Raw genomic sequence first — 112,365 nt, 5'->3', positions numbered from 1 at the left:
GCCAGGCCTGGGAGGGCCAGGTCCGCCAAGCCATCGACGAGGTGGCCGAGGCGCGCCGCGAGGAGATCGACTGGGTACTCAGCGACAATCCCGTCAGCCTCGCCGCCGACTTGAGCCCGGAGCAACTCAAGGAACGCCTGACCGAGCGCTACTTCCAGGACTACGCCAGCGCCTGGCTGGACTTCCTCAACCGCCTGGACTGGCAACCGGCACGCAGCCTGGATCAGGTGATCGACCAGTTGACCCTGATGAGCGACGTGCGCCAGTCGCCGCTGATCGCGCTGATGAACACCCTGGCGTATCAGGGCCAGGCCGGCACTCGCGGCCCGGCCCTGGGTGCGTCGTTGATCCACTCCGCGCAGAAGCTGATAGCCCAGGACAAGGTGCCGCTGATCGACCAACAGGTCCCCGGCGCGAGCGGTCCGCTGGACGCCACCTTCGGTCCGCTGCTGGCGCTGTTGGGCAAGGAGGCCGAAGGCAAGAACGACAACGACCGGCTGAGCCTGCAGGCCTTCCTCACCCAAGTCACCCGGGTACGCCTGAAGCTACAACAGGTAAGCAGCGCCGCCGATCCGCAGGAGATGACCCAGGCCCTGGCGCAAACCGTGTTCCAGGGCAAAAGCGTCGACCTCACCGACACCCGCGCCTACGGCAGCCTGATCGCCGCCAGCCTGGGGGCGGAGTGGGGCGGGGTCGGCCAGACCCTGTTCGTGCAGCCGCTGGAACAGGCCTGGCAAAGGGTGCTGCAGCCGTCGGCGGCAAGCCTCAATCGCCAGTGGCAACGGGCGATCGTCAGCGACTGGCACGGCGCGTTTGCCGGGCGTTACCCGTTCGTGGCGACCACCAGCGATGCGTCATTGCCGATGCTTGGGCAAATGATCCGTGCCGACTCCGGGCGCATCGAGCAGTTCCTGCAACAGCAACTGGGCGGTGTGTTGCGCAAGGAAGGCCAGCGCTGGGTGGCCGACTCGCGGCACAGCCAGGGCCTGCGCATCAACCCGCGGTTTCTCGCGGCGCTCAATCAGCTCAGCCACCTGGCCGATGTGCTGTTCACCAACGGCGGTCTCGGCCTGGGGTTCGAGCTACGGGCCAAGCCGGTGCGCGACGTGGTGCAGACCACCTTCATCCTCAACGGCGAAAAACACCACTACTTCAACCAGAAGGAAAGCTGGCAACGCTTCAGCTGGCCAGGCTACAGCGACCGTCCGGGGGTGAGCCTGACCTGGACCAGCGTGCAGGCCGGCGAGCGACTGTTTGGTGATTACCAGGGTACTTGGGGCTTGATCCGCCTGCTCGAACAGGCTCGGGTCACCACGCTGGACGACGGCGACAGCCACTACCGCGTGCAGCTCAAGGCCCCGGACGGCCTGGGCCTGACCTGGCACCTGCGCACCGAACTGGGCGCGGGACCGCTGGCGCTGCTCAAGCTGCGCGGCTTCAAGCTGCCGACGCAGATTTTTCTCGCCGAGGGTGAAAAGGTGCCGCGCTGATTTCGACCCCTGGCAACATATTTGTTGGTGAAGCGTGCGATGGAGTGGGTCAGGTAGTTGATTTTTACTGCCGGTGGTCAGGTAGCAAACAATCGGCTCGCGGAAATGTAAAAAAGGCCGGTGATCTGCGCGATCACCGGCCTTTTTTACAGCTGTTGCTTACACGCGTTCAAAAATCGCCGCAATCCCCTGGCCACCACCGATGCACATGGTCACCAGCGCGTAACGGCCGCCGGTGCGGTGCAGTTCGTGGATGGCCTTGGTGGCGATGATCGCGCCGGTCGCGCCTACCGGGTGGCCCAGGGCGATGCCCGAACCGTTCGGGTTGACCTTGGCCGGATCAAGATCGAGTTCCTGGCTGACGGCGCAGGCCTGGGCGGCGAAGGCGATGTTGGCTTCGATCACGTCCAGGTCGGCGACGGTCAGGCCAGCGCGCTTGAGCGCCAGGCGGGTGGCCGGGATCGGGCCCAGGCCCATGAATTCCGGTTCGACGCCGGCGTGGGCGTAGCTGACCAGGCGGGCGAGGGGTTTCAGGTTGTTGGCCTGGACCGCGTTGCCGCTGGCCATGACCAGTGCGGCGGCGCCGTCGTTGAGGCCCGAGGCGTTGCCGGCGGTGACCGAGCCGTCCTTCTTGAACGCAGGCTTCATCGCCGCCAGCTGTTCCAGGGACGTGGCGCGTGGATGCTCGTCGACGCTGAACAGTTTGACGCCTTTGCGATCCTGGATTTCCACGGTCGCGATCTGCTCGCTGAAGTAGCCGTTGGCAATCGCGTGGGCCGCGCGTTTCTGGTCTTCGAATGCCAGGGCGTCCTGCATTTCGCGGGTGATGCCGTTGCGTGCGGCGACGTTCTCGGCGGTGATGCCCATGTGGATGCCATGGAAGGGGTCATGCAGGATGCCGAGCATGTAGTCGATGACCTGGGCGTTGCCCATGCGCGAACCCCAACGGGCGGATGGCATCAGGTACGGGCCGCGGCTCATGGATTCGGCACCGGCTCCAACGACGATGTCGGCATCGCCGAGCATCAGGGTCTGGGCGGCGTTGATGATCGCTTGCAGGCCCGAACCGCACAGGCGGTTGACGTTGTAGGCCGGGGTTTCCTTCGGAATGCCGGCGTTCATCGCCGCGACGCGGGAGATGTAGGCATCGCGGGTTTCGGTCGGGATCACGTTGCCCATCACCAGATGGCCAACGAGCGCCGGGTCCACGGCGGCTCGCTCCAGGGCGGCCTTTACGGCCGTGGTCGCGAGGTCGGCCGGTGGCACGTCCTTGAGCGAACCGCCGAATGTACCGATGGCGGTACGGGCGGCGCTGACGACGTAGATTTCTGGAGTGTTCATGGCTGGTTTCCTTTCGGTGGATTCTTATCTGTACTGCGATTGAGCAGGGCGTTCAAGGCGGTTTTCGCCTCGTCGGTATTCAGGCGCTGAATGAACAGCGTGTTTTCTTCGCGCAGGGTGGCTTCCAGTTCGGCCAGGGAAGCCTGTTTCATCAGCTGCCGGGACTGGCGCAAGGCTTGCTGGGGCATGGCCAGGAAGCGCTGGGCGATTTTTGTCGCCGCCGCCAGGCATTGTTCGCCGTCATCGAAGGCTTCGTTGGCCAAGCCCCAGGCCACCGCTTCGTTGCCGTCCAGGCCGTTGCCCAACAGCAGCAGGCTCGCGGCGCGGGCGTGACCGAGGCGGCGGGGCAGCAACAGGCTGGCGCCGAATTCGGGGCACAGGCCGATGTTGACGAACGGCATGCGCAGCTTGGCGTTGCGGGTGACCAGTACCTGATCGCAATGCAGCAGCAAGGTGGTGCCGATGCCGATGGCCGCCCCGCAGACTGCCGCGATCAGCGGTTTTTGCAGGCGCGTGACGACCTTCATCAAATAGAACGCCGGGGCGTCCAGATGAGTGGGCGGATTTTGCAGGAAATCCACCAGGTCGTTGCCGCTGGTGAAGCACGCCGGGCCACCGGTGAGGATGATCACGCCGGTCTGCGGGTCTTCGTCGGCGGCCAGCAACAGCTCGGCCAGTTGCGTGTACATAGCGTTGTTCAGTGCGTTGAGCTTGTCCGGACGGTCGATGGTCAGCGTCAACACGCCGTCGCGTTGCTCGTGTTTGATCAGGTCGGTCATCGCAGGCTCTGCAGGGTCGGTTCAGGGCTGCCACTTTAAGCGCCGGACAAACTCCGGATCTATGGCAAAACGGGTCAACTGCACTGCCGCTTTTTGCCATGCCGGTGCGCCAAAAAGCGACACACACCCATTCGGGGTATGGCCGCGCCCGGCGAATCGACCAATAGTGAGGGCATCCGCTCATCCAGAGCCGAACTCGCTATAAGGTGCATTTGCTATGGGCAAGACGCTGCTTAAGGTGATTTCCAGTCTGTTTGTTGTACCGCTGACCTTTCATGCCTACGCCGCCGAGGTGGACGGCAGTAATACGCTGCGGCTGTACAACTGGGCGGACTACATCGGTGAAAAAACCATCGCCGATTTCGAAAAGGCCAGCGGTATCAAGGTGGTCTACGACACCTTCGATTCTTATGAAACGGTACAGGCCAAGCTGCTCACCGGCCACTCCGGTTATGACCTGATCGTGTTGAACGCCTCCCTGGCGCCACCGCTGATCAAGGCCAAGGTGTTCCAGCCGCTGGACAAGAAGCTGCTGCCGGGCTGGACCAACCTGGACCCAAAAGTCCTGGAGGATCTGCAAGGGTATGACCCGGGCACCGCCTACTCGGCGCCTTATACCTGGGGCAGCAACGGCGTCACCTACAACGTCGACAAGATCAAGGAACGCATGCCGGACGCACCGATCGGTTCGCTGGCGATGATCTTCGACCCCAAGATCGTCTCGCGCTTCGCCGATTGCGGCGTGACCCTGCTCGATGCCCCGACCGAAGTCATCCCCATGGCCCTGAAGTACCTGGGACGCGACCCGAGAAGCGCCGCACCGGAGGATCTGAAAGCCGCCCAGGACTTGTTGCTGTCGGTACGGCCGTACATCCGCAAGTTCGACTCGGTCAATTACCTGACCAGCCTGCCCAACGGCGACGTGTGCATGGCCATGACCTGGTCCGGCGACTACGCCACCGCCATGGCCCGAGCCGCGGAAGCCAAGAAGAAGATCGACCTGGCCTACTTCATCCCCAAGGAAGGCTCGCTGATCTGGTTCGACAACCTGTACATCCCCGCCGACGCGCCCCACGTCGTCAATGCCCACAAGTTTCTCGAGTACCTGATGCAGCCGCAGGTGATGGCGGACGTGAGCGATTTCATCAACTACGCCAACAGCAACGCCGCCGCCACGCCGTTGTTGAACGCCGATGTGCGCAACAACCCGGCGATCTATCCCGATGCGCAAACCCGCGAGCGGCTGTTTCCGCAGAAGACCCAGGACGCCAAGGACATGCGGGCGATTACCCGGGTCTGGAGCACGGTGAAAAGCGGCATCTGATGGGTTCGATCGTTAGTCATTTCGATTAGAGGTTTATTTATGGCAACGCCTACACGCAGCGTTTTTTCCCCAGCGGACGAGTCCCGGCTGGTCAAGGCCGACAAGGCTCACCATATGCACGGCTATCATGTGTTCGACGAACACGCCGAGCAGGGTTCCTTGAACATCGTCGCAGGCGATGGCGCCTATATCTACGACACCCAAGGCAACCGCTTTCTCGATGCGGTGGGCGGCATGTGGTGCACCAACATCGGTTTGGGCCGTGAGGAAATGGCCGAGGCCATTGCCGATCAGGTGCGGCAACTGGCTTATTCCAATCCGTTTTCCGACATGTCGAACAACGTGGCGATCCAGCTGTGCGAAAAACTCGCAAGCCTGGCCCCCGGCGACCTCGACCATGTGTTCCTCACCACCGGCGGCTCCACCGCCGTGGACACTGCCTACCGGCTGATCCAGTACTATCAGAACTGCCGTGGCCTACCTGCGAAGAAGCACGTCATTGCGCGGTTCAACGCCTATCACGGCTCCACCACCCTGACCATGTCGATCGGCAACAAGGCCGCCGACCGGGTGCCGGAGTTCGATTACGCCAACCCGCTGATCCACCACGTCTCCAACCCCAACCCGTACCGCGCGCCGGACGGCATGGACGAGGCGCGGTTCCTCGAGTTCCTGGTCAAGGAATTCGAAGACAAGATCCTCTCGATCGGCGCGGACAAGGTTGCCGGGTTCTTCGCCGAGCCGATCATGGGCTCGGGCGGGGTGATCATTCCGCCCCGGGGTTATCTCAAGCGCATGTGGGACGTCTGCCAGCGCTACGACATCCTGTTCGTCGCCGACGAAGTGGTGACCTCGTTCGGACGCCTGGGCAAGTTCTTTGCCTCTTATGATGTGTTCGACGTGCAGCCCGACATCATCACCACCGCCAAGGGCCTGACCTCGGCCTACCTGCCGCTGGGTGCGTGCATCTTTTCCGACCGTATCTGGAAAGTCATCGCCGAACCGGGCAAGGGCCGCTGTTTCACCCACGGCTTCACCTACAGCGGTCATCCGGTGTGCTGCACGGCGGCGCTGAAGAACATCGAGATCATCGAACGGGAAAACCTGCTGGCCCATGTCGACACGGTGGGCGCTTATCTGGAAGAGCGCCTGGCAACCCTGCGGGACTTGCCGCTGGTGGGCGATGTGCGCTGCCAGAAACTCATGGCCTGCGTGGAATTCGTCGCCGATAAACGCACCAAGGCGCTGTTCCCCGACGAGATCAACATTGGCGAGAAAATCCATGTGCGGGCCCAGGCCCGGGGCTTGCTGGTGCGGCCGATCATGCACCTCAACGTGATGTCGCCACCATTGATCCTGACGTTTGCCCAGGTCGATGAAATCGTCGAGACCCTGCGCGAATGCATTCTGGAGGTGGCCGCCGAGCTTGAAGCGAGCGGACAGTACGCGGGCCAATGATTTCGCCAGTCAGGCTGTTACCAAGGGCTTGTCCAGCCGCTAGACTGCGTGGCATGAGCAAACCAGACGACGATACGCTGATCGCGGTGCCCTTCGGGGCATTGCACAAATGGCATGGGGGAATGCGCGAGGCATTCGCCCATGTCGATGAGCCCGACGCCCTGCAACACCTGGCGTCAGCGTTGGCGCAACTGGTGTCCGTCGAGTCGATGATGATCAGCCTGGAGCGCAAGGACCGCGCGCCCCAGTTGCTGCATCAGCGCGGGATTGCCCAGGAGTATCAGGTGTCGATCCTGGAGCGCTATTTTGCCGGGGGCTATTTGCTCGACCCGTTTTGCCTGGCGGTGGAGCAGGGGTTGGCGCAAGGCTTCTATCACCTGGAGGAAATTGCCCCCGACAATTTCTTCGACAGTGACTACTACAAATCCTATTACCTGAAGGCGGGCTGCTCGGAAGACAGCTACTACATCGTCGATACCGGCAATGACACGAAGATTTCCGTCAGTCTCTATCAGGGTTTCGGCGGTGAATGCCTGAGCGCCGAACAGCTGAACCTGCTGCGCGCCGTGGAACCGCTGGTGCGCGAATTCATCAGTGAGTTCAGTCAGCGTGGATTGCTGCGCAGTGGCGAGATCCAGTGCGATAAAGAGCAGGGCGTGCGCGATGATCTCAAGCACCGGGTGCAGTCGGCGTTCGAGCATTTCGGCAGTGATTTGCTCACTGAGCGTGAGCGGCAGGTGGCGCACATGATCCTGCGCGGGCATTCGGTGAAATCCACGGCCAGCCAGATGACCATTTCACCGGAAACCGTGCGCATGCACCGTAAGAACCTGTATCTGAAACTGGAAGTGGGGTCGCAGTCGGAATTGTTTGCGCTGTTTATCGAGTGGTTGCGCAGGCATTAACAAGCAAAAGATCGCAGCCTGCGGCAGCTCCTACACCGATCCGGTACAACCGCCATTTCGCGAATGCACCCAATCCCTGTAGGAGCTGCCGCAGGCTGCGATCTTTTGACTTTAAGGATTAGTCCTCACGCTTGACCACCAAAGTCAAAATGTCATAGCTGGCTACCAACTCACCCAGCTGGTTGGTCACTTCCACATCCCAAGCCACCACCCCTTGCGGAACGCCTTGCGGGCTCTTCTTGCCCTGGTCGATCTTGCGTTTGCAGGTCAGGCGCGCCTGGATGGTGTCGCCGATGCCGACCGGGTTGATGAAGCGCAGGGTGTCGAGGCCGTAGTTGGCCAGCACCGGGCCGACGCCAGGGGAGACGAACAGGCCGGCCGCCGCCGACAGTACGAAGTAGCCGTGGGCGATGCGCTTGCCGAACTGCGATTCCTTGGCGGCGATGTCGTCGAAGTGCATGTAGAAGTGGTCGCCCGACAGGCAGCCGAAATTCACCAGGTCCGCTTCGGTGACGGTGCGGCGGTGAGTCAGCAGCGATTCGCCGATCTGCAGGTCCTGGAAGTGGCGACGGAACGGATGTACCTCGGTCTCGATGACCTTGGCCCCGCGCACGTACTCACCGGTGACCGCCGCCAGCATGGTTGGCGAACCTTGCACCGCCGCGCGTTGCAGGTAGTGTTTCACCGCGCGCAGGCCGCCGAGTTCTTCACCACCGCCGGCACGCCCCGGGCCGCCGTGCTTGAGTTGTGGCAGCGGCGAGCCGTGGCCGGTGGATTCGCCGGCACAATGGCGATCCAGTACCAGCAAACGACCGTGCCAGGCCGCCGCGACCGGGATGGCCTTGGCGGCGATTTGCGGATCCTTGGTCACCAGGCTGGCCACCAGGCTGCCTTTGCCGCGCGCGGCCAGGGCCAGTGCTTCGTCCAGATCGTCGTAGGCCATCAGGGTGCTGACCGGGCCGAACGCTTCGATGTCGTGGGCACCGCCCTCGGCATGGGGGTCGCGGGCCTGCAACAGGGTCGGAGCAAAGAACGCGCCTTTGTCGACATTTTCACCACGGGGTTCGAAACCATCGCGGGCACCGAACAGCATGTCACTGCTCTGCAACAGCGCTTCCAGGCGTTCGGCCACGTCTTTGTGCTGGTCGTGGGAAGCCAGTGCGCCCATGCGCACGCCTTCCACCGACGGATCACCGACCACCACTTTGGCCAGGCGATCACGCAAGCGGGTAGCAACTGCATCGATGTGTTTGGCCGGCACGATGGCGCGGCGGATGGCGGTGCATTTCTGCCCGGCCTTGGTGGTCATTTCCCGGGCGACTTCCTTGATGAACAGCTCGAACTCTTCATCATCCGGGGTCACGTCCGGGGCGAGAATGGCGCAGTTCAGTGAGTCGGCTTCGGCGTTGAACGGCACCGAATTGCGGATCAGGTTCGGGTTGACCCGCAGCTTGGCCGCGGTGTCGGCGGAACCGGTGAAGGTCACCACGTCCTGGCCTTGCAGGCGGTCAAGCAGGTCGCCGGTGCTGCCGATGATCAGTTGCAGGCTGCCCGCTGGCAGCAGGCCGGATTCGTCCATCAGGCGCACCACGGCTTCGGTCAGGTAGCTGGTGGCGCTGGCCGGTTTGACGATGCACGGCATGCCGGCGAGGAAGCTCGGGGCGAACTTTTCCAGCATGCCCCAGATCGGGAAGTTGAACGCGTTGATGTGCACCGCCAGACCGCCGCGAGGCACCAGAATATGAGTGCCGGCGAAGGTGCCCATTTTGCTCAGCTGCATGGCCGGGCCTTCGTGGACAATATTGCCCGACGGCAGCTCCCGCGAACCGAGGCTGGCATAGGTAAACAGCGTGCTGTTGCCGCCCTCGATGTCGATCCAGCTGTCGGCGCGGGTCGCGCCGCTGTGGTGGGAAATCGCGTAGAGCTGTTCTTTGCGCTCGCTCAGGTACAAGGCCAAAGCCTTGAGACGCTGGGCGCGTTGCTGGAAGTCCAGCGCCATCAAGCCGCTGATGCCCTGGCGACGGCCATGTTCGATGGCCTCGGCGAAGTTCGGGCGCTCCTCATGGGTGCGGGCGATTTCATGGCCGTCAATGGCACTGCGCAGCACTTGTGCGCCCTGTTGGCCGAGCCAGCGGCCGGCGATGAAACTCTGCAGGGTAGGGGCATGCAGTGTAGGTGAGGAGGACATCACGATTGCTCCTGGTTATGAAGGGGTGTGGCGCGGCCTCGACCGCGCCATTCGGGGGATTACCAAAGCGCCAGGGTGTAGCCGACGATCAGCCGGTTTTCATCCAGGTCGGTCGTCAAGCCATTGCCGGAACGGAAGGTCACGTTGCGCCAGCGCAGGCTGACGTTCTTGAACACACCGCTCTGGATGACGTAGTTGATATCGGTGTCGCGCTCCCATTCGCTGCCGTTGTCGACCCTGCCCGCGTTGACATGTCTGCCGTCGGTGTAGCGGGTCATGAAGGTCAGGCCGGGAATGCCTTGCGCCGCGAAGTCATAGTCGTAACGCAGCTGCCAGGAATCCTCGTCGGCGCGGGTAAAGGTGTTGAAGGTCACCAGGTTGACCACGTACGGATCGCCGCCGTTGAGGAACGGAAAGGCGCTGTCGCCGGACAATTGCTGGTAGGCGGCACTGACCTTGTGGGCACCGTGGGACACCGTGAACATGCCGTTGAAGTTGCGGTTGTCGATGCGCCCGGCCCGTTCGGCGCCGTCGCCCCGGCTGTCGAAATAACGCAGGTCGCTGCGCAGGTTGAAGCCGTTGCCCAGCGGTTGCGTATGCACCAGTCCGGCGAATTGCTGGCGATAGATCTGGTCGAGCTTGCCGTAGTAGTAGCTCAGGTTCAGCTGCGGACTGAACGCGTAGCTGCCGCCACCGAAGTCGAAGCTGTCGCTGGTGGCGGCGGCGTAGCCGATGTCATCGTTGCTGGAGGAGTCGCGCAGGTTGGCCTTGGTCAGGCGTCCGGCATTTACCGTCAGGCCGTCGATTTCCTGGCTGGTCAGCAAGCCACCTTCAAAGGTCGAGCTCAACAAGCGTGTGTCGTTGTAGGTCACCACTGGCAACAAGGGTTGCAGGGTGCCGAGCTTCAACAGGCTTTTGGAGACCCGCAATTTGCCGGTCAGGCCCAGTTCGCTGTAATTGTCGTCGGGCTCATGGCTCTGCGGGCCGAACGGCAGCAGGCCGGTACCACGGCGGTCCGGGCTGGAGTCGAGCTTGAGCCCCAGCTCCCCCAGTGCGTCGAGACCGAAACCGAAGGTGCCGTCGGTGAACCCGGACTCAATGCGCGCAGTGAATCCCTGGGCCCATTCTTCGGCCTTGGATTGCGGCGCGTTGTCCTGACGGAAGTCACGGTTGATGTATTGGTTGCGCATATCAATACGGGCCTTGCTGTCGCCGATGAAGTCGGCCATGGCGCTGGGGGCGATCATGGGCAGAGTCAATGCGGCGGCCAGTGAAAACAGTGATGGGTAAGACGTGGTACGTGCGGGTGTCATTATTTTTATTCCCTGCCAACTGTTCGGTCGTCGTTTAGTGTTTGCTGGCGCCGGTGGCACCGATGCCGGTCATCGAGCGGATGAACTGCGCCAGATAACGGCCACGCTCAAGGGCTGCACGGGGCGAGGTGTCGGTGACGGAAAACAGCCATGCACTGAAGAACGCCAGGCTCATGGAAAACAGTGCCGGGTTGGAGTACGGGAACAGCGCCTTGTCGTGATGCATCACGTTGACCCACACCGCGGGGCTCAGCACCAGCAACACAATCGCCGAAACCAGTCCGGACAGACTGCCGAGGACCGCGCCGCGGGTGGTCAGGCCTTTCCAGTACATCGAGAGGAACAGCACCGGGAAATTCACCGACGCGGCGATGGCCAGCACCAGGCCCGAGAGGAAGGCGATGTTCTGCGATTCGAACAGCAGGCCGAGGATGATCGCCAGCACACCGATGCATAGGGTGGCGATTCGCGACACGCGCATCTCTTGCTGCTCGCTCGCCTGGCCCTTGCGCATCACGCAGGCATACAGGTCGTGGGACACGGCCGAGGCGCCGGACAGCGCCAGCCCGGCAACCACCGCCAGGATGGTGGCGAAGGCGACGGCCGAGATGAAGCCGAGGAACAGGTTGCCGCCTACTGCCTGGGCCAGGTGCACGGCGATCATGTTGCCGCCGCCGATGATCGCGCCGCTGGCGTCACGGAACGCCGGATCGGTGCCGACCATGACGATGGCGCCGAAGCCGACGATGATCAGCAGCAAGTAGAAGTAGCCGATGAAACCGGTGGCGTAGAACACGCTTTTACGCGCTTCCCTGGCATCGCTGACGGTGAAGAAGCGCATCAGGATGTGCGGCAGGCCGGCGGTGCCGAACATCATGCCCAGCCCCAGGGAAATCGCGTCGATCGGGTTGGACAGCAAACCGCCGGGGGCCATGATCGCGTTGCCCTTGGCATGCACGGCGGTGGCACCGGCAAACATCGCCTCAGTGCTGAAACCGAAGTGCTTGAGCACCATGAACGCCATGAAGCTGGTGCCGAACAACAGCATCACCGCCTTGATGATCTGCACCCAGGTGGTGGCGAGCATGCCGCCGAAGGTCACGTAGAACACCATCAACACGCCGACCAGCATCACCGCATAGAGGTAGTCGATGCCGAACAGCAACTCGATCAGCTTGCCGGCGCCGACCATTTGCGCCACAAGGTACATCAGGGCCACGGTCAGGGTGCCGAAGGCCGAGGTCAGGCGCACCGGGGTCTGTTCCAGGCGATAGGAAACCACGTCGGCAAAGGTGTACTTGCCCAGGTTACGCAGGCGTTCGGCAATCAGGAACAGGATGATCGGCCAGCCGGCCAGCACGCCCAAGGCGTAGAGCAAACCGTCGTAGCCATTGAGGAACATCATCGCGGAGATGCCGAGGAACGAGGCTGCCGAGATCATGTCGCCGGCAATCGCCAGGCCGTTCTGGAAACCGGTCATGCCGCCGCCAGCGGTGTAAAAGTCGCTGGTTGAGCGGGTGCGAAGTGCCGCCCAGCGAGTGACGCCAAGGGTGAACAGTACGAACACCAGGAACATGCCGATGGCGTTCCAGTTCAGCGGACGGGACGCGCCGTCGGCAGCCATCGCAACATCAGTGACAGCCGCCAGCGGCAGCAGGAACAGTGCAAGAAGGCGGTTCATCGGGCGCACTCCTGCTTGAGTTTTTCATTCAGCGGGTCGATCACGTTGTTGGCGCGATAGACATAGAACCCGGTCAGTGCAAAGGCCAGCCCGACGATGACGACACCCACCAGCATGCCCACGGTGGTCACGCCGCCGCTCAAGGATTGGCCGAGGGTAGAAGGGGAGAAAGCCACCAACAGCACGAAGCCGTAGTAAATCACCAGCATGGCCAGGCTCAGTGACCAGTACAGCTTCTGTTTACGGCGAACCAGCTGGATGAAATCCGGGTGCTGGCGAATGAGTTCTACTTCCTGGGGTGTCATGACGCGCGCTCCTTTGTTGTTTTTGTTTTGGGTGAAACGGTTGAAAAGATCGCAGCCTGCGGCAGCTCCTACACAGGCATCCGGGCAAGCACATCCCGTGTAGGAGCTGCCGAAGGCTGCGATCTTTCAGAGCTGATCGAAATCCAGCACCACCTTGTCGCTGATCGGGAAGGCCTGGCACGACAGCACGTAGCCGGCGGCCACTTCGTAGTCTTCCAGGGCGTGGTTGCTGTCCATTTCCACTTCGCCTTCGATGACCTTGCACTTGCAGGTCGAGCACACGCCGGCCTTGCACGAGTAGGGCAGTTCCGCACCTTGCTCGTTGCCCGCTTCGAGGATGCTCATGCTGTTGCGCGGCAGGTCGAAGGCCAGGGCGCGGCCGTCGCTGATCACGGTGATCTGGCTGACCGCCGCATCCACTTGCCGGGCGGCTTCGCGGGCGGCGCGTTTTTGCTCGCTGCCGGCGGCGGCGAACAGTTCGAAATGGATGCGCTCAGGTTGCATGCCCTTGGCCTTGAGGCTGTCGCGCACGGTCTCGGTCATTTCCTGCGGGCCGCAGATGAATGCCGCGTCGAGGGCTTTGACGTCGAGCCAGCGGCTGAACAGTTGCTCGCACTTGTCGGCGTTGATCCGGCCGTTGTACAGGTCGACATCCTGCTGCTCGCGGCTGAACACGAAGATCAGGTTCAGGCGTTGCAGGTAGCGGTTTTTCAGGTCTTCGAGCTGCTCGCGGAACAGCGCGCCGGAGCTGGAGCGGTTGCCGTACAGCAGGGTGACGCGGCTGTGGGGCTCGGTTTGCAGGGTGGTCTTGATGATCGACAGGATCGGCGTGATGCCGCTGCCCGCCGCCACGGCCAGGTAGTTGCCATGGCGTGCCGGGTCGAGTTCGACGCAGAAGTGCCCGGCCGGTGGCATCACTTCCAGGGTGTGTCCGGCTTTCAGCTGTTCGTTGGCAAACGCCGAGAAGCGTCCGCCGGTGACACGTTTGACGGCAATGCGCAGTTCACCGTCGTTGACCCCGGTGCAGATCGAATAGGAGCGACGTACTTCTTCGCCGTCCAGTTGGGTGCGCATCACCAGGTGCTGGCCCTGGGTGAAGTGGAAGCTGTCCTGCAAGTGCTGCGGAATCTCGAAGGCGATGGACACCGCGTCACGGGTCTCGGCGCGCACGTCCTTGATGGTCAGGCTGTGAAATTTGCTCATTGTTGTTCTCCAGCTGGGACGGCCGATTCGCCGCTCAGATGCACTTGAAATAGTCGAACGGTTCCCGGCAATCGACGCAGCGGTACAGCGCCTTGCAGGCGGTGGAGCCGAACTGGCTGAGGACCTCGGTGTGGGCGCTGCCGCATTGCGGGCACACAACCTGCGGGCTTTCGCCGAGCAGGCTGCGTTTGCTGGTGCTGCCCTCGGGCGGTGCGATGCCGTAGGCGCGCAGGCGTTCGCGACCGCTGGCGCTGATCCAGTCGGTGGTCCAGGCCGGGGTCAACTTGCGCTCCAATTGCGGCGCCTTGAATCCGGCGAGTTCCAGCGCTTCGCGGATGTCGCTCTCGATCACTTCGGTGGCGGGGCAACCGGAGTAGGTCGGCGTGACCACCACGTGCAGGTGGCCGGCCTGCCAGTCCAGGTCCCGGACGATGCCCAGGTCGACCACGCTGACCACGGGCACTTCCGGGTCCATGACCTCCGCCAGAATCGCCCACGCGGCAGCCAGGTCGGTCGGTTGAGCCGGCCGGGCACCGAGGTCGCTGGCGATCAGCTCACCAGGTTGCATCGGGGTACGCTCGTGGCAGGAACTGCATTTCGGCCAGCAGGATGCCCAGGTGTTCGGTGTGCAGGCCCTTGCGTGCATTCAGATAGAAGTAGTTCGGCGCCGCAGGAACGGGCAGGGTAGCGCTGGTGAAAATCTGCTCGACCTTGGCTTGCCACTGGGCGGCCACGCTGGCGATGTCCGGGGTGATGCCGGCTTCGCACAAGTGCTGCTCGCTGGCATCAAAGGCGATCAGTTCGACGGTGAAGCGCCAGACTTCGGGGATGGCCGCGAGCATGCGCTTGTGGCTTTCCTCGGTGCCGTCACCCATACGCTCGATCCACTCGCCGGAGCGGCGCAGGTGGTAAGTCACTTCCTTCACCGCCTTGGCGGCGATCCCGGCAATGCGTTCGTCGCTGGACTGGCTCAGGCCCTGCAGCACCGGCAGATGCCAGGCGTCATACAGGAACTGCTTGAGCATGGTCACCGCGAAGTCGCCGTTGGGTTGTTCCACCAGCAGCAGGTTGCGATAGGCGCGCTCGTCGCGACGGAACGCCAGGTGATCGGCATCGCGGCCGTCGTCCAGCAATTCGGCGGCGTATTCCAGCCAGTTGCGCGCCTGGCCCACCAGGTCGAGGCCGACGTTCATCAGCGCCAGCTCTTCTTCCAGCGCCGGGGCCTTGCCGCACCATTGGCACAGGCGCTGGCCCTGGATCAGGGCGCTGTCGCCGAGGCGCAGCAGGTATTCGATCAGATCAGTCTTGTTGTCCATGGTCGACCTCACATGTGCCCGACTTCGGCCGGCAGCTCGTAGAAGCTGGCGTGGCGGTAGACCTTGTCGTCCGACGGATCGAACAGCGGGTCTTTTTCGTCTGGCGACGAGGCGGTGATCAATGCCGAAGGCACCACCCACAGGCTCACGCCTTCGCTGCGACGGGTGTAGAGCTCGCGGGCGTTCTCGATGGCCATGGTGGTGTCGGCGGCATGCACGCTGCCGACGTGCTTGTGGTTGAGGCCGTGCTTGCTGCGCACGAAGACTTCGAAGAGGGTCCACTCGGACATTTCAGTTACTCCACATCGATTGCTTCTGTAGGAGCTGCCGCAGGCTGCGATCTTTTGGCGGCTTCGAAACCGCTGAAGATCAAGATCAAAAGATCGCAGCCTTCGGCAGCTCCTACAGGGGGGCGGATTGCCTTATGCGGCGTTCTTGTTTTGTTTTTTGCGGGCGTGGGCGACGGCGGCTTCACGGACCCAGGCACCGTCTTCAATCGCCTTGCGGCGGGTGGCGACGCGTTCCTGGTTGCACGGGCCGTTGCCCTTGAGCACTTCGTAGAATTCGTTCCACTGGATTTCGCCGAAGTCGTAATGACCGCGTTCGGCGTTCCATTTCAGGTCCGGGTCGGGGCAGGTGCAGCCCAGCAGCTCCAGTTGCGGGATGGTCTGGTCGATGAAGCGCTGGCGCAGTTCGTCGTTGCTCTGGCGCTTGATTTTCCAGGCCATGGACTGGGCACTGTTCGGCGAGTGTTCGTCGCTCGGGCCAAACATCATCAGCGACGGCCACCACAGGCGGTTGATCGCGTCCTGGACCATGTCTTTTTGCGCCTGGTTGCCGTGGCGCATCATGGTCAGGAGGATTTCGTAGCCCTGGCGCTGGTGGAAGCTCTCTTCCTTGCAGATGCGGATCATCGCCCGGGAGTACGGGCCGTAGGAGGTGCGCTGCAGCACCACCTGGTTGACGATCGCCGCGCCATCCACCAGCCAGCCCACCGCGCCCATGTCGGCCCAGTTCAGCGTCGGGTAATTGAAGATGCTCGAGTACTTGGCCTTGCCGCTGTGCAGCTTGGCGACTTCTTCATCGCGGTCGGCGCCCAGGGTTTCCATGGCGCTGTACAGGTACAGGCCGTGGCCGGCTTCGTCCTGGATCTTGGCCATCAGTTGCAGTTTGCGTTTGAGCGACGGCGCGCGGGTGACCCAGTTGCCTTCGGGCAGCATGCCGACGATTTCGGAGTGGGCGTGCTGGGAGATCTGCCGGATCAGGGTCTGGCGATAGGCATCTGGCATCCAGTTCTTGGCTTCGATCTTGATTTCTGAATCGATTTTTTCCTGGAAGGCGCGTTCCTGTTCGGACATCTCCGAGAGGTCCTTGATGCGCTTGACGCCGGTTTCTACGAGCTGTGCGTACATTTTTGAGTTCCCGCCTTGAATCTGTTCTGGGGCATGGGGAACTTTATAAGCGATACAGAATTTAATATCAAACACAAAATGACGTGTCGTATTTGTTTTTTGTATCGCTTTGGGGGTGGTGGTTCTTTGGGAGGGGTACATATCCGTTTCTTGGGTAGCAGCGGCTGGCGGTTTCGCCCTTACGGCGACTTACTTTTTTTACAAGCGCCTAAAAAAAGTAAGCAAAAAAACGCTCGCCCCGAACGTACGGCCCCTCGCTAAGGCTCGGGGTTCCTTCGCTCCGGCATTCATCCGGGGGGCATCGCCTCCGGTCGGCTTCGCTCGACCTCCTCTCGATGTGTTCGGCTGCGCCGAACGGCGCTGCGCGCCCACCCCCGGATGAACGCCTCCGCTCAGCCTTCCGAGGGGGCGGGTGGATCAAGGTCAAGAGCGGCAGGCGAGCTAACGCTCGGCCTGATGAGTGGTGAAGAGCGACGCGGTGGTGTGGGCTGCTCTGTCTTTGTTCTTCTGTAGGAGCGAGCCTGCTCGCGAAGGCGGCCTGCCAGCCGACCAGTTGCATCACAGGTGAACGAACCCCGCGATCAGGCCGGCCGGTAGGCCGCCTCGCTTTGGCTTTGGCTTTTGATCTTCTTGCCCCCTCGTGAGGCCGAGTGGAGGTTCTGCGCAGTGGGCAACCCGGCATGGATGCCGGGTTAGCTGCCGCCGGCCATGGATGGCCGATGGCGGCGGGCCCACGGAGCAGGACCGGAGCGAGGGCATGCCGAGCCTAGGCGAGGCACCGAATGTCAGGGGCAAGAGCCCTTGGTTACTTGGGGCTTTTCCAAGTAACCCGCTGTAAGAGCGGAACCATTAGCGGCCGTTACCGAAGAAACGGAAATACACACGAAACTCAAAACCAAAACCCAAAAAAAACCCCGCAAAAAGCGGGGCCATAAAGGGTGCAGCAGTCATGCTTTAGGACGTTTATCCAGCACGTGGCAAGCCTTGCCCTCCGACCGTTTGATCGAATGAAACGGCTGCAAAACAATCCGCGAACTGATCCCGATGTACGTCTTGATGTGCTTGCTCAACTCCCCGCAAACAGCCTTCTGCTGTTCATCGGTCAGGTGCTGGTGCTCAGCCTTGAGCTCGACATGCACATCCACACTGTCCAGGTTGCCATTGCGATACAGATGAATCTCATAGCACTCGGCAAGTTGTTTGACTTTCAGAACCTGTTCCTCGATCTGCGTCGGAAACACGTTGACCCCGCGGATGATCAGCATGTCATCGCTGCGCCCGGTGATTTTGTCGATGCGTCGCATCGGCCGTGCGGTGCCCGGCAGCAGGCGCGTCAGGTCGCGGGTGCGGTAGCGGATCATTGGCAGGGCTTCTTTGCTCAGGGAGGTGAACACCAGTTCGCCCATCTGCCCGTCCGGCAGCACTTCGCCGGTGACCGGGTCGATGATTTCCGGGTAGAAGTGGTCTTCCCAGATGGTCGGGCCGTCCTTGGTTTCCGCGCATTCCATGGCGACACCTGGCCCCATGATTTCCGACAGGCCGTAGATGTCCAGGGCGGTGATGCCCAGGCGTTGTTCGATGGCGCTGCGCAGTTCGGCGGTCCACGGCTCGGCGCCGAAGATGCCCAGGCGCAGGGCCAGTTTGTGCGGGTCGATGCCCTGGCGCTCGATTTCATCGGCGATGTTGAGCATGTAGGACGGCGTGACCATGATGATGTCCGGCTGGAAATCCTTGATCAGTTGCACCTGTTTTTCGGTCTGGCCACCGGACATCGGAATTACCGTGCAACCCAGGCGTTCGGCGCCGTAGTGCGCGCCGAGGCCGCCGGTGAACAGGCCGTAGCCATAGGAAATGTGCACCTTGTCGCCACGTCGGCCACCGCCAGCGCGGATCGAGCGCGCCACCACGTTGGCCCAGGTGTCGATGTCGTTCTGGGTGTAGCCGACCACGGTGGGTTTGCCGGTGGTGCCGCTGGACGCGTGCAGGCGCACGATGTCGTGCATCGGCACGGCAAACATGCCATAGGGGTAGTTGTCCCGCAGGTCGGACTTGGTGGTGAAAGGGAATTTCGCCAGGTCGTCCAGGGACTTGATGTCGTCCGGGTGCACGCCCAACGCATCGAAACGCTGACGGTACAGCGGCACGTTGTTGTAGGCGTGGTTCAGGCTCCAGCGCAGGCGCTCCAGCTGATGCTGGCGCAACTCGTCGATGCTGGCGGTTTCCAGCGGGTCCAGCACAGGATCCAGCACGGCTTTGGCTATTGGCATGTTCATGTGTTCACTCGAATTGTTTTTGTGTTCCAGCCCTTTTGCACAAGGGCTTTGAGTGCATGCCCCAAGGATACCTCTCGGCTCTTTGGGAATCGCGATTCTTTAGTGGGATAGACGCTCGATGATCAGCGCGATCCCCTGGCCTACACCGATGCACATGGTGCACAGGGCGTAGCGGCCGTTACGTTCTTCCAGTTCGTGCAGGGCAGTAGTGACCAAACGTGCGCCGCTCATGCCCAGTGGATGGCCCAGGGCGATGGCGCCGCCGTTGGGGTTGACCCGTGGATCGGTGTCGCTCAGGCCCAGTTCGCGCAGCACCGCCAGGCCTTGTGCGGCGAAGGCTTCGTTGAGTTCGATCACGTCCATGTCGGCCAGGCTCAGGTTGGCCACCTCCAGCACCTTGCGGGTGGCCGGCACCGGGCCGATGCCCATGATCCGTGGTTCAACGCCGGCAGTGGCCATGGCCACGACCCGGCCACGGGCGGTCAGGCCGTGGCGTTTGGCGACTTCCGGGCTGGCCAGCAGCAGGGCGCAGGCCCCGTCGTTGACTCCGGAGGCGTTGCCGGCGGTGATGCTGCCGCCTTCGCGGAACGGCGTGCCGAGTTTGGCCAACTGTTCAAGGGTGGTGTCGCCACGCGGGTGTTCGTCGTGCTCGACCACTTTGGCCGGGCCTTTGCGCTGGGGGATTTCCACCGCGACGATTTCCCTGGCCAGACGTCCGTTGGCCTGGGCAGCGGCAGCGCGTTGCTGGCTACGCAGGGCGAACGCATCCTGATCGGCCCGGGAGATGTTGAACTGTTCGGCGACGTTCTCTGCCGTTTCCGGCATGGAGTCGATGCCGTAGGCCTTTTTCATCAGTGGATTGACGAAGCGCCAGCCGATGGTGGTGTCGAAGATCTCGGCCGCACGGGAAAACGCCTGCTCGGCCTTGCCCATCACCAGCGGCGCGCGGGACATGGATTCGACGCCGCCGACCAGCATCAACCCGGTTTCGCCGCTGCGAATCGCCCGGGCGGCGGTGCCGATGGCATCCAGCCCGGAGCCGCACAGGCGATTGAGGGTGGTGCCCGGCACGCTGACCGGCAACCCGGCCAGCAACGCCGACATGCGCGCGACGTTGCGGTTGTCTTCGCCGGCCTGGTTGGCGCAGCCGTAGATCACGTCGTCGACCGTGTTCCAGTCCACTTGCGGGTGACGGCGCAGCAGTTCGCGCAGCGGCACCGCGCCGAGGTCGTCGGCGCGCACGCCGCTCAAGACACCGGCGTAACGGCCAATCGGGGTCCGGACGGCGTCGATGATCAGGGCGTCATTCATTGGGAGTCTCCTGCGCCAGCACCGGGCCGCGCACTTTGTAGGATTTGCCATGGAACAGGGCGATCAATTGGCCCTGCTGGTTTTCGATGCGCACGTCATAGTTGCCGGTGCGCCCGGAACGGCTCTGCTCGATGCAGTCGGCGTTCAGCGTGTCGCCCAGGCGCGCCGGAGCGATGTAGTCGATGCTGCAGCCGATGGCCACGGTGGCTTCGTTGTAGCTGTTGCAGGCGAAGGCGAATGCCGAGTCGGCGAGGGCGAACAGGTAGCCGCCGTGGCAGGTGCCGTGGCCCTGGACCATGTCGGCGCGCACGGTCATGCCCACTCGCGAGCAACCGGGGCCGGCCGAGAGCAGGCGCATGCCCATGGCCTGGCTGGCGGCGTCGCGCTGGAACAGCGATTGCGCGCATTCACTGGCCAGGGTCATGGATTCATGGTTAGTCATGGAATGTTCTCCCTTCGGCGACGCGACGGCGCAGCAGCAGCGACGGCCGGTAGCGTTCTTCGCCATAACTGGCTTGCAGGTTTTCCAGCGTTTCAAGCATGTGCGACAGGCCAATGGCATCGGCCCAGGCCAGTGGCCCTTGCGGATAATTGACCCCGGCGCGCATGGCCAGATCGATGTCGGCGGCCGAGGCCACGCCTTGCAGCAAGGCGTCGGCGGCTTCGTTGGCGAGCATCGCCACGGTACGCAGGACGGCGAGGGCCGGGCTGTCGCTGAGCAGGCTGACCTTGAGGCCGGCCCGTTGCAGCAGGGCAACGCCTTGTTCGAGGGCCTGCGGATCAATGCCTGCCGCATGGCTGATGGCGATGCGTTTGGCATTGCCGTAATCGAACGCCAGGTCCAGCAGGATCAGATTGCGCAGCCCGTCTTCGCGAGCCCGCTGGCAGGCCATGCGCCCGTCGCTCAAGGCCAGCACGGCATCACCGACCCGCAGCAAGCCTTGGCCGTCGCGCTGGACGATCTCGACGCCTTGTTCATGCAAGCGTGGGAGCAAGCCTTTGGCGATACCGAGGTCGCCTTCCACGGCACAAACCCCGACCTTTGCAGCGCTGCTGATTTCAGTGGCGTGCGGGCGCTCCGCGCCTTGGGCGTAGCTGTAGAAACCCTGGCCGCTCTTGCGTCCCAGGCGCCCGCCGTCCACCAGTTCTTTCTGGATCAGCGACGGCAGGAAACGCGTGTCTTGGTAATAGGCGTCGAACACCGAGCAGGTCACGGCGTAGTTGACGTCGTGGCCGATCAAATCCGTCAGTTCGAACGCGCCCATGGCAAAACCACCGGCTTCGCGCATCAGCGCATCCAGGGTCGGGCAATCGACCGCGCCTTCCTGCAACAGACGCAGACTTTCGGCATAGAACGGCCGGGCCACGCGGTTGACGATAAAACCCGGCGTTGAACGGGTGTGCACCGGTTTTTTGCCCCAGGCCCTGGCGGTGTCGTACAGGCACTCGGCGAGTGTCGGATCGCTGGCCAGGCCGCAGACCACTTCCACCAACGCCATCACCGGTGCCGGGTTGAAGAAGTGCAGGCCGAGCAGGCGTTGTGGATGCTCAAGCTGCGCGGCGATGCTGGTGATCGACAGCGACGAGGTGTTGCTGGCGAGGATGCAATGCTTGCCACAGATGCCTTCGAGCTGGCGGAACAGCGCGCGCTTGACCTCGAGGTTCTCGACGATGGCTTCGATGATCAGATCGCAATCGGCCAGGACTTCGATGGCTTCCACCGCTTGCAGGCGGGCGACGGTTGCGCTGCGCGACTCGGCCGACAGCTTGCCGTTCTCGACTCGCTTGCCCAGTTGGCGATCAATGCCTTCAATCGCTTGAGCAGCAGCGCAAGGACGATTGTCCAGCAGCAATACCGGATGGCCGGCCTGGGCCGCGATCTGGGCGATACCGGCACCCATGGCCCCGGCGCCGATCACGGCGATGCGTGCGTTGGTGTTCAGTGCGCTCATGACTCAGCGCCCCTTGAAACTTGGGGTGCGTTTTTCCATGAAGGCACCGACGCCTTCACGGTAGTCCTCGCTGCGCCCGGCCAGGCGTTGCAGGTCTTTTTCCAGCTCAAGCTGTTCGTCGAAGCTGTTGCTCAGGCTGGCGTTGAGGCTGCGCTTGATCAGCGCCAGGCCGTAGGTCGGCTGGGTCGCCAGGTGGCGGGCCAGTTTCAGCGCTTCGTCGCGCAAATCGGCGTCGTCCACACACTGGTAGATCAAGCCCCATTGCTCGGCTTGTTCGGCGCTAAGGCGATTGCCCAGCAGTGTCAAAGCCTTGGCCCGAGCCATGCCGACAAGACGCGGCAGGGTCCAGGTGCCGCCGGAATCCGGGATCAGGCCGATCTTGCAGAACGCCTGGATGAAACTGGCCGAACGTGCCGCCAGTACCAGATCGCAGGCCAGCGGAATGTTGGCGCCAGCCCCGGCCGCCACACCGTTGACCGCGCAGATCACCGGCAGCGGCAGGTCGCGCAACTGGCGGATCAACGGGTTGTAGAACTTCTCGATGGACTCGCCCAGGTCCGGCACGGCGCTGCCCGGCGCGACATTGCGGTCGCTCAGGTCTTGCCCGGCGCAGAAGCCGCGCCCTTCACCGGTCAGCAGCAGTACGCGCACGCCCGGGTTCTGCCGCACTTGCTTGAGCGCTTCCTTCACTTCGCCGTGCATCTGGGTGTTGAAGCTATTGAGCTGTTCCGGCCGATTGAGGCTGAGCAGCGCGACGCCGGCGTCGATGGAAAACAGGATGTGTTCGAAGTTCATGGTCTTGGCGTTCTCTTGGCAGTCGTTCGAATTCGGATGTCAGTGGCCGCTTTATTGCCCGGTGAAAGTCGGGCTGCGTTTTTCCTGGAAGGCTGCAATGCCCTCGTCGCGGTCGCGGGTGCCGGCCAGCACGGTGAAGGCGTGGCGCTCGAAACGCAGACCGCTGGCCAGGTCGGTGTCCATGGCCTTGAGCAGTGCTTCCTTGGCCAGGCGCACCGCCAACGGTGCCTTGGCCGCAATGCTGCGGGCGATGTGCAGGGCGCGCTCGACGGTGAATTCCGGCTGGGTGACTTCGCTGACCAGGCCGGCGCGCTGGGCCTGGCGGGCGTCGATCGGTTCGCCGGTCAGCACCATTTGCATGGCCATGGATTTGCCGACGGCACGCAGCAGGCGTTGGGTGCCACCGGCGCCGGGCATGATTCCGAGGTTGATTTCCGGCTGGCCGAAGCGGGCGTCTTCACCGGCAATGATGATGTCGGCGTGCATCGCCAGTTCGCAGCCACCACCGAGGGCGAAGCCGTTGACCGCGACGATCAGCGGTTTGCTGAAGCGGGTGATGGTTTGCCACGAAGCCTGGCGCGGGTCGTCGAGGATGCCGACCAGGTTGCGCTCGGCCATTTCCTTGATGTCGGCACCGGCGGCGAAGGCCTTGCGGCTGCCGGTAAGGACCACGGCCCGGGTGTCGGGGTCGGCTTGGGCGATGTTCAGTTCAGCGGCCAGCTCGCCCAGCAACTCGGTGGTCAGGGCGTTCAGGGCTTGCGGGCGCTGCAGGGTAATCAGGCGGACGCCAGGCTCGATCAATTCGACGGCAAGGGTCAGAGGCATGGCGGATGCTCTCACGGTGCACGCTCGGCGTGGTGCCGGCTCGTTATTGGATCGGCCGCAGGGGGCCGGTTTTGCCCAAGTATAGCTATAACGTGATACGTAAATGCAATACAAAAATAGATTTAATGTGTCTTATTGCTGATGGTTTTGATTTTAAGGCTTTCTGCTTAAAGGTGGTGGATAGCGGGTTTTACCTCGAAAACATTGGGTTTTATGGCGATTTTAGGGGCGCACGGGTATTCGTCGGAAAGGTGCGTTTCAAGTGATACGGTTTTTAGTCTTTGTGCTGTTAAAAGTGATGTGATACAAGATGAGTCATTATTTGCATCGCTTTGTGAAGGAAGCTTCCATGACCTGCTACAGCCTTGATGGCCTGACTCCGGTGGTTGATCCGAGCGCTTATGTGCACCCGTCCGCCGTATTGATCGGTGACGTGATCATCGGCCCCCATTGCTATGTCGGTCCGCTGGCCAGTCTGCGCGGTGACTTCGGGCGGATCGTGCTGGAGGAGGGCGCCAACCTGCAGGACACTTGCGTGATGCACGGTTTTCCCGACAGCGACACCGTGGTCGAACGCAACGGCCACATCGGCCACGGCGCGGTGCTGCACGGTTGCCGGATCGGCGCCGATGCGCTGGTGGGCATGAATGCGGTGGTGATGGACAACGCCCGGATCGGCCCGCGTTCATTCGTTTCGGCGGCGGCGTTCGTCAAGGCCGGTTTCGAATGCCCGGAGCAGTCGCTGGTCATGGGCGCACCGGCCAGCATCAAGCGCAGCCTCAGCGATCAGGAAGTGGCATGGAAACAGGCCGGCACCCGGGAATATCAGCAACTGGCCCAGCGTTGCCTGACGCAGATGCAGGTCTGCGAACCGCTGAGCGAACCGGAGCCTGATCGCCCGCGGATCAGTGACAGTGGGTTGCGGCCAAAGGACAGTACCTCATGAACACCACCCCTGTAGGAGCTGCCGAAGGCTGCGATCTTTTGATCTTGATCTTTCAAAAAACAAAATCAAAAGATCGCAGCCTTCGGCAGCTCCTACGGAGTTTCGGTATATTCCTTTTCTTTTTTCCCACGGAACGCCCATGTCGTCCCTGACTCCCTTGAACCATCTGATTACCCGCTTCCAGGAGCAGACGCCGATCCGCGCCAGCTCCTTGATCATCACGTTGTACGGGGATGCCATCGAACCCCATGGCGGCACTGTGTGGCTGGGCAGCCTGATTCAGTTGCTCGAGCCCATCGGCATCAACGAGCGGCTGATCCGTACCTCTATTTTCCGCCTGACCAAGGAAGGCTGGCTGACCGCCGAGAAAGTCGGTCGTCGCAGTTACTACAGCCTGACCGGCACCGGTCGCCGCCGTTTCGACAAGGCCTTCAAGCGGGTCTACAGCACCACGATGCCGGCCTGGGATGGTTCCTGGTGCCTGGTGATGCTCTCGCAGCTGACCCAGGACAAACGCAAACAGGTGCGCGAGGAGCTGGAGTGGCAGGGCTTCGGCGCGATATCGCCGGTGGTACTGGCCTGTCCGCGCAGCGACCGTTCCGACGTCAACGCGACCCTGCTCGACCTCGGCGTCCAGGAAGACACCATCGTCTTCGAAACCACCGCCCAGGACGTACTGGCCTCCAAGGCCCTGCGCCTGCAAGTGCGCGAGAGCTGGAACATCGAGGAGTTGGCGGCGCACTACAGCGAGTTCATCCAGCTGTTCCGACCGCTATGGCAAGCCCTGCGCGAGCAGGAAAACCTGCAACCGGCCGACTGTTTCCTGGCGCGGGTGCTGTTGATTCACGAGTACCGCAAGCTGCTGCTGCGCGACCCGCAACTGCCGGATGAGTTGCTGCCCGGCGATTGGGAAGGCCGCGCCGCCCGCCAGTTGTGCCGCAACATTTACCGTTTGATCTATGCCAAGGCCGAAGAATGGCTGAACGCCGCGCTGGAAACGGCCGACGGCCCGTTGCCGGATGTGGGTGAAAGCTTCTATCGGCGTTTTGGCGGACTGAAATAGCACGTCATTGTTCAGGGAATGGTGCGGTTCAGGAGACTCGAAGCATCCGATGTCGTGTGGATTGACGTAGACAATAAAAATAAGCCTGCGTGAGGCCTGACATGATTTCTACAACAGCACAGCGCCATGATGGGTTCGACCAGTGGATCCATCAGATCAACCAGATCTGTGGCGCCTTCAACGCACAACCCCTGGGCAGCGAATTTGCCGGGCGCATCCGCGAATACCAGAGCGATGCGCTCAAGCTCAGTTTCGTCGACGCGTGCCAGGCGCGTTTGTACCGTACGCCCCAGGAGGTCGCGGCGGGCGAGGGCGGCAAGTATTTTGCGGTGTTCCAGCTCGAAGGCACAGCGGGCATGGCCCAGGGCGACGACAAGGTCTTGCTGTCCCCCGGCGACATCACGCTGATCGATGCCGCGCGGCCCAGCGACTTCACCTACGGCGAAAACTCCCGGCAGTTGTCGCTGATCCTGCCGTATCAACTGGTCGAGCAAACCCTGCGCTTCAATCAGGTCAAGTGCGGCCACCGGATCGCCGCCACATCGCCCATTGCAATGCTCTCGCACCGGCTGATCCTTGATGCCACCCGCCAGCAGCACCTGACCCGCCAGGAAAGCGAAGCGACCCTGGAAGCGATTGTCAGCCTGCTGCGCCCGGCGATCAGCCAGGCCGACGACAGCAGCGACTCCCATGAGCGGATCTTCCGCAAGACGCTGACCTGCATCGACGAAAATATTCGCTCCGAAGACCTGTGCCCGGAATGGCTGGCGCGGGAAGTCGGCATGTCCACCCGTGGCCTGTACCGGATGTTTGCCAAGAAAGGATTGGTGGTGGCGCGCTACATCAAGAACCGACGCCTGGATTTGTGCGCCGAATCCCTGCGCCGGTCAGGCAAGGAGGAGAAGTTGTCGGTGCTGGGGTATTCGTGGGGGTTTTCTGATTCGAGCTACTTTTCCACCGCGTTCAAGTCGCGCTTCGGCATTGCGCCGGGGGAGTATCGCAAGCGGCATGGTTGAAGTTTAAAAGATCGCAGCCTTCGGCAGCTCCTACATTGATGGTGTGTAAACCCGATCCTGTAGGAGCTGCCGAAGGCTGCGATCTTTTTGTGTTTACTTCGGCGAGCTGAGGTTCAACGTCGGCGTTTCATCGAAGAAGTTCCACGGTTTGAGCAGCACATGCACCCACTCGGTCGGCATGATCGGCCATTCCTCGGCGCGGGCGATGTGGGTGGTGCCGGTGGTCAGCCAGACCACATCGTCGGTGTTCTCGATGGAGTGGTTGTCCTGGGTGAACTGCCCCAGGCCCGAGTCCTTGTCCGAGCGGTTCGGGTACTTGCCTTCCGGGTACTTTTCCTCGGGGTTGTATTGCGTCACCCACAGCTGCTTGTCCATGAAGCTGAGGCGGTGGTAGAGCCATTCGTCCTGGCCGAAGTTGGCGCCCTTGGCCACCGGGTGGGTGCCGCCGGCATAGGGAATCAACTGATAGGAAACCGGGTTGCCGACCTTGTTCTCCTTGCTGAAGTTGGTCAGCAGGCGCACGGTCGACGGATCGAATTTCTGCGCCGCCTGTTGCTCGGTTGTGACGACTTTGGTTTCGGTCTGCATGGTGCTGGTGCGCGGGCCGCCACGGTCGTTCGGCAACACGACCGGGTTCACTTCCACCAGTGAGTTTTGCTCGCCGTCCACGTCCATGTCGAGGCGGAAGTTGTAGATGTGCTGGTGCGTGGTGCCGACGATGTTGTGGTCCAGCAGGGTACCGTAGCGCGTGTCTTCCCTGGCGGTGTCTTCGTGCATGCTTTTGGACTTCACGCCCTTGACCGCTTCGATGCCGGTGGCGCCGGCGTCGATGCCGATAGTGCCGTTCTGCTGGAACACCCAGTCGAAGATGTAGTCGTAGTTGCCCACGGTGCTGATCCAGCGCACCACCAGTTCACGGCGCTCGGTGCTGAGGTTGGGCTGGCCCATTTCCTGGTGTTTGTATTCGGGGCCGGCGTAGCGCTCGAACACCGCCATGGCGCGCGGGATCGCGGTCGGTGCGCCGGTGTAGTCGGCGATGGTCGCGTCCAGCAGCACGGCGTTTTGCGGGGCGTCTTTGCCACGGGCAATCGGTGACGTCAGGGTGCCCATGCCGTAGTCGCCGGAGTCGAGGTAGGCCTTGAAGTACCAGCCGACGTCCGGGTCGCCGTAAGGCACGATCATGCCGCCCAGCGAACCTTCGTACATGATTTTGCGCTTCTTGCCCTTGTCGTCGTAGGTGACGGTGGACAGGATAGGGCCGACCCGCGAATCGAGGCGAACGTGGAAGTCCCAGTTCTGCCAGTGAATGCTGTTGCCGCTGATGGTGTAGTTCTTGCCCTCGGGCTCGATGATTTCCAGCGGTTTGACTGCCACGCCCTGGCGTCCGCGCCCGTCATAAGGCGTGGGTTTCATCGGCACCGGAATGAGCGCTTCGTCTTCGATCTTGATCAGCTTTTTCTGTTCCAGGTCGACAATCGCCACCAGGCCCTCGATCGGGTGCGCCCAGTAGTTGCCGTCACCGGTGTTGAGGTAGCTGACGATTTTCAGCAGGCGCTTGTCCTGCGCCAGGCCGTCCTTGCCGTCGAAGTAGCCGACGGTCAACGGCGTGGCCACGACCTTTTTCACGTCGTCGATGCCGCGCTTGGCCAGGGCCTGGGCGTATTCCGGGCTGGTCTCGACGGCGGTTTGCACCGTTGCGAAATCGTCCAGCAGCACCATGCCGTGGGCGCCCTCGATCGGTTTCCAGGATTTGAGTTCTTTCTTGTCGAGGTCGACCAGGGCTTCGATCACGTGCTTGCCGTCGAGCACCACGATTGAGGCCTCACGCGCCTGGGCGACGTTCTGCCCGGTGAAGACGAAGTTCCACACCTGATCCTTCGGCGGCTCCTTGACCGAGACTTCGGTGAAGCGGAAACCGGGCTTGTAGTTTTCCGATTTCCTGACGATGTCCACGGCCGTGTTGATTTCGGCTGCACTCAGGGGATTGAGCGGGTTGGGGCGGGTCTCGACGACGAAGGTCTTGTCCAGCCCGGACTGGAACACCTGGTTGATAAAGTCCTTGGACATGAACGCCGTATGGTCCTTGAACACCACCGGCACCGTCAGCTCGATACGCTTGCCGTTGAGCATCGCCACTTTGCTGTCGGGCTTGACCCTGAGGTAGACCCCGTCCTTGGCAATGGTGAACAGATTGGCGTAATCGTCCCATTTCACCGTGGCGCCAAACTCCTCAAGGCCCGCTTGCAGCGGCACCATTTCGGCTTGACCGCCGTGGGCCTGGGCAGGGTTCGCCCAGAAAGGCAAACCGAGGGTGCTCAGGGTGATGGCCAGGGCCAGACGGGCAAGCGGTGTTCTTTTGGGCGACGCTTTGGGGCTGAACATGGGTGAATTCCTGGGGAAAAGCCGGGTACGGGCACTCCTGCACTCTGTTACAACCCGTCAATGGCTGCTTTTGAATGCCTGCCAGATTTCTTTGGTTGCGTGCCGGGATCCAGCTTTCCTGACGAAATGCACAATGGCAAGGGGACAAAGTGCCTGGCTGCGGAGCCGCAAAGCATTGCTTCGAGTTAATAGGAAGCATTACTATTCACGCCCCGTCTCCACAGCACGCCGCAATGACCCTCAAGCTGCCCCGCAGACACGGCTTTTTCGAGCATTACGAAGAGTTGGTTGGCACCTGGACCCGTCGCCTGAGGAATCGTCAGCAGGCCGAGGACCTGGCCCACGACACCTTCGTGCGGGTGCTTGAGTCCGATTCGGCGGTGGTGCAACAGCCCCGGGCGTATTTGCACCAGACCGCGCGCAATATTGCCGTGGATGGTTATCGGCGTGAGGACCGGCGGGGCGCCATGGAGTCGGAGGCGATTGATCTCAGTGAGTCGCCGACCGGCGACCCGGAGCATTTCATGCATGCGATCCAGCTGGCTGATTCCATCGAGCAGGCGCTCACCGAGTTGCCGGTCAACTGCCGCAAGGTGTTTGTCTGGCAGAAAATCGAGGGCCTGACCCAGGCAGAAATCGCCGAACGCCTGGGGCTGTCCAGGAACATGGTGGAAAAGTATATGATCCGCACGCTTCGGCACCTGCGTGATCGCCTTGAAGGACTGCAATCATGATGTGTGGTGGCTTGCGTAGGAGCTGCCGAAGGCTGCGATCTTTTGATCTTCAGCGGTCTCAAAGCAGCCAAAAGATCGCAGCCTGCGGCAGCTCCTACACCAGGATGCGGCGTGAATTCTCCTCCCCAGCCAAACAGGAACTTCCATGATGGATACTCGTGATTGTGCGTGCGGGCAGACAGCGGTTCGCGATGACGCGGCGCAGTGGTTTGTGCGTTTGCAGGAGCCTGTTGTGGATGTCGAAGTGCGGCACCGGTTTGAGCTCTGGCTGGACCAACACCCCCAGCACCGCAACGAATTCGAAGTGCTCCAGGGCTTGTGGAGTGCCGCCGACCTGGTGCCGGCCGCGCGTTTGCAGGCCCTGTGTGAAACTCCGCCGGTGCTGAAAAAACCTCGTCCGGTGCTGCGCTATGCGGTGGCCGCCAGCGTGCTGGCCGTGGCGCTCGGCCTGGGCTTGTTCAGCGGCCTGAATTATCCGGTGCCTTACACCGCCGAGTTTTCAACAGCCCTGAATGAGCGCCGCCATGTGGCGTTGCCGGACGGCTCGGTGGTCGACCTGGACAGCCGCAGCCGGATCCAGGTGCGCTTTGAAAAGGATCGCCGCAACGTCGAATTGACTGCAGGCGAAGCGATGTTCAGCGTCGAGCATGACACCAGCCGACCCTTTGTTGTCGCGGCGGGCAGCGGCAAGGTCACGGTCACCGGCACCCGCTTCGACGTGCGCCATGGCGCCCGCGAAACCCGGGTGGTGGTGGAGCAGGGCACCGTCAAGGTTCAAGGGCACGACGCGGGCGATAACGATTTCATCAATCTGACGGCGGGCCTTGGCACCCACGTCGATGCCCAGGGCAGAGTTGCCGCCGCTTATGCCGTCAACCCGACGGAAATGACCGCGTGGCGCAGCGGCAAACTGGTGTTCAACAACGCCAGCCTCGCCGATGTCGCCGAGCAGGTCTCGCGCTATCGCGAGAAGCCGCTCAAGGTCGCCAGCGCAGCGGTGGGCGATCTGCGCCTGACCAGCGTGTTCAAATCCGACAACACCGATGCGCTGCTCAAGGCCTTGCCGAGCATCCTGCCGGTGGCCGTGCGCACCCTTGGCGATGGCAGCCAGGAAATAATTTCAAAATAAAATTCAGGTTTTTTTCGAGTTCATCGTCTTCCTGTTCAACTGCAACTGGTTTGCATTAACAAACGCACACTCTTGCGATCCACAGGATTACGTTCGACGTGAAAATCTCCACCGCTAAAAACAACAAACTCCCCTGGTTGCCGCTGGCCCTTGCGCTCGCGGTCAATATTGCGCTGCCCCAGGCCTTTGCCGCCGACGGCATCCGCATCCCGGCGCAACCTCTGGGACAAGCCCTGAGTCAGTTGGGCCAGCAAACCTCGCTTCAGGTGTTCTTCAGCCCTGAACTGGTTGCCGGCAAGCAGGCCCCGGCGGTGGATGGCAACCTTTCCCCGGAAGACGCGTTGCGCCAGTTGCTGCAAGGCAGCGGCCTGCAATACCAGATCGATGAAGGTTCGGTGACCTTGATGCCGGCGCCCGCTTCGGCGGCCAACGGCCCACTGGAACTGGGCGTGACTGACATCAAGGTGGTCGGCGACTGGCTCGGCGACGCCGATGCCGCCGTGGTGCAGAACCACCCCGGCGCACGCACCGTGGTGCGCCGCGAAGCGATGGTCGAGCAGGGGGCGATGAACGTCGGCGAGGTGTTGAAGCGCGTTCCTGGCGTGCAAGTGCAGGACGCCAACGGTACCGGTGGCAGCGACATTTCCCTGAACGTCGGCGTGCGCGGCCTGACTTCGCGCCTGTCGCCACGCTCCACCGTGCTGATCGACGGCATCCCGGCGGCGTTCGCGCCTTATGGCCAGCCGCAACTGTCCATGGCGCCGATTTCCTCCGGCAACCTCGACAGCATCGACGTGGTGCGCGGTGCCGGTTCCGTACGCTACGGGCCGCAAAACGTCGGTGGCGTGATCAACTTCGTGACCCGCGCGATCCCGGAGCAAGCCTCGGCGGAAATCGGCACCACCCTGGAAACTTCCCGGCACGGTGGCTGGAAGCACATCGACACCGCGTTCATGGGTGGTACCGCCGACAACGGCATGGGCGTGGCGTTGTTGTACTCCGGGGTGAACGGCAACGGTTACCGTGAAAGCAACAACGGCAACGACATCGACGACGTGATCCTCAAGACCCATTGGGCGCCGACCGATGTCGACGATTTCAGCCTCAACTTCCACTACTACGATGCCAAGGCCGACATGCCCGGCGGCCTGAACCAGGCGCAGTACGACGCCGACCCGTTCCAGTCGGTACGCGACTACGACAGCTTCAGCGGCCGGCGCAAGGATGTGTCGTTCAAGTGGGCGCGGCAGATCGACGATCGCACCCAGGCCGAAGTGCTGACCTATTACACCGACAGCTTTCGTGGCAGCACCATTGCCTCGCGGGACCTGAACACACTCAACTCCTATCCGCGCAGCTACTACACCTACGGTATCGAACCACGGGTGTCCCATGTGTTTGATGTGGGCCCGACCACCCAGGAAGTCAGTGTCGGTTATCGCTACCTGAAAGAGGCCATGCACGAAGAGGCCAGCCGAGTGGCGCTGGTCGACAACCAGCCAGTGGTGCGTCCGGGGGCGGACGGCCATGTCTATCAGGACCGCACCGGTGGCACCGAGGCCAATTCGGTCTACGTCGACAACAAAATCGACGTTGGCAACTGGACCGTCACCCCGGGTATTCGCTTCGAGCACATCAGCACCGACTGGCACGACCGCCCGGTGCTGGATAACGCCGGTAAGCGGGTGCCGGAGAAAAAACGCAGCATCGAAAGCAACGAACCGCTGCCGGCCCTGAGCGTGATGTATCACATGTCCGATGCCTGGAAACTGTTCGCCAACTACGAAACCTCATTCGGCGCGCTGCAGTATTTCCAGCTGGGGCAGGGCGGTATCGGTGATGAGCCCGCCAACGGCCTGGAGCCGGAAAAGGCCAAGACCTACGAGATCGGTACGCGCTACAACGATGACGTGTGGGGCGGTGAGGTGACGCTGTTCTACATCGACTTCGACGACGAACTGCAATACATCAGCAATGACGTGGGCTGGACCAACCTCGGCGCGACCAAGCACCAGGGGATCGAAGCCTCGGTGCACTACGACATGGCCGCGCTGAACCCGATGCTGGACGGCTTGACCGCCAACGCCGGTTTCACCTATACCCGTGCCACCTACGAAGGTGAGATCCCGGGCTTCAAGGGCCGTGACCTGCCGTTCTACTCCCGCCAGGTGGCCACCGCCGGCCTGCGTTACGACGTCAACCGCTGGACTTACAACCTCGATGCGTTCGCCCAGTCCAAGCAGCGCTCGCCGGGCACCGGCGTGAACGCCGATGGCAGCTTTAACGGCAACTACATCACCGAAGGCACCGCTGACGGCCAGTTCGGTGATATCCCGGGTTACGTGCTCTGGAACGCACGTGCCGGCTATGACTTCGGTCCGCAGGTGTCGAACCTGAAACTGGGGGCGGGGGTGAAGAACATCTTCGACAAGCAGTATTTCACCCGTTCCAGCGACAACAACTCGGGCATGTACGTCGGTGCGCCGCGCACGTTCTTTGTGCAGGCCAGTGTCGGGTTCTGATAGACCGAGGTGTACCAAGAACCCTGTGGGAGCGGCGGTGCGGCGATCCCACATTGGGTACGGGGCTTACCGGTGGAAGCTTTTCAGACCTTCAACACTTTCCCGCCAACGGCCACCGCCACCAGCAACAGCGCCATCAAGGCAAAGGCAAAGCTCAGGCTACTGCCATGGGCGACGAAGCCGATGACGGCGGGGCCTGCCAGGATGCCCGCATAACCCAGGGTGGTAATGGCCGGCACGGCGATGCTTTCGGGCATGACCGTCTGTTTGCCGACCGCGGTGTACAGCACCGGCACAATGTTCGAGCAACCGGCACCCAGCAGCGCATAACCCGCCAGCGCCGCCTCCCAGCTCGGTGCGAACGTCGCCAGAAACAAGCCTGCAGCGGCTGTCAGCCCGCCGAACACAATCACCCGCGTCGCGCCCAGGCGCCGCACGATTTTGTCACCGGTCAAGCGCCCGGCCGTCATGGTCAGGGCAAACGCGGCATAACCGAGCCCCGCATACGCCGTGTCGATGCCACGTTCCTGTGTCAGGAACACCGCACTCCAGTCCAGCGCCGCGCCTTCGGCGAGGAACACGATGAAGCACATGCCGCCGATGAACAGGACGATGCCGTGGGGCATCGCAAACGCGGGCCCCGAACTCTCGCTGCCGTAGGGCAGCAGATGCGGCACGGCCTTGGCCAGCGCGATCAGCAGCAACATGATCACCACCAGCGTCGCCCCCAGGGGTGAAATTCCCAGGCCAAGCAACCCGCTGACACCCGCCGCACCGACAATCCCGCCCAAGCTGAACAGGCCATGGAACCCCGACATCATGTTTTTACCGCTGGCGCGCTCGACGATCACCGCTTGCAGGTTGACCGTCGAATCCACGGTGCCAAGCCCCGCGCCGAACATGAACAATGCGGCGACCAGCGCCGGAATCGACGACACCGTCGCCAGCAGCGGCAGGGCGGCACAGATCAGCAGGGTCCCGCCGGCCGTCACCCGCCGGCAGCCGAAACGTGTGGCCAGGATCCCGGCCAACGGCATCGCCAGTATCGAACCCACCCCCAGGCACAGCAGCAACAATCCCAAAGTGCCTTCATCCAGTCCGGCCCGGGCCTTGGCATAGGGCACCAGCGGCGCCCACGCGGCGATGCCGACCCCGGCGATGAAAAATCCGATGCGCGTGGACATCTGTTCCAGGCGGCCGGGAACGAAGGTGGTCTGGCTGTTGAGGCTGGTCATAACAATCCTTGGCAAAAAGCGTCGCGTCCTCAACGGACAGTGATCGGCCTGGGAGGGTTCGATCAGTGCCCGGAAAGTTTTACGGTCAAACAGGGCGACATGGTTGCACAGCGCCGCTGTTTTTCGCGATATGTTGAACCATTCCAACGACACACGGAGGGCGCCATGGCGCAGCGGTACGATGCACGGGGCAACATTTACATCGTGGTAGCGCCCGAAGAACTGCGCCGCCAGGGTATCGACCTGCCCGATCAGGCCAGCCAGGCAGCGCAAACCCTCGAAGCCTGGGCGCTAGCCGCGATCGAGGCTTGTTGCAGCTGGGCTCCAGGCACTCAACCACCCGGCAGCAAGGATCATCGCAGCGACGGTTTGCTGGTCGGACCATTTCAGGCGTCGCCACCCTTTGATCTGTTGATCGTCAACACCGACGGTACCCTGGCCGAGCGCAGCGGCAACGGGCTGACGATTTTTTCCCAGGCCCTCAGCGATCAAGGGCTATTGCCGCAGAGCGAAGCCTGTCTGCTCAGGGTTCACCACGACAAGGCTGATACGCCTTCGCCGGGGCAGACTTCAGTGAGAACCGCAGAGGTCGAGGGCGTGAAGGGGTTCTGGCTCGATCTGGGCCAGCCGGGATTCGGGCCGTCGGCGGTCAGTGCTCACGGGGTTGCAACGGCGATGTTCAACGGTCGCGAACTCAGCCACGTTGAACCATTGTCGGCACTCAACAGCGCATGGTCGCGCAGCCAGTTCGCGCGGGTCGGCAATCCCCATTGCGTGACGCTGGTGGAAAGTGCCGGGGACCTGCCGAGCAACGAGCAGATGCGCGAGCCGGCGCTGGGTGATGGGCTGACGCGGATTGCCTACGCCATGCCGGTCGGTGCAGGCAAACCTTGTCCGGCGGGAATCAACCTGCAATGGGCAATGCGTGTGTCTGAGGGGCACATCGCCGCGCGGGTGTTCGAGCGGGGCGAGGGGCCGACGGCGTCGTCGGGGACCAGTGCCAGCGCGGTCGCCTGTGCGGCCTGGCGGGCAGGTTGGGTCAGCGCCGGGGAGGTCAAGGTGACGATGCCGGGTGGCACGGCGCCGATCTTGCTGGAAGAGGAGCATGGGGAATTGAGTCGGGTCAGTCTGTTTGGTACGGCTCGGTTAATTGATTGACTTCAAAATAGCCTTCGCGAGCAAGCCCGCTCCCACAGTTGATCTTCAGTGAACACAACATCTGTGTACGACAAAGAACCCGTGTGGGAGCGGGCTTGCTCGCGAAGAGGCCAGCTCGGTCAACACCAGACTCAGCTCAGCCCACTGAACTCCACCACCGGCATCGTCCGCTTCATCAACACCTTGCCATCGCGCACCGAGTACAGCGGCAACCCCTGGCTGCGGATCACCTCGTAATCGCTCTCCGCCGACAGAATCAGCAGATTCGCCGGCCGCCCGCGCTCCAGGCCATAGCGATCGCCGAGGTTCATGGCTTTGGCGCTATTGTCCGTCACCAGGTCCAGCGCACTTTGCAGGTTGCGATAACCGAGCATGTGACAGATGTGCAGGCCGGCTTCGAGCACCCGCAGAATGTTGCCGTTGCCCAGCGGATACCACGGATCGACGATCGAGTCCTGGCCGAAGCACACGTTCATGCCCGCTTCCAGCAACTCGTTGACCCGGGTCACACCCCGGCGTTTCGGGAAACTGTCGAAGCGACCTTGCAGGTGGATGCTTTCGGTGGGGCAGGAGACAAAGCTGATCCCCGAATGCCCGAGCAAGCGAAACAGTTTGGCGCAGTAGGCGTTGTCGTAAGAGCCCATGGCCGTGGTGTGGCTGGCCGTGACCCGCGAACCCATGTCGCGGCTGCGGGCCTCTTCGGCGAGCACCTCGAGAAAACGTGAGTGCGGGTCGTCGGTTTCGTCGCAATGCACGTCCACCAGGCAACCGCTGCGTTCGGCCAGGTCCATGAGGAACTTCACCGAGCTGACGCCCTGATCGCGGGTGTATTCAAAATGCGGAATGCCGCCCACCACGTCCGCGCCCATGCGGATGGCTTCTTCCATCAGTTCGCGACCATTGCGGTAGGACTCGATGCCTTCCTGGGGAAAGGCGACGATTTGCAGGTCGACCAGGTGCCGGCTTTCCTCGCGCACTTCGAGCATGGCCTTGAGCGCGGTCAGTTGCGGGTCGGTGACGTCGACGTGGGTGCGCACATGCTGGATGCCGTGGGCGGCGAGGGCCTGGATGGTTTTCTTGGCCCGGGCCTTGGTGTCTTCTTCGGTGATGGTGGCCTTGCGTTCGCCCCAGCATTCGATGCCTTCGAACAGCGTGCCGCTCATGTTCCAGCGCGGTTCGCCGGCGGTCAGGGTGGCGTCGAGGTGGATGTGCGGTTCGACAAAGGGGGGCACCACCAGATTGCCACCGGCGTCCAGATCGTCAGGGCCCAGGGTCGGGGCTTCGATCTGGCGGCCGATGCTGCTGATCAGGCCGTTTTCCAGGTTCAACTCATGCAGGCCTTCCTGGTTGCGCAGACGGGCGTTGATGATGTGCATCGGGCAGATCCTTTTGGCGAATCGTTCAGGCGATACCCTTACGTTAGCTCGCCAGCGGCGAATCCCGCCAGTTCAAAATGTGGGAGCGGGTTTGTTCAGGAGGATTGTTGCAGGGGTAAAAATCCCATAAGAGCGGCGACGACCGCCTCGGGCGCATCTTCCTGAACCAGATGACCGGCGTTGGGTATCGGATAAAACAGCGATCCGGGAATCATCCGATGCAGCGCCTGCCCGCGTTCGATGGGAATCCACTGGTCGTCTTCACCCCAGAGAATCTGCACCGGGCAGCGAATCGTCGGGTACAGGCCCTCGGCCTCACGGGTATAGCGCTCGTCCATCTGCGCGATCTGCCGGTAGAACGCCGCCTGCCCCGGTTCCCCCAGCCACGGCTGAACGTAGGGGGCGAGTTCGGTATCGGGAATTTCCCGCTTGATCGCCCCGCGTATATAGGTCGGCACGATGGCGCGCTGGATGTAATCGGGCAGTCCGCTGAAGGCTGCTTCATGCTGGCGCACATGCTGCACGAATGGCGAGCCCCAGGGTGTGAGCGCCACCGGGTCGATCAGCGTCAGGCTGCGGTAATCCTTGTCGTTGAGCAGGTGCGTGCGCAGCGCCGTGGCACCGCCAAAGTCATGGGCCACCACGTCGGGGCAGTCCAGGTCCCAATGCTCCAGCAACTGCGTCAACAACAGGTTTTGCACACCGAGCGAGACATCGTCCTCGGGTTGTGCCGACTGCCCATAGCCCAGCAGATCGAAGTAGTGGACGCGGTGAGTCGCCATGAAATACGGCGCGATCCGGTGCCACACGAAAGAAGAAAACGGCGTGCCATGCACGAACACCAGCGGCGGGCCGTCGCCGCGTATGGTGTAGCGTACCTGATGTCCGTTGAACTCGAAGACCTGATCCAGTGGCCAGTCAGTCATGGGCTTGTCCTCTTGGCGGGGAAGAGGCAAAGAGCATAGGCATAAAAAAACAGCCGATGAAGGCTGTTTTTCATGTCACTGACGAAACGCATATCCCTTGTGGGAGCAGTGTTGTCTGAAGATTACTCGCCGCGATAGATGCAACCGCTGGTGCAGGTCTCGTGGATACGGATCGCGCTCAGTTCCGGCAGCAGAGGCTTCAATTCCTGCCAGATAAACTTGGCCAACACTTCGCTGGTCGGGTTTTCCAGGCCGGGAATGTCGTTCAGGTAGTTGTGGTCCAGGCGCTCGTACAGCGGCTTGAAGATCGCCTTGATTTCCGAGAAGTCACGGATCCAGCCGGTGTGCGGGTCGAGGTCGCCGCTCAGGTGGATGGCCACTTTGAACGAGTGACCGTGCAGGCGCCCGCACTTGTGGCCGTCCGGGACGTGGGGCAGGCGATGGGCGGATTCGAAAGTAAATTCCTTGAAGATTTCCACAGTGTTTTCAGCTCTGTTCAGGTGGCGTTCGCCGCAGCGATTCGGGCAGGCGGCGAGTTTAGCAGTTTGTCCTGACTAAAGGGTCAGCAAGCGCTCGCCGAGGCGACCGTTGGCGGCCAGTTCGAGGAACTCGTCCCCCAGGCGGCGACTTTCGTCCATGGTCGTGCGCCAATATTTCTGCCGGCTCGGGGAATCGCCCATGAAGCGCTTGAAGTCGTTTCGGTCCGGCAGTTTGCCGTAGGGCAGGCGCGCCAGGTATTCCTTCGATGGTGCCAGCAACAGCACGTTCTGCAAGCGAGCCGGGCAGGCGCGGCGCCACGGCAGGGTCTTGTCGAACCAGCCCGGGATCACCCGGTCGGTGAAGTGCGGGTACAGCACGATGTCGTTGCCGCTGTAGGGCAGGTCCAGGTGGTAATCCAGCAGACCACCGTCGCGGAAGGTCCCGGCGCCGGCGCCCGGCAGGTCGCGCACGCCTTGCATCACCATCGGGATCGAGCCCGAGGCCAGCAGGGCCTGGCGCAAATTGCCGGCATTGAGGGCGACGAAGCGCGAGGGGAAGTCATTCAAGGCATCGACCGGCGGCGCCAGGCGCGGGTCGTGGATGATCAGGCGTTCGAAGTGTCGTGCCAGCCGCGCCCGGCCACGCAGGTTGTCGGCGATGACCGATGACAGGCCCAACCCCAGGCGGCCGCGATGATCGTCGGCCAGCAAACCGTGGCTTTTGACCACCATGATGTTCAGGCGGTAATGGCTGTTACTGAGGATCGAGGCATCGCGACCGTCGAGCAGGTCATTGAGCATGCGCTGTGAGCTCTGGCTGATCTGCGCCATGGTCACGCCCTTGGCAAAGTGTTGCTCTGTGTACAGCTGCCCGAGACGCCGGATACCCTCGGCGGCGTCCGGCAGGCAGGCGCTGGCGAAGCGCCAGGAACCCACCGATGCGCCAATCAGCGAGCGTTCCCGCAGTGCCGCCGGCAGCCACTCGCCGAACAGCGCCAGGTCCAGACCCTGAATCCCCAGCGCCTTCGGCCCGCCAGCCGCGCCCGGCAAGGTGCCGACGTCGGCGGCGTTCAAACCGTTGTCCCGGATGCGCGCAAAGGCTCGTGGGCCGGCCTTGAGGGTCAGGGACGGGAACTTGATGTGGATGGCGGTCATTGCGCTCTCGAAGTGTGTAGGAGCTGCCGAAGGCTGCGATCTTTTGGTCTTTTGCCTGGCGACTCAAGTGAAAGTGAGAAAGGATCGCAGCCTTCGGCAGCTCCTACGGGGTTGTGGTGTCAGCAATGATGGCAATTCAGTTTCAATTAAGTTCAGCGGGTTAAGGTGGCTCGCCTATACCCCCGACGCAACGCTGGTACCATTGTGGTTTTCGCTCTGGAATTAGACGCGGTCAGCGGGCAGTGACTCAAGGATCATCAGGATTGGTAATGAAGGTGTTTCTACTCAATCGATGTGTCGCACGCAGAATGGCGCTGCTGCTTCTGGCATTTTGCTCGGCAGTGATGGCCCGCGACCTGGATCAGGATGAAGCCCTGCGCCTGCGTCAACAGGGCGTGATCCTGCCGCTGGAGCAACTGCTGCAGCAAGCGATGGATCGCTACCCCGGCGCAAAACTGCTGGAAGCCGAACTCGAAGAGAAGCACAACATCTACCTTTATGATGTCGAATTGCTGACCCCCGAAGGCGTGGTCCGTGAGCTGCACATCGATGCGACTGACGGCCGATTATTGAAAGACGAGGAAGACTGATCCATGCGTTTGCTCCTGGTGGAAGACCATGTGCCCCTGGCCGACGAACTGCTGACCGGCCTCAGTCGCCAGGGCTATGCGGTGGACTGGCTGGCCGATGGTCGCGATGCTGTGCATCAGGGCAGCACCGAGCCTTATGACCTGATCATCCTCGACCTCGGTTTGCCCGGTGTGCCGGGGCTTGAGGTGCTGGCGCAATGGCGCGCGGCGGGGCTGGTCACGCCGGTGCTGATCCTGACGGCCCGGGATTCCTGGGCCGAACGCATCGAAGGCCTCAAGGCCGGCGCCGACGATTACCTGACCAAGCCATTTCATCCCGAAGAGCTGTTTTTGCGCATCCAGGCGTTGCTGCGCCGCTCCCATGGCCAGGTCAACCAGCCAACGCTCAAGGCTGCCGGGCTGCATCTGGACGAAGGTCGCCAGTGCGTTGTGCGCGACGGTGCGGACATTCAGCTGACCGCCGCGGAGTTTCGCCTGTTGCGTTATTTCATGCTGCACCCCGAGCAGATCCTCTCCAAAGGCCACCTTGCCGAACACCTCTACGACGGTGAAACCGAGCGCGATTCCAATGTGCTGGAAGTCCACGTCAACCACTTGCGCCGCAAACTCGGCAAAAGTGTGATTGAAACCCGTCGCGGCCAGGGTTACCTGTTCGGCGGGCAAGCCCGGTGAGATCGATCCAGCGCCGCTTGAGCCTGGGCCTGATCAGCGTGATGGTGGTCGTTGGCCTGGTGCTGGCGCAAACCAGCCTGTGGTTGTTCGAAATGGGGTTGCAGCGTTACCTCGAAGCCGGGTTGCGCAATGACAGCGAGAACCTGCTGGCGGCGCTGGTGCGCGGGCCGCAAGGTTTGCAGCTGGATGAGCGGCGCCTGTCACCGGCCTATCAGCGGCCATTCTCCGGGCATTATTTCCGCATCGATTTCACCGATGGCCATTGGCGTTCCCGTTCCCTTTGGGATCAGGAACTGCCGGTGCTCGATCAACCCGGTCTGCATGGCAACTTGCAACTGGGGCCGGAAGGGCAACAGTTACTGGTGCTGCGCACGGACTATCGACGTTCGGGGGTGCCGATCTCCATCAGTGTCGCCGAGGATTACACGCCGATACGCGAAAGCTTCCGGCGCATGCAACAGCTCGGGTTTGGCCTAGGTTTGACAGCGCTGTTGCTGATTCTGCTGCTGCAACGGATTACCGTGCGCCGGGCCTTGCGTCCGCTGGAGCAGGCCCGTGAGCAGATTGCGCAGCTGCAACAGGGCCAGCGCTCGCAACTCGACGATCGGGTGCCGGTGGAACTGGAGCCACTGGTGGCGCAGATCAACCATTTGCTGGCCCATACCGAGGACAGCCTCAAGCGCTCACGCAATGCCCTGGGCAACCTCGGCCACGCCTTGAAAACCCCGCTGGCGGTGCTGTTGAGCCTGGCTTCAAGCGAGCAACTCGACGCGCACCCACAATTGCGCAAGACCCTCAAGGAACAACTGGAACAAGTCCAGCAGCGACTCAATCGGGAACTCAATCGTGCGCGGTTGTCCGGCGATGCGTTGCCGGGCGCCTTGTTTGATTGCGATGCCGAGCTCCCCGGCTTGCTGGCCACGCTGAACATGATCCATGGCGACCACCTGGCACTGAGCTACCGCGCACCCGCCGGCCTGCAATTGCCCTGGGATCGCGAGGACCTGCTGGAACTGTTGGGCAACCTGCTGGATAACGCCTGCAAGTGGGCCGATGCCGAGGTTCGCCTGAGTGTGGCCGAGACTGCAGAGGGCTTTGAACTCGGCGTGGAAGATGACGGCCCGGGGATTCCCGAAGAGCGTCGCGATCAGGTGTTCGGCCGAGGCACGCGCCTGGACGAGCAAACCCATGGGCATGGTTTGGGGCTGGGTATCGTGCGCGACATCGTCGATAGCTGGGGCGGCAGACTGTCGTTGCTGGAAAGCGAGTGGTGCGGGCTGAAGGTCGTCATCGAATTGCCCAGACACTGAGGTTCTATGTGGGAGCGAGCAAGCCCGCTCCCACATAGAACCTCCCCCTGCTCAGGTGTGATGAATCTCCCGATCCTTGGTTTCCGGCATGAAGAAAATACCCAGCACCGCCGTCATCACCGCGATGACGATCGGATACCACAGCCCGTAGTAGATATCCCCCGTGGCCGCCACCATGGCGAACGCCACCGTCGGCAGGAAGCCACCGAACCAGCCATTGCCGATGTGGTAGGGCAGCGACATCGAGGTGTAGCGGATGCGCGCGGGGAACAGTTCCACCAGCCAGGCGGCAATCGGCCCGTAGACCATGGTCACGTAGATCACCAGGATCGTCAGCAGCAGCAACACCATCGGGTAGTTGGTCTTGGCCGGGTCGGCCTTCTCTGGGTAACCGGCGTCCTTGAGAGCGGTGGCGAGGGTGGCGGTAAAGGCGTCGTTCCTGGCCTTGAAATCGGCGGCCGGCATGCCGGTGCCCTCGAAGCTCTCGATCACTTTATCGCCAATGCGCACCTGCGCAACGGCGCCCGGTTCGGCGTCCACGTTCTTGTAGGGGATGGCCCTTTTGGCCAGTACGGTCTTGGCCAGGTCACAGGAACTGGTGAATTTGGCCTTGCCCACCGGGTCGAACTGGAACGAGCACTGGGCGGGATTGGCGACGACCGTGACCGGATTCTTCTCCTGCGCAATGAACACGTCGGGGTTACCGTATTGGGTCAGCGCATGGAAGATCGGGAAGTAAGTCAGGGCCGCGAGGATGCAGCCAGCCATGATGATGCCCTTGCGCCCGATGCGGTCGGACAGGCTGCCGAAAATGACGAAGAACGGCGTGCCGATCAGCAATGAGCCGGCAATCAGCAGGTTCGCGGTCTGCGGGTCGATCTTCAGCGTCTGCAGCAGGAAGAACAGTGCATAGAATTGCCCGGTGTACCAGACCACCGCCTGGCCGGCGGTACCGCCGAGCAGGGCCATGATTACGATCTTCAGGTTTTCCCAGCGGGCGAAGGATTCAGTCAACGGTGCCTTGGAGGATTTGCCTTCGGCCTTCATTTTCATGAAAACCGGCGACTCGCTGAGCTGCAGGCGGATGTACACCGAGACGATCAACAACAGGATCGACAGCAGGAACGGAATCCGCCAGCCCCAGGCTTCGAAGGCTTCGGTGCCCAGGAGGGTACGGCAGGCGAGGATCACCAGCAGTGAAAGAAACAGGCCGAGGGTTGCCGTGGTCTGGATCCACGAGGTAAAGAAGCCGCGTTTGCCCTTGGGTGCATGTTCGGCCACGTAGGTCGCGGCGCCGCCGTACTCACCCCCCAGTGCCAGGCCTTGCAACAGGCGCAGGCTGATCAGGATGATCGGCGCGGCGACGCCGATGGTCGCATAGCCGGGCAGCAAACCCACCACGGCCGTGGAGATACCCATGATCACGATGGTGATGAGAAACGTATGCTTGCGCCCGATCATGTCGCCCAACCGACCGAACACGATGGCGCCGAAGGGGCGCACGGCGAAGCCGGCGGCGAAGGCGAGCAGGGCGAAGATGAAGGACGTCGTTTCGTTGACACCGGCGAAGAAGTGCTTGGCGATGATCGCCGCGAGGGAGCCGTACAGGTAGAAGTCGTACCACTCGAACACGGTGCCCAGGGAGGAGGCGAAGATGACCTTGCGCTCCTCCCGGGTGAGCCCGCGGTTGGGCGCGCTGCCCGTGGTTGTATTGTCGATTGCTGCCATGAGTATTCTCCGTCTTGCTCTTGTTGTAGGCCGGAGTTCCCACCAACACTTACCGTACCCAGGCCCTGGGGCTGAAGTCATCGGATTACGTGGCTTGCATTCAGGTTGACGCCAGAAAACGCTGCAAGGTTCCATGAAGCATAATCAAGGTCTGGCAGATATCCACTCGCCATCATTTGGTTGAGTCGGGCACAGAAAAATTTGTGGGAGCGGGCTTAAACGCGGAACTGATCCATCAGGCTCTGCTGCTGGTTCGCCAGGCTGTTGAGCGACTGGCTGACCCGCGCCGATTCATTGGCCTGGCCCGACAGCGACTCGGTCACGTCGCGGATGGTCGCCACGTTGTTGTTGATCTCCTCGGCCACCGCGCTTTGCTCTTCGGCGGCACTGGCGATCTGCATGTTCATGTCGTTGATCACGGTCACCGCGTCGCCGATCTGGCGTAACGCCGTTACCGCCTGGCCAACCTGCTCGACACTGCCCTGGGCCTGACGATGGCTGTTGCTCATCGAGCCCACCACTTCCTGGGTGCCGTTTTGCAGTTGTTCGATCACCAGACGGGTTTCTTCGACGGATTCCTGGGTACGCCGCGCCAGATTGCGCACTTCATCGGCCACCACGGCAAACCCGCGTCCGGCCTCACCGGCACGAGCCGCTTCGATCGCGGCGTTAAGGGCCAGCAGGTTGGTCTGTTCGGCAATCGCGCGGATCACTTCCAGTACCGTGCCGATCTTCTCGCTGTTGGCGGCCAGGCCTTCGACCTGGACCATGGCCGCGCTCATGTCGGCGGCGAGATTGTCGATGCTGGCGGTGGTGCGGTCGATCACGGTCAGGCCCTGACGGGTCGCCTGATCGGCATCCCTCGCGGCATGGGCCGCTTGCGCGGCGCTGCGGGCGACGTCCTGGGCGGTGGCGCTCATTTCGTGGGAGGCGGTCGCGACCTGATCCACCTGGCGGTACTGCTGTTCCATGCCGGCGCTGGTCTGGGTGGCGATGGCGGACGACTGGTCCGCGGTACTGCGAGCGTCCTGCACCGAACGTTTCACTTCGGCAATGATCGGTTGCAGCTTGTCGAGGAAACGGTTGAACCAGCCGGCCAACTGGCCCAGCTCATCCTGCTTGTCGTAGGCCAGGCGGCGGGTCAGGTCACCTTCGCCGCTGGCGATGTCTTCGAGCATGTGCGCCACGCCGAGGATCGGTCGGGTGACGCTGCGGGCCATCAGCCACACCAGCACCAGGCCGAGCAGCGCGGCGAGCACGCCCAGGCCGAGTTCAACCAGCGTACCGGCGGTGTTGCTGTCATCGAGTTGCTTTTTCAGGGCTTCGGCGGGGCCGACCAGGACTTTCTCCGGCACGTCGAGCAGCACGCCCCAGGATTTACCGCCGGGGATCGGCTGGAAGGGCGCCAGTACTTTCAGTTGCTGCTGGCTGTACAGGCTGGCGGTTTTGCTGCTGGCGGCGAGCATGCGCAGCAGTTCGGCGCCGCTGGCCTGGTCCACGGCGTCCAGGCGCTGGCTGAGTTTGCCGGCGTCCGGGCTGTAGCCGGCGAGCAGGCCGGCCGGGCTGATGATGCTGACGCTGGTCTGGCCATCATAGAGCTCCTTGCTCGCGCCCAGGCTGACCGCTTGCAGGCTGTTGAGGTTGATGTCCACCGAGAGCGAGGCGATGACCTTGCCATTGACCATCAGCGGGAAAACGATGCTGGTCATCAGCACGTTCTGACCGTCGATCTCATAGAAGTAGGGTTCGATCACGCACGGCTTGAGGGTGGTGCGCGGGCAGGTGAACCAGGCGTTGGCCGCTTCGCCGCTGGGACCGGTGCTGGTGTCGGCCATGTCCTTTTCCGGCAGCGCCATGGACGTCAACTTGCCCGGCGTCGGCTGCGACCAGTAGAGGGCGAAACGGCCCTTGTCGTTGCTGCCAAGCTCGGCCTGACCGGCGAACAGTTCGTCCTTGCCGTCCAGTCCATTGGGTTCGAACACCAGGGACAGGCCGAGCAGGTCCGGGTTGGCTTGCAGGGCCGACTTGACCTGGCGGGTCAGGTCTTCGCGCAGGTCGAAGGCATCGAGAAAACGCTTCTCGGCCTGGTCACGCAGGAACAGCACCTGCCGCGAGAAGCCGTGGCCGTACTGATAGGCGTCCATGAACTGCTGGCGAATCCCCAGTGCCTGGTTTTCGCCCTGGGACTCGATCCGCGCCTGGGCCGCTTCGGTCAGCATCTCCATGCTCGAGGCTTTCACCAACTCGGAACTGTGCTCCATGCGATACAGCGAAAGACCCACCAGCAGGGTCACGATGCCCGCCAGGCACAGCCCGGCCAGCAGGGTGATTTTCCATTGAATGGAAAGTTGTCTGAGCGACATGGAGACGTCCTTATTCGATAAATATCTGAGACTTTGCACTGTAGCGGCCGGGATTCGGCTTTCTTTAAGCCGGGCCAATGAATATCGAATACCCCGGGTTGGCTTTGACAAGGCGACAGCGGTCCGGCAAAGTGCGCGCCCTCTAATAAAACCCATTTTTTATCCGCTGGCGGCTCTCGCAGACTGTCGGCCGGACTCTTTTTGCTTGCCCAGAGGTATGACAATGAATGCAGTAATTGCCGCGGTCGGCATCATGCTGATCCTCAGCCTGTCCCGCGTGCATGTGGTGATCGCCCTGATCGTCGGCGCGCTGGTCGGTGGCTTGACCGGTGGCCTGGGGATCGAAGCGACGCTCAAGGCTTTCAACAGCGGCCTCGGCGGCGGGGCGACGGTGGCGTTGTCCTACGCCTTGCTCGGTGCTTTCGCCGTGGCCATTGCCAAGTCCGGCATGGCCCATGCGCTGGCCGACAAGGCCCTGGCCATGGTCGATCGCCAGCACGCCAGCGGCGGTGGCCAGGTCAAATGGCTGCTGATCGGCCTGCTCTGGGTCGTGGCCATCGCCTCGCAGAACATCTTGCCGATACATATCGCGTTTATTCCGTTGCTGGTGCCGCCGCTTCTTTATGTGCTGACCAAGCTGCAACTGGACCGTCGCCTGATCGCCTGCGTCATGACTTTTGGCCTGATCACGCCCTACATGTTCCTGCCGGTGGGCTTTGGCAACATCTTCCTCAATGAGATCCTGCTGGCCAACGTTGCCCGCAGCGGCGTGGACATCAGCGGCATCAATGTGACCCACGCCATGGGCATTCCGGCCCTGGGCATGGTGGCGGGCCTGCTGATCGCGTTTGTCAGCTACCGCAAGAAGCGTGTCTACGACCTGGCGAAGATTGAACAGGTCGAACAAGTGGCGGTGCAATACAACCCGCTGAGCCTGATGGTGGCCGGCGTGGCCATCGCGGCGGCGTTCATTATTCAGTTGTTGCTCGATTCGATGATCATTGGTGCGCTGGTCGGCTTCCTGATCTTCTCGGTGTCGGGCATCGTCAAATGGCGCGACACCGACGACCTGTTCACCGAAGGCATGAAAATGATGGCAATGATCGGCTTCATCATGATCGCCGCCTCCGGGTTTGCCGAAGTGATGAAGGCCACCGGTGAGGTGCAGACGCTGGTCGAGTCGTCGGCGTCGTACATCGATCACAGCAAGGGCATTGGCGCCTTGCTGATGTTGCTGGTGGGGTTGCTGGTGACCATGGGCATCGGCTCGTCGTTCTCCACGGTGCCGATCCTGGCGGCGATCTTCGTGCCGCTGTGCGTGCAACTGGGCTTCAGCCCGTTGGCGATCGTGTGCATCGTCGGCACGGCCGGTGCCCTGGGCGACGCCGGTTCGCCGGCTTCGGACTCGACCCTGGGTCCGACCTCCGGCCTGAACATCGACGGCCAGCACCATCACATCTGGGACACCGTGGTCCCGACCTTCCTGCACTACAACCTGCCGTTGCTGGCGTTTGGCTGGGTAGCGGCGATGGTTCTGTGATCTAACAAGCAAAAGATCAAAAGATCGCAGCCTTCGGCAGCTCCTACATGGGAAGGGTGTTCATCTGTAGGAGCTGCCGAAGGCTGCGATCTTTTTGGGGCGTTCAACTTTTGACCCGGCGTGCCGTTAAAGCTTTAACCACGACAACAAAATCAAAAGAGTGAACGTCATGCGCATGAGCCTCAAGGCCAAAGTCCTGTCCCTTGCCGTCCTCCCGGTGTTGCTGTTTGCGCTGGTCATCAGCCTGACCACGCTGTTCATTCTTCAGGATCAGGCGCGCAAGGAAGTCGAGCAGACCCGCGAGCGCCTGCTCAGCGATGCCAAGGCGACCCTGCAAAGCTACGTGGCCGTGGCCATGACCACGATCAAACCGCTCTACGACGCGGCCGCCCCTGGCGATGAGGCGGCGCGGGCGCAGGTGATCAAGCTGCTGTCGAGCATCAGCTATGGCAAGGACGGCTACTTCTTCGGCTACGACTCCAACACCGTGCGCCTGTTCAAGGCCAACAGCCCCGAAGGCGTGGGCCAGAGCTTCAAGGACAACCGCGACCCGAACGGTGTCTACGTCAACCGCGACCTGGTGAAAGTCGCCAGGGACGGTACCCACTACCTGCAATACAGCTCGCCATTGCCCGGCAACACCCAGGTGCTGGTGCCCAAGCTCGGCTACACCGAATATCTGCCGAAGTGGGACATGGCGGTTGGCACCTCGGTCAACCTCGATGGCATCGAAGCACAGGTGGCCGTGGTCGAAGCCAAGGTCCAGGCCCGCATGCAAGGCATGGTGCTGAGCATCGTCGGCGTGGCGGTCGTGGTGCTGCTGGTGATCGCTGCCGTCGGGATGCTGCTGGCCAACACCATTGTGCGTCCGCTGCATTTGATGAAAGCCAACCTCGATGACATCGCGGCAGGCGAGGGCGACCTGACCCGCCGCCTGACCATCACCAGCCAGGACGAACTCGGTGAACTGGCCGGCTCGTTCAACCGTTTCGTCGACAAGATCCACGGCCTGGTACGGCAGATCACTGAAATGACCTCGCAACTGACCGGACTGGTGACTCAGGTGTCCGACCAGGCCAATCGCTCGGATCAGGCCATGGAGCGCCAGCGTCACGAAACCGATCAGGTGGCCACGGCGATCAACGAAATGTCGGCGGCCGCCCAGGAAGTGGCCAAGAGCGCGCAGAACGCCGCGGTCGCCGCCCAGCAGACCGACGAAGAAGGGCAGGCCGCCAAGCGCGTGGTGGCCGGCAGCATCGAGAAGATCCATGCCCTGGTGGACGATATCCGCAGCAGCGGCGTGTCCCTGGACAGCCTGCAAAAGGATGTGTCGTCGATAGTCAGCGTACTCGGGGTGATCCGCTCGATTGCCGAGCAGACCAACCTGCTGGCGCTCAACGCGGCCATCGAAGCCGCCCGCGCCGGCGAGGCCGGACGCGGCTTTGCGGTGGTGGCCGATGAAGTGCGGGCGCTGGCCAGCCGCACGCAAATCAGCACCCAGGAAATCCAGGGCATGATCGACCGTTTGCAGGCCGGCACCCAGTCAGCGGTGGAGGCGATGCGCCGCTCCAGCGAGGCCGGCGACGGCACCTCGGCCCAAGCCAATGAGGCGGGGGCTTCGCTGGACACCATGGCCCAACTGATCGCGACCATCAATTCGATGAACGCGCAGATCGCCAGTGCCGCCGAAGAACAGACCGCCGTGGCCGAAGAGATCAATCGCAGCGTGCACCAGATTGCCGTGGCCGTGGACAGCGTCGCCGATGAAACCCAACTCGGCGCGCAGACTTCACGCAGCCTGGCCGACCTCGGCCAGCGCCTGGGCAGTCTGGTCGGGCAGTTCCGTATTTGACAGTTATGGTTAACAACGCGAAATGGTGTAGTTTTTATAACTAAACAGTATTGAGTAACTGTCATATTTGACAGTTGTTGCCGTTGGCTTATTGGTCTTTCATTTCAATGACATAGCGAGGTAACTGCAAACCATATGGAAACAGGGGCTAAGTATGAGATTTTGGCAACTCTCATGTTTCATCCTGGTTGGCGGCTGTGCCGTGACGGCGCAGGCTCTGGAGATACCAAGCTCAGTGGACTGGCGTACCCAGGGAGCTGTTACCAGAGTCAAGCAATTGGGGACTTGTGGCTCCGGTTATGCTTTTTCAGCGGTGGGTGCCCTGGAGGGCGCATTGTTTTTGCAAACCGAAAGACTGGTCGAGCTTTCCGAACAGCAGATTCTTGATTGCAGCAGTGAGCAAGGTAATCAAGGATGTGATGGGGGGCTGATGGATTACACCTATGACTACGTCAAGCAAAACGGTATTCAGTCAGAAGAATATTACCCTTACACAGGCGGCGGGGGACGCTGTAATGCAGGCATGATCAAGGCTGTCGCCGCCAATACGGTGACCTATACCAATATTCCTCGTGGCGACGAGGAGGCACTGCGCCAGGCCGTAGCCAAAGGGCCGGTATCGGCGGCGATTGACGCTTCCGACAACTTTGAAAAATACTCCGGCGGGGTATTGGATGATGAAAGTTGCGATGAAGATGATTTGAATTACGCCGTGCTTATTGTTGGTTATGGCACCGAAGATGGCGAGGATTATTGGCTGGTGAAAAATAGCAGGGGGCCGGAGTGGGGGGAGGCCGGATATATAAGGATGTCCAGAAACAAAGATAATCAGTGTGGCATCGCCTCTTACGCGTCATTTCCTGTCCTCGCGAAACGGATAATTCATCAAGGACTCAAGTAGTGCGCCATACGCGGTGTTGCGGTGTTGCAGTCGACCCCTACACTGAAAAGCACGGGTTGTTTTCATCTCCCCCCGACGACCACCACCCACAGGAGTCAAACCCATGACTGAGCGTATATGCGATTGTCCGAAGTGTTCCTGCAAACTCGGCGAACACCCGATCGTGCGTCACGGCAAGCACTATTGCTGTGAAGCCTGCGCCAAGCATCACGAGCACGGTGAGGAGTGCGCCTCCCAAGGCTGCAAGTGTGCCCACTGAACCCCACGGCGCACGCAAAAGTGGGGCCTAGTCCGGCTCCACTTCCAGCCTGAGGCTGTCATCCTCCAGGCGTTCGCTGTGGCGCACGGTGCCTTGCAAGCGCCGCCCTTCGACCCGCAGCACCAACGTCCTGGCCTGCTCCAGATCTTCCGGCAGTGGTGCCGGGACGCGTATGGCGAAGCAGAATGGGTCATTTTCGACCTGCTCCAGCCCGATCCGGCACTCGGCGCTCCTGGTGATGCGGCCGGTCGGCGTGTCCAGGCCGTAGTCCAGCTGCGCAGGGCTGTTGACGGGTGTTGCGCTCATATCCCTTCCCCCGAACCTGATGGTCAACGGATATTAGTTCGCTGGCCGCCACTTGACGTTTTCCACGCCGAATTTTTCAGCCATCGGCTTGCTGGTCTTTTGCACCTTCTCGCGTCCGAATCGGGGGATTCGCCCCACCCCCGCGTCACAGCTCGCCCAATGCCAGGCTTCTGCGTTATCCATTTTTTCCAGGCGGATGATGAATGACTTCGCAGCGCCATGGAGGGTGTACTCAATGACGAATAATTTTGCACTGTTCATAAAGCCCCGGTTCCTCCCTGTTGTACATAGAAGGATCGCGCGCCATCAGGAAAATTCACTCGGATTGTCGAACGGCGGCGGTTGCTGGCGACAGCCCCTGCCACCAGGATTGTTCGAATCGCCATTGGCCGAAGGCCTGGAGCGTTATGCCGAGGTGAATCAGGGCAGCGGTGAGAAGGTGATTTTGCTGCCATAACCATACCCCCACAGAGGCACTGCTCACCACCGCATCTCCTGCAAAGAAAAAGGCTCATTTGCTGTAGGATTAGTTACCTAGACTCCAAGAGGTAACCCCATGAGCGAGCCGATTCGCCTGACCCAATACAGCCACGGCGCCGGTTGCGGCTGCAAGATCTCCCCCCAGGTGCTGGAAGTGATCCTGGCCGGTAGCGGGGCGCAGAACCTCGATCCGAAGCTTTGGGTCGGCAATGCATCGCGCGATGACGCGGCGGTGTATGCCATCGATGAAGAACGCGGTGTGGTCTCGACCACTGACTTTTTCATGCCGATCGTCGACGATCCCTTCGATTTCGGCCGAATTGCCGCCACCAATGCCATCAGCGACATCTATGCGATGGGCGGCGATCCGTTGATGGCGATTGCGATCCTGGGCTGGCCGGTGAACGTGCTGGCGCCGGAAGTCGCGCGGGAAGTGATACGCGGCGGTCGTTCAGTGTGTGACGAGGCTGGCATCCCGCTGGCAGGCGGGCACTCCATCGATGCGCCAGAACCGATCTTCGGCCTGGCCGTCACCGGTCTGGTGGAAAAACGCCACATGAAGCGCAACGACACCGCCACCGCCGGTTGCCTGCTGTATCTCACCAAGCCCCTGGGGATCGGCATCCTGACGACGGCCGAGAAAAAGGGCAAATTGCGCAACGCCGACATTGGCCTGGCCCGGGACTGGATGTGCACCCTGAACAAACCCGGCAGCCGTTTCGGCAAGCTCGACGGCGTGACCGCGATGACCGACGTCACCGGTTTCGGCCTGCTCGGGCACCTGGTGGAAATGGCCGACGGCAGCCAGCTCACGGCGCGCATTGAATATGACCGCGTACCGCGCCTGCCGGGGGTCGAGTATTACCTGGAACAGGGTTGCGTACCGGGTGGGACGCTGCGCAATTTCGACAGCTACGCCAGCAAGCTCGGACGCCTTCAGGAACTGCACAAACGCGTGCTCTGCGACCCGCAGACCAGCGGCGGCCTGCTGATTGCCGTGACGCCGCAAGGCAACGAGCAATTCCTTTCGGTGGCCGCCGAACTGGGCCTGAGCCTGGAACCGATCGGTGAACTGGTCGAGCGACAGAGCAACGCAGTCGAGGTGTTTTGATGTTCGTCGACTGCACTGATTACCGCGACATCTTCCTCAACGACCGACCAATGATGGATGCCCGCGCGCCGGTCGAATTCAACAAGGGCGCGTTTCCCGGCGTGATCAACCTGCCGTTGATGAACGACCATGAACGCCAGCGGGTCGGCACCTGCTACAAACAGCACGGCCAGCAAGCGGCCATCGTGCTGGGGCATCAACTGGTGTCGGGCGCGGTCAAGGCCGAACGCATCCAGGCCTGGGCCGATTTTGCCCGGGCGCATCCGGATGGCTTGCTGTACTGCTTTCGCGGCGGCCTGCGTTCGCAGATCGTCCAGCAATGGCTCAAGGATGAGGCCGGCATCGACTATCCACGGGTGGGCGGCGGCTACAAGGCCATGCGTACCTTCCTGCTGGACACCCTTGATCAAGCCGTGACCCAGTGCGATTTCGTCCTGTTGGGCGGGATGACCGGCACCGGCAAGACCGAGGTGCTCACGCAACTGGGCAACGCCGTGGACCTTGAAGGTCATGCCAACCACCGCGGCTCCAGTTTCGGCAAGCGCGCCACGGGCCAACCCTCGAATATCGATTTCGAAAACCGCTTGGCCGTGGACGTGCTGAAAAAGCGCGCCCGGGGCATCGAGCAGTTCGTACTGGAAGACGAAAGCCGCGCGGTGGGCAGTTGTGCGCTGCCGTTGCCGCTGTACCAAGGCATGCAGCAGTTCCCGATGGTGTGGCTGGAAGACAGCCTGGAAGGGCGGGTAGAGCGGATCCTGCGCGATTACGTGGTGGATCTGTGCGCCGAATTCATCGACGTGCATGGCGAGGAGGGCTTTGCGTTGTTTTCCGAGCGCTTGCTGGCAAGCCTGAACAATGTGCAGAAGCGCCTGGGTGGCGAACGTCATCGACGCATGCTGGTCTTGATGGAGGATGCGTTGGCCGAGCAGGCCCGCAGTGGCGCGGTGGATCTGCACCGGGGCTGGATCGAAGGGCTGCTGTGCGAGTATTACGATCCGATGTATGCGTTTCAGCGAGAGAAGAAAGACCCGCGGATCGAGTTTGCCGGGGAGCGGGGGGCGGTTCTCGAGTATCTGCGCGAGCGGGTGAATCAGAAGGGTTGAGGGTGTTTTTGCCGGCCTCATCGCGAGCAAGCCCGCTCCCACATTGGATCTGCGTCGTACACAAAATCTGTGTTCACTGAAGATCTACTGTGGGAGCGGGCTTGCTCGCGAAGGCGCCCGCTCAGACAACGCATGCCTCAAGTCGGGCAGGTTTCAGCACCGTTATCCAGACCTTGCTTGTACACATGGCTCTGTAAACTGGCCTTGCCGTCGTGCCAGGTCAGGGTGAGTACGTACAGCGAGTCATAGTCGCTGGACTCCCAGTCATCCGTGATGGTCATTTTCTTGCCGGTGGCGTCGCCGGCCACCTTGTTGATCAGTTCCGGCAGGTAGCCGTGGGACCAGGCCGTGTAGATGATCGAGTTGTGGTACTTGTCGTGGAGCAGTTCATCGGCCAGGTCACTGGTGTCATTGGCGGAAAAGTTGATGTTTACCGGCAGGCCGAGCTTGATGGCGCTGGGGCTGATGGTCATCAGGGGGCGGATGTAACTGTAGGAATTGTCGAGCTCGCCTTCCTCGACGTTACGGGTCGGGTTCGCCGCGAACACATAATTGGCCTTGCCGAACTTTTCCGGCAGCAACGTGGCCAGGTCGATGGCGCGGTTCAGTCCCTGGCAATTGAGCTGGCCCAGGCCACCGTCGGGTTTTTCCCCGTGGCGCAGGAAAACCAGCGTCTGGGTGCCATCCATCGGTTGGGCGCGACTCAGGCCGGACTCCAGCGACAGAAACATGGCGGTGACTACCAACAAGGCGGGCAACAAAAGGTAAGCGCGATGTTTGAAGCGGTTGGCAAAATTGAACAGGTTCATGAGTAAAGGTTCTTCAGCGCAATTCGGTTAAGGCTGACAAACCTTTACACCTCGATTGTCCTGCGTCGGGTGTTTTCCATGTCATTGCAGTCGGTCCGTTATCCAAGGGGTGTTGCTCAGAGTCCCCTGAACCCGATTGGTTCGATTCCGGCCGAATGCGCGGCAATGTACCGGTAACCTTCACAGGTTTGCAGCGAAGGTTATCGACAGGATGTTGCACAATTGTGGACACGCTACACCTAATGACGTTGAAACGGTCGTGATCTCTTTTGATCTCGGCTATCAGTGAGATCGATGGCTTCAAGGGATCGCTGAGCCGATATCTACATTATGATCGTCACTCTCAATGTCTTCGTGGATCCCGCCCATGACCGATTTGTCCGCATTCCCCATCACCCGCAAATGGCCTGCCCAGTATCCGGAGTGGATTCAGCTGTACTCCCTGCCGACCCCCAACGGCGTCAAGGTCTCGATCATGCTCGAGGAGATCGGCCTGCCGTATGAGCCTCACCGGGTAGGCTTCGACACCAACGACCAGATGTCCCCGGAATTTCTTTCCCTGAATCCCAACAACAAGATTCCGGCGATCCTCGACCCCCACGGTCCGGACGACCAGCCACTGGCGTTGTTCGAATCGGGCGCGATTCTGATCTACCTGGCCGACAAGAGCGGACAACTGCTGGCCCAGGAATCGGCAGCGCGCTATGAAACGATCCAGTGGCTGATGTTCCAGATGGGCGGTATTGGTCCGATGTTCGGCCAGCTCGGGTTTTTCAACAAATTCGCCGGCAAGGACTACGAAGACAAGCGTCCCCGTGACCGCTACGTCGAGGAAAGCAAACGCCTGCTCAAGGTGCTGGACGGCCGTCTGCAAGGGCGTGACTGGATCATGGGCGAGCGCTACACCATCGCCGACATCGCCACCTTCCCATGGGTGCGCAACCTGATCGGTTTCTATGAAGCGGGCGATCTGGTGGGCATCCAGAACTTCCCTAACGTCACGCGGGTACTGGAACGTTTCCTGGCGCGGCCGGCGGTGGTGCGCGGGTTGCAGATTCCGAGCCCCGTTTCAGGTTGAACCCCATCCCCTGTGGCAGCGGGCAAGCCCGATCCCACAGGGTACAGGTTGGATGCATGAATTGTTGCCCAGCCTGCAAGAGTTTGTTGATCACCCAGGGTTTGTGCCCCGCGCCGCGCAGGGCATAAGCTTCGCCTCCCTACGACTTTCGTCTCGTCCTCTGAAATCCAGGAATACCCATGTCCAGTCAGTTCCCCGAAGCACGCCCCCGCCGTCTGCGCCGCAATGCGAGCCTGCGCAGCCTGTTCCAGGAGACCGAGTTCAGCCTGAACGACCTGGTGCTGCCGATTTTCGTCGAAGAAGAAATCGACGACTTCGTACCGATCAAAAGCATGCCGGGGGTGATGCGCATTCCCGAGTCGAAACTGGCCGGGGAAATCGAGCGCTACGCCCATGCCGGGATCAAGTCGGTGATGACCTTTGGCGTGTCCCATCACCTGGACAGCAGCGGCAGCGACACCTGGCGCGATGACGGCCTGGTTTCGCGCATGTCGCGCATCGCCAAGGACGCGGTGCCGGAAATGATCGTGATGTCCGACACCTGCTTTTGCGAGTACACCGACCACGGCCATTGTGGCGTGTTGCACAACCATGAAGTCGACAATGACCAGACCCTGATCAACCTCGGCAGGCAAGCCGTCGCGGCGGCCCGTGCCGGTGCCGACGTGATCGCCCCCTCGGCGGCCATGGACGGGCAAGTCCAGGCGATTCGTCGGGCGCTCGATGACGCCGGTTTTACCCAGACAGCGATCATGGCCTATTCGACCAAATTCGCCTCGGCGCTCTATGGCCCGTTCCGCGAGGCGGGCGGCAGTGCGCTCAAGGGCGACCGTAAAAGCTACCAGATGAACCCGATGAACCGCCGCGAAGCGATACGCGAATCGTTGCTCGACGAGCAGGAAGGCGCCGATGCGCTGATGGTCAAGCCGGCCGGTGCCTACCTGGACATCATCCGCGACATCCGCGAAGCCTCGCGCCTGCCGCTGTCGGCCTATCAGGTGAGCGGTGAGTACGCGATGATCAAGTTTGCCGCCCAGGCCGGGGCCATCGATGAAGACCGTGTGGTGCGCGAGAGCCTGGGGGCGATCAAGCGGGCCGGGGCAGACCTGATCTTTACGTACTTTGCGATGGATCTGGCCTTGGCCGGGATCTGAAAACCACCGCATAACCTGTGGGAGCGAGCAAGCTCACTCCCACAGGGGATGTGGTGTTTTCAGGGAACACCAAAAAACGGCCGGATCCCGTGATCGCGGAAATACCGTTCGATCACTTTCGGGTCCGAGCAGGTTTCGGCAATCGCCACATAGGTATCGGGCCGCAACAGATAAAAGCCGTTGCGCCCAAGGCCCGCCGCTTCGAACGCCGGTCGCCAGTCAAACACGTGTAGCGGCAGATGGTGCTCGTGGCACCAGGCAATCATCTCGTCGCTGGTGTCGCCATAGACATGCACCTGCCAGGTCAGGCACTTGAGCGACTCAAAATTATCCCCCTCACCGTCATGGGCCCAGGGCAGGCGATCGCCGCCATGCACGTGCCCGGCAACGCCGGTACTCAGCGGCATTGCGCGATAATTCAGGGTGATCTGCGACACCGTGCGAAACAGGAACTGGCGGGAGGTTTCGAACGATGTCATTTTTGGTAACAAGAACGGGGCCAGGCGCGTACGCAGCAAATCGGCAATCGGCCCGTCGGCGGTGACGAACGTGAAGACCCGGTCGGTGGTCGCCACCAGTTTGCGCGCAAAGGCAATGCGCTCGGTTTCATAGGTGTCGAGCAGACTGGCCTGGGCACCACCGCTCAACACGGCCGCCAGTTTCCAGGCCAGGTTGATGGCATCGCCAATCCCGGTGTTCATGCCCTGGCCGCCCGCCGGGCTGTGCACATGGGCGGCATCACCCAGCAAAAACGCCCGGTCCTTGCGGAAGTGATCCGCCACCCGATGGTGCACGCGGTAGGTCGAAAACCAGTTCAGTTGCTCGATCTGAACTTTCATATGTTCGATGGCCCGGCTGCTGACGTCCTCGAAGCGCAGGGTCTCGGCGTGTTCGGCGCGCTCGTCGCGCACTGTGCCGATCAGGCGGGCACGACCACTGTCGGCCAGCGGGAACACGGCGAGGAAGTCCGCCTCGTCGAGATCCACATGCAGTTCGCCGTTGAATGTCGGGCCGCTGGCCTGCACGTCGGCGACGTAGAAAATCTGCTGGTAAGTCCCGCCGGGAAACCCGGTATCGAGGGTCTTGCGCACAATCGACCGGGCACCGTCGCACCCGGCCAGGTAACAGGCCTGGCAGGTTTCCTGCTGGCCGTCGGGCAGGAGCAGCGTGGCCGTGATGCCGTCTGCGGTTTGCTCGAAGCCTGCCAGTTCGGTGTTGCGTTCCACCGTGATGCCGAAGGTTTCCAGGCGCTCGATCAGCAGCCGTTCGTGTTCGTCCTGGGGGAAGATCTCGAGAAACGAGTAGGGGGTCAGGCCTTCACCGATCCGGGACAGAGGCAGGCGCGCCACGAGCTCACCCTTGACCCAGAAGTTGCCGGCCTTTACTTGATGGCCGTGTTGCACCACGGCGACGTCCAGTCCGAGCTGGCGATATAACTCCAGCGTCCGTGCCTGGACGGCCAGCGCCCGGGACGTGGTGCCGGGGGCCGAGGTTTTGTCGACGATCCGCACGCGCACGCCCAGTTTGCTCAGCCACAACGCCAGGACCAACCCGGTGGGGCCGGCGCCGATGATCAACACGTCGCTGCGGTGCATGAGCCTGTCCTCTTCGCTGTGTGAATCAAGTATGGTCCAGTCGGGGAGGGCGACAACCGTCGGACTGCCACGGACGTAGCCGCTGACCTGCCATTGGTCGTATGGTTGGCCCGGACAAACGGATTAGATGGAACGACATGCAAATCAGATTGATCACAAGCGTCGCCGTGTTGCTGATATTGGCCGGTTGCGGCAGCCAGCGGACCCAGGAATCGGCGGCCCGCAGCCCGGCCGAAGTAAAGGCCGAGATTGTACGTTTACTGCCGGCCAAGGCCGCCGATCCCCAGGGTTGGGCCACGGATATCCAGGTGGCGTTTACCGCGCAAGACATCTCGCCGACCACGCAAAACCTGTGCTCGGTGCTGGCCGTGACCGAACAGGAGTCGACCTTTCAGGTCGACCCGAGCGTACCGGGCCTGGGCAAGATCGCCCGCGACGAGATCGACCGCCGTGCCGCCAAGGCGCACATTCCCGGCCTGCTGGTGAGCGGTGCGTTAATGCTCGATTCGCCGAATGGCAAAAGCTACAGCAGTCGCCTGAATGCCGCGCGCAGTGAAAAGGAACTGAGCGCTGTTTTCGACGACTTCATCGGCATGGTGCCAATGGGCAAGAAGCTGTTCGGCGGCTTCAACCCGGTGCATACCGGCGGACCGATGCAAGTCAGCATTGACTTTGCCGAACAGCAGGCCAAGGGCTATCCGTACCCGGTGAAGAGCTCGATTCGTCATGAAGTGTTCACCCGGCGCGGCGGCATGTATTTCGGCATCGCGCATCTGCTCGGCTATCCGGTGAGTTACCCACAGCCGTTGTACCGTTTTGCGGACTTCAACGCGGGTTGGTACGCCAGCCGTAACGCTGCGTTCCAGAACGCGGTGAGCCGGGCTTCCGGTATCCCGTTGGCGCTGGATGGCGACCTGGTGCGCTACGGTTCGATCATGCCCGGCACCACGGAGCTGGCCGTGCGTACCCTTGGCAAGCAACTGGACATGCGCAATCCGACGATCCGCGACCAACTGGAAGAGGGGAATACCCTGGCGTTCGAAGACAGCAAGCTCTATCGGCGGGTTTTCGAACTGGCCGAACGGGCCGAGGGCCGGCCGCTACCCCGCGAAGTGTTGCCCGGGATCGTGCTACAAAGCCCGAAAATCACCCGCAAGCTCACCACTGCGTGGTTTGCCAAGCGAGTCGATGAACGCTACCAGCGCTGCATGGCACGGGCAGTGCAGTAATCGCGCCGTATCAAAGAGAATAAAAAACCCGGCGGATGAGGCCGGGTTTTCATTGAGTCCTGCGTTCAGGCACTGCATTCAGACAGCGCGGCTTTCGATCAGGCGGTCCGAACCACCTTCGGCGACGCGGTTTTGCAGGAGCTTGTCCGAACCACCTTCAGCGACGCGGTTTTCCAGCAGGCGATCCGAACCACCTTCAGCCACGCGATTCTCGATCAGGCGATCGGAACCACCCTCGGCCACACGGCTTTCAATCAGACGATCCGAGCCGCCTTCAGCGACCACAGGTTGAGCGGAGTTTGCGGCGAAAGCGTTAACTGCGAAAACCGAGAAAGCGATGCCGAGGAGGGTCTGGCGTTTCATGATGGTGTGCTCCGGGGTGCTTATGGGTTGGTATGGAGCAGATGTTACGCCGGGGATTTTTTAAGAGAACTTCATTGAAGTGATGGTGAACATCGACGGCAATGATAGGACTTGCGGCACCCCCTGGTGAGCGTGATGGTGCGATCGTCGGATGATCGCTGTGTGGTGGGTGGTGGCTTCTACACTGGTTAGCTGGCGCGTTCCTCTGCCGCGACGGTCGATGTGGCCCGGCAGAGGTCACGGTATGCAAGGAGACGTGTATGTACCAGCTCTACGGCCATCAGAACTCTGGCGCAGCGGCCATCGAGGCTGCACTTGAACTCTGCGATGTTCCTTATCGCTTCATCGATGTCGAGTCGTCCGCGGAGGCGGCCCAGGCGCTGCAGAAGCTCAACCCGCTCAAACAGATTCCGACCTTGCAGCTGCCCGATGGCGCTGTCCTGACCGAGAGCGCGGCGATCCTGATCCACCTCGGGCTGACCTTTCCCGCATCGGGGTTGTTACCGCAGGATCCAGCCGAGCGAGGCCAGGCCATTCGCGGCATGGCGTACATCGTCAGCAATTGTTATGCGGCCATCGGCATCATTGATTACCCCGAGCGCTGGCTGGCCGAGGCGGATGAGTTGTCCAGGCAGAACCTCATGGAGGGCGCCCGCCGGCGCCTGCACTGGAGTTGGGAGGTGTTTGCCGATCAGTTCTCGGGCGAGTTGTACCTGGGCAGCGAGAAGCCAGGAGCCCTGGATGTGCTGGCGGCGGTGATCTCACGGTGGGCGGGCAGTCGTGAGCATTTGCGCAACGCCCGGCCGGGGTTTTTCGCCTGGCTGGAACGAATCGACCGCCACCCGGCACTGGCACCGGTGTTCGCCCGGCATTGGCCGGCCTGAACTCCCAAAACCCAATGTGGGAGCATGCCTGCTCCCACAAGGGATCCTCGGCGTGTCGACTATTCCCCGCGAATGTACTGTTCCAGCTGCTTGATCAGTTCCGCCTGTTCGGCAATGGCTTCCTTGACCAGGTCACCGATCGACAGCAGGCCGATCAATTTGCCACCTTCGACCACCGGCAAGTGACGCAGGCGCTTATCGGACATGATGCCCAGGCAGGTCTCCACGGTTTGGTGGGTATCAACGGTAATCACCGGAGACACCATGATGTCGCGCACCGGCGTGCCCACCGAAGAGCGGCCGTGCAGCACCAGTTTGCGCGCATAGTCCCGTTCGCTGATGATGCCCAGCACTTCTTCATTCTCTACCACCAGCAAGGCGCCGACGTTTTTCTCGGCCATCTTCATCAGCGCTTCGAGCACCATGTGGTCGGGTTTGATCTGGTGGACTTCCTGATTCTTCTGATCTTTGAGCTTGAGCAGCTGGGCGACGGTTTTCATGGTGGTTACTCGGGTGTTGTCGTTGTTCTTGAAGAATCGTAGACGCGAGCGTTCAGGGCAAGGGCGAATGCGGCAGATAACACGCAAAAAACGTCATTTGCCGGATTTTCTTTGGCAAACCTCACATTTCGGGCCAGCACCTTACCTGTGGGAGCGGGCTTGCTCGCGAAGCGGACTGTCAGCCAACAAAGATGTTGAATGTTATGGCCCCTTCGCGAGCAAGCCCGCTCCCACAGAGTCGGTGTCTGCCTGGTAGACCGGCGGCAAACGCGCTATCGCGACGGATGACGGGTAGAATCACCCTCTGAATCAGTTTCGAGGTTTGCAGTGGTGGATCTACAGCAGGGCTTCGTCCTGACCCGGCATTGGCGCGACACCCCGGCCGGTACGGAAGTCGAATTCTGGCTGGCGACCGACAGCGGTCCCCGGCGTATCCGCCTGCCTCATCAACCGTCGGTGGCGTTCATCCCCGCTGCGCAGCGCGAGCCCGCCGAACGCATTTTGCATGACGAGAAGAACGTCGAGCTCAGGCCCCTGGCCCTGCAGGATTTCGAACATCGCCCGGTCCTCGGTCTCTATTGCCAGCAACACGGCCAGTTGATGCGCCTGGAAACCGCGCTGCGCCGGGCTGGGGTCGAGGTGTTCGAAGCCGATGTGCGCCCGCCGGAACGCTACATGATGGAACGCTTCATTACCGCGCCGGTGCGTTTCAGTGGCACGGCGAATGCCGAGGGCCTGCTGCTCGATGCGCAGATGAAAGCCGATCCCGATTACCGGCCGAACCTCAAACTGGTGTCCCTGGACATCGAGACCACCGCCCAGGGCGAGTTGTACTCCATCGCCCTGGAAGGCTGCGGCGAGCGTCAGGTGTACATGCTCGGTCCGCCCAATGGCGATGCCAGCCAGGTGGATTTCCATCTCGAATACTGCGATTCGCGCACCCTGTTGCTGAAAAGGCTCAACGACTGGTTTGCCCGGTTCGACCCCGACGCGATCATCGGCTGGAACGTCGTGCAGTTCGACTTGCGGGTGCTCCACGAACACGCCCGGCGCCTGGCGGTGCCGTTGAAGCTGGGGCGTGGCGGCGAGGAAATGCAGTGGCGTGAACACGGCAGCGGAAACCATTACTTCGCTTCAGCCGCTGGCCGCTTGATCATCGACGGTATCGAGGCCCTGCGTTCGGCGACGTGGAGTTTTCCCTCGTTCAGCCTGGAAAACGTCGCGCAAACCTTGCTCGGCGAAGGCAAGTCCATCGACAACCCGTACCAGCGCATGGACGAAATCAATCGCATGTTCGCCGAGGACAAACCGGCGCTGGCCACATACAACCTCAAGGACTGCGAACTGGTCACACGGATTTTCGCCAGGACCGAGTTGCTCACCTTCCTGCTGGAGCGGGCCAGCGTCACTGGTTTGCCGGCCGATCGCATGGGCGGTTCGGTGGCGGCGTTCACGCACCTGTACATGCCGCTGATGCACCGTCAGGGTTTCGTTGCGCCGAACCTCGGTGGCAAGCCACCGCAAGCCAGCCCCGGCGGTTTTGTCATGGATTCGCAGCCGGGGCTGTACGAATCGGTGCTGGTGCTCGACTACAAAAGCCTTTATCCGTCGATCATCCGCACCTTCCTGATTGATCCAGTGGGGCTGATTGAAGGGCTCAAGCACCCGGACGACAGCGAGTCGGTGCCGGGTTTTCGTGGTGCGCGCTTTTCCCGCACCCGACATTGCCTGCCGTCCATCGTCGCCCGGGTGGCCGAAGGCCGGGAAACCGCCAAGCGCGAACACAACGCGCCGCTGTCCCAGGCGCTGAAAATCATCATGAACGCCTTCTACGGTGTGCTCGGCTCCAGCGGTTGTCGCTTCTTCGACACGCGCCTGGCGTCGTCCATCACCTTGCGCGGGCACGAAATCATGCTGCGTACCCGCCAGTTGATCGAAGCCCAGGGGCATGCGGTGATTTACGGCGACACCGATTCGACCTTCGTCTGGCTGCGTCGCGCCCATGGCCAGCAGGAGGCGGCGCAGATCGGCCACGCGTTGGTGGCGCACGTCAATCAGTGGTGGCGCGAGCACGTGCAGCAGGAGTACGGCCTGCAGAGCGTTCTGGAATTGCAGTTCGAAACTCACTACAAGCGCTTTTTGATGCCAACCATTCGCGGCGCAGAAGAGGGCAGTAAAAAACGCTATGCCGGGCTGGTCACCCGGGAGGACGGTAGCGACGAAATGGTCTACAAAGGCCTGGAAACCGTGCGCACCGACTGGTCGCTGCTGGCCCGGCAATTTCAGCAGGAACTGTATTCGCGGATCTTCCTGCGCAAGCCCTATCAGGATTATGTGCGTGACTATGTGCGCAAGACCCTGGCCGGTGAATTCGATGACCGGCTGATCTACCGCAAACGCCTGCGCCGTACCCTCGATGACTATCAGCGCAACGTACCGCCCCATGTGCGCGCGGCGCGCCTGGCCGACGAGTACAACGATCGGCAGGGGCGCCCGCGCCAGTACCAGAACGGCGGCTGGATCAGCTACGTGATCACCGTCGCCGGCCCTGAGCCACTGGAAGTGCGCAGCTCGCCCATCGATTACGACCACTACATCACCCGGCAGCTGCAACCGGTGGCGGACGCGATACTGCCGTTTGTCGACGACGACTTCTCAACCCTGGTGGGTGGGCAACTGGGCCTGTTTTGAGTCCATCAGCGACAGGGTCCAGTCGTCCAGGATGCCGTGGAAGTATTGGTTCAACGCTTGCTGGAAAAGGCTGTCGGCGTCGGCGACCTGGGCGAACAGGGTCATCGAGGAATGAAACTTCAGGTCGTCGGGATGACCGAAAATCCCCGCTACCGAGCGTTCCCGGATGTTCAGTACTTCCTGGGTGCAGGTGCGTAGCCGGGCGCCCAGCAACGGGTGCTCAAGGTAGGCCAGGGCTTCCTCCCGCGAGCGGATGGCAAAGCGGCGCGACATCTCGCTGCCGCCGAGCCCGGCAAACTGGGGAAAAATGAACCACATCCAGTGACTGCGCTTGTGTCCGTTGTTCAGCTCGTTTTGAACCCGGTCGAATACCGGGTCCTGAGCCTGGAGAAAGCGTTGCAGATCGAACGGGTCCAGGTGGTCGGTGCTTCTCATGGCGAAGCTCTCTGACTGCGGTGGTTCAGACCATGGCCAGCCGCTGTTTGCGTTGTGGCGCGTGAAACGCTTGGTCCAGCGCCTCCAGATCCCCGGGCTCAAGCTGCAACGTGGCGGCTTGGGCGTTGAGGCGTACATGTTCGGGTCGGACCGCCTTGGGGATGGCGATCACGCCTTCCTGACGCAGTATCCAGGCCAGCGCCACCTGTGCCGTTGTGGCGCTGTGCCGTGCGGCCACCTGCCTGAGCGTGGCGTCGAAGAGCAGTTTACCGCCCTGGCCAATCGGGCAGTACGCCATGACCGGCAACCGCCGTTGCTGGCTCCATGGCAGTAAATCAAATTCTATGCCCCGTTGTTCCAGGTTGTAGAGCACCTGATTGGTGGCACAAGACGGGGCGTCCAGTTCCAGCAGGTCGTCAAGGTCGAAGTTGGACACGCCCCAACGGCCGATCTTGCCGGCTTCGCGCAGGCGCTCGAAGGCGTCGACGGTTTCTTCCAGGGGATACTGGCCGCGCCAATGCAGCAGATACAGATCGATGTACTCGGTGCCTAGCCTGCGCAGGCTGCGCTCGCAAGCCTGGGGAATGCCCTGGCGACTGGCGTTGTGCGGGTACACCTTGCTGACCAGAAAGACGCTGTCGCGCTGGCCGGCGATGGCATCGCGGACCACTTCCTCGGCGCCGCCTTCGGCGTACATTTCCGCAGTGTCGATCAAGGTCATGCCCAGTTCGATGCCCAGGCGCAGTGCCGCGACTTCTTCCGTGTGCCGTGAGCGGTCTTCGCCCATCTGCCAGGTCCCCTGGCCGATCACCGGGACCCTGGTGCCTGCCAGTTCAAGCGTGCGCATGCAAACCTCCTGTGTGTACTCGGTGAATAGTGTAGGAGCTGCCGCAGGCTGCGATCTTTTGACTTTGATTGTTCAAGATCGAAAGATCGCAGCCTGCGGCAGCTCCTACACGGCGTGTGCACCGACCTGATGATTTTCTGATCCGTTTTTTCTTTGAACATTCCCCTGCCAGTGATCGATTGGTGCCACCCGGTACTGCACTTTTTCGAAATGTCCGGCTCTATCCATGGCAGCCTGCGGCGATCCCCACCGCCGGCCCATGCCCAAGTCCAAGAACCCATGGCTCGAGTTTCACCCGCAATCACTACTAAAATCCGCCGTCATTGCCTGCTCCTGGCAGGTTTGTCGATGTTCTTCGTCACCGGTTGCAGCCAGCAACAGGGCGGCGACATCATTGACCAGATGCGCGAAGGCAAACCCCAGGAGTTCCTGCAGACCAGCGTCGATCGCATGGCCACCCTGACCATGCGCGACAACCTCGACAGCCTTTACCTGCTGATGAGCAAGCTTTACCTGCGTAACCCCGATGAACTGAAAAAATCCGGTTTCCTCGATGCCCGCACCGCCGGCAAGCAAGTGCGCATGGCCATCGAGCTGCAGCAACCACTACCGACCCTGGGCGGCAAAAAGGACCTCGCGGCCCTGCGTTTTGCCATGACCCCGGAGTTTCTCGGCGACCGGGTCGGGGCGTTCATCTATGCCATCGGCAGCATGCTGGTGACCGCCCATGGCAATCGCCTCGAGTTCTACATGACCGATACGATCAACCCGGTATTCGTCAGCAATGCCGCGCGCAACATCGAGATCGCCACCTGGATCCTCAGTCAGCGACAGAACAAAGAAGGCCAGCCCTTGCTGTTCTCCAACGAAATCTCGGAGGAGGGCAGCAACCTGAGCTTTGCCGTGGAGTTCGGCAAAATCGTCGCCCGGCTGGACCTGCTGACCCAGATGCTCGACGAACGCTACCGGCGCATCGGCCTGAACTATGCGCAGAGCCTGCTGTTCCTGAATTTCCTGCCGGTGCAGTGAGCACGACACATATTCCTTGTGGGAATTGAGTTCAGGGTATAAAGATAGATCGTATCGATATAACTGGTTATAAGAAATATCGCTATGCTGCGGGCCAGATTTCCCCTGCGATCTTTGTGGAAGTATTCATGGATTTAGTGAACATCGGGTTGGTCGTTGCCGGGCTGGTTGTCGGCTTCATCGTCGGCATGACTGGCGTAGGTGGCGGGTCGCTCATGACCCCGATCCTGCTTTGGTTCGGCATCAACCCGGCGACGGCGGTCGGTACCGACCTGTTGTACGCCGCCATCACCAAATCCAGCGGTGTCCTGGTTCACCGCAAGAACAACAACATCGACTGGGCGATTACCGGCTGGCTGACCTTGGGCAGCGTGCCTGCGGTGGTGTTGACGCTGTGGTTCCTCAGTACCCTGCACAGCGCCCCCGAGGCGATGAACGCGATCATCAAGCAGGCCCTCGGGTTTGTGTTGTTCGCCACGGCACTGGCGATCCTGTTCAAGAAGCGCCTGCTCGACTTCGCCCACAAGCGTGCGGGTGGCAACTACAACCCCAGCGGGCTGCGCTTGAACGTGATGACGGTCATCACCGGGCTGGTCCTTGGCACGATGGTCGCGCTGACGTCCATCGGCGCCGGCGCACTGGGCACGGTGGCACTGTTCATTCTCTATCCGATGCTGCCGACCCGCCGTCTGGTGGGGACTGAAATTGCCCACGCGGTGCCGCTGACCCTGGTCGCGGGCCTTGGCCATGCCAGCATGGGCAACATGGATTGGCACGTCCTGGGTTACTTGCTGGTGGGCTCGTTGCCGGGGATTTACCTGGGCAGCCACCTGACCGGGCGCATCTCCGACGAACTGCTGCGCCCTTGCCTGGCGACCATGCTGTTGTTGATCGGCTACAAACTGGCGTTTTAACCCCTGCACGCAATGCCCTGTGGGAGCTCCGGATCGGTTACCCGTTTGGCGGGATGAACCGGATCCTGTAGGAGCTGCCGCAGGCTGCGATCTTGTTGCGGATCATGCGGTGTATGCAGAAATGTCAGATCAAGATCAAAAGATCGCAGCCTGCGGCAGCTCCTACCTGGGGGGTGGCGGTATTCGGCAGGTTGATGTTCAGCTCCCAGGCACACCCACCGTCCTCCCGCCTGATCATTGGCCTGCCTGGCGCTCGCCAGGCTCGGCCCACCACGGATCGGCGGGTTGTCATGAGTCTTCAGATTAGCCCAGCCTGTTGCGCAATGACCGCCCTGACCTAAGCTTGGGGCAAGGCGAAAAATATTGCGGTACGTCACCCGGAACGATCGCCGCGATGCGCAATCATTAGAGCGTGGATATCAAAAGGAGATGCGCATGCTCATCAGGTCACTGACCCTGGCTACCTTGCTGGCGATTGCTGGCACCTCGTTCGCCGCCGATGGCGACTCACCGCTGGACATGGACAAGGGCAGGGCCCGACCACTGATTGTCATCGCTCCAAGCACCGTTGATCCGGCCTGGACCAGCCTGAAGAAGTCCCTGGATGAGCCGGCCAACCGCAAGGGATTCACCGACCGTAACATGGTGCTCTACACCGTACTCAACCTGATGGGCCAGCGCGACGGCAAGGACCTGGGGCCACAGGACACGGCGGCGCTGATCCGCTCGCTCAAACTGGGTGCCGGCGCCAAGACCAAGGTGATTCTGGTCGGCAAGGACGGCGAAAAGAAACTTGAACAATCGGACGCCTTCAAGCTGGACGAGATTTTCAGCGCTGTCGATCAGTTGCCGGCGGCCGAGAAAGAGTTTACAGCGACCGTGGCGGCTCCCGTCACTGAAGCCGAGCCGGCGGCCAAAGGCGCCAAAGGTACAAAACCAGGCAAACCGGCCAAGCCCGCCAAGCCGCCTGAAATGCCGGATGATTGATGTCCTACACGCTATCGCTGTCGATGACGCACTGAATGTGCGTCTGCAGACGCTTCATCTGGCGAGCAAAGGCCTCGAACAAACGATGCACTTCCTGTTGGGTGGTCGTTGCCTCACAACCTGACTCCAGCTGTTCGCAGGCCCTGATCAACGGCGTTGCATGAATGATCCGCGCGCTGCCAAGGATTTTGTGGCAACGCCGGCCCATGGCCCGGAAGTCGCCCGCGCGAAACAGTTCCTGCATGGCGTCGAAATCTTCCTGGTTGGTACGCAGCACGGTCGTCAACAACTGGCGGCTCATCAGCGCATCGCCAGCGGTAATGTCGGTGACCCTGGACAGGTCGAAGCACGGCTCGCTGGCCTGGCGCGTCCGTTCGGACTCGTGCAGGTAACGTTCCAGCGCGCTACGCGTGAGCGGCTTGAACAGGCAAGCGTTCATCCCGGCTTCGAGGCAACGCTGGATTTCCTCTGGCTGGGCATTGGCGGTCAGCCCCACCACATGGGTCGGCGTGCGACCTTCGGCCACTTCGATGGCGCGCAACTGGCGGGTCATCTTGTCGCCGTTGAGCAGCGGCATGCTGCAGTCGGTGATCAGGTAATCGAACCTGTCCTGGCGCCAGAGATTGAAGCCTTCCAGGCCGTTTTCGGCGCAGGTGACACGCAGCCCCAGGGATTCGAGCTGGCGTTGCAATACCACGCGATTGAACTCGTGATCCTCGACAATCAGCACGTAGAGCGGCGGTAGCGGTGGTAATGGCGCGGTATCGATGGGCGAGGGTGCGTCGCCTTCGCTGACGGGTGTCACCTGCAGCGTCAGCGTAAAGCACGAGCCCTGGCCCGGGGTGCTGGTGCAGTCCAGGCGGCCACCCATCAGTTGGGTCAGTTGTTGACAGATGGCCAGGCCCAGACCGGTACCGGTCTGCAATTCGCAGTCCTGGTCGGCGAACTGGGTGTAGGGTCGGAACAGGCGCTGGCGTTGCTGTTCGTCCATGCCGATACCGGTGTCTCGTACCACCAGTTGCAGGTGAGCGAACGGCGTATCGCTGCTCAGACTCAGCTCGACGGTCACCGTACCCTGTGTTGTGAATTTGATGGCATTGCTCACCAGGTTGGACAGGATTTGCCGAAAGCGCAGCGCGTCAAGTTGCACCGTGATGTCCGGGCCATGACTGACAAACTCCAGTGCGAGGTTTTTCTGTTGGGCGAGGCTGGCGAAACTCTGCAACACCGTGCGCGCCAGGCGTTGCGGGTAGCTGCTGGTGCTGCGCAACTCAAACTGCCCCGACTCGATTTTCGAAAGGTCGAGAATCTCGCCAATCAACTCCATCATGCCGTTGGCGGATTTCTGCGCGATGTCGATCAGTCCTGCATCGGCATTCTGTTCGGGCTGATTTTCGCGCAGCAATTCAAGCACACTCACCAGTGCACTCATGGGCGTGCGAATCTCGTGGCTCATGACCGCCAGGAAATGGCTTTTGCCGCGATTGGCCGATTCGGCCTGTTTCCTGGCCTGGATCAGCGCATGTTGCAGGTGGTGTTGCTCGGTCAGGTCGATCCAGCCGCCAATGACGCCGGTCATGGTGCCATTGGAATCGCGGTACGGCAGTGCCCAGTGGTAGACGTGGCGCTTCTGGCCCTTGACTGTCATGGTGAAGTTGTCGAAGGACGGCTCCCCGCTCTCAAGGGTCGTACGGTGAATCCGCTTGTAATTGTGGGCGTCGTCGAGGGGCAGGATATCGGCTTCGATCAAGCCTTTGTTCAGCACCTGATCCAACTCGACCTGCATCGTTTGCACGTAGGCACTATTGCAGGTCAGCAGCAGGCCTCTGCGGTCGCGGACATAGATCGGGTGCGGTGTGCCATCCACCAGTACCTTCATGAATTCCAGTTGGTCGTTCAAGGCTTTTTGCGCCTTGAGGCGTTCGGCGATTTGCCGGCGAAGTCCGAAGTTCCAGGCAAGCACCACCAACAGCACCAGCACCATCCCCAGTACTGCCCGAAAGAACCAGTTCTTGTAGGCGCTCCAGCCTCCGTGGCTTTGCTGCGGGTTCTGCCAGCGGCTCGCCAGGCCACTCAATTCATCGGGCGAGATGTCGAGCAACGCCTTGTCGAGGATCGATACCAGTTCGGCGTTCTGTTTGCCGCTGGCAAAGGCGATCAGCGCCGGTTGCGCGCCGAGCACCGAATCGATCTGCAACTGGCCACGGAAGAACCGGTCGATCAGGTAGCCGGCGCCCAGTTGTGGCTGAATCACGCCATCGACCTGACCTTCGGCGAGTAATTCGTAAGTCTCGATCGGTGTATCGACTTCGACCACCTTGATGTCGGGCCATTCGCGCTCCAGCCAGTTGGCCGCCGCGGAATCCTTGATGATCGCCACGGACTGCCCCTTGAGTCGGACCAGGCCCTCATGTTCAGGCTGCACCCGGGTGACCAGCACGAACGGGTTGATCATATAGGGCCGGGAGAACGCCAGCCGTTCCTCGCGCCGGTCACTGTAGGTCAGCGCCGCAATCAGAGCGGGCGGGTCGCGTTCGGTGCGGCGGATCATGGCTTGCACCGAAGAAATCTTGCGCGGGCGGAACACCAGGCCGGTACGATTGTTGATCATCTCCAGCAGATCCGCCGCCATGCCGCGCATCTGATCATGGGAATCAAACAGGCTGAAGGGCGAATACAGGTCGTTGGCCAGCACTTCGATCTGCGGATGGTCCTTGATCCATTGCTGCTCGGTGGCGGTCAACTGCAAGCGCTTGTAGCCGAGCCCCGGGTTGGCGCCAATGCCCCAGTGGCGGGCAATGACCACGCGTTCCTGGGGCGACAGGGTTGCCAGCGCGCTGTTGAGCAGGGTCAGTAGCCGGGTGTTCTGGCGCTGCATGGCAAAACTGAAGCCCAGGCCTTCGGAATCGCGCTGGACAGTCTGTTTCAGGCTCTGCTGGTAACTGCGTTCGAGCAGGTACTGTGCGGAAATCGCGTCGGTGAGCAGCACCATGCCTTCGCCATAGGCCACCATGCCGAGGCCGTGCTGGGTCGAATCGACGGTTTGCACCGGGTGGTCGGGAAACAGCGAGATTACCCGATCCTGCTGGATCCAGTCCGGATCGAACAGCACCGTGGTTCCCGGCGGCAGTTCATTGTTCATCCAGTGCGTGCCGAAACGGCTGACCAGCACGGCCTGGTCGTAGGCATAGGGTGCGCTCAGGCGCAGGTCGCTGTACTGCGTTTCCAGGTGATTGATCCGCGGCACCAGGTCGATTTCGCCCCGTTGCAAAGCACTCAACGCATCGGCCTGACTGGCATAGCGTTCGACGCGTACACGTACGCCCAAGGCTCGCGCCAGCCAGTCGAGGTAGTCGGCTGAAAGACCTTCGTAGTCCTTTTGGTTGGCAGTGATGTCCAGTGGCGGACGGTCCGGCAGATAAACGCCGGCGCGCAAGACGTCCTTCTGCTCCAGCCACTGACGCTGCGCCGTGTTGAGCGACAGGCTCATGTCGCTCGTGGGCGCACGGCTGAGCAGCGTCAGGGGATCGGCGCAGGCGTTCAGGGCCACCAGTATCAGACCGAGCACTCCCGACAGCCGCAGGACCAGTCGATTCATGGGTCAGGCCAGGTCGTTGCGTTTGGCGAACTCGATCAACTCAAGCAAATTACTGGCATTCAACTTTTGCATCAGGCGGGTCTTGTAGGTACTGATTGTCTTGTTGCTCAACAACATATCGTCGGCGATCTGCTTGTTGCTCAGGCCTTGGGCCAGGCCGTGCAACACCTTGAGTTCGCGCCGGGTAATGCCGCTGAGCAGTTGCACATCGTTGCGGGCGAAATCGCTGTGGCGCACCGACTTGAGCGTACCGACCGGGAACCAGGATTTGCCATTGGCTAGCGCCTTGAGTGCCGTCACGATCTCCACCGGGTCATCGGCCTTCGACAGAAAGCCTGCTGCACCGGCCCGCATGCATTGCGCGGCGTACGACTGGCTTTTCAGCCCCGTGTGAACCAGGACATGAGCCGGACTGCCGCCGATGCGCAGGCGATCGATCACCGCCATGCCATCGAGTTGCGGGATATCCAGGTCAAGCACTATTGCATCGGGTTTGAGCTCGAAGGCCTTGCTCAACGCGTCCACACCGTTGTCGCACTCGCCGACGATGACATGGCCTTCACGGGCCAGAATTATTCCGATCGCCATGCGCACGACAGCGTGGTCATCGACCAACAGCACTTTCATGGATCAATCCTCATGTCCTGTTTCAGCATAGTCCCGCCACCCCCCCCAAAGGATTCGGCAGACCTGATGCGTGGCCAGGTGACGCAAAAAAGAGGCGCGAATCCTACTTGGTTTATGTGGGTATGCAAGGCGGGGCGGTCTTACCGGGTAAGGGCGCTCAGAATCTGATGAGCAATCCTGACCCGTTCTGCATTGGGATAATTCTTGTTGGCCAGCATCACAATGCCAATGTCCTTCGATGGCACGTACGCCACGTAAGCCCCAAAACCACCGGTTGAGCCTGTCTTGTTGATCAGCGCGTCCTGCGGCTGCGCTTGTGGCGGGTTCAGCCACTGGACTTCATGGGCCTGCATGGCCATTGGCGTAGAGTTGCCGTCCAGCAGGCGATCCAGTGTGATCGGGTAGCGATACATCTCCCAACCGAGGCCCTGGGTCATACCGCCAACGGTGTAGTAACCGCTATGGGTCAAGGCGATGGCTTGCTGCAATGGTTTTTCCAGAGACGTCGGCTTTATGTTCGCGCCGACGTAGGCCAGCAAGTCAGCGGCACTGGTTTTCACCCCGTACGCCTCGGAATCCAGCGCACCCGGAGTGACCCGTACCGGTTGGCCTTCCTTGTTGTAGCCTTGGGCGTACAGCGCCATCTGAGCCTGCGGCACGTGCACATAGGTGTGCTTGAGGCCGAGTTTTGGCAGCAGGGTTTTCTCCATCAGGTCATCGAACGGCCGGCCCATGCTTTGCGCGGCGAGGTAGCCGAACAGGCCGAGGCTGGGGTTCGAATACAGTCGGTGGCTGCCGGGAGCGTAGAGCGGTTTCCATTGCTTGTAGTAGCCGAGCATTTTGTCGGCCGAATCATATTCAGCGGGGAATTGCAGGGGCAGGCCGCCAGCGCTATAGGTGCCCAGTTGCAGCACGCTGATCTGGTCGAACGCACTGCCGCGCAAGGCTGGCAGGACCTGGCTGGCCTTGTCCGACAGCGACAGCTTGCCCGTGGCCTGGGCGTAGGCGGCGAGGGTGGCGGTGAAGGTTTTGCTGACGGAGCCGATTTCGAACAGGGTGTCTTGCGTGACGGGAGTGCCGGTTTCTTTCGAGGCGACGCCATAGTTGAAGTAATGCGCCTGGCCGTTGACGGTGATCGCCACGGCCATGCCGTGAATTCCCTCGGCTTGCATCACCGGCTGTACAGCGGCGTTCACCACTGTCTCGATTTGATCCTGCGCAACGCATTGGCCCGCGGCGAATATCGCCATGCAAGCGGCGATGTTTTTCAGCCTGTCCATGTTGGTTTCATCCGTCGTTGATTCAGTTGCGCGTCATTTTAGGGCGTGAAGCGCCATGCTCCGAGCGCTTTTTAAAATCGGCCGCCAACAGGCGGCCACGCGCACCCCTTGATTCAACGCGCTTGCCGATTCAACGCACCAGGCACGGACGCTTGTTATCGAACTTCCAGCCGGGAATCAAAAACTGCATCGCCACGCTGTCATCCCGGGCCCCCAGGCCCATGCCTTTGTACAGTTCATGGGCCTTGGCGACCTGATCCGTGTCCAGTTCGACCCCCAGCCCCGGTTTCTGCGGCACCTGCACGCAGCCGTCGACGATTTGCAGCGGGGCCTTGGTCAGGCGTTGGCCGTCCTGCCAGATCCAGTGGGTGTCGATGGCGGTGATCTCGCCCGGCGCGGCTGCCGCGACATGGGTGAACATTGCCAGGGAAATGTCGAAGTGGTTGTTGGAGTGCGAACCCCAGGTCAGGCCCCATTCGTGGCACATCTGCGCCACGCGCACCGAGCCCTGCATGGTCCAGAAGTGCGGGTCGGCCAGGGGAATGTCGACCGACTGCAACTGGATCGCGTGGCCCATCTCCCGCCAGTCGGTGGCGATCATGTTGGTCGCGGTCTTCAGGCCCGTGGCCCGGCGGAACTCGGCCATGACTTCGCGTCCCGAGTAGCCGTTTTCCGCCCCGCACGGGTCTTCGGCATAGGCCAGCACGTGGTGCTGATCGCGGCACAGGCGGATGGCTTCTTTCAGTGACCAGGCGCCATTCGGGTCGAGGGTGATGCGCGCATCGGGGAAGCGCTCGGCGAGGGCCGTGACCGCTTCGATTTCGGCGTCGCCGCTGAGCACACCGCCCTTGAGCTTGAAGTCCTTGAAGCCATATTTGGCGTGAGCCGCCTCGGCCAGGCGCACCACCGCGTCGGCGGTCATGGCTTTCTCGTGCCGCACGCGGAACCAGTCGTTGTCGGCGTCCGGTTCGCTGCGGTAGGCGAGGTCGGTTTCGTTGCGATCGCCGACATAAAACAGATAGCCGAGCATCTTCACTTCATCACGCTGCTGGCCTTCGCCGAGCAGGGCGGCCACCGGTACGTCCAGGTGCTGGCCGAGCAAGTCGAGCAATGCGGCTTCCAGGCCGGTGACGGCGTGAATGGTGATGCGCAGGTCGAAGGTCTGCAAGCCGCGACCACCGGCATCGCGGTCGGCGAAGGTCTGGCGAACCTGATTGAGGATCTTCTGGTAGGTGCCGATTGGGCTGCCGACTACCAGGCTGCGTGCGTCTTCGAGGGTCTGGCGGATGCGCTCGCCCCCCGGCACTTCGCCGACGCCGGTATGGCCGGCGTTGTCCTTGAGGATCACGATGTTGCGAGTGAAAAACGGGCCGTGGGCGCCGCTCAGATTGAGCAGCATGCCATCGTGGCCGGCCACCGGAACAATCTGCATGCTGGTGATGATCGGGGCCTTGGCGATTTCTTGTGCAGTCATTTTCTTATCCTTTCAGGCGTGACGTGGCGCAGCTTTGGCCGATTCGACGGCAGGCGCGGATTTGGGTTTGTTGCGGGCGGCAAACACGATGATGGCGGCGATGATCGAGGTCGCGGCCAGGCCGTACAGCCCGCCCTGAATGGAGCCGGTGCGTTCTTCCAGCAGGCCGAAAGTGGTCGGCGCAACGAAGCCGCCGAGGTTGCCCACCGAGTTGATCAGCGCGATGACGCCAGCGGCAATGCGCGCATCCAGATAGGCTTGGGGAATCGGCCAGAACAGCGACGAGGCCGATTTGAAGCCCAGTGCGGCAAAGCAGATCGCAACGAAGGCGAAGACCGGCCCGCCGGTGGTGGACATGAACATCCCGGCCGCGGCGATCAGCAGGGCGGTGGCGACCCAGGCTTGCTGGTGTTTCCATTTGGCCGACAGGGAAGCGAAGGCGTACATGCCGACAATCGACAGCAACCACGGAATCGAGTTGAACAGCCCGACCTGGACATCGCTCAGGTCGCCCATCTTCTTGATGATGCTCGGCAGCCAGAAGGTCGCGGCGTAGATGGTCAGCTGGATAAAGAAGTAGATCAGGCAGAACAGGATGATCTGGCGATCCTTGAGCAACTTGCCCAGCGACGGCTTGATCGGCGTGGCGGCTTCCCGGGTCAATTGTTCATCGTCGATGGCCTTGACCAGCGCGTCCTGCTCTTCGCGACTCAGCCATTTGGCGTCATGGGGTCTGGAGTCCAGCCAGAACCAGACGAACACGCACAACCCCACCGAAAACATGCCCTCGATGAAGTACATCCATTGCCAGCCGTGCATGCCCAGGCCGCTGATTTGCAGGAGCAGCCCGGACAGCGGGCCGGAGATCAACGAGGCAATCGCCGAGCCACTGAGGAAGATGGCAATCGCCTTGCCGCGTTCCACGCCGGGCAACCAGCGGGTGAAGTAGTAGATCACCCCGGGAAAGAACCCGGCTTCGGCCACGCCCAGCAGAAAACGCAGGATGTAGAAGTGGGTTTCGTTCTGGATAAACGCCATGCCCGCGGCGACCAGGCCCCAGGTCAGCATGATCCGGGTCAGCCAGATGCGAGCGCCGACTTTCTGCAGAAGGATGTTGGAGGGCACCTCGAACAGTGCATAACCGATGAAGAACAGACCGGCGCCCAGGCCGTAGGCGGCCGCGCCAATGCCCAGGTCGTGTTCCATGTGGGCGCGGACGAAACCGATGTTCACGCGATCAATGTAATTGACGATGAACATGATGACGAACAGCGGCAAGACGTGACGTTTGACTTTGGCGATGGCGGACTTCAGCGCTGGATTGGCGTCGTCGTGCATCCCGGGGATGGATGTATTCACTGCGTTTTCTCCCACTCGTTATTTTTATGCGGGGTGAAGCTGGGTGCTACGTTGTTGATAGACATCATACAACTAGGTTTTTTCATCTTGCAACCACGCTTATTCAATGAAATGGCGCTTTAACAGAGGTTTTTTATTCTATTGGTGGTGGCGGATAGCCCTTGAAACGAATCAAAATGGGCTGGTTGTTGAGTGTTGTCATACAAGATGCCGAGATTTTTTCAGGATTCCCGTCTGGCGCGGTGCTACGATTCGATAGCCCTGATTTCCGGACACCACCATGCAAGAAGACCTCGAAGTACCCGCTCGCAAGCGCAGCCACAACCTGGCCCATGACCTGGTGGAGAAACTGACCCAGCGCATCCTGCTCGGCCAGATGTTGCCCGGCGACAAGCTACCGTCGGAAAACACCATCGTTCAGGAACACGGGGTCAGTCGCACGGTGGTGCGTGAGGCGATCTCGAAGTTGCAGGCCTCGGGGCTGGTGGAAACCCGGCACGGCATTGGCACGTTCGTGATCGAGCGCGCGCCGGAGCAGGGGCTGCGGCTGAATGTCGATACCGCGTTGGGGGTGCGCAGCATTCTGGAGTTGCGCATGGGCCTGGAAACACAGGCGGCGGCGCTGGCGGCAACGCGCCGTACCGACCTGCAACTGGCGCAGATGCGTGAAGCGCTGGACGACTATCAAAGCCTGCTGGCCAACAACGACAGCTGTGTCGAAGCGGACCGGCGTTTTCATCTGCTGATCGCCGAAGCCACCGGCAACGTTTGCTTCACTGAAATCATGCAGCATCTGGGCAGTGCAATGATCCCGCGCACCCGGGTCAATGCCGCCGAGCGTGGCGCGGTGGACTTGAGCAAGCTCGGCCAGTTGGCCAACCTCGAGCACGAGGCGATTCTCAATGCCATCAAGCGCCAGGACCCGGACGCGGCGCGGGCGGCGATGTGGCTGCACCTGACCAACAGTCGCGACCGGTTTTCGGCTAGCTGAGGTTGTCTGTTCTTCAGTGGCACCGAGTCATCGTTCTTCGCGAGCAAGCCCGCTCCCACAGGGGGTTTATGCATGCCGTAGTGCTTGAGTACGACTCAAAACCTGTGGGAGCGGGCTTGCTCGCGAAGACGTCAGTCCAGGCAGCAAAAAACCTGGATCAGACCCTGACAGCCTTAACAACCAAAGCCCGCCGCTCCAGATTCAGCGCCAGCACACTCGCCAACACCACCAGCCCGCCGACCACGATCATCAATGTCGGCCGCTCACCAAGCGCATAGGATGCAATCACCATCGCCGTCGGCGGCGTCAGATACAGGGTCATCGTCGCCCGGCTCAAATCGACATGCGCCAGCACATAGGCCCAGGCCAGGTACGCCAGGGCGCTGGGGAATATCCCCAGGGCAATCACCGCAAACTGCACGCGCATCGGTGCCAGGGCGACTTGATCTGCCAGGCCGGGCAAGAAAACCAGCAACAGCGCCGTCCCGGACCACACCGTGTAACACACCAGTGTCAGCCCGTCGTAACGTCCGGTGTGATGCTTTTGCAGGGCAAAGTAGAGGCTCCAGGACACCGCCGCCAGCAGGATCAGCAAACCGTGGGCATCAATGCTGCCCAGGCCATGATCGCCCGCCACCACAAACACCACGCCCAACAACCCGAGCAGCACGCATCCCCAGCGCCACAGGCTCACCTGATCCTTGAACACGAAGCGCGCGATCAGCGTGCTGAACAGCGGCGTGGTCTGGGCCAGGACGCTCGAAGCGCCAGCACTGACACCTTGCTGCCCGAAGTTGATCGCCACGTGGTGCAGGCTCACCGCGAAGAAACCCAGGCCGAACATTAGCGGCAGATCGCGCAGGCTCGGCAGGCGAATGCCCTTGAACATCGCGACCACCGCCATGAACACAGAAGCCAGCAGGAAGCGCAGGAGCGCCAGGTGCACGGGGTCGTAGGCCTGCAAGCCGATATGGATGCCGGTCGGGGAATAGCCCCAGCACGCCACGACAAACGCCATGGCCAGAATGATTTTCCAGGGGGAAACGGGGGAGGGTGTGAGCGGCTTCATGGTCGTGCACCTGTGGGCGGATGCACCGAGTATCAGAAAGCGGATCGTTCGCCACAACTGACTTATACTGCTCTGATCGTTCACTATGGGTGATGTATGGAGCTGGCACAGATTCGCATGTTCAAGACCGTGGCCGATGTCGGCAGCATCGCCCGCGCGGCCGAATTACTGCATTGCGTGCCGTCGAACATCACGGCACGGATCAAGGCCCTTGAGGCCGAACTGGGTGTCGCGCTGTTTCTGCGTGAGGGCCGAGGGCTGCGCATCAGCCCGTCGGGGCAAACCTTCCTGGCCTACGCCTCGAAAATTCTTGCCCTCACCGCCGAGGCCAAGCGCGCGGTCGACCCGTCGGCCGAGCCCTCGGGGCCGTTGCGCATCGGTGCCATCGAGTCGTCGGCCACCGGGCGATTGCCGCGCCTGCTGGCGAAATTCCACAAGCGTTTCCCGCAGGTGGCGCTGGAGCTGACCACCGGCTCCTGGGGGCAGTTGCTCGACGACACGCTCAATCACAAGCTCGACGGCGCCATCGTGGCGGTGGATGTCGAGCGTTCACACCTCAAGCGCACGCCGATGTACCGCGAAGAGCTGCTACTGATCGCCTCGACCTCCCTGGGGCCGCTGCGGAACGTCAGCGATCTGCAAGACCAGACCGTGTTCATGTGGCCCCAGGGTTGCCCATACCGGGCGGCGCTGGAGCATTGGTTGTTGCGACAGGGCCAGGCGCTGCCGATTGTCAGCCTGGCCAGTTATGGTGCGATTGTCGGTTGCGTCAGTGCCGGGGCCGGCGTGGCACTGGTGCCCAAGGGCGTGTTCGACCAATACGCCAAAGGCGCCGGCTGTGTGGGGTTTGAATTCCCCGAACTGACCGCCGTCGACAACCTGTTCTACTGGCACGAAAACGCCGGGGTGCACCCGGCGCGTGAAGCGTTTGTGGCGATGCTGCGCGAGGAGTTTGCCTAGGTTCAGGATCAGCCAATGTAGGAGCTGCCGAAGGCCGCGATCCTTTGATCTTGAAAGGCAACGTCAAAAGATCGCAGCCTTCGGCAGCTCCTACAGGGGGGGTTACGGTGTGCCGATATCTCGCATTAGCAGGCCAAAACCCAGATCCACTGCATCCGGTATCGGCAAATACACCGTATGCCCATCCCCCGGCGCTACCTCGATTCCTTTGCCCCTGGCGTTTTGCAACTGATGCAGATCGAAGTGGAAGTTGCCCTTGGGCGTCATCAGCTCCATGTGATCGCCCAGTCCGAAACGGTTCTTCACCTTGACCTCGGCCAGGCGATCCCGCCGCTGCCCGGTCAGTTCACCGACAAACTGCTGGCGCTCCGAGACCGAGCTGCCGTTCTGGTAGTTCTGGTACTCGTCATGCACATGCCGGCGCAGAAAGCCTTCGGTATAGCCGCGCTGGGCGAGGGATTCCAGGTCGGTCATCAGGCCGCGGTCGAAGGCCCGGCCCGCCAGCGCATCGTCGATGGCGCGGCGATAAACCTGGGTGGTGCGCGCGCAATAAAAGTGCGATTTGGTCCGGCCTTCGATTTTCAGGGAGTGCACGCCCATGTGGGCCAGGCGTTCGACGTGCTGCACGGCGCGCAGGTCCTTGGCGTTCATGATGTAAGTGCCATGTTCGTCTTCGAAGGCCGGCATCTGTTCGCCGGGACGATTGGCTTCCTGCAACAGGAACACCTGCCCGGTGGGCGCCCCGATGCCCAGGGTGGGTTCCGGTTGATACTGCTGCACGATCTCGCCGAGAGTGTTTTCTGTGGCCGGTTGCGCCGAATATTTCCAGCGACAGGCATTGGTGCAACTGCCCTGATTGGCGTCACGCTTGTTCATATAGCCCGACAGCAGGCAGCGCCCGGAATAGGCCATGCACAACGCGCCGTGCACGAACACTTCCAGTTCCATGGCCGGCACTTGCTTGCGGATCTCGGCGATTTCTTCCAGGGACAGCTCCCGGGACAGGATGATCCGGCTCAGGCCTTGCTGCTGCCAGAACTCGACGCTCGCCCAGTTCACCGTATTGGCCTGCACCGAAAGGTGGACCGGCATTTGCGGGTAGTGCCGGCGCACCAGCATGATCAGGCCAGGGTCGGACATGATCAGCGCATCCGGGGCCATGGCGATCACCGGTTCAAGGTCCTTGAGGAAGGTCTTGAGCTTGGCGTTGTGCGGCGCGATGTTCACCACCACGTAGAAGCGCTTGCCCTGGGCCTGTGCCTCGCGAATGCCGAGGGCCAGGTTGGCGTGGTCGAATTCATTGTTGCGCACCCGCAGGCTGTAGCGCGGCTGGCCGGCGTACACGGCATCGGCGCCGTAGGCGAAGGCGTAACGCATGTTTTTCAAGGTGCCGGCGGGGGCGAGCAGTTCAGGCGCGGTGAGGTTCATGGCAGTGTCGGTCGCAAAAGCCGCACAGGGTAAATGCCCTGTGCCAAGGCTTTATTGACCTGGATCTATGCCGGATCAATAAACTGATGGCACTCGCGCGAGCCGTGGCGGACTAAACATCAAGGCGAAAGTTTTTCGTCCTGACTGGCTGGCACGGATCGGACATGAACGAAACGACACTGCAAGACAAGTCCTTGATGGTTTTACTGGTGCTGGTGAGCGCTGCCTTCATCTGGATCCTGCTGCCGTTTTACGGCGCAGCGTTCTGGGCGGTGATCCTCGGCATCGTCTTTGCGCCACTGCAGAGCCGACTGCAACTGAAGTTCGGCTGGCAACGCAACCTCACGACGCTGTGCACATTGAGCATTTGCCTGGTGATCGCGATTCTACCGGTGATCATCATCAGCACCTTGCTGGTCCAGGAGGGAGCGGTACTCTACAAGCGCGTCGAGAGCGGTGAACTCGACATCGCCGGGTACGTGTCGCAGTTCAAGCACAGCCTGCCACCGTATTTCCAGTATCTGCTGGATCGCTTCGGCTTGGGCGAGTTGAGCGGGCTGCGAGAGAAAATCGTCAAGAGCGCAATGACCGGTGGGCAGGTACTGGCCTCCCAGGCGTTCAGTTTCGGCCAGGGCACGTTCGAGTTCATCGTCAGTATCTTCATCATGCTGTACCTGCTGTTTTTCTTCCTGCGCGACGGTGCGGAACTCGCGCGCAAGGTGCGCCAGGCGGTGCCGTTGCAGGAGCAGCAGAAACGCCGATTGCAGCTCAAGTTCAATCGTGTGGTGCGGGCCACTGTGAAAGGCAACCTGTTGGTGGCGATCACCCAAGGCGCGCTGGGCGGTCTGATCTTCTGGTTCCTGGGCATTCCCAGCGTATTGCTCTGGGCGGTGTTGATGGCGTTTCTGTCGCTGCTGCCGGCGGTGGGAGCGGGAATAGTCTGGGTGCCGGTGGCGGTGTTTTTCCTGTTTACCGGGGCGATCTGGAAGGGCGTGGTGCTGGTATTGTTCGGGGTCTTCGTGATCGGGCTGGTGGACAACCTGCTCCGGCCGTTACTGGTGGGCAAAGACACCAGGATGCCGGACTACATGATCCTGATCTCGACCCTCGGCGGCCTGGCGATTTTCGGACTGAACGGCTTTGTCATCGGCCCGTTGATCGCGGCCCTGTTCATGTCGAGCTGGGCCATTTTCATTGAAACCAAACCGCGGGTGCAGCTGCCTTAAGCACTCAGCCTGCCGGACTGGCCAGTGCCGATGCGTTGCGACAGCTCCTTTGCCGCGGGCAGCGAAGTGAGCGGGCCGCTGATCTGCACGCCGTCCCGCACCAGATACCAGCAGGCGAGCATGCCCAGTTCCCTGAGCTGTGCGGGGACGGCGCTGCCGATAACGGACATGATCTGAACCTTGGACATGACAAGTACCTCCATCAATCTGTGGAGTTACTTTAAGGTCCGAGGGCCTTGAGGGGTAATCAACGCTTTCGATAGTGGTCATTGATGCCGGATGGGGCAAACGACCGTTGGTCGGTCAGTCGACCACCTGATCGAGCATATGAACCACTTCCTGCTCGTTGAGCAGGCCCTTGCGCACCAGGCTTTGCGCCAGCAGCGAGAGAAACTTGGCGCTGCGATGACCTTCCAGGTGCTTGAGTTCGGTCAGTGCGTTGTACACCTTGCCGGAGGTGCACAGACCGACGATGCGGTGCGGGTTTTGCGTGGGCATGTGGTCGTCCTTGTTGTTATCAACCTGTTTTCGACGGACAGCACCGAGCTTGCGGAACTGTCATGACAAAAATATGACCGTTTTTTGCCGCACGGCAGAAAACGGGTCGAGTCCATCTTGCCAACTTCTGCCACGGGCACTGTCCCGATAGCGACCTTGGCGAGATTTATCCAGACCTGTACCGACAAACGGGGATAAAAAAGCCCCGCTGGTTCAGCGGGGCTTGAAGCGTTCGTTACCAGCGACCATGGCCGTGGCCGTAGTAGCCCCGTGGTGGGCCATAGTAACCACGGGGTGGACCGTAGTAGCCACGGGGTGGGCCGTAGTACACCGGGGCCGGACGGTAGTAGATCGGTTGCTGCACGTAGACCGGGGCCGGCTGGTAGTAAACCGGAGGCGGTGGCGCGTAATAAACCGGCGCGGGCTGGTAGTAGACCGGTTGCGGTGCGACATAGACCGGGCGGTTGGCGTTGATCAGAGCCGAGCCGACGATGGCAGTACCGACGATCGCTCCAAATACCGCGGCGTCATTACCATGACCGGCTTGCGCCTGTCCTGCGATAGCGAGGGTGCCGATCAGCAAGGCTACTGTGGGGACTTTACGGATCATGATAGTTCCTCGGTTCTTCAACCCGGCGCCTGTGTCTGCAATAGACCCAGGGATTGTCGCGGGGATACTTCTAAGACAGCTTTTTTTCGAAAAACAGCACGGCCGCGAGGTAAATTTTGTGTAAGGTCTGTAGCGACTTTTTTACCGACCCGTGTAAGGCCGCGATAACACACTTAAATGATCGATCAGAACCCGATGGAGGGCTAATCCCGTCCATCCGAAAAGTGCATTTGAAGGAGCTTGCCCATGCAGATGAACCCCAACAAAGACACCCAGCTGTGCATGTCCCTTTCAGCACGCCCCGGGAACTTTGGTCTGCGTTTTCACAATCATCTGTATGAACAACTGGGCCTGAATTTTTACTACAAGGCCTTTGCCAGCCAGGACCTGACGGGGGCCGTTGCCGGGATTCGCGCCCTGCGGATTCGTGGCTGTGGCGTGTCGATGCCATTCAAGGAAGCCTGCATTGCCTTGGTGGATGAACTCGACGCGTCTGCCGCCGCCATTCAATCGATCAACACCATCGTCAACACCGACGGTCATCTCAAGGCCTACAACACCGACTACATCGCCGTGGCCCAGTTACTGGAAAAACACCAGGTGCCCAAGGACTCGACCTTTGCCTTGCGCGGCAGTGGAGGCATGGCCAAGGCCGTAGCGAGCGCCTTGCGCGATGGCGGTTATGAAAACGGCGTGATCGTGGCCCGCAACGAGCGCGCCGGACAGGCGCTGGCGCAGTCATTGGGATATGAGTGGCAGGCCGAGCTGGGGAGCCGTCGCCCGCAAATGCTGGTCAACGTTACCCCGATCGGCATGACGGGAGGACCGGAGGCCGAGCAACTGGCTTTTGAGCCTGAAGTGATCGAAAAAGCAGAAACTGTCTTCGATGTGGTGGCGATCCCACCGGAAACACCGCTGATCGTGCGTGCTCGCGCCGAAGGCAAGCGGGTCATCACCGGGCTTGAAGTGATCGCGATCCAGGCGCTGGAGCAATTTGTGCTCTATACCGGTGTACGGCCGACAGACGAGCAATTCCAGAAGGCCGTGGCGTTTGCCCGCAGCTAGGAGGTGTCCATGCATCCCCCCATTCTCAATCTGGACTCAGTCGAACTTGAACCGCTGCCCGAAGCGTTTGCGCCGGGCGGTGAAACCGCCGGGCGCTATCAACAGCGCCTGGCCCGAGTCGGTCAGCAATTGGGGGCGCAAAAGCTGGGTTATCGCCTGTATGCGCTGGAGCCAGGCATGCGCGGCAGCCCGTTCCACAGTCATCGGGTCAATGAGGAAATGTTCTACGTTGTGGCCGGGGAGGGAGAGGTCCGCCTGGGAACCGAACGTTTTCCGATCCGCACCGGTGATGTGATCGCCTGTCCACCGGGCGGGCCTGAAAAGGCGCACCAGATCATCAATACCAGCAACGGCGAGTTGCGGTACCTGGCCGTCAGCACCCAGCAATCACCGGAGATCTGTGAGTACCCGGATTCCGGCAAGTATGCCGTGATGGATGACTTCAAGGTGGATGCCGAGGGTAATGCGTCAGGCTTTGTTGCCGTTGCCCGGCAAGCCGATGGAGTGGATTACTGGGACGGCGAATAGGCGCGAACACCGCCAAACCCCTGTGGGAGCGGGCTTGCTCGCGAAAGCGTCGGCCCATCCGGCATTGATGTGACTGACAGTCCGCCATCGCGAGCAGGCTCGCTCCCACATCGGGATCTCTGTAGCCTGATTACTCGAGCCGAGCCAGCCTTTCTTCCAGGGCAGCAATCCGCGCTTCCAGTTCTTCGATCCGTTCAACCGAAACCCCGCTGCCGCCCCGTTCGGTCGGGTTTTGCCGTGCCGCCATGATCGCCTCGATATCCGCCGGATCACCCAAGGCGTGGGTATAGCGGTCTTCGCGCTGACCGGCCTGACGTGGAATCAGCACGGCCAAGCCCCGGGCAATCAGGCGTTCGAGTTGATGCACCACCTGTTCGGTGTCTTCGAATTCATGCATGCGGCCACTGCGGGTCAGCAGTTCATTGACGGTCTGCGGGCCGCGCAGAAACATCAGCCCGGTCAGGATGACCTGTGCCGGTACCAGCTCCAGGGCCTTGTCCACCTTGTGTTCCCAGCGGTCGGCGCGGCTGCCCATCACCAGTCTGGTGAAGCCGCGTCCTTCGAGGGCGCGCAGGCTCTGGCCAACCTGGCCAGGCGTCAGGTTCATCACCGGCTCGCGGCTGGTTTTCTGGTTGCAGGCAATCACCAGGGCATTGAGGGTCAGGGGATAGGTTTCCGGGCTGGTGGCCTGTTTCTCGATCAGCGAACCCAGAATGCGGATTTCCGTACTGTTGAGCCGCGGCTCGTCGAAAGTCGTCTCTTGCTCAGTGCTCATGGTTCTGCATCCTTAGCCGATTCATGTTTTTCACTTGCGTGGGCGCACTTTGACATCGCCCGTTCGGACTAGGCAAGGCTAACGATTCTGCCGCCTCCTGCTGGCGCCAAACTTCATGCTCAAAGGGGTGTTGCGCCACGCGTGCCCCGCCAAACGAGCAGAAGGCGCCGCGATGGAGTTTGCATTCAGCGACGAACAGGAAATGATCCGCGCATCGGCCGAGGGCTTCCTCGCCGATGTCTCGGATTCTGCCGCCGTACGCGCGGCGATGGTCAGTGAACGGGGTTTCGACGAAGCCCTCTGGCAGCGTCTGTGCCAGGAAATGTACTGGCCGGCCATTCATATCCCCGAAACCTATGGTGGCCTGGGCCTCGGCTTTGTCGAGCTGACGATCCTGCTGGAACAGATGGGCCGCCGTTTGCTGTGCTCGCCGTTTTTCGCCACCGCTTGCATGGCCACCCCTGCGCTATTGCTGGCGGCCAATGATGAACAGAAGCAGCGCTGGTTGCCGTCGATTGCCGACGGCAGCGTGACCGCGACCCTGGCGTTCAGCAGTGCCAACGGCTGGTCGGCCGATGATGTCCAGGCAACGGTGGTGGCTGAAGGCGACGGGTTCGTCCTCGACGGTACCCTCAAGCATGTGCTCGACGGCCATGGTGCCGACCTGTTGATCATTGCCGCCCGCCAACCCGCAACCACTGGCGAAACGGGCATCAGCCTGTTTGCCGTGAACGCCGCACGCGCAGGCATCGAACGGCAAATGTTGCCGACCATGGACCAGACTCGGCGTCAGGCGCGGATCCAGCTCAAGGGCCTGTACCTTGAAGCCGACTGCCTGCTGGGTGAACTCGGCAATGGCTGGCCGCACCTTGAACGAGTCCTGCAACTGGCCTGTATCGGCCTGGCTGCCGAGCAGACCGGCGGCGCGCAGCAAGTACTCGACCTCAGCGTGGCCTACATGCTGGAACGCCAGCAGTTCGGTCGCCCGATTGCCAGTTTCCAGGCCCTCAAACACCGCGCCGCCGACATGATGCTGCAAGTCGAATGTGCCCGTTCGGCCAGTTATTACGCCGCATGCGTGGCCCAGGAAGTCCTCGATCCCCAGGGTGATCCCCAAGTCGCGGCCGAACTGCCGCTGGCGGCTGCGCTGGCCAAGGCGCAGTGCTCCGAGACTTACTTCTCTTGTGCGTCCGAATCGATCCAGTTGCATGGCGGTGTCGGTTTCACCTGGGAATACGACCCGCACCTCTACTTCAAGCGCGCCCGTGCCAGCGAGAGTTTCCTCGGGCTGCCGGCCTGGCATCGCGAGCGCATTGCTTCGGTGATTCTGGGAGAGCAGCCATGAAAATCAGTTTCAGCGAGCAGGACGAGTGCTTCCGCCGGGAAGTGGCCGACTGGATGAGCGCCAACCTCCGCGGCGAGTTCGAAGCCCTGCGTTTTCGCGGCGGGCCGGGCGACGAGCACATGTTTCCCGAAGAACGAAAAGCCTGGGAGCGCAAGCTCGCCGAAGGCGGCTGGACCTGCGTCGGCTGGACGCCGGAACATGGCGGGCGTGGCCTGTCGATCACCCAGCAGGTGATCTTCAACGAGGAGTACGCCCGCGCCGGTGGCCCCGGCCGCATGGGCCATATCGGCGAAGGCCTGGCCGGGCCGACCATCGCCGCGTTCGGCACGGTCGAGCAGCAACAGCGCTTTTTGCCGGGGATCGTCAGCGGTACGTCGTTCTGGTGCCAGGGCTATTCAGAGCCGGGCGCCGGTTCCGACCTGGCCAACGTCAAGACCCGTGCAACGCTGGATGAAACCTCCGGCAGCTGGATCATCAATGGCCAGAAAGTCTGGACCTCCCTGGCCCACGAGTCGGACTGGTGTTTTGTCATCGCCCGCACCGAACCAGGCAGCGTCGGCCATCGCGGTCTGTCGTTCCTGCTGGTGCCGATGGCCCAGACGGAAATCACCGTACGCCCCATCGAGCAACTGACCGGCACCTCGGAATTCAACGAAGTGTTCTTCGACGATGCCCGCACCGACGCCACCAACATCATCGGCGAGCCGGGCGAAGGCTGGAAGATCGCCATGGCGCTGCTGGGGTTCGAGCGCGGCGTCTCGACCCTCGGCCAGCAGATGCAGTTCCAGAATGAACTCAACGAAATCATCGCCAAGGCCCGCGCCAACGGCGCCGACCGCGACCCGATCCTGCGTCAGCGCCTGGCCGAAGCCTGGAGCGGTTTGCGGATCATGCGCTACAACTCGCTGCGCATGCTCTCGGGTAGCCAGGACGGTTCGCTGCGCAAAGAGGCGACCATCTACAAGCTGTTCTGGTCGACCTGGCACGCCAGCCTCGGCAAGTTGGCGATGGACGTCCTCGGCGCCGAGGCGGAATTGCTCGAAGCCGGACCTTACCAACTCACCCGTTTGCAGTCGCTGTACCTGTTCAGCCGCGCCGACACCCTCTACGGCGGCAGCAACGAAATCCAGCGCAACATCATTGCCGAGCGTGCCTTGGGCATGCCCAAAGAGCCGCGTCCGCGCGCCTGAAAGGAGAGAGTTCATGTCTGTACCTCAATATGTTGAAGGTCGCGGCCTGCTGCGCGGCAAGTCGGTACTGATTACCGCCGCCGCCGGTGCCGGGATCGGTTTTTCCGCCGCCGTGCGCGCTGCCGAAGAAGGCTGCCGTGCGTTGATGATCAGCGATATCCACGAAGGCCGGTTGGCCGAGGCGGTGCTGAAGATCCGCGAAACCACTGGGCTGCAACAGGTGTTCGGCCAGGTCTGCAACGTTGCCGACGAAGCTCAGGTGCAACAACTGATCGCCTGCGCCGAGCGTGACCTGCAAGGCGTCGATGTGCTGATCAACAACGCCGGGCTTGGCGGCTCGCGCTTGCTGGTGGACATGGCCGACGAAGAGTGGAATCGGGTCATCGACGTGACGCTCACCGGCACCATGCGCATGACCCGCGCCATGCTGCCGAAAATGATGGGGCGGCGTGCCGGGGTGATCGTCAACAACGCCTCGGTGCTGGGCTGGCGTGCGCAGAAAGAACAGGCGCACTACGCCGCCGCCAAGGCTGGCGTGATGGCGCTGACCCGCTGCGCAGCGGTCGAGGCGGCCGACTACGGCATCCGCATCAACGCCGTCAGCCCGAGCATTGCCCTGCACGATTTCCTGCGCAAATCCGCGCCCCAGGCGGTGCTCGATCAACTGGCCGCCAACGAAGCGTTCGGCCGCGCCGCCGAAGTCTGGGAAGTGGCCAACGTGATGATGTTCCTGGCCAGCGACTACAGCTCCTACATGACCGGCGAAGTGTTGTCGGTGTCCAGCCAGAGGGCGTGACCATGCCACGTATTTTCGACACACCGATGGCCTTGTTCGACGCCGTGGGCGAATCACTCGGCGCCAGTGACTGGCTGTTGCTGGAACAGGACCGAATCAACCAGTTCGCCGATGCCACCGGCGATCACCAGTGGATTCACGTCGATCCGCTCAAGGCCGCCAGCGGCCCGTTTGGTACCTGCATCGCCCACGGCTACCTGAGCCTGGCGCTGGTCAATCTGTTCTTGCCGCAGATCGTTGAGGTCCGCGGCCTGGCCATGGGCGTCAATTACGGTTGTGAGCGGGTGCGCTTCCCCTCGGTGGTGCGCGTCGGCTCGCGGGTGCGCGGCAGTGCGCAACTGATCGCGGTCGAGGAAGTGAAAGGCGGCGTGCAGGCGACCATCCGTGTCAGCGTCGAAATCGACGGCGAGGAACGTCCAGGCGTCGTGGTCGACACCATCAGTCGCTATTACCCGGCCTGACCTTCAACAGCATTTTCGAGGAATCCAGCATGAAAGAAGCCGTCATCGTTTCCACCGCCCGCACTCCGATCGGCAAAGCCTTTCGCGGTGCGTTCAATGACACCGAAGCGCCGCAACTGGGCGGCCACGTGGTGCGCGAAGCCGTGCGCCGTGCCGGCATCGAGCCGGGTGAAGTGGACGACGTGATCATCGGCGCCGCGGCGCAGCAGGGTACGCAGTCCTATAACCTGGGCCGCCTGTGCGCGATTGCCGGCGGCTTGCCGGCGTCGGTTGCCGGGATGGCCGTCGAGCGCCAGTGTTCGTCGGGCCTGATGAGTATCGCCATGGCCGCCAAAGGCATCATGTGCGACGAAATCGACATCGCCGTGGCCGGTGGCCTGGAGTCGATTTCCCTGGTGCAGAACAAGCACAAGAACCTGTATCGCAACCAGTCGGCTTCGGTGATTGAGCTGGACCCGCACGCCTATATCCCGATGATCGAAACCGCCGAGATCGTCTCCGCGCGCTACGGCATCTCCCGCGACGAGCAGGACGAATACAGCTATCAGAGCCAGCTGCGCACCGCACAGGCCCAGAGCGCCGGGCGCTTCGACCGCGAGCTGGCGCCGCTGACCAGCCGCAAGGCCCTGTTCGACAAGGCCACCGGCGAAACCCGTTATGAAACCGTCACCTTGCTGCGCGACGAGTGCAACCGCATCGACACCAGTCTCCAGAGCCTGAAAGCGCTGGAGCCGGTATGGCCGGGCGGGCAGTGGAGCGAAAAGGGGCGTTTCATCACCGCCGGCAATGCCTCGCAGTTGTCCGATGGCGCGTCGGCTTCGGTGTTGATGAGCGCGAAAATGGCCGAGAAACGTGGCCTCGAACCGCTGGGGATCTATCGCGGCATGGCTGTCGCCGGCTGCAATTCCGACGAGATGGGCATCGGCCCGGTGTACGCCATCCCCAAGCTGCTCAAGCGCCACGGCCTGACCATGGACCACATCGGCCTCTGGGAGTTGAACGAAGCGTTCGCCTGTCAGGTGCTGTACTGCCGCGACACCCTGGGCATTCCGGCCGAGCGCCTGAACGTCAACGGCGGGGCGATCTCCATCGGCCATCCGTTTGGCATGTCCGGTGCGCGGATGGTTGGTCACGCGTTGGTCGAAGGCCAGCGTCGCGGCTTGCGTTACGTGGTGGTGAGCATGTGCATCGGTGGCGGCATGGGCGCTGCTGCTCTGTTCGAGGTGGTCTGAATGATCAGCGCACAACATATCCAGGCGACCATGGCTCGCTATGTGGAACTGGTGGATGCCAGCGACATCGAGGGCATCCTCGCGCTCTACGCCAAAGACGCCACCGTTGAAGACCCGGTCGGCCAGGCGCCGTTGCAGGGCATCGACGCCATCGCGCGCTTTTACCGTGAAGGACTGGGTGCGATGAAAGTCTCCGCAACCCGCACCGGCCCGGTGCGCGCGACACTCAACGGTTGCGGGGCGATGCCGTTCCGGGTCGACATGGAGTGGGGCGGGCAACCGTGCTCGCTGCATGTGATCGATGTGATGGAGTTCGACGCCGACGGTAAGATCCGCTCGATGAAAGCCTACTGGAGTGAAGTTAACGTAACCGCGCGAGGTGCAGCATGAACCTGGAGCAGCGTATCGCCCGCCTGGAAGCGCTGGAGGATATCCGCCAGCTCAAGCATCGCTATCTCAACGCCTGCGACCTCAAGCAGGTCGAGGTGATTGCCGATTGCTTTGCCGAAGGTGCAGTGCTGATCGATTATGGGCCGTTGGGAATCTTCCGCGAGCGCGACAGTTTTGTCGCGCTGTACCGCGAACTGGCTTGCCATGAGCGGGTGATCGACCTGCATCACGGCGCCAACCCGGAAATCGAAGTGCTGAGCGAGGATCAGGCCCAGGGCCGTTGGGCCCTGTGGTATTTCAACCTGGATGGCGAGAGCGGGGCGACGCGGCAGTTGGGTGGGTTCTATCAGGACCGTTACCAGCGTATCGCCGGCCAATGGAAGATCGTCGCCACCCATTTTACCGCTCACTCGGAAGTGGCGCGTTCCTGAAGGCGGCTCACTCCCGAGGTGGCCCCTGTGGGAGCGGGCTTGGTCCGGGCGGCGATCCGACGAAGGCGGCGTGTCAGGCGACATCAATGTTGGATGCGCTGACAGCCATATCCGGATTCTGCGTTCGGCCGGTTTCGTAGTAAGCCTTGAGGTTCTCGGCAATCTGCTGCACGACCTTGTTGAAGGACTTGGCCAGCAACCTTTCAAACAGCCTGCCACCGCGCAGGCTGTAATTCATTTGCAGGGTGATGCGGGTCGCGTTGCCATCGGCTTGCAAGGCATAACTGAAACTCGCCTGGCGAAAAGGAAAGGGCGAGTCATTGCCGCCCTTGTGCAACCGCAACACGAACCCCGTGCCTTCCTGCCACTGCACCACGCTTTCATCCAGATACTGACCGCCCTTGCGCAACACCCGGCGACTGGTGCCAAGGCCTTCCATTGCGCCTGGATGAAACTGGCAACCGGTCAGGCCCGGCACGTAGTGCGGGGCGAGGCTCAGGTCGCGCAGTTTGGCCCAGACGGCTTGAGGTGGGAGATCGAGCAAAACACTGTGGCTGGCGATTGCGGGCATGTCGGAATTCCTCTTGTTATTTGAATGCTTGAAAGATCGCAGCCTCGTTTTACTCGACAGCTCCTACAGAGATTGAGGTTCAATTGTAGGAGCTGCCGAAGGCTGCGATCACTTCAGGATTGGGCCGCGTCGAGAAACGCCGGGCGTTCGCCCGCGCCATGCACCGCAATGTCCGCGCCGCTGACGTAACGGGCCAGCTTCGAGGCCAGGTACAGGCAGGTGTCGCCAATGTCTTCCGGGGTCGCCAGTCGTTGCAATGGAATGGTCGCCGCCACCCGGGCAATGCCCGCGTCGTCACCATAATGCATGGCCGCCTGCTCGGTGAGAATCAGCCCGGCGGTGACCGCATTGACCCGCACCTTCGGTGCCCATTCCACCGCCAGCGAGGTGGTCAGGTTCAGCAGTCCGGCCTTGGCCGCGCCATAGGCGGCGGTGCCGGGGGAAGGGCGGGTGGCGCTGACGCTGCAGATGTTGATGATCGCACCGCCGTCGGCCTGGGCCTGCATCACCTCGTTGGCCTGCTGGCACAGGTTCAGCGGTGCGATCAGGTTCAAACGGATGATTGCCTCGCTGAAACGCGGCGAGGCGGTGGCCGCGTCGGCACTCGGCGAACCCCCGGCGTTGTTGACCAGCACATCGAGGCGACCGAAACGCTCGACGATTTGTGCGATCAAGCGCCCGGACTGTTCGACGTCGCGCAGGTCGCAGGGCACGAACAGCGCCTCACGCCCGGCACTGGCAGGCAGGGTTGGCGGGGCTTCGCGACCGCAAATCACCACTTCGGCGCCACAGTCCAGAAAGCGCTGAGTAATGCCGCGTCCGACACCTTTACCACCGCCGGTGACCAGTACCACTTTGCCGCGAAAGTCCATCGGATCAAGCATGGGAGTTCTCTTTTTGTCGCTCGGGAATGCCGTCGATGCTAGGTCCGCAGCCTTGTGCAGGCCAACGTCCAAAGGGACTAGGTAGTCTTGTCGGACGATGTTGATCACCCGGCCCCTCGGAATAATCCCGCTACAACAACAGGCCGGGAGGACACCTTATGGGCGCTTCAGCGCAAGGGCACTTCGTTACGCTGCCGGATGGTTTGCAGCTGCACTACAAAGACATCGGCGGGCAAGACACCGGCAACGGCGAGCCGGTGATTTTTATCCATGGCAGCGGGCCGGGCGCCAGCGGTCACAGCAACTTCAAGCAGAACTACCCGGTGTTCGCCGAGGCCGGTTACCGGGTGATCGTCCCGGATCTGCCGGGCTACGGCGCTTCGGACAAGCCTGACACCCTTTACACCCTGGACTTCTTCGTCGCGGCCCTGAGCGGCTTGCTCGACGCCCTGGATATCCAGCGTTGCGCGCTCATCGGCAACTCATTGGGCGGCGCGATCGCGATCAAACTGGCCCTCGACCAACCGCAGCGTGTCAGCCGTCTGGTGCTGATGGCGCCCGGTGGCCTGATGGAAAAGGAACAGTATTACCTGCAGATGGAAGGCATCCAGAAAATGGGTGCGGCCTTCGCCAAGGGTGAGCTGAACGACGCGGCGGGCATGCGTCGCCTGCTGGCCCTGCAACTGTTCGATGAAAGCCTGATCAGCGACGAAACGGTCAACGAACGGGTGGCGGTGGTGCAACAGCAACCGGTGTGTGTGCTGTCGACCATGCAGGTGCCGAACATGACGTCGCGCCTGGGTGAGTTGCAGTGCCCGATCCTCGGTTTCTGGGGCATGAACGACAAGTTCTGCCCGTCCTCCGGTGCCCAGACCATGCTTGAGCACTGCAGCAACATCCGTTTCGTGATGCTCAGCGAGTGCGGGCATTGGGTCCAGGTCGAACACCGTGACTTTTTCAACCGCCAGTGCCTGGCGTTTCTTCTGGAGGCCCGCGGATGAGCGTGCAATTGCGCCGTGAGTTCGGCGAAGAGCTTTATCAGGCGCTGCTCAGCGGCTCCACCCTGGCGCCGCTGACCGAGCGTTGGCCGTCGATCAGCATCGAAGACGCCTATCACATTTCCCTGTACGCGATAGAGCGTCGGGTGGCGGCCGGTGACCAGATCGTCGGCAAGAAAATCGGCGTGACCTCGGCGGCGGTGCAGCAAATGCTCAACGTGCATCAGCCGGATTTCGGCTTCATCACGCGGCAGATGTCGTTCGATGACGATGCCCGGATTTCCCTGTCCGCCAACAAACTGATCCAGCCCCGTGCCGAGGGCGAGATCGCCTTCAAGCTCAAGCATGACCTGGTCGGCCCCGGCATCACCGAAGCCGACGTGCTGGCCGCCACCGAATACGTGATGCCGTGCTTCGAGATCGTCGACTCGCGGATTCACGACTGGCGCATCCGCATCCAGGACACGGTCGCTGACAACGCCTCATGCGGCGTATTCGTGCTGGGCGACAGCAAGGTCGACCCGCGCGAGCTGGACCTGCCGAATTTGCGCATGCGCGTGTTCAAGAACGGTGAGCCCCTGAGCGAAGGCCTGGGTTCGGCGGTGCAAGGCAATCCGCTGACCGCCGTGGCCTGGCTGGCCAACACCCTGGGTGCCTTCGGCATTCCGTTCAAGGCCGGGGAAATCATCCTGTCCGGTTCTCTGGTACCGCTGGAACCAGCCCGTGCCGGTGACCGTTTTGAACTGACCATTGATGGCCTGGGCAGTGCCCGGGTGTCTTTCTGCGCCTGACTTTTGGAGTTTTAACCTAATGAGCAAAAAACTCAGAGCGGCCATTATCGGCCCGGGCAATATCGGCACCGATCTGCTGATGAAAATGTGCCGATCGCAATGGATCGAGCCGGTGTGGATGGTGGGTGTCGACCCTGAATCCGAGGGCCTGAAACGTGCTCGGGAAATGGGCATCAAAACCACCGCCGGCGGTGTCGACGGCTTGCTGCCCCACGTCCTCGACGATGACATTCGCATCGCCTTCGATGCCACCTCGGCCTACGTGCATGCGGAGAACAGCCGCAAGCTCAATGAACTGGGCGTGATCATGATCGACCTCACGCCAGCAGCCATCGGCCCGTACTGCGTGCCGCCGGTCAACCTCAAGGAGCACGCGTCGAGCCTGGCGATGAACGTCAACATGGTCACCTGCGGTGGCCAGGCGACCATCCCGATGGTGGCGGCGGTGTCGCGGGTGCAGCCGGTGAGCTACGGCGAAATCGTCGCGACGGTCTCTTCCGGTTCGGTCGGCCCGGGCACGCGGCAGAACATCGACGAGTTCACCCGCACCACGGCCGGTGCGGTGGAGAAGATCGGCGGCGCCCGACGCGGCAAGGCAATCATCGTGATCAACCCGGCCGAGCCGCCGTTGATGATGCGCGACACCATACACTGCCTGACCGATGACGAACCGAACCAGGACGCGATCCGCACCTCGGTGCTGGAGATGGTCCGCGAAGTGCAGCGCTATGTGCCCGGCTACAAGCTGATTAACGGGCCGGTGTTCGATGGGCGAAAGGTGTCGATTTTCATCGAGGTCGAAGGCCTCGGCGATTTCCTGCCCAAGTCCGCCGGCAACCTCGACATCATGACCGCCGCCGGATTGCGCACGGCCGAGATGTTCGCCGAAGAAGCCCACAAGGGCACCCTGCAACTGCCCGTCCGTTGAGTGGAGAATCCCGATGAATTTGCAAGGTAAGAGCGTCCGTCTGCACGACATGAGCCTGCGCGACGGCATGCACGCCAAACAGCACCAGATCAGTATTGAGCAAATGGTTTCGGTGGCCACCGGTCTCGATGCGGCCGGTGTGCCGCTGATCGAAATCACCCACGGCGATGGCCTGGGTGGTGCGTCGCTGAACTATGGCTTCCCGGCTCACAGCGACGAGGAGTATTTCTGCGCGGTGATCCCGCAGATGAAACAGGCCAAGGTCTCGGCCCTGTTGCTGCCGGGGATCGGTACCCTCGATCACCTGAAGATGGCCCATGAACACGGCGTGTCGACCATTCGTGTCGCCACCCACTGCACCGAGGCGGACGTGTCCGGCCAGCACATCGGCATGTCAGCGAAGATGGGCCTGGACACCGTCGGCTTCCTGATGATGGCGCACATGGTCAGCCCGGAGAAGTTGCTGGAGCAGGCGCGCCTGATGGAGAGCTACGGTGCCAACTGCATCTACTGCACCGACTCGGCCGGCTACATGCTGCCCGATGAAGTCACACAAAAAATCGGGGCCCTGCGTGCCGGCCTGAACGCCGGGACCGAAGTCGGTTTCCACGGGCATCACAACATGGGCATGGCCATCGCTAACTCCCTGGCCGCCATCGAGGCCGGTGCTGCGCGCATCGACGGCTCGGTCGCGGGCCTTGGCGCGGGGGCGGGTAATACGCCGCTGGAAGTGTTCGTCGCGGTGCTGGAGCGGATGGGCGTCAATAGTGGCGTGGACCTGTACAAGATCATGGACGTGGCCGAAGACCTGGTGGTGCCGATGATGGACCAGCCGATCCGCCTCGACCGCGACGCACTGACGCTGGGTTACGCCGGGGTCTACAGCTCGTTCCTGTTGTTCGCCAAGCGCGCCGAGCAGAAGTACGGGATTGCTGCTCGCGAGCTGCTGGTGGAACTGGGCCGACGCGGAACCGTAGGTGGTCAGGAAGACATGATCGAAGACCTGGCGCTGACCCTGTCGCGGGCCAGGGGGGTACTGCCGACCTGATTATTGCGGCAACGAAAAAACCACCGATGATTCGGTGGTTTTTTTATGGCCGGTGGAAACCGTGTTCAAGGCAGCAGATTGCGCACCACGGGCGGATAGCAATTGATCGCCGTGCTCGAACAGCTGAAGTAGGCGGTGGTCGGTCGGTAGGCTTCGTTCTTGAACAGCTGGCACAGACTGGTGGAAGCACCCGCACAGAGGATGATGAACAGAGCACAAGTAGATTTGCGCATGATGGGTCTCGACACGGTTTTATTGTTGTAGAGACAGGTTATGGCGGTGGAGGGCGAGCGGCTTCGTCCGAATGGACTAGGGATCTGTGCCTGGCCAAAATCCCCTGTAGGAGCTGCCGAGTGCAACGAGGCTGCGATCTTTTGATTTTTAGAGCAAGGTCAAGAGATCGCAGCCTGCGGCAGCTCCTACAAAAAATTGAGCATCAGCCACGGCGTGCTATGGCGCCCATGGCCATGAACAGCGCCGCAATCGCCCGGGCTTCATGCAGGTCGCCGCGGGCCACGAGTTCGGGGATTTGCGCCAGTGGCACGCTCAGGCATTCCAGGGGTTCGGGTTCGTCACCTTGCAGTTGGCAGGGGCTCAGTTGTTCGGCCAGTACCACCCGGTAGCGATGGCACAAATGCCCCGGTGCCAGTGTCAGCTCGCCCAACTCGGTGAGGCGGGCGGCGCGCATGCCGACTTCTTCGCTGAGCTCGCGCTGCGCCGCCTGCAGATAGTCTTCGTCGGGCTCGGCGCCACCCTTGGGCAGGCCGAGGATGGTTTTTTCCACACCGACCGCGTATTCACGCACCAGCAGCACATGCGCAGGATCGGGCATCGCCACCAGCATCACCGAGCGATAACCGGTGCCGCGCAGGCGTTCGTAGACCCGCTGCTGGCCGTTGCTGAATTGCAGGTGCAGGGCTTCGATCTGAAAGTGGCCGCTTTGCGCCAGCAGTTCAGTCTTGAGGATGGTTGGGCAGTTGCGCATGGGGCAGTCCCCTGTTTGGGATAAAGACACTGTGCGCTGTACAACGGGAGCCGCCATCGTCCGAGCGGACGAGGGCGGCAATGAGGGTCAGCCGAGGGTCGCCACGCTGCGCAGGATCAGGCGCACCAGCATGGTCTGGCGGGTCACGCCGGTCTTGGAGAAGGTCGAGCGCAGGTGCGCCCGGGAGGTGTTGCGGCTGATGCCCAGCTCTTCCGAGGCTTCATCGAGGGTCAAGCCGTTCGCCAGCAACATCGCCAGCTGGGTTTCCGCCGGGGTGAAGTCGAACAGTGCGCGGACTATATCCTGGGGCGCGGTGGACTGCTGCTCCGGGTCGCTGATGAAAATCACCACGGTGGGGCACTGCTTGCCTTCGCTCCAGTCGCTCAAGGGCACCGAGCGCACGATGATCCCCAGATCCGCTTTGCCGGACGGCCGCTGTACGCGCAGGGCTTCAACCACTGATGGATTGCCGCTCTTTTGCGACAGCAGCGACTGCTTGACCAGTCGGCGGAACTCCTGGGTGTCCCGGGCGGTACCGACCTGCAGGCCATCGTTGACCAGTTTGATGCCGTCCTTTTCCTGGATCAGCCGGTCGGCAACCTGGTTGGTCTGCAGCACCTTGCCGGACTCGTCGAGGATGATCGTGCCAACCGCCATCTGGTTCACCGCGCCGGCGTACAGGTTGCGCTCGGCTTCGATGCGGTTGAGTTGCATGTGGATCTTGATCGAGCGTTCCAGGTGCGGGATGAAATGCGTGAGCATGGCCTTTTCTTCATTGCCGAAAGGCTTGTCGTCACGCCCGCGACTGATGCGAATGCGGCACTGGGCGCCGTCGACAGTGTTGATGTCGGCACCGAGGATGTGGAACACGTCCACCGGTTCAAGGAAGTTCTTGTAGAACTCGGAGTTCTGCCAGTCGTCGTTGGAGACGAACTCGGCGAGGGTCACGACCTGGCGGTTGGGCAGGTCGACAAACGGATCGAGGCTGAAAAAGTGCTTGTTATACGACGCGGTCGCCTCGGTCGAGGTACCGGTGGTGTTGACCATCAGGCCATCCACATGGGCGCTGGGCGGACGCAGGATGAAGGTCACGTACTTGCTGTTCAGATGCACATTGAGCTGGTTGAGAAAAGTCGCCCAGGGAATGGTTTCCAGCGGCCCCTGATAGAGGTTGCCGAGCAAATCACTGAACGTATCGAGGCTGAGGCTCTGCTGCATAGGGAAAACCGTTTTTATTATTAGCGTTGGCGGTGGCCGAGAATAAGCGCCGGTATCGACTCCTTGCAACGCTCGGGCTCAGGGCCTGACCGGCGGCTGCCGCTCAGGCCCGGGGCTGGCGAAAAGCCGCTGATGTCAGACCCGTTCGCTGGCGCGCACGACAAACTTCTTGTGTTCGGCAACGTCCGCCGACAGCGCCTGGACGTCGGTGTAGAACTGCTCGTACCAACGGCGCAACTGATAGACCGGACCGTCGCCGTCACACAGCAGCGGGTTGTCGACGCGGGTCTTGCTGTGCCAGATGGCCACGTCTTCGTAGAAGGCTGCCTGCGCTTGCGCCACGTAGGCCTTGGCCATTGCCTGGTTCTGCTCTTCGCTGAGCCCCGGGATCTTCTTCACCAGCACGCCGTAGCGCAGGGTGAAGCTGTCGAGGTCAATCGGCACGTGACAGTTGAGCAGGATCGAATGGATTGGCTGGCCGTTCATGGCGCCGTTCATTTCGGTGATCTGATAGGCCGGGCCGAAATAGGTGGCTTCGGTGGTCAGCACGCTGTCACCGGACAGGCGCTCACTGCGGGCGCGCATGATCTGGGTGGCCAGGTGGCCCTGGAAAATGTTGATGAACTCGTCGACCGGCGCGCCATGGACGGTGCCGAAGTGCGCCATGTCGGCGATGTTGTCGATCAGTTCGCGGCAGTTGGTGCCAATCTGCAGTTCGGCGACTTCCCACTCCGCCCATTCGTCGCTGTAGCAGGCGTCGATGCGCGGAATGCGTTGTTCCGGCAGCGGCGGGTTGCCTTCGGGGTCGTTCCAGACGAACAGCAGTTGGTTCTCTTCCATGATCGGCCAGCTCTTGATCCTGGCCCGTGGCGGGATGCGCTTGGCATAAGGGATGTCATCGCACACGCCATCGGCGCCCCAGCGCCAGGCGTGGAAGGGGCAGCGGATCGAGTTGCCTTCAACGCAACCGGTGCTCAGGTCGGCGCCCATGTGCGGGCAGTAGCCATCAAGAATATGCAGATCGCCGTCTTCACCCTGGAACGCCACCAGACGGGTGCCGAACACCTCCAGGCGGTGGGCCTTGCCGTCGCGGTATTGCGCGGCCAGGCCCAGGCAATGCCAGCCACGGGCGTAGCGGTCTTCCAGCAGTTTGGCTTCGATGCGGTGCAGGGTACTCATCTTATTATTCTCCCAAGGGATCACGGGGTTGGCGCATGTAACGGATTCTGCCGCCCCTGTAAAAGCGGGCATCGTCTGAATGGACGATGGCTGCTTCAAGTAGGCCCGCTCTACTGGCGCCATTAGACCCATGGCAGGAGTTGGCGATGAGTAATGAACAAGGGCCGGTAGCGGTGATTACCGGAGCCGCCAGTGGTATTGGCCGTGGCCTGGCCGAACACGCGGCGTCGCTGGGCATGCGCCTGGTGCTGGCGGATCGGGATGCAGCGGGCTTGCAAACCCTGTGCGATGAATTGACGGCCAGTGGTGTGCAAGCGATTGCCTGCGTCACCGATGTCGGTGATGTGAAGCAGGTCGAGCGCTTGCGTGACCGGGCTGTCGAGCACTTTGGCGGGGTCGACCTGCTGTTCAACAACGCCGGGGTGATGCAAACCGGCTTCAGCTGGGAAATTACCGAGGCGCAATGGCAGCGCATGCTCGACGTCAACCTCAACGGCGTGATCAACGGCATTCGCAGTTTCGTGCCGTTGTTGCTCAGCCAGGGCCGGGCCGCCCATGTGATCAACACGGCATCCCTTGCCGGGCTGGTCAGCAGCCCGCTGATGGCGCCATACAACGTGACCAAGCAGGCGGTGGTTGCGCTCTCGGAAACCCTGCATTACGAACTCGCCATGATCGGTGCGCCGGTGTCGGTTTCGGTGCTGTGCCCGGGACCGGTGGCCAGTGAAATCATGGCGTCGAACCAGGTGGTGGACAGCGCCGGATCCGACTTCAGCCAGCTGCTCGACAGCACCATTCGCCAGGGTATGACCCCGGCGGAACTGGCCGCGCAAGTGTTCGCCGCCGTCGCGCAAAAACGCTTCTGGATCCTGCCCCACAAGGGTTTCAAGCCGGCCCTTGAGCGCCGGGTACAAAGCATCCTGGGCGAGACCAATCCGCAGTTTCAAATGGCCGACGTAGAGGACGATGCCCATGCCGCTCGATAAGCAGATCGCAGGAGTGCTACAGCAGTTTCGCGACATCCCGGAGCCCGATTTCAGCCAGGTCGATGCGGCTCAATACCGGCAGTTCTCCGACAACCTGCTGCCGGCCATGCCCGGCGAACCGATGAGCGAAGTGCGCGACCTGCGGGTGGCCGGCGCGGACGGTGAACTGGACGCACGGCTGTACCGGCCATCGGAAGAACCCGACCTGCCGTTGCTGGTGTTTTTCCATGGCGGCGGATTTGTCATGGGCAACCTCGATACCCACGACAATCTCTGCCGCTCGCTGGCCCGCCAGACCGAGGCGGTGGTGGTGTCAGTCGCCTACCGACTGGCGCCGGAAAGCAAGTTTCCGGCTGCACCTCTCGATTGTTATGCGGCCACTTGCTGGCTGGTCGAGCACGCAGCTGAACTGCGCGTCGATGGCAGCAGGCTGGCTGTGGCCGGGGACAGCGCCGGGGGCAATCTGGCGCTGGCGGTCAGTCAGTTGGCGGCACGACGCCAGGGGCCGAAGATCAGTTATCAGTGCCTGTTTTATCCGGTCACTGACGCCGGTTGCGACAGTCAGTCCTTCGAAGACTTTGCCCAGAGCTATCTGCTTTCCGCCGGGATGATGCGCTGGTTCTGGCAGCAGTATCTGCAAGATGTCGGGCAGGTGGAGGATCCATTGGCCTCGCCGTTGCGCGCCGAGAGCCTGGCGGGATTGCCGCCAACGACCCTGATTACCGCCGAATTCGATCCGTTGCGCGATGAAGGCGAGGCAATGGCCGAGTGCTTGCGCGAGGCCGGCGTACCTGTGCGCGTACAGCGTTGTGACGGCATGATCCACGGCTTTATCAGCATGGCGGCATTCGTCGAAGGGGCGGCACAGGCCTTGTCCGATGCGGCGGCCGACCTGCGCGGGGCACTCAAATGAACGACCTGGCTTTCAACACGGTGCCGCAACTGATCGAGGCCATCGGCGCCGGTCGGATGGTGGTGATCACCGACGATGAACACAACGGCGAAGGCTCGTTGCTGATGGCCGCCGAACAGGCCGGGGCCGAGGCTGTCACCTTCATGGCGGTGCAGGCACGCGGGCTGATTTGCCTGGCCCTGACCGAGCAGCGCTGCCGCGCACTGGGCCTGGACCTGATGGTGCCCAACTCCCGGGCGCAACATGGCGTGGGTTTTACCCGCTCGATCGAAGCCGCCACCGGGGTGTCCACGGGCATCTCGGCAGCGGACCGGGCGCGGTCGATCCTGGTGGCGGTCGACCCGGCCAGCGTTCCGACGGACCTGGTGCAACCGGGGCATATCTTCCCGGTGCAAGCCTTGCCCGGTGGCGTGATGCAGCGGGCCGGCCATGTCGAGGCCGCTTGCGACCTGACGCGACTGGCGGGGTTGCAGCCGGCGGCTACCCTGGTGGGCATCCTCAACGAGGACGGCGAACTGGCCCGTGGTGCCGAGCTGCATGACTTCGCCCAACGCCATGGCTTGCGGATCGGCACCATTGCCGACCTGATTCACTATCGCATCCTGCATGAAGGCACGATCGAACGCGGCGGCGAATATCCGTTGCAAACCCGCCACGGCGAGTTCCAGGTGACCACCTATCAGGACACCTACCAGGGCTCGCTGCACCTGGCGTTGGTCAAGGGCCGGATCGACAGCACGCAACCGGCGCTGGTGCGGGTGCAAAGCATCGAGACGTTGCGTGACGTTCTTGGGTGTGAAAATGAAGGCGGGCCGCAGCAGTGGACCCTGGAGCGTTCGCTGGCCAGTATCGCGGCGGCCGGTAGCGGTGTGCTGGTGCTGCTGGCGCAAAAAGAATCCGCCGAGGGCGTGCTCGAACAACTGCGTCAGCGCAGTGGAGGCAAGCACCGGGCACCACAGTTTCCGCAACGGACCCTGGGCATCGGCGCGCAGATCCTGCGGGACCAGAACGTGCGCAAAATGCGCCTGATGAGCTCGCCGGTGCCGTACACCGCTGTTTCCGGGTTTGATCTGGAAGTGACGGAGTTCGTGCCGTTTCAATCGTGACTTGAATTGACATACACCTGTGGCGAGGGAGCTTGCTCCCGTTCGGCTGCGCAGCAGTCGTAAAAATCTTACGGCCGCTTCGCGCCCGAGCGGGAGCAAGCTCCCTCGCCACATGTTTGTATTTTCCACAGGTTCCGGGTTGGCTTAAGGCTTGATGCCTCGCAATATCCTTTTCGCCTGATCCTGCATCGCCTGCGGCGCGGTCATGTTGCCGTCGATCACGGTGACCACCGCGTGGCCTTGCCACAGTTGATAGGCATCGGCCTGTTGCTGGGCTTCGGTGGGTGTCGGCGGTGGGGCCAGGTTAACGTGGACCACGCCGTCGGCGCCGCGCTGTGAGGTGAAGTTCACGCGGTCCCAGTTGCCGATCGGCGCAAAGCTTACGTCTTTGACATCTTCGGGTTTCAGGGGTGGGTAGTTGAGGTTCAAGCCGCTGACACCGGGCAGGCCGAGCACGTTCAAATCACACTGATGTTTGTTCCTGGCGCAGGCCTGTCTGGCCTCAGTACCGGCCTGGCTCGCCTGTTCGATGACCTTCACGGCAAAGCGCGCCGTGTCATCCATCGCGCCCAACGTCTTGCGATAACCGGCCTGCTGGTCGCGGATGATCAGGTCCATGTCGATGGCCGTGGACACCGCCACCGCCGGAATCCCCTTGAACATGGCGCGCACGGCAGCGTTGAGGGTGCCGGACATCTGCGTCAGCGGGCCCACGTTTTCGCCGAAGTTGCTGCCGGACACCACCAGGTCAGGCGGCGAATCCTTGAGGATCACGTCGAGGCCGACATTCACCGCATCCACCGGCGTGCCGATGGCAGAGGTCTTGCCGGCGGGCGGGGTGTAGCCTTCCGGCGGGCCGACACAAAACCGGCCCGGCGCCAGTTCGGTCACCGCCAGGGTCTGCCCGGGTACGACCACGCTGGCGGCGCTGATGCCGCTGCTGTCGTTCAACGGGCCGACCAGGGTGACTTTATGCCCGGCAGCAGTCAGGGCGCGGTACATCGCGTCGATGCCGGGCGCGCGGCAACCATCGTCGTTGGTCAGCAGGATGTTCAGGGCGTTGGCTTGCAGCGACAGGCCAACGCTGGCCATGGCGATGATGCCGGTGAGGAGTTTGTTCATGGTGCAGTCTTCCGTGGAAGGAGCGGATTTTACAAAGCACAACGCCCCGACCGAATGATTCGGTCGGGGCGTTGTGAGTTTAGCGGGTGCCGAGTTTGCGCAGGTTGCCAGGGGTGAATTCGTCTTCGGTGAAGGCGGTGGCGTTGAGCTTGGCCGGTTTCTGATCGATCAGCATCCGGTCAACCAGATACGAGCCGGCGATCAGGTCGTGGTAGATCCCGAGGCGAGCGTGGTAGCGCTGCATCTCGTAGGCGTAGATCGAGGTCTGCATGTTGGTACGCCACAATTGGCCACGGCTGTCGTAATTGTCGGCCAGGGTCGCGGCCCAGGTGTCCTCGTCCAGGTACATCACACGCTTGGCGTACACGTGGCGGGCACCTTCCTTGAGGGTGGCTTGCAGCACCCAGACGCGGTGTTTTTCATAGCGCATGTACTGCGGATCGATATGACCGGTGGTGGCCAGAATCTGATCGGTACTTACGCTCGGGTCATCGATCTTGTAGTTGTGATAAGGAATGTAGATTTCCTTTTTGCCGACGATGGTCCAGTTGTAGCGATCCGGTGCACCGTTGAACAAACGGTCTTCGTCGTACACGCGAAAACCTCCCGCGCCGGTCGGCGAGTCGTAGCCCACGGTCGGTGCGCGACGTACCCGGCGTTGACCGGGGCTGTACTGCCAGGCCTGGCGCGGGGAGGCGGTCGGGTTGATGAACTCGTGCCCGACGACGATTTCACCTTTCTTGCGCACCGGTTCCAGCGTGGTGATCAGGAAGTTGGTGAGGATGCCGTTGGATGTCTCCAGGGTTCTGTCCGGGTTGGACCAGATCGAGAAAATCTTGTAGTTGACCTCTTCGAGCACTCGCTCCTTGTTGGAGTACACCACGGCCTGCCGGTAGTTGGCCTCTTCGGCGGCGGCACGGCCGGCGAGGGTGTGGTTGAACATCAACTCGCTGCCGTTTTTTGGAATCGGGAACGGCGAACCGGCCCAGGCGTTTTTCGTGTCGTTGTTGTCGTTGGCCAACTCGGCGTTGACTGCGTTGTGCTTGACCGCCTCGACCAGTTTCGGGTCAACGCGGAAGTCGCGGTGGCTCGGGTACACCGGGATCTTGAAGGTGTCGGGGTAGCGTTTGAGCAGCGCCTTCTGGCCATCGGTGAGGTTGTCGGCGTACTTGTCCATGTTCTTGGAGTCGATCACGAACAACGGTTTTTCCGCTGCATAGGGGTCCGGGTATGGCGTGCCGGGGCCGTCAAACTTGAGGCCTGGCGGCAGGCCGAGCCATTTGCCGGACCAGGCCGGAATGCTGCCGTCGGCGTTGCCGGCCTTTTCGGCGCCCATCGGGGTCAGGTCCTGGCCCAGGCGTGCGGCTTCTTCGGGGCTGACCTTGGCGTAGGCCAGGCCGCTGCCGAGCAGGCCGACGGTCAGCGCGGTGCTCAATAATGTTTGGGTGAATCTGGACATGCTGTGCTCCTCCGATTGGGGAATCAGAACCGGTACTTGAAGTTGAGCGCGACGTTGTCGCGATCGGCCAACGGGCTGTTGTTGGCGCTGCCGAGGTAGGCGTTGTAGCGGGCCTCGACGGTGAAGTTGCCCAGGTAGCGCCACGAGCTGCCGATGCTGGCGCGGTTATCGTTCTGGCCGGCGTTGATCGAGCCGACCATCGAGCTGTCGCCGTGGGCGGCGGCGCTGAAGGTGACAGGCACCGACATGTCCCATCCGCTGAACACGTCGTTGTAGTCAAAGTTCGCCTGCACCGTGTAGCCCCAGGCATCGCGGTCATAGACCAGGCTGTCGGTTCCCGGCAGCGCGAAGCCCGGTGCCAGGGTCACCGGCTGCGACTTGTCGTTGCTGACCACAGTGTTGTAGACCAACTCGCCGGTCAGGCTGGTGTTGTCGGCGAAGGCGGTCGGGCCGAGCACGTAGATCATCGACGTTTGCGCTTGCACGGTCTTGCCACGCACGGGGCTGGAGAAGCCGTTGTCGACCATCACCGGCGTGCCGTCGCGGTAGCTGACTTCACCGGCCCAGCTGACGTCGCCCAGCACGGTGGCGAAGCTCGCGCCGAACAGGTCGATGTTGTCGAAGTAGCGCACCTGGTAGCGGCCCAGGTTCGTCGCGAAATCCAGTGACGGCGTTTTGTCGTGATAACGCGAGTAGAAGAGGCCGAACTCGGTGTTGTTCAACGACTCGGCGGCGTAGGTGAAGGCCACACCGTACTGGCCGCTGTCGCTCGGCTTGTCGTCCTTCATACGGGTGACGAAACCGGAGGCGTCGTTGAAGCCGCCCTCGTCGATGAAGTCGGTGGTGGAGAAGTAGCTACCCACGCCGAACAGCTCGGTCTTTTCCCACTTGTATTGGTAGTAGGCCTGGATACCCAGGCTTTCGGTCAGGGCGAACTGGGTGAACAGTTGGCCGACCGGCAGCAGGATTTCCTTGACCTCGACGCCCGGGGTGGTCGCCTTGGTCGCGTCCACCGGGCTCTGGGCCGCGGAAATGCCCGGATAGAACAGGCTCTCACCCCAGCTCACCACCTGGTTACCCAGGCGCGCGTTGAAGGCATGGCCGCTCAGGTCCCAGGTGCCATAGGCGTAGTAATCGAGCATGCGCAGTTCATTGCGGTGCTGGTCGATGGTGTCCTGGGAGAAGCGGTCAGGCTTGCTGCAATGGCCGCCGGCGAAGCAGTTGGAAGTGCCGGTGGTGTTGTCGTTGTCCTGATCGTAGACGTTGTCGTAGAAGCCCGTCGCCCGCACGAACACGCCGTAGTCGTCTTGCCACTTGATGTTGGCTTCGGTGAGAAAGCCACTGCGGTTGTTGATCAGGCTGCCTTTATCGAACGCGTTGTCGCCGTCGTTGCCGTTAGCATTGGCGGTCAATTTGTGATCGCGAGATTCGGTCCGCCAGGCGAGGCTGTACGTCAGTGTGGTGTCCCAGTCGATGCTCAAGTCTTCGCTTGGCTGAAAGCTCATGGCGTTAACGTGAGCGCTAAGTCCGCCAGCCAGCATCAATAGAACAAGCTGTGTGCGAGTGTGCTGTGTTGGTGGGGCGATTATTGTTTTTATCATGTCGTCCTCATGGCCCAGGTCAGACCTGCCCGACCTGCATTTCAGGGGGGATTGGTGTTGTGGGCGACTATGGAGTCACGACTTGCGCGCAACATCGTCCAAGCGGACTAAGCGATTTGTACGGGGTGGCAGCAGGCCTGGCCTTAGTCTTATCGGACGATGAACACCCGGCGCGCGCGGCGAACAATCCCGAGACCGACTGCACCGGGCGAAGATCCGGCGGTGGCGGTTTCTGCCTGATGGGCGCTGAACAAGGGTGATCGCATGAACGCTGCCGGGATCAAATGGGACGAGTGCTGTGATGTGTTGGTGATTGGCTCTGGGGCCGGAGGCATGACCGCTGCGCTGCGCGCCCACGACCTGGGCCTCAATGCGCTGCTGATCGAAAAGAGCGGCGAGTACGGCGGCACCTCGGCGGTGTCCGGCGGCGGCATCTGGATCCCCAACAACCACCGGATCAATGCGATCGGCGGCAGTGATTCGGCGGCCGAAGCGATTGCCTACATCCGCGCGGTGACCCATGGCGAGATCGACGACGGGCGTATCGAAGCCTATGTCGAGCATGGCCGGGAGATGGTCGAGTACCTGGAACAACACACCCGCGTGCGCTTCGAGGCGCAACCGCGCTATGCCGATTACTACCCGGAAGTCGAGGGCGGAAAACCGGGCTATCGCTCGATGGATCCACAACCGTTCGATGCCGCCGAACTCGGAGAAGAATTCTTGCGCATGCGCGCACCGTCCCCTGGCACCCTGATGATGGGGCGCATGGCGATGACCATGAAAGAGGCGCAAGTGCTGCTGTGCCGTGGCACCGGCTGGTTGCGCCTGACCCTGCGGGTGATGTGGCGTTATTGGAAGGACCGCGAAGGCCGGCGCTTGTCCCGCCGCGATCGTTTCCTGACCCTGGGCAATGCCTTGATCGGTGCCTTGCGCTGTTCGTTGCAGGATCGCGGCAAGTCGCTGTGGCTCAACTGTGCGCTGGAAGAACTGCTGCTGGTCGGTGACCGGGTTGGTGGGGCGCGGGTCAATCGCAACGGTCAGTTGCTCAACGTCAAGGCACGCTATGGGGTGATCATCGCCGCCGGTGGTTTCGAGCGGAACCAGGCGATGCGCGAGCAGTACCTGCCGCAGCCGTCCCGGGCGAACTGGAGTGCTACGCCGCCCAACAATACCGGCGACGGCATCCGCGCCGGCCAGGCCCTTGGTGCGCGGACCGCGTTGATGGAGCACAGCTGGTGGGCGCCGACCACCTACGTCAAGGGTGAAGAAAAACAGCGTGCGCTGTTCGTTGAACGCACTCTTCCGGGGTGCGTGATGGTCAACGCGGCGGGGGAGCGTTTCGTCAACGAAGCCGCGCCCTATACCGATATCGTTTACGCGATGTACGCCAACAACCGCGAAGGCGCCGCGAGCGTGCCGTGCTGGATGGTGTTCGACGCCGAGTTCCGCCGCAAATACCCGTGTGGCGCCTTGTTGCCGGGCTATGCCCAGCGCGATTGGCAGTTGCCCGAGCATTTGCGTGATTACTTCCACAAGGCGTCGAGCCTGGAAGAACTGGCGACGAAAATCGGCGTCGACGCTGGGGGGTTGATGCGCACCGTGCAGCGTTTCAACGGCATGGCCGTGGAGGGCGTCGACGAGGATTTCCACAAGGGCGAATCGCTGTTCGACCGCTACTACGGCGACCCGAACGTGCAACCCAATCCGTGCCTGGCGCCGTTGCTCAAAGGGCCGTTCTACGCCGTGCGCATCGACGCCGGCGACATCGGCACCAAGGGTGGCCTGCTGACCGATGTGCACGCCCGCGTGTTGCATGAAGACGGCGAACCGATCAACGGCCTGTACGCCATCGGCAACAGCGCCGCCTCGATGATGGGCCGCACCTATCCGGGTGCCGGTTCGACCATCGGCCCGGCCATGACCTTCGGTTACCTGGCCGCCAATCACATCAAGCGCCAGAGCGAAACCGCTTCGGCGAAAACCTTGTTCGGGAGTGTCGAATGAACAACCAGCATCCACTGATCGCCGTAGTGACCGGTGCCAGTCGCGGAGTCGGGCAGGGCATTGCCCTGGCCCTCGGGGCGACGGGCATGACGGTGTATGTCACCGGTCGTGCCCCGGCGCAGGGCGGATCGAATTTGTACGGGCATGCCTTGCGCGGTTCGCTTGCGGACACCGCCGCGGCGATCACCGCCGCCGGTGGGCGCGGTATCGCGGTGGTCTGTGATCACGCCGATGACGCGCAGGTTCAGGCGCTGTTCAGCCGTGTGGAAGACGAGTGCGGGCATCTGGATCTGCTGGTGAACAACGCCGCGTTCATCCATGACCGGTTGATCGAGCCAGGGCCGTTCTGGGCCAAGCCGCTGGAGCTGGTGCGCATTCTCGACGTCGGTCTGCGTTCGGCCTACATCGCCAGCTTCTACGCCGCGCCGTTGTTGCTGAAAAGTGCCCAGGGGCTGATCTGCTTTACCTCGTCATTCGGCGCCGGCTGCTACATGCATGGCCCGGCGTACGGCGCGCAAAAGGCCGGGGTCGACAAGCTGGCAGCGGACATGGCCATCGATTTTGAGGGGCAGGGCGTGGCGGCGTTGTCGCTGTGGCTCGGCCCGCAACTGACCGAACGCACGAAGATTGCCGGCGAGCAGCATGGAGAGCAGTACCAGGCATTCCTGGCCCACGCCGAAACCCCGCAATTCAACGGGCGGGTGATTCATGCCTTGCTCAATGATCCGCAGTTGATGGCGTTGTCCGGGCAGACCCTGATCACCGCCGAAATCGCCCCTGGCTACGGCATCAGCGAAGCCGAAGGCCGCCAGCCACCGTCCCACCGTGCCATGCTCGGCGACCCGCGCCAGCAGCATCCGGCGCGGGTGGTCTGAAACAAGCAAAAGATCGCAGCCTTCGGCAGCTCCTACAGGGATCGGTGTACACCAGTAGGAGCTGCCGAAGGCTGCGATCTTTTTTGAGGCCCCGGTCTTAATTGACTGGCTGAAGTGCCCACTCGCGCAACACATTCTTGGTCACTTTGCCCGCCGCATTGATCGGCATGCTCTGCAGCACCTGCACCCGGCGCGGTACCTTGTAGTTGGCCATCTGCTCACGGCACCAGGCGAGGAACCGCACCTGTTCGATTTCCATCCCGGGAGCAGGCAGCAGGAACGCCATCGCCACTTCACCCATGCGCTCGTCAGGAATACCGATCACCGCTGCCTGGGCCACGCCCGGATAGGTCAGCAGGCACTGTTCGATCTCCGCCGGGTACACATTGAAGCCGCCGGTGATGAACATGTCCTTGAGGCGGTCGGTGATGCGCAGGTAACCCTGTTCGTCGAGCATGCCGATGTCACCGGTGTGCAGCCAGCCGTCGGCGTCGAGAATCTCCTGGCTGGCTTCGGGGTTGTTCAGATAGCCCTGCATCAGGTTGTAGCCGCGAATCTGCACTTCACCGGGAATGTTCGCCGGCTGGCTGCGGCCGTTGTTGCCGACACAGCGTACTTCTACCCCCGGCATCGCCCGGCCACTGGTGTTGGCGACCCGTTCCGCGGAGTCGCCGGCGCGGCAGATCGTGGCGAAACCGCAGACTTCCGTCAGGCCATAGGCGGTGACGATGGTCGCGAAGCCCAGTTCGTCGCGCATGCGGTGGATCATCTCCACGGGGATCGCCGCTGCCCCGGTCACCGCCACGCGCAAGGAACTCAGGTCGAAGGCACTGCGTTGCGGATGGGCCAGCAACGATTGATACAACGTCGGCGGCCCTGGCAATACGGTGATGCGTTCGCGCTGCACGCATTCGAGCACGGCCTGCACGTCGAACACTTGCTGCGGCAGGAGGGTGCAGCCACGCATCAAGGCGGCCAGCCAACCGGCCTTGTAGCCGAAGGAGTGGAAGAACGGATTGACGATCAGGTAGCGATCGCTCTCGCGCAAGCCGACGATATCGCTCCAGTCGCGCACGATGCGCAGGTTCTGGCCGTGGCTGGTCATTACGCCTTTGGGTTTGCCGGTGGTGCCCGAGGTGAACAGCACGTCGGACAAGGCCTGTGGGCCAACGCTCTGTTCGCGGGTGCGCAGGGCCAGGTGTGGCACGTCGGCCGCCAGATCCATGAACCGTTCCCAAGCCAGGGTGCCCGGATTGGCACTGCGCAGGCTGACAATGTGGCGCAGCTCAGGCAGGTCTTCCGACGCCAGCATGCCGGGGTAGTCCGCGCCAAGGAATTCGCCGATGGCAAACAGCACGCAGGTGCCGCTTTCGCGCAGGATGTAGCCGGCCTCACTCCCCTTCATTCGGGTGTTGAGTGGCACCAGGGCGGCGCCGACACTTTGCAGGGCGCCGGCGGCGACGATCCATTCCCACACGTTGGGCGCCCAGATCGCCACGCGGTCCCCGACCTGTACATCGAGGGCCAGCAGTGCGCGGGCAGCCTGGCGACGCAGTTGGTCCAGTTGTCGGTAGCTGATGACGTGGCCCGCGTCCTCGATGGCCGGGCGGTCGCCGTAGGCCTGGGCAGCGTTGGCGAA

100 protein-coding genes and 6 pseudogenes (2 of these 106 running past the window's edge) are annotated in these 112,365 nt (G+C 61.9%); 51 read left to right on the top strand and 55 right to left on the bottom strand.

What is annotated here, in order from left to right; genetic code table 11:
- Positions 1–1,490: pseudogene (locus tag ACM6G4_RS00815) on the top strand (ImcF-related family protein) (it extends 1,879 nt beyond the left edge of the window).
- A gap of 159 nt (positions 1,491–1,649) precedes the next feature.
- Here the strand turns inward: ACM6G4_RS00815 and ACM6G4_RS00810 are convergent.
- Complete coding sequence (locus ACM6G4_RS00810) at positions 1,650–2,831, bottom strand: acetyl-CoA C-acyltransferase family protein (protein ID WP_223541391.1); 1,182 nt, start codon at positions 2,829–2,831, stop codon at positions 1,650–1,652.
- Positions 2,828–3,610 carry an enoyl-CoA hydratase-related protein gene (locus tag ACM6G4_RS00805; RefSeq protein ID WP_056722569.1) on the bottom strand — a complete coding sequence of 261 codons (783 nt, stop codon included), beginning with the start codon at positions 3,608–3,610 and terminating at the stop codon, positions 2,828–2,830. Before ACM6G4_RS00805 ends, ACM6G4_RS00810 begins: the two co-directional genes overlap by 4 nt.
- Before the next feature lie 217 nt (positions 3,611–3,827).
- Between ACM6G4_RS00805 and ACM6G4_RS00800 the strand changes: the two genes are divergently transcribed.
- The 3 genes from ACM6G4_RS00800 to ACM6G4_RS00790 are packed head-to-tail and all read left to right on the top strand — an operon-like array spanning position 3,828 to position 7,297.
- Entirely contained in the window at positions 3,828–4,934 is a 1,107-nt protein-coding gene (locus ACM6G4_RS00800; protein ID WP_056722567.1) for a polyamine ABC transporter substrate-binding protein, read from the top strand.
- Between the two features lie 39 nt (positions 4,935–4,973).
- On the top strand, positions 4,974–6,392 hold the full coding sequence (locus ACM6G4_RS00795; RefSeq protein WP_414912804.1) for an aminotransferase: 1,419 nt from the start codon (positions 4,974–4,976) through the stop codon (positions 6,390–6,392).
- Positions 6,389–7,297, top strand: coding sequence for a helix-turn-helix domain-containing protein (locus ACM6G4_RS00790; protein WP_414912803.1), 909 nt, complete (start codon positions 6,389–6,391; stop codon positions 7,295–7,297). Before ACM6G4_RS00795 ends, ACM6G4_RS00790 begins: the two co-directional genes overlap by 4 nt.
- A 118-nt stretch (positions 7,298–7,415) precedes the next feature.
- On the opposite strand, the gene paaZ is transcribed toward ACM6G4_RS00790, so the two are convergent.
- The 15 genes from paaZ to paaF all read right to left on the bottom strand — a co-directional run bounded on the left by paaZ (position 7,416) and on the right by paaF (position 23,871).
- Complete coding sequence (paaZ, locus tag ACM6G4_RS00785) at positions 7,416–9,485, bottom strand: phenylacetic acid degradation bifunctional protein PaaZ (RefSeq protein WP_414912802.1); 2,070 nt, start codon at positions 9,483–9,485, stop codon at positions 7,416–7,418.
- 59 nt (positions 9,486–9,544) lie between these two features.
- Positions 9,545–10,798: an OprD family porin gene (locus ACM6G4_RS00780; RefSeq protein ID WP_414912801.1), complete on the bottom strand. Its 1,254-nt coding sequence runs from the start codon at positions 10,796–10,798 to the stop codon at positions 9,545–9,547.
- A 34-nt stretch (positions 10,799–10,832) separates the two neighbouring features.
- Entirely contained in the window at positions 10,833–12,479 is a 1,647-nt protein-coding gene (locus tag ACM6G4_RS00775) for a cation acetate symporter (RefSeq protein WP_056722557.1), read from the bottom strand.
- Positions 12,476–12,784 carry a DUF485 domain-containing protein gene (locus tag ACM6G4_RS00770; protein ID WP_046042846.1) on the bottom strand — a complete coding sequence of 103 codons (309 nt, stop codon included), beginning with the start codon at positions 12,782–12,784 and terminating at the stop codon, positions 12,476–12,478. Before ACM6G4_RS00770 ends, ACM6G4_RS00775 begins: the two co-directional genes overlap by 4 nt.
- A 126-nt stretch (positions 12,785–12,910) precedes the next feature.
- Positions 12,911–13,987, bottom strand: a complete 1,077-nt coding sequence (gene paaE / locus ACM6G4_RS00765; protein ID WP_056722555.1) for a 1,2-phenylacetyl-CoA epoxidase subunit PaaE — start codon at positions 13,985–13,987, stop codon at positions 12,911–12,913.
- A 34-nt stretch (positions 13,988–14,021) separates the two neighbouring features.
- Positions 14,022–14,555 carry a 1,2-phenylacetyl-CoA epoxidase subunit PaaD gene (gene paaD / locus ACM6G4_RS00760; RefSeq protein ID WP_056722553.1) on the bottom strand — a complete coding sequence of 178 codons (534 nt, stop codon included), beginning with the start codon at positions 14,553–14,555 and terminating at the stop codon, positions 14,022–14,024.
- Positions 14,542–15,303 carry a 1,2-phenylacetyl-CoA epoxidase subunit PaaC gene (paaC, locus tag ACM6G4_RS00755; RefSeq protein ID WP_414912800.1) on the bottom strand — a complete coding sequence of 254 codons (762 nt, stop codon included), beginning with the start codon at positions 15,301–15,303 and terminating at the stop codon, positions 14,542–14,544. Before paaC ends, paaD begins: the two co-directional genes overlap by 14 nt.
- A gap of 8 nt (positions 15,304–15,311) precedes the next feature.
- Positions 15,312–15,593 (bottom strand): 1,2-phenylacetyl-CoA epoxidase subunit PaaB, encoded by a 282-nt coding sequence (gene paaB / locus ACM6G4_RS00750; protein WP_007943393.1) that lies wholly within the window; start codon positions 15,591–15,593, stop codon positions 15,312–15,314.
- A 132-nt stretch (positions 15,594–15,725) separates the two neighbouring features.
- Complete coding sequence (gene paaA / locus ACM6G4_RS00745; protein WP_414912799.1) at positions 15,726–16,715, bottom strand: 1,2-phenylacetyl-CoA epoxidase subunit PaaA; 990 nt, start codon at positions 16,713–16,715, stop codon at positions 15,726–15,728.
- A gap of 947 nt (positions 16,716–17,662) precedes the next feature.
- Positions 17,663–18,988, bottom strand: a complete 1,326-nt coding sequence (gene paaK, locus ACM6G4_RS00740) for a phenylacetate--CoA ligase PaaK (protein WP_056722547.1) — start codon at positions 18,986–18,988, stop codon at positions 17,663–17,665.
- Positions 18,989–19,087: 99 nt separating this feature from the next.
- Positions 19,088–20,299, bottom strand: coding sequence for a 3-oxoadipyl-CoA thiolase (gene pcaF, locus ACM6G4_RS00735; protein ID WP_414912798.1), 1,212 nt, complete (start codon positions 20,297–20,299; stop codon positions 19,088–19,090).
- Positions 20,292–20,741 carry a hydroxyphenylacetyl-CoA thioesterase PaaI gene (gene paaI / locus ACM6G4_RS00730; RefSeq protein WP_409078891.1) on the bottom strand — a complete coding sequence of 150 codons (450 nt, stop codon included), beginning with the start codon at positions 20,739–20,741 and terminating at the stop codon, positions 20,292–20,294. Before paaI ends, pcaF begins: the two co-directional genes overlap by 8 nt.
- Positions 20,734–22,251 carry a 3-hydroxyacyl-CoA dehydrogenase PaaH gene (gene paaH, locus ACM6G4_RS00725; protein WP_414912797.1) on the bottom strand — a complete coding sequence of 506 codons (1,518 nt, stop codon included), beginning with the start codon at positions 22,249–22,251 and terminating at the stop codon, positions 20,734–20,736. The genes paaI and paaH overlap by 8 nt, the downstream gene beginning before the upstream one ends.
- 3 nt (positions 22,252–22,254) lie before the next feature.
- On the bottom strand, positions 22,255–23,046 hold the full coding sequence (gene paaG, locus ACM6G4_RS00720; protein WP_414912796.1) for a 2-(1,2-epoxy-1,2-dihydrophenyl)acetyl-CoA isomerase PaaG: 792 nt from the start codon (positions 23,044–23,046) through the stop codon (positions 22,255–22,257).
- Positions 23,047–23,097: 51 nt separating this feature from the next.
- Positions 23,098–23,871: a 2,3-dehydroadipyl-CoA hydratase PaaF gene (paaF, locus tag ACM6G4_RS00715; RefSeq protein WP_414912795.1), complete on the bottom strand. Its 774-nt coding sequence runs from the start codon at positions 23,869–23,871 to the stop codon at positions 23,098–23,100.
- A 349-nt stretch (positions 23,872–24,220) separates the two neighbouring features.
- Between paaF and paaY the strand changes: the two genes are divergently transcribed.
- From paaY to feaR, 3 genes are all read left to right on the top strand, one after another.
- Positions 24,221–24,817, top strand: a complete 597-nt coding sequence (paaY, locus tag ACM6G4_RS00710; RefSeq protein WP_414912794.1) for a phenylacetic acid degradation protein PaaY — start codon at positions 24,221–24,223, stop codon at positions 24,815–24,817.
- Positions 24,818–24,956: 139 nt separating this feature from the next.
- Positions 24,957–25,880, top strand: coding sequence for a phenylacetic acid degradation operon negative regulatory protein PaaX (paaX, locus tag ACM6G4_RS00705; RefSeq protein ID WP_008003007.1), 924 nt, complete (start codon positions 24,957–24,959; stop codon positions 25,878–25,880).
- Between the two features lie 101 nt (positions 25,881–25,981).
- Positions 25,982–26,896 (top strand): transcriptional regulator FeaR, encoded by a 915-nt coding sequence (gene feaR / locus ACM6G4_RS00700; RefSeq protein WP_414912793.1) that lies wholly within the window; start codon positions 25,982–25,984, stop codon positions 26,894–26,896.
- Positions 26,897–26,989: 93 nt separating this feature from the next.
- Here feaR and tynA read toward each other — a convergent pair whose 3' ends face one another.
- Positions 26,990–29,278, bottom strand: coding sequence for a primary-amine oxidase (tynA, locus tag ACM6G4_RS00695; RefSeq protein WP_414912792.1), 2,289 nt, complete (start codon positions 29,276–29,278; stop codon positions 26,990–26,992).
- A 233-nt stretch (positions 29,279–29,511) separates the two neighbouring features.
- Between tynA and ACM6G4_RS00690 the strand changes: the two genes are divergently transcribed.
- The 3 genes from ACM6G4_RS00690 to ACM6G4_RS00680 all read left to right on the top strand — a co-directional run bounded on the left by ACM6G4_RS00690 (position 29,512) and on the right by ACM6G4_RS00680 (position 33,663).
- Positions 29,512–30,012, top strand: coding sequence for a sigma-70 family RNA polymerase sigma factor (locus ACM6G4_RS00690; RefSeq protein WP_056722530.1), 501 nt, complete (start codon positions 29,512–29,514; stop codon positions 30,010–30,012).
- Positions 30,013–30,157: 145 nt separating this feature from the next.
- Entirely contained in the window at positions 30,158–31,141 is a 984-nt protein-coding gene (locus ACM6G4_RS00685; RefSeq protein ID WP_414912791.1) for a FecR family protein, read from the top strand.
- Between the two features lie 98 nt (positions 31,142–31,239).
- Positions 31,240–33,663 carry a TonB-dependent siderophore receptor gene (locus ACM6G4_RS00680; RefSeq protein ID WP_414912790.1) on the top strand — a complete coding sequence of 808 codons (2,424 nt, stop codon included), beginning with the start codon at positions 31,240–31,242 and terminating at the stop codon, positions 33,661–33,663.
- Between the two features lie 83 nt (positions 33,664–33,746).
- On the opposite strand, the gene ACM6G4_RS00675 is transcribed toward ACM6G4_RS00680, so the two are convergent.
- Positions 33,747–34,898, bottom strand: a complete 1,152-nt coding sequence (locus ACM6G4_RS00675; protein WP_414912789.1) for an MFS transporter — start codon at positions 34,896–34,898, stop codon at positions 33,747–33,749.
- Positions 34,899–35,063: 165 nt separating this feature from the next.
- Between ACM6G4_RS00675 and ACM6G4_RS00670 the strand changes: the two genes are divergently transcribed.
- On the top strand, positions 35,064–36,056 hold the full coding sequence (locus ACM6G4_RS00670; RefSeq protein ID WP_414912788.1) for a diaminopimelate epimerase: 993 nt from the start codon (positions 35,064–35,066) through the stop codon (positions 36,054–36,056).
- 131 nt (positions 36,057–36,187) lie between these two features.
- Here the strand turns inward: ACM6G4_RS00670 and codA are convergent, their stop codons facing one another.
- From codA to ACM6G4_RS00650, 4 genes are all read right to left on the bottom strand, one after another.
- A complete protein-coding gene (codA, locus tag ACM6G4_RS00665) occupies positions 36,188–37,432 on the bottom strand; it encodes a cytosine deaminase (RefSeq protein ID WP_056722519.1) in 1,245 nt (414 codons plus the stop codon).
- Positions 37,433–37,527: 95 nt separating this feature from the next.
- Entirely contained in the window at positions 37,528–38,358 is an 831-nt protein-coding gene (locus ACM6G4_RS00660; RefSeq protein WP_414912787.1) for an alpha/beta fold hydrolase, read from the bottom strand.
- A gap of 122 nt (positions 38,359–38,480) precedes the next feature.
- Positions 38,481–38,837, bottom strand: coding sequence for a 6-carboxytetrahydropterin synthase QueD (gene queD, locus ACM6G4_RS00655; RefSeq protein WP_046042818.1), 357 nt, complete (start codon positions 38,835–38,837; stop codon positions 38,481–38,483).
- A gap of 75 nt (positions 38,838–38,912) precedes the next feature.
- A complete protein-coding gene (locus ACM6G4_RS00650) occupies positions 38,913–39,992 on the bottom strand; it encodes a patatin-like phospholipase family protein (protein WP_414912786.1) in 1,080 nt (359 codons plus the stop codon).
- Positions 39,993–40,261: 269 nt separating this feature from the next.
- On the opposite strand from ACM6G4_RS00650, the gene ACM6G4_RS00645 reads away from it, so the two are divergent.
- From ACM6G4_RS00645 to ACM6G4_RS00635, 3 genes are read left to right on the top strand one after another with little or no spacing between them, the layout of a single operon-like run.
- Complete coding sequence (locus ACM6G4_RS00645) at positions 40,262–40,582, top strand: PepSY domain-containing protein (RefSeq protein ID WP_056722513.1); 321 nt, start codon at positions 40,262–40,264, stop codon at positions 40,580–40,582.
- Positions 40,583–40,585: 3 nt separating this feature from the next.
- Positions 40,586–41,254 carry a response regulator transcription factor gene (locus tag ACM6G4_RS00640; protein WP_414912785.1) on the top strand — a complete coding sequence of 223 codons (669 nt, stop codon included), beginning with the start codon at positions 40,586–40,588 and terminating at the stop codon, positions 41,252–41,254.
- A complete protein-coding gene (locus ACM6G4_RS00635) occupies positions 41,251–42,564 on the top strand; it encodes a sensor histidine kinase (protein WP_056722509.1) in 1,314 nt (437 codons plus the stop codon). The genes ACM6G4_RS00640 and ACM6G4_RS00635 overlap by 4 nt, the downstream gene beginning before the upstream one ends.
- Positions 42,565–42,615: 51 nt before the next feature.
- Here ACM6G4_RS00635 and ACM6G4_RS00630 read toward each other — a convergent pair whose 3' ends face one another.
- From ACM6G4_RS00630 to ACM6G4_RS00620, 3 genes and pseudogenes are all read right to left on the bottom strand, one after another.
- Positions 42,616–44,292: an MFS transporter gene (locus ACM6G4_RS00630; protein WP_056722507.1), complete on the bottom strand. Its 1,677-nt coding sequence runs from the start codon at positions 44,290–44,292 to the stop codon at positions 42,616–42,618.
- Between the two features lie 215 nt (positions 44,293–44,507).
- Positions 44,508–45,101: pseudogene (locus ACM6G4_RS00625) on the bottom strand (methyl-accepting chemotaxis protein); the annotation flags it as partial.
- A 264-nt stretch (positions 45,102–45,365) separates the two neighbouring features.
- Positions 45,366–46,436 (bottom strand): annotated as a pseudogene (locus ACM6G4_RS00620) (HAMP domain-containing protein); the annotation flags it as partial.
- A 442-nt stretch (positions 46,437–46,878) separates the two neighbouring features.
- Between ACM6G4_RS00620 and ACM6G4_RS00615 the strand changes: the two are divergent.
- The 5 genes and pseudogenes from ACM6G4_RS00615 to ACM6G4_RS00595 all read left to right on the top strand — a co-directional run bounded on the left by ACM6G4_RS00615 (position 46,879) and on the right by ACM6G4_RS00595 (position 51,207).
- On the top strand, positions 46,879–48,195 hold the full coding sequence (locus tag ACM6G4_RS00615; RefSeq protein WP_056722503.1) for a Na+/H+ antiporter family protein: 1,317 nt from the start codon (positions 46,879–46,881) through the stop codon (positions 48,193–48,195).
- Between the two features lie 169 nt (positions 48,196–48,364).
- Positions 48,365–49,189 (top strand): annotated as a pseudogene (locus ACM6G4_RS00610) (cache domain-containing protein); the annotation flags it as partial.
- Between the two features lie 36 nt (positions 49,190–49,225).
- The gene (locus tag ACM6G4_RS00605) at positions 49,226–50,047 is read left to right on the top strand and encodes a methyl-accepting chemotaxis protein (protein ID WP_409078902.1); all 822 of its coding nucleotides are present in this window, start codon (positions 49,226–49,228) and stop codon (positions 50,045–50,047) included.
- A gap of 154 nt (positions 50,048–50,201) precedes the next feature.
- The gene (locus tag ACM6G4_RS00600; protein WP_414912784.1) at positions 50,202–50,948 is read left to right on the top strand and encodes a C1 family peptidase; all 747 of its coding nucleotides are present in this window, start codon (positions 50,202–50,204) and stop codon (positions 50,946–50,948) included.
- A 103-nt stretch (positions 50,949–51,051) separates the two neighbouring features.
- Complete coding sequence (locus tag ACM6G4_RS00595) at positions 51,052–51,207, top strand: metallothionein (RefSeq protein ID WP_079246731.1); 156 nt, start codon at positions 51,052–51,054, stop codon at positions 51,205–51,207.
- A 27-nt stretch (positions 51,208–51,234) separates the two neighbouring features.
- On the opposite strand, the gene ACM6G4_RS00590 is transcribed toward ACM6G4_RS00595, so the two are convergent.
- Both ACM6G4_RS00590 and ACM6G4_RS00585 read right to left on the bottom strand, forming a co-directional pair.
- Positions 51,235–51,513, bottom strand: coding sequence for a hypothetical protein (locus ACM6G4_RS00590; protein WP_414912783.1), 279 nt, complete (start codon positions 51,511–51,513; stop codon positions 51,235–51,237).
- A gap of 33 nt (positions 51,514–51,546) precedes the next feature.
- Positions 51,547–51,774, bottom strand: coding sequence for a DUF6555 family protein (locus ACM6G4_RS00585; protein WP_056722497.1), 228 nt, complete (start codon positions 51,772–51,774; stop codon positions 51,547–51,549).
- A gap of 94 nt (positions 51,775–51,868) precedes the next feature.
- Between ACM6G4_RS00585 and ACM6G4_RS00580 the strand changes: the two are divergent.
- The 3 genes and pseudogenes from ACM6G4_RS00580 to mnmH form a co-directional block, all read left to right on the top strand.
- A pseudogene (locus ACM6G4_RS00580) lies at positions 51,869–51,970 on the top strand (zinc-binding alcohol dehydrogenase family protein); the annotation flags it as partial.
- A gap of 99 nt (positions 51,971–52,069) precedes the next feature.
- Positions 52,070–53,104 carry a selenide, water dikinase SelD gene (selD, locus tag ACM6G4_RS00575; RefSeq protein ID WP_056722495.1) on the top strand — a complete coding sequence of 345 codons (1,035 nt, stop codon included), beginning with the start codon at positions 52,070–52,072 and terminating at the stop codon, positions 53,102–53,104.
- A complete protein-coding gene (gene mnmH, locus ACM6G4_RS00570) occupies positions 53,104–54,207 on the top strand; it encodes a tRNA 2-selenouridine(34) synthase MnmH (protein WP_414912782.1) in 1,104 nt (367 codons plus the stop codon). The genes selD and mnmH overlap by 1 nt, the downstream gene beginning before the upstream one ends.
- Before the next feature lie 137 nt (positions 54,208–54,344).
- On the opposite strand, the gene ACM6G4_RS00565 is transcribed toward mnmH, so the two are convergent.
- Positions 54,345–55,016, bottom strand: coding sequence for a histidine phosphatase family protein (locus ACM6G4_RS00565; RefSeq protein WP_414912781.1), 672 nt, complete (start codon positions 55,014–55,016; stop codon positions 54,345–54,347).
- 367 nt (positions 55,017–55,383) lie between these two features.
- Between ACM6G4_RS00565 and ACM6G4_RS00560 the strand changes: the two genes are divergently transcribed.
- A complete protein-coding gene (locus tag ACM6G4_RS00560) occupies positions 55,384–56,094 on the top strand; it encodes a glutathione S-transferase family protein (protein ID WP_056722490.1) in 711 nt (236 codons plus the stop codon).
- Between the two features lie 179 nt (positions 56,095–56,273).
- Complete coding sequence (gene hemB / locus ACM6G4_RS00555) at positions 56,274–57,248, top strand: porphobilinogen synthase (protein ID WP_414912780.1); 975 nt, start codon at positions 56,274–56,276, stop codon at positions 57,246–57,248.
- 59 nt (positions 57,249–57,307) lie between these two features.
- Here hemB and ACM6G4_RS00550 read toward each other — a convergent pair whose 3' ends face one another.
- The gene (locus ACM6G4_RS00550) at positions 57,308–58,843 is read right to left on the bottom strand and encodes an FAD-dependent oxidoreductase (RefSeq protein ID WP_414912779.1); all 1,536 of its coding nucleotides are present in this window, start codon (positions 58,841–58,843) and stop codon (positions 57,308–57,310) included.
- Positions 58,844–58,980: 137 nt separating this feature from the next.
- Here ACM6G4_RS00550 and ACM6G4_RS00545 point away from each other — a divergent pair, with 137 nt between their 5' ends.
- On the top strand, positions 58,981–60,072 hold the full coding sequence (locus ACM6G4_RS00545; protein ID WP_414912778.1) for a DUF1615 domain-containing protein: 1,092 nt from the start codon (positions 58,981–58,983) through the stop codon (positions 60,070–60,072).
- Positions 60,073–60,159: 87 nt separating this feature from the next.
- On the opposite strand, the pseudogene ACM6G4_RS00540 reads toward ACM6G4_RS00545, so the two are convergent.
- Positions 60,160–60,435 (bottom strand): annotated as a pseudogene (locus ACM6G4_RS00540) (hypothetical protein); the annotation flags it as partial.
- 260 nt (positions 60,436–60,695) lie between these two features.
- On the opposite strand from ACM6G4_RS00540, the gene ACM6G4_RS00535 reads away from it, so the two are divergent.
- Positions 60,696–61,319, top strand: a complete 624-nt coding sequence (locus tag ACM6G4_RS00535) for a glutathione S-transferase family protein (protein WP_056722483.1) — start codon at positions 60,696–60,698, stop codon at positions 61,317–61,319.
- Positions 61,320–61,378: 59 nt separating this feature from the next.
- Here ACM6G4_RS00535 and ACM6G4_RS00530 read toward each other — a convergent pair whose 3' ends face one another.
- The gene (locus tag ACM6G4_RS00530) at positions 61,379–61,819 is read right to left on the bottom strand and encodes a CBS domain-containing protein (RefSeq protein ID WP_056722481.1); all 441 of its coding nucleotides are present in this window, start codon (positions 61,817–61,819) and stop codon (positions 61,379–61,381) included.
- A 330-nt stretch (positions 61,820–62,149) separates the two neighbouring features.
- Here ACM6G4_RS00530 and ACM6G4_RS00525 point away from each other — a divergent pair, with 330 nt between their 5' ends.
- Positions 62,150–64,510 (top strand): DNA polymerase II, encoded by a 2,361-nt coding sequence (locus ACM6G4_RS00525; protein ID WP_414912777.1) that lies wholly within the window; start codon positions 62,150–62,152, stop codon positions 64,508–64,510.
- Here ACM6G4_RS00525 and ACM6G4_RS00520 read toward each other — a convergent pair.
- Complete coding sequence (locus tag ACM6G4_RS00520; protein WP_414912776.1) at positions 64,475–64,945, bottom strand: DUF1810 domain-containing protein; 471 nt, start codon at positions 64,943–64,945, stop codon at positions 64,475–64,477. The genes ACM6G4_RS00525 and ACM6G4_RS00520 overlap by 36 nt on opposite strands.
- 25 nt (positions 64,946–64,970) lie before the next feature.
- Positions 64,971–65,792 carry an aldo/keto reductase gene (locus ACM6G4_RS00515; RefSeq protein ID WP_414912775.1) on the bottom strand — a complete coding sequence of 274 codons (822 nt, stop codon included), beginning with the start codon at positions 65,790–65,792 and terminating at the stop codon, positions 64,971–64,973.
- A 279-nt stretch (positions 65,793–66,071) separates the two neighbouring features.
- On the opposite strand from ACM6G4_RS00515, the gene ACM6G4_RS00510 reads away from it, so the two are divergent.
- The 3 genes from ACM6G4_RS00510 (at position 66,072) to ACM6G4_RS00500 (ending at position 68,722) form a co-directional block, all read left to right on the top strand.
- Positions 66,072–66,821: a hypothetical protein gene (locus ACM6G4_RS00510; RefSeq protein WP_414912774.1), complete on the top strand. Its 750-nt coding sequence runs from the start codon at positions 66,072–66,074 to the stop codon at positions 66,819–66,821.
- 128 nt (positions 66,822–66,949) lie between these two features.
- Positions 66,950–67,735 carry a sulfite exporter TauE/SafE family protein gene (locus tag ACM6G4_RS00505; RefSeq protein ID WP_223541409.1) on the top strand — a complete coding sequence of 262 codons (786 nt, stop codon included), beginning with the start codon at positions 66,950–66,952 and terminating at the stop codon, positions 67,733–67,735.
- Between the two features lie 435 nt (positions 67,736–68,170).
- Positions 68,171–68,722: a DUF4174 domain-containing protein gene (locus tag ACM6G4_RS00500; RefSeq protein WP_414912773.1), complete on the top strand. Its 552-nt coding sequence runs from the start codon at positions 68,171–68,173 to the stop codon at positions 68,720–68,722.
- Between the two features lie 4 nt (positions 68,723–68,726).
- On the opposite strand, the gene ACM6G4_RS00495 is transcribed toward ACM6G4_RS00500, so the two are convergent.
- The 5 genes from ACM6G4_RS00495 to ACM6G4_RS00475 form a co-directional block, all read right to left on the bottom strand.
- Positions 68,727–72,320, bottom strand: coding sequence for an ATP-binding protein (locus ACM6G4_RS00495; protein WP_414912772.1), 3,594 nt, complete (start codon positions 72,318–72,320; stop codon positions 68,727–68,729).
- 3 nt (positions 72,321–72,323) lie between these two features.
- Entirely contained in the window at positions 72,324–72,947 is a 624-nt protein-coding gene (locus ACM6G4_RS00490; protein WP_056722467.1) for a response regulator transcription factor, read from the bottom strand.
- 140 nt (positions 72,948–73,087) lie between these two features.
- On the bottom strand, positions 73,088–74,197 hold the full coding sequence (ampC, locus tag ACM6G4_RS00485; RefSeq protein WP_414912857.1) for a class C beta-lactamase: 1,110 nt from the start codon (positions 74,195–74,197) through the stop codon (positions 73,088–73,090).
- 160 nt (positions 74,198–74,357) lie between these two features.
- Positions 74,358–75,701 (bottom strand): glucarate dehydratase, encoded by a 1,344-nt coding sequence (gene gudD / locus ACM6G4_RS00480; RefSeq protein ID WP_414912771.1) that lies wholly within the window; start codon positions 75,699–75,701, stop codon positions 74,358–74,360.
- A 12-nt stretch (positions 75,702–75,713) separates the two neighbouring features.
- Positions 75,714–77,060 (bottom strand): MFS transporter, encoded by a 1,347-nt coding sequence (locus ACM6G4_RS00475; RefSeq protein WP_414912770.1) that lies wholly within the window; start codon positions 77,058–77,060, stop codon positions 75,714–75,716.
- A gap of 280 nt (positions 77,061–77,340) precedes the next feature.
- Between ACM6G4_RS00475 and ACM6G4_RS00470 the strand changes: the two genes are divergently transcribed.
- On the top strand, positions 77,341–78,051 hold the full coding sequence (locus ACM6G4_RS00470) for a FadR/GntR family transcriptional regulator (protein ID WP_056722458.1): 711 nt from the start codon (positions 77,341–77,343) through the stop codon (positions 78,049–78,051).
- Between the two features lie 157 nt (positions 78,052–78,208).
- Here the strand turns inward: ACM6G4_RS00470 and ACM6G4_RS00465 are convergent, their stop codons facing one another.
- On the bottom strand, positions 78,209–79,120 hold the full coding sequence (locus ACM6G4_RS00465; RefSeq protein ID WP_414912769.1) for a DMT family transporter: 912 nt from the start codon (positions 79,118–79,120) through the stop codon (positions 78,209–78,211).
- Positions 79,121–79,216: 96 nt separating this feature from the next.
- Between ACM6G4_RS00465 and ACM6G4_RS00460 the strand changes: the two genes are divergently transcribed.
- Positions 79,217–80,080: a LysR family transcriptional regulator gene (locus tag ACM6G4_RS00460; protein WP_414912768.1), complete on the top strand. Its 864-nt coding sequence runs from the start codon at positions 79,217–79,219 to the stop codon at positions 80,078–80,080.
- A gap of 102 nt (positions 80,081–80,182) precedes the next feature.
- Here the strand turns inward: ACM6G4_RS00460 and yegQ are convergent, their stop codons facing one another.
- Positions 80,183–81,508, bottom strand: coding sequence for a tRNA 5-hydroxyuridine modification protein YegQ (gene yegQ, locus ACM6G4_RS00455; protein ID WP_414912767.1), 1,326 nt, complete (start codon positions 81,506–81,508; stop codon positions 80,183–80,185).
- 164 nt (positions 81,509–81,672) lie between these two features.
- Here yegQ and ACM6G4_RS00450 point away from each other — a divergent pair, with 164 nt between their 5' ends.
- Entirely contained in the window at positions 81,673–82,734 is a 1,062-nt protein-coding gene (locus tag ACM6G4_RS00450) for an AI-2E family transporter (RefSeq protein WP_414912766.1), read from the top strand.
- On the opposite strand, the gene ACM6G4_RS00445 is transcribed toward ACM6G4_RS00450, so the two are convergent.
- The 3 genes from ACM6G4_RS00445 to ACM6G4_RS00435 form a co-directional block, all read right to left on the bottom strand.
- A complete protein-coding gene (locus ACM6G4_RS00445) occupies positions 82,731–82,922 on the bottom strand; it encodes a hypothetical protein (RefSeq protein WP_414912765.1) in 192 nt (63 codons plus the stop codon). The two genes, ACM6G4_RS00450 and ACM6G4_RS00445, sit on opposite strands and share 4 nt — an antisense overlap.
- A gap of 115 nt (positions 82,923–83,037) precedes the next feature.
- A complete protein-coding gene (locus ACM6G4_RS00440; RefSeq protein ID WP_056722446.1) occupies positions 83,038–83,232 on the bottom strand; it encodes a hypothetical protein in 195 nt (64 codons plus the stop codon).
- Between the two features lie 235 nt (positions 83,233–83,467).
- Positions 83,468–83,842, bottom strand: a complete 375-nt coding sequence (locus tag ACM6G4_RS00435; RefSeq protein WP_056722445.1) for a hypothetical protein — start codon at positions 83,840–83,842, stop codon at positions 83,468–83,470.
- 246 nt (positions 83,843–84,088) lie between these two features.
- On the opposite strand from ACM6G4_RS00435, the gene ACM6G4_RS00430 reads away from it, so the two are divergent.
- Positions 84,089–84,907, top strand: a complete 819-nt coding sequence (locus ACM6G4_RS00430) for a shikimate 5-dehydrogenase (protein ID WP_414912764.1) — start codon at positions 84,089–84,091, stop codon at positions 84,905–84,907.
- A gap of 9 nt (positions 84,908–84,916) precedes the next feature.
- Positions 84,917–85,435: a cupin domain-containing protein gene (locus ACM6G4_RS00425; protein WP_056722441.1), complete on the top strand. Its 519-nt coding sequence runs from the start codon at positions 84,917–84,919 to the stop codon at positions 85,433–85,435.
- 130 nt (positions 85,436–85,565) lie between these two features.
- On the opposite strand, the gene ACM6G4_RS00420 is transcribed toward ACM6G4_RS00425, so the two are convergent.
- Positions 85,566–86,210, bottom strand: a complete 645-nt coding sequence (locus ACM6G4_RS00420; RefSeq protein WP_414912763.1) for a YceH family protein — start codon at positions 86,208–86,210, stop codon at positions 85,566–85,568.
- A gap of 172 nt (positions 86,211–86,382) precedes the next feature.
- Here ACM6G4_RS00420 and ACM6G4_RS00415 point away from each other — a divergent pair, with 172 nt between their 5' ends.
- Genes ACM6G4_RS00415 through ACM6G4_RS00385 form a run of 7 tightly spaced genes read left to right on the top strand, consistent with a single transcriptional unit; the run spans position 86,383 to position 92,055 of the window.
- Positions 86,383–87,555, top strand: a complete 1,173-nt coding sequence (locus ACM6G4_RS00415) for an acyl-CoA dehydrogenase family protein (protein WP_056722437.1) — start codon at positions 86,383–86,385, stop codon at positions 87,553–87,555.
- A complete protein-coding gene (locus tag ACM6G4_RS00410) occupies positions 87,552–88,745 on the top strand; it encodes an acyl-CoA dehydrogenase family protein (RefSeq protein ID WP_414912762.1) in 1,194 nt (397 codons plus the stop codon). Before ACM6G4_RS00415 ends, ACM6G4_RS00410 begins: the two co-directional genes overlap by 4 nt.
- A 13-nt stretch (positions 88,746–88,758) precedes the next feature.
- Positions 88,759–89,541, top strand: a complete 783-nt coding sequence (locus ACM6G4_RS00405) for an SDR family oxidoreductase (protein ID WP_414912761.1) — start codon at positions 88,759–88,761, stop codon at positions 89,539–89,541.
- Between the two features lie 2 nt (positions 89,542–89,543).
- Positions 89,544–90,002, top strand: a complete 459-nt coding sequence (locus tag ACM6G4_RS00400; protein ID WP_056722432.1) for a MaoC family dehydratase — start codon at positions 89,544–89,546, stop codon at positions 90,000–90,002.
- Positions 90,003–90,031: 29 nt separating this feature from the next.
- Positions 90,032–91,234 (top strand): acetyl-CoA C-acyltransferase, encoded by a 1,203-nt coding sequence (locus ACM6G4_RS00395; RefSeq protein WP_056722430.1) that lies wholly within the window; start codon positions 90,032–90,034, stop codon positions 91,232–91,234.
- On the top strand, positions 91,235–91,624 hold the full coding sequence (locus ACM6G4_RS00390; protein WP_223541413.1) for a steroid Delta-isomerase: 390 nt from the start codon (positions 91,235–91,237) through the stop codon (positions 91,622–91,624). It begins immediately after the preceding gene.
- On the top strand, positions 91,621–92,055 hold the full coding sequence (locus ACM6G4_RS00385; RefSeq protein WP_414912760.1) for a nuclear transport factor 2 family protein: 435 nt from the start codon (positions 91,621–91,623) through the stop codon (positions 92,053–92,055). The genes ACM6G4_RS00390 and ACM6G4_RS00385 overlap by 4 nt, the downstream gene beginning before the upstream one ends.
- Before the next feature lie 73 nt (positions 92,056–92,128).
- Here ACM6G4_RS00385 and ACM6G4_RS00380 read toward each other — a convergent pair whose 3' ends face one another.
- Complete coding sequence (locus tag ACM6G4_RS00380) at positions 92,129–92,626, bottom strand: SRPBCC family protein (protein WP_414912759.1); 498 nt, start codon at positions 92,624–92,626, stop codon at positions 92,129–92,131.
- Between the two features lie 113 nt (positions 92,627–92,739).
- Complete coding sequence (locus ACM6G4_RS00375) at positions 92,740–93,510, bottom strand: SDR family oxidoreductase (RefSeq protein ID WP_056722422.1); 771 nt, start codon at positions 93,508–93,510, stop codon at positions 92,740–92,742.
- A 158-nt stretch (positions 93,511–93,668) separates the two neighbouring features.
- Between ACM6G4_RS00375 and ACM6G4_RS00370 the strand changes: the two genes are divergently transcribed.
- Genes ACM6G4_RS00370 through dmpG form a run of 4 tightly spaced genes read left to right on the top strand, consistent with a single transcriptional unit; the run spans position 93,669 to position 97,275 of the window.
- Positions 93,669–94,511, top strand: a complete 843-nt coding sequence (locus tag ACM6G4_RS00370) for an alpha/beta fold hydrolase (protein ID WP_414912758.1) — start codon at positions 93,669–93,671, stop codon at positions 94,509–94,511.
- Positions 94,508–95,299, top strand: a complete 792-nt coding sequence (locus tag ACM6G4_RS00365) for a fumarylacetoacetate hydrolase family protein (protein WP_056722418.1) — start codon at positions 94,508–94,510, stop codon at positions 95,297–95,299. Before ACM6G4_RS00370 ends, ACM6G4_RS00365 begins: the two co-directional genes overlap by 4 nt.
- A 19-nt stretch (positions 95,300–95,318) precedes the next feature.
- Positions 95,319–96,227 carry an acetaldehyde dehydrogenase (acetylating) gene (locus tag ACM6G4_RS00360; protein WP_056722416.1) on the top strand — a complete coding sequence of 303 codons (909 nt, stop codon included), beginning with the start codon at positions 95,319–95,321 and terminating at the stop codon, positions 96,225–96,227.
- 13 nt (positions 96,228–96,240) lie between these two features.
- Positions 96,241–97,275: a 4-hydroxy-2-oxovalerate aldolase gene (gene dmpG / locus ACM6G4_RS00355; protein WP_223541595.1), complete on the top strand. Its 1,035-nt coding sequence runs from the start codon at positions 96,241–96,243 to the stop codon at positions 97,273–97,275.
- A 65-nt stretch (positions 97,276–97,340) separates the two neighbouring features.
- Here the strand turns inward: dmpG and ACM6G4_RS00350 are convergent, their stop codons facing one another.
- The 4 genes from ACM6G4_RS00350 to ACM6G4_RS00335 all read right to left on the bottom strand — a co-directional run bounded on the left by ACM6G4_RS00350 (position 97,341) and on the right by ACM6G4_RS00335 (position 100,657).
- Positions 97,341–97,508: a hypothetical protein gene (locus ACM6G4_RS00350; protein ID WP_177336459.1), complete on the bottom strand. Its 168-nt coding sequence runs from the start codon at positions 97,506–97,508 to the stop codon at positions 97,341–97,343.
- Positions 97,509–97,711: 203 nt separating this feature from the next.
- Positions 97,712–98,260 carry an ADP compounds hydrolase NudE gene (nudE, locus tag ACM6G4_RS00345; RefSeq protein ID WP_414912757.1) on the bottom strand — a complete coding sequence of 183 codons (549 nt, stop codon included), beginning with the start codon at positions 98,258–98,260 and terminating at the stop codon, positions 97,712–97,714.
- A gap of 87 nt (positions 98,261–98,347) precedes the next feature.
- On the bottom strand, positions 98,348–99,478 hold the full coding sequence (locus tag ACM6G4_RS00340) for a helix-turn-helix transcriptional regulator (RefSeq protein ID WP_056722410.1): 1,131 nt from the start codon (positions 99,476–99,478) through the stop codon (positions 98,348–98,350).
- 135 nt (positions 99,479–99,613) lie between these two features.
- Positions 99,614–100,657 (bottom strand): Rieske 2Fe-2S domain-containing protein, encoded by a 1,044-nt coding sequence (locus ACM6G4_RS00335; RefSeq protein ID WP_056722408.1) that lies wholly within the window; start codon positions 100,655–100,657, stop codon positions 99,614–99,616.
- Between the two features lie 146 nt (positions 100,658–100,803).
- On the opposite strand from ACM6G4_RS00335, the gene ACM6G4_RS00330 reads away from it, so the two are divergent.
- The 3 genes from ACM6G4_RS00330 to ACM6G4_RS00320 are packed head-to-tail and all read left to right on the top strand — an operon-like array spanning position 100,804 to position 103,662.
- On the top strand, positions 100,804–101,643 hold the full coding sequence (locus ACM6G4_RS00330) for an SDR family NAD(P)-dependent oxidoreductase (RefSeq protein ID WP_414912756.1): 840 nt from the start codon (positions 100,804–100,806) through the stop codon (positions 101,641–101,643).
- Positions 101,630–102,556: an alpha/beta hydrolase gene (locus tag ACM6G4_RS00325; RefSeq protein ID WP_414912755.1), complete on the top strand. Its 927-nt coding sequence runs from the start codon at positions 101,630–101,632 to the stop codon at positions 102,554–102,556. Before ACM6G4_RS00330 ends, ACM6G4_RS00325 begins: the two co-directional genes overlap by 14 nt.
- Positions 102,553–103,662, top strand: coding sequence for a 3,4-dihydroxy-2-butanone-4-phosphate synthase (locus ACM6G4_RS00320; protein ID WP_414912754.1), 1,110 nt, complete (start codon positions 102,553–102,555; stop codon positions 103,660–103,662). Before ACM6G4_RS00325 ends, ACM6G4_RS00320 begins: the two co-directional genes overlap by 4 nt.
- 144 nt (positions 103,663–103,806) lie before the next feature.
- Here the strand turns inward: ACM6G4_RS00320 and surE are convergent, their stop codons facing one another.
- The 3 genes from surE to ACM6G4_RS00305 form a co-directional block, all read right to left on the bottom strand.
- The gene (gene surE / locus ACM6G4_RS00315) at positions 103,807–104,784 is read right to left on the bottom strand and encodes a 5'/3'-nucleotidase SurE (RefSeq protein WP_414912753.1); all 978 of its coding nucleotides are present in this window, start codon (positions 104,782–104,784) and stop codon (positions 103,807–103,809) included.
- Positions 104,785–104,863: 79 nt separating this feature from the next.
- Complete coding sequence (locus ACM6G4_RS00310) at positions 104,864–106,243, bottom strand: DUF1329 domain-containing protein (protein WP_160389981.1); 1,380 nt, start codon at positions 106,241–106,243, stop codon at positions 104,864–104,866.
- A 23-nt stretch (positions 106,244–106,266) separates the two neighbouring features.
- Positions 106,267–107,844: a DUF1302 domain-containing protein gene (locus ACM6G4_RS00305; protein ID WP_414912752.1), complete on the bottom strand. Its 1,578-nt coding sequence runs from the start codon at positions 107,842–107,844 to the stop codon at positions 106,267–106,269.
- A gap of 264 nt (positions 107,845–108,108) precedes the next feature.
- On the opposite strand from ACM6G4_RS00305, the gene ACM6G4_RS00300 reads away from it, so the two are divergent.
- Complete coding sequence (locus ACM6G4_RS00300; protein ID WP_414912751.1) at positions 108,109–109,851, top strand: FAD-binding protein; 1,743 nt, start codon at positions 108,109–108,111, stop codon at positions 109,849–109,851.
- On the top strand, positions 109,848–110,726 hold the full coding sequence (locus ACM6G4_RS00295) for an SDR family NAD(P)-dependent oxidoreductase (protein ID WP_414912750.1): 879 nt from the start codon (positions 109,848–109,850) through the stop codon (positions 110,724–110,726). The genes ACM6G4_RS00300 and ACM6G4_RS00295 overlap by 4 nt, the downstream gene beginning before the upstream one ends.
- A 97-nt stretch (positions 110,727–110,823) precedes the next feature.
- Here ACM6G4_RS00295 and ACM6G4_RS00290 read toward each other — a convergent pair whose 3' ends face one another.
- On the bottom strand, positions 110,824–112,365 hold the 3' portion of the coding sequence (locus tag ACM6G4_RS00290) for a FadD3 family acyl-CoA ligase (protein WP_056722382.1). It continues 39 nt past the right edge of the window; only the last 1,542 of its 1,581 coding nucleotides appear in the window; the start codon falls outside the window, past its right edge — the gene reads right to left on this strand; the stop codon is at positions 110,824–110,826.

The sequence above is a fragment of the Pseudomonas sp. IT-P258 genome (assembly GCF_949767825.1).
GTDB classification, from domain to species: Bacteria; Pseudomonadota; Gammaproteobacteria; order Pseudomonadales; family Pseudomonadaceae; genus Aquipseudomonas; species Aquipseudomonas monachiensis.
This window is presented reverse-complemented; position numbering and strand designations above follow the sequence as displayed.

Excerpts from the sequence above, each read along its gene's own strand:
- ACM6G4_RS00425 (WP_056722441.1), top strand. The coding sequence starts at position 84,917 with ATGCATCCCCCCATTCTCAATCTGGACTCAGTCGAACTTGAACCGCTG.
- ACM6G4_RS00505 (WP_223541409.1), top strand. The coding sequence starts at position 66,950 with ATGGATTTAGTGAACATCGGGTTGGTCGTTGCCGGGCTGGTTGTCGGC.
- ACM6G4_RS00440 (WP_056722446.1), bottom strand. The coding sequence starts at position 83,232 with ATGCCCACGCAAAACCCGCACCGCATCGTCGGTCTGTGCACCTCCGGC.
- paaE (WP_056722555.1), bottom strand. The coding sequence starts at position 13,987 with ATGAGCAAATTTCACAGCCTGACCATCAAGGACGTGCGCGCCGAGACC.
- paaD (WP_056722553.1), bottom strand. The coding sequence starts at position 14,555 with ATGCAACCTGGTGAGCTGATCGCCAGCGACCTCGGTGCCCGGCCGGCT.
- ACM6G4_RS00365 (WP_056722418.1), top strand. The coding sequence starts at position 94,508 with ATGAGCGTGCAATTGCGCCGTGAGTTCGGCGAAGAGCTTTATCAGGCG.
- ACM6G4_RS00400 (WP_056722432.1), top strand. The coding sequence starts at position 89,544 with ATGCCACGTATTTTCGACACACCGATGGCCTTGTTCGACGCCGTGGGC.
- ACM6G4_RS00590 (WP_414912783.1), bottom strand. The coding sequence starts at position 51,513 with ATGAGCGCAACACCCGTCAACAGCCCTGCGCAGCTGGACTACGGCCTG.
- paaA (WP_414912799.1), bottom strand. The coding sequence starts at position 16,715 with ATGTACGCACAGCTCGTAGAAACCGGCGTCAAGCGCATCAAGGACCTC.
- ACM6G4_RS00295 (WP_414912750.1), top strand. The coding sequence starts at position 109,848 with ATGAACAACCAGCATCCACTGATCGCCGTAGTGACCGGTGCCAGTCGC.
- ACM6G4_RS00515 (WP_414912775.1), bottom strand. The coding sequence starts at position 65,792 with ATGCGCACGCTTGAACTGGCAGGCACCAGGGTCCCGGTGATCGGCCAG.
- paaZ (WP_414912802.1), bottom strand. The coding sequence starts at position 9,485 with ATGTCCTCCTCACCTACACTGCATGCCCCTACCCTGCAGAGTTTCATC.
- selD (WP_056722495.1), top strand. The coding sequence starts at position 52,070 with ATGAGCGAGCCGATTCGCCTGACCCAATACAGCCACGGCGCCGGTTGC.
- ACM6G4_RS00430 (WP_414912764.1), top strand. The coding sequence starts at position 84,089 with ATGCAGATGAACCCCAACAAAGACACCCAGCTGTGCATGTCCCTTTCA.
- ACM6G4_RS00675 (WP_414912789.1), bottom strand. The coding sequence starts at position 34,898 with ATGACCAGCCTCAACAGCCAGACCACCTTCGTTCCCGGCCGCCTGGAA.
- ACM6G4_RS00645 (WP_056722513.1), top strand. The coding sequence starts at position 40,262 with ATGAAGGTGTTTCTACTCAATCGATGTGTCGCACGCAGAATGGCGCTG.
- pcaF (WP_414912798.1), bottom strand. The coding sequence starts at position 20,299 with ATGAATGACGCCCTGATCATCGACGCCGTCCGGACCCCGATTGGCCGT.
- ACM6G4_RS00370 (WP_414912758.1), top strand. The coding sequence starts at position 93,669 with ATGGGCGCTTCAGCGCAAGGGCACTTCGTTACGCTGCCGGATGGTTTG.
- dmpG (WP_223541595.1), top strand. The coding sequence starts at position 96,241 with ATGAATTTGCAAGGTAAGAGCGTCCGTCTGCACGACATGAGCCTGCGC.
- paaF (WP_414912795.1), bottom strand. The coding sequence starts at position 23,871 with ATGCCTCTGACCCTTGCCGTCGAATTGATCGAGCCTGGCGTCCGCCTG.
- ACM6G4_RS00810 (WP_223541391.1), bottom strand. The coding sequence starts at position 2,831 with ATGAACACTCCAGAAATCTACGTCGTCAGCGCCGCCCGTACCGCCATC.
- ACM6G4_RS00310 (WP_160389981.1), bottom strand. The coding sequence starts at position 106,243 with ATGTCCAGATTCACCCAAACATTATTGAGCACCGCGCTGACCGTCGGC.
- ACM6G4_RS00605 (WP_409078902.1), top strand. The coding sequence starts at position 49,226 with ATGACCTCGCAACTGACCGGACTGGTGACTCAGGTGTCCGACCAGGCC.
- ACM6G4_RS00585 (WP_056722497.1), bottom strand. The coding sequence starts at position 51,774 with ATGAACAGTGCAAAATTATTCGTCATTGAGTACACCCTCCATGGCGCT.
- ACM6G4_RS00795 (WP_414912804.1), top strand. The coding sequence starts at position 4,974 with ATGGCAACGCCTACACGCAGCGTTTTTTCCCCAGCGGACGAGTCCCGG.
- tynA (WP_414912792.1), bottom strand. The coding sequence starts at position 29,278 with ATGTTCAGCCCCAAAGCGTCGCCCAAAAGAACACCGCTTGCCCGTCTG.
- ACM6G4_RS00780 (WP_414912801.1), bottom strand. The coding sequence starts at position 10,798 with ATGACACCCGCACGTACCACGTCTTACCCATCACTGTTTTCACTGGCC.
- ACM6G4_RS00335 (WP_056722408.1), bottom strand. The coding sequence starts at position 100,657 with ATGAGTACCCTGCACCGCATCGAAGCCAAACTGCTGGAAGACCGCTAC.
- ACM6G4_RS00490 (WP_056722467.1), bottom strand. The coding sequence starts at position 72,947 with ATGAAAGTGCTGTTGGTCGATGACCACGCTGTCGTGCGCATGGCGATC.
- ACM6G4_RS00560 (WP_056722490.1), top strand. The coding sequence starts at position 55,384 with ATGACCGATTTGTCCGCATTCCCCATCACCCGCAAATGGCCTGCCCAG.
- paaB (WP_007943393.1), bottom strand. The coding sequence starts at position 15,593 with ATGTCCGAGTGGACCCTCTTCGAAGTCTTCGTGCGCAGCAAGCACGGC.
- paaY (WP_414912794.1), top strand. The coding sequence starts at position 24,221 with ATGACCTGCTACAGCCTTGATGGCCTGACTCCGGTGGTTGATCCGAGC.
- ACM6G4_RS00450 (WP_414912766.1), top strand. The coding sequence starts at position 81,673 with ATGAACGAAACGACACTGCAAGACAAGTCCTTGATGGTTTTACTGGTG.
- ACM6G4_RS00300 (WP_414912751.1), top strand. The coding sequence starts at position 108,109 with ATGAACGCTGCCGGGATCAAATGGGACGAGTGCTGTGATGTGTTGGTG.
- paaI (WP_409078891.1), bottom strand. The coding sequence starts at position 20,741 with ATGACTAACCATGAATCCATGACCCTGGCCAGTGAATGCGCGCAATCG.
- ACM6G4_RS00325 (WP_414912755.1), top strand. The coding sequence starts at position 101,630 with ATGCCGCTCGATAAGCAGATCGCAGGAGTGCTACAGCAGTTTCGCGAC.
- ACM6G4_RS00340 (WP_056722410.1), bottom strand. The coding sequence starts at position 99,478 with ATGCAGCAGAGCCTCAGCCTCGATACGTTCAGTGATTTGCTCGGCAAC.
- ACM6G4_RS00630 (WP_056722507.1), bottom strand. The coding sequence starts at position 44,292 with ATGGCAGCAATCGACAATACAACCACGGGCAGCGCGCCCAACCGCGGG.
- paaC (WP_414912800.1), bottom strand. The coding sequence starts at position 15,303 with ATGGACAACAAGACTGATCTGATCGAATACCTGCTGCGCCTCGGCGAC.
- mnmH (WP_414912782.1), top strand. The coding sequence starts at position 53,104 with ATGTTCGTCGACTGCACTGATTACCGCGACATCTTCCTCAACGACCGA.
- gudD (WP_414912771.1), bottom strand. The coding sequence starts at position 75,701 with ATGACTGCACAAGAAATCGCCAAGGCCCCGATCATCACCAGCATGCAG.
- ACM6G4_RS00510 (WP_414912774.1), top strand. The coding sequence starts at position 66,072 with ATGGCTCGAGTTTCACCCGCAATCACTACTAAAATCCGCCGTCATTGC.
- paaG (WP_414912796.1), bottom strand. The coding sequence starts at position 23,046 with ATGAACTTCGAACACATCCTGTTTTCCATCGACGCCGGCGTCGCGCTG.
- ACM6G4_RS00385 (WP_414912760.1), top strand. The coding sequence starts at position 91,621 with ATGAACCTGGAGCAGCGTATCGCCCGCCTGGAAGCGCTGGAGGATATC.
- ACM6G4_RS00470 (WP_056722458.1), top strand. The coding sequence starts at position 77,341 with ATGCAAGAAGACCTCGAAGTACCCGCTCGCAAGCGCAGCCACAACCTG.
- ACM6G4_RS00410 (WP_414912762.1), top strand. The coding sequence starts at position 87,552 with ATGAAAATCAGTTTCAGCGAGCAGGACGAGTGCTTCCGCCGGGAAGTG.
- ACM6G4_RS00405 (WP_414912761.1), top strand. The coding sequence starts at position 88,759 with ATGTCTGTACCTCAATATGTTGAAGGTCGCGGCCTGCTGCGCGGCAAG.
- ACM6G4_RS00520 (WP_414912776.1), bottom strand. The coding sequence starts at position 64,945 with ATGAGAAGCACCGACCACCTGGACCCGTTCGATCTGCAACGCTTTCTC.
- ACM6G4_RS00420 (WP_414912763.1), bottom strand. The coding sequence starts at position 86,210 with ATGAGCACTGAGCAAGAGACGACTTTCGACGAGCCGCGGCTCAACAGT.
- ACM6G4_RS00600 (WP_414912784.1), top strand. The coding sequence starts at position 50,202 with ATGAGATTTTGGCAACTCTCATGTTTCATCCTGGTTGGCGGCTGTGCC.
- ACM6G4_RS00445 (WP_414912765.1), bottom strand. The coding sequence starts at position 82,922 with ATGTCCAAGGTTCAGATCATGTCCGTTATCGGCAGCGCCGTCCCCGCA.
- paaK (WP_056722547.1), bottom strand. The coding sequence starts at position 18,988 with ATGAACATGCCAATAGCCAAAGCCGTGCTGGATCCTGTGCTGGACCCG.
- ACM6G4_RS00415 (WP_056722437.1), top strand. The coding sequence starts at position 86,383 with ATGGAGTTTGCATTCAGCGACGAACAGGAAATGATCCGCGCATCGGCC.
- ACM6G4_RS00305 (WP_414912752.1), bottom strand. The coding sequence starts at position 107,844 with ATGATAAAAACAATAATCGCCCCACCAACACAGCACACTCGCACACAG.
- ampC (WP_414912857.1), bottom strand. The coding sequence starts at position 74,197 with ATGGCGATATTCGCCGCGGGCCAATGCGTTGCGCAGGATCAAATCGAG.
- ACM6G4_RS00350 (WP_177336459.1), bottom strand. The coding sequence starts at position 97,508 with ATGCGCAAATCTACTTGTGCTCTGTTCATCATCCTCTGTGCGGGTGCT.
- ACM6G4_RS00320 (WP_414912754.1), top strand. The coding sequence starts at position 102,553 with ATGAACGACCTGGCTTTCAACACGGTGCCGCAACTGATCGAGGCCATC.
- ACM6G4_RS00530 (WP_056722481.1), bottom strand. The coding sequence starts at position 61,819 with ATGAAAACCGTCGCCCAGCTGCTCAAGCTCAAAGATCAGAAGAATCAG.
- ACM6G4_RS00615 (WP_056722503.1), top strand. The coding sequence starts at position 46,879 with ATGAATGCAGTAATTGCCGCGGTCGGCATCATGCTGATCCTCAGCCTG.
- ACM6G4_RS00330 (WP_414912756.1), top strand. The coding sequence starts at position 100,804 with ATGAGTAATGAACAAGGGCCGGTAGCGGTGATTACCGGAGCCGCCAGT.
- ACM6G4_RS00435 (WP_056722445.1), bottom strand. The coding sequence starts at position 83,842 with ATGATCCGTAAAGTCCCCACAGTAGCCTTGCTGATCGGCACCCTCGCT.
- paaX (WP_008003007.1), top strand. The coding sequence starts at position 24,957 with ATGTCGTCCCTGACTCCCTTGAACCATCTGATTACCCGCTTCCAGGAG.
- ACM6G4_RS00595 (WP_079246731.1), top strand. The coding sequence starts at position 51,052 with ATGACTGAGCGTATATGCGATTGTCCGAAGTGTTCCTGCAAACTCGGC.
- ACM6G4_RS00685 (WP_414912791.1), top strand. The coding sequence starts at position 30,158 with ATGATGGATACTCGTGATTGTGCGTGCGGGCAGACAGCGGTTCGCGAT.
- ACM6G4_RS00770 (WP_046042846.1), bottom strand. The coding sequence starts at position 12,784 with ATGACACCCCAGGAAGTAGAACTCATTCGCCAGCACCCGGATTTCATC.
- ACM6G4_RS00640 (WP_414912785.1), top strand. The coding sequence starts at position 40,586 with ATGCGTTTGCTCCTGGTGGAAGACCATGTGCCCCTGGCCGACGAACTG.
- paaH (WP_414912797.1), bottom strand. The coding sequence starts at position 22,251 with ATGAGCGCACTGAACACCAACGCACGCATCGCCGTGATCGGCGCCGGG.
- surE (WP_414912753.1), bottom strand. The coding sequence starts at position 104,784 with ATGAACAAACTCCTCACCGGCATCATCGCCATGGCCAGCGTTGGCCTG.
- ACM6G4_RS00565 (WP_414912781.1), bottom strand. The coding sequence starts at position 55,016 with ATGAACCTGTTCAATTTTGCCAACCGCTTCAAACATCGCGCTTACCTT.
- ACM6G4_RS00800 (WP_056722567.1), top strand. The coding sequence starts at position 3,828 with ATGGGCAAGACGCTGCTTAAGGTGATTTCCAGTCTGTTTGTTGTACCG.
- hemB (WP_414912780.1), top strand. The coding sequence starts at position 56,274 with ATGTCCAGTCAGTTCCCCGAAGCACGCCCCCGCCGTCTGCGCCGCAAT.
- ACM6G4_RS00790 (WP_414912803.1), top strand. The coding sequence starts at position 6,389 with ATGATTTCGCCAGTCAGGCTGTTACCAAGGGCTTGTCCAGCCGCTAGA.
- ACM6G4_RS00670 (WP_414912788.1), top strand. The coding sequence starts at position 35,064 with ATGGCGCAGCGGTACGATGCACGGGGCAACATTTACATCGTGGTAGCG.
- ACM6G4_RS00390 (WP_223541413.1), top strand. The coding sequence starts at position 91,235 with ATGATCAGCGCACAACATATCCAGGCGACCATGGCTCGCTATGTGGAA.
- ACM6G4_RS00535 (WP_056722483.1), top strand. The coding sequence starts at position 60,696 with ATGTACCAGCTCTACGGCCATCAGAACTCTGGCGCAGCGGCCATCGAG.
- ACM6G4_RS00545 (WP_414912778.1), top strand. The coding sequence starts at position 58,981 with ATGCAAATCAGATTGATCACAAGCGTCGCCGTGTTGCTGATATTGGCC.
- ACM6G4_RS00460 (WP_414912768.1), top strand. The coding sequence starts at position 79,217 with ATGGAGCTGGCACAGATTCGCATGTTCAAGACCGTGGCCGATGTCGGC.
- ACM6G4_RS00650 (WP_414912786.1), bottom strand. The coding sequence starts at position 39,992 with ATGACCGCCATCCACATCAAGTTCCCGTCCCTGACCCTCAAGGCCGGC.
- ACM6G4_RS00465 (WP_414912769.1), bottom strand. The coding sequence starts at position 79,120 with ATGAAGCCGCTCACACCCTCCCCCGTTTCCCCCTGGAAAATCATTCTG.
- nudE (WP_414912757.1), bottom strand. The coding sequence starts at position 98,260 with ATGCGCAACTGCCCAACCATCCTCAAGACTGAACTGCTGGCGCAAAGC.
- ACM6G4_RS00380 (WP_414912759.1), bottom strand. The coding sequence starts at position 92,626 with ATGCCCGCAATCGCCAGCCACAGTGTTTTGCTCGATCTCCCACCTCAA.
- ACM6G4_RS00550 (WP_414912779.1), bottom strand. The coding sequence starts at position 58,843 with ATGCACCGCAGCGACGTGTTGATCATCGGCGCCGGCCCCACCGGGTTG.
- yegQ (WP_414912767.1), bottom strand. The coding sequence starts at position 81,508 with ATGAACCTCACCGCGCCTGAACTGCTCGCCCCCGCCGGCACCTTGAAA.
- ACM6G4_RS00500 (WP_414912773.1), top strand. The coding sequence starts at position 68,171 with ATGCTCATCAGGTCACTGACCCTGGCTACCTTGCTGGCGATTGCTGGC.
- ACM6G4_RS00660 (WP_414912787.1), bottom strand. The coding sequence starts at position 38,358 with ATGACTGACTGGCCACTGGATCAGGTCTTCGAGTTCAACGGACATCAG.
- ACM6G4_RS00690 (WP_056722530.1), top strand. The coding sequence starts at position 29,512 with ATGACCCTCAAGCTGCCCCGCAGACACGGCTTTTTCGAGCATTACGAA.
- ACM6G4_RS00805 (WP_056722569.1), bottom strand. The coding sequence starts at position 3,610 with ATGACCGACCTGATCAAACACGAGCAACGCGACGGCGTGTTGACGCTG.
- ACM6G4_RS00775 (WP_056722557.1), bottom strand. The coding sequence starts at position 12,479 with ATGAACCGCCTTCTTGCACTGTTCCTGCTGCCGCTGGCGGCTGTCACT.
- ACM6G4_RS00395 (WP_056722430.1), top strand. The coding sequence starts at position 90,032 with ATGAAAGAAGCCGTCATCGTTTCCACCGCCCGCACTCCGATCGGCAAA.
- codA (WP_056722519.1), bottom strand. The coding sequence starts at position 37,432 with ATGCACATCATCAACGCCCGTCTGCGCAACCAGGAAGGCCTGCATGAG.
- ACM6G4_RS00360 (WP_056722416.1), top strand. The coding sequence starts at position 95,319 with ATGAGCAAAAAACTCAGAGCGGCCATTATCGGCCCGGGCAATATCGGC.
- ACM6G4_RS00375 (WP_056722422.1), bottom strand. The coding sequence starts at position 93,510 with ATGCTTGATCCGATGGACTTTCGCGGCAAAGTGGTACTGGTCACCGGC.
- feaR (WP_414912793.1), top strand. The coding sequence starts at position 25,982 with ATGATTTCTACAACAGCACAGCGCCATGATGGGTTCGACCAGTGGATC.
- ACM6G4_RS00495 (WP_414912772.1), bottom strand. The coding sequence starts at position 72,320 with ATGAATCGACTGGTCCTGCGGCTGTCGGGAGTGCTCGGTCTGATACTG.